Annotated in this window: 102 protein-coding genes and 1 pseudogene (2 of these 103 cut by a window edge); 52 read left to right on the forward strand and 51 right to left on the reverse strand. The window is 72.8% G+C overall.

From position 1 onward, the window contains the following. The 4 genes in view from ACZ5XZ_RS16270 to ACZ5XZ_RS16285 are tightly spaced (at most 32 nt apart) and all read right to left on the reverse strand, a layout consistent with a single transcriptional unit that may run on beyond the window. On the reverse strand, window positions 1-1,058 hold the 5' portion of the coding sequence (locus ACZ5XZ_RS16270; RefSeq protein ID WP_468978310.1) for a thiolase domain-containing protein. The gene continues 124 nt to the left of window position 1, outside the view; only the first 1,058 of its 1,182 coding nucleotides appear in the window; the start codon lies at window positions 1,056-1,058; its stop codon lies off the left edge, out of view. Continuing rightward, on the reverse strand, window positions 1,055-2,119 hold the full coding sequence (locus ACZ5XZ_RS16275; RefSeq protein WP_468978312.1) for a thiolase domain-containing protein: 1,065 nt from the start codon (window positions 2,117-2,119) through the stop codon (window positions 1,055-1,057). Before ACZ5XZ_RS16275 ends, ACZ5XZ_RS16270 begins: the two co-directional genes overlap by 4 nt. Then, window positions 2,119-3,066 carry a Zn-ribbon domain-containing OB-fold protein gene (locus ACZ5XZ_RS16280; RefSeq protein WP_468978314.1) on the reverse strand — a complete coding sequence of 316 codons (948 nt, stop codon included), beginning with the start codon at window positions 3,064-3,066 and terminating at the stop codon, window positions 2,119-2,121. Before ACZ5XZ_RS16280 ends, ACZ5XZ_RS16275 begins: the two co-directional genes overlap by 1 nt. A gap of 32 nt (window positions 3,067-3,098) precedes the next feature. Continuing rightward, window positions 3,099-3,899, reverse strand: a complete 801-nt coding sequence (locus tag ACZ5XZ_RS16285) for a crotonase/enoyl-CoA hydratase family protein (RefSeq protein ID WP_468978316.1) — start codon at window positions 3,897-3,899, stop codon at window positions 3,099-3,101. 185 nt (window positions 3,900-4,084) lie between these two features. On the opposite strand from ACZ5XZ_RS16285, the gene ACZ5XZ_RS16290 reads away from it, so the two are divergent. Then, a complete protein-coding gene (locus ACZ5XZ_RS16290) occupies window positions 4,085-5,713 on the forward strand; it encodes an acyl-CoA synthetase (protein WP_468978318.1) in 1,629 nt (542 codons plus the stop codon). A 125-nt stretch (window positions 5,714-5,838) separates the two neighbouring features. On the opposite strand, the gene ACZ5XZ_RS16295 is transcribed toward ACZ5XZ_RS16290, so the two are convergent. Continuing rightward, window positions 5,839-6,474: a chorismate mutase gene (locus ACZ5XZ_RS16295; RefSeq protein WP_468978321.1), complete on the reverse strand. Its 636-nt coding sequence runs from the start codon at window positions 6,472-6,474 to the stop codon at window positions 5,839-5,841. Window positions 6,475-6,775: 301 nt separating this feature from the next. Here ACZ5XZ_RS16295 and paaK point away from each other — a divergent pair, with 301 nt between their 5' ends. Next, complete coding sequence (gene paaK / locus ACZ5XZ_RS16300) at window positions 6,776-8,104, forward strand: phenylacetate--CoA ligase PaaK (RefSeq protein WP_468978323.1); 1,329 nt, start codon at window positions 6,776-6,778, stop codon at window positions 8,102-8,104. Between the two features lie 63 nt (window positions 8,105-8,167). Here the strand turns inward: paaK and ACZ5XZ_RS16305 are convergent, their stop codons facing one another. The 5 genes from ACZ5XZ_RS16305 to ACZ5XZ_RS16325 form a co-directional block, all read right to left on the reverse strand. Further along, complete coding sequence (locus tag ACZ5XZ_RS16305) at window positions 8,168-8,968, reverse strand: VOC family protein (protein ID WP_468978325.1); 801 nt, start codon at window positions 8,966-8,968, stop codon at window positions 8,168-8,170. Window positions 8,969-9,066: 98 nt separating this feature from the next. Then, window positions 9,067-10,617 carry an acyl-CoA synthetase gene (locus ACZ5XZ_RS16310; protein ID WP_468978327.1) on the reverse strand — a complete coding sequence of 517 codons (1,551 nt, stop codon included), beginning with the start codon at window positions 10,615-10,617 and terminating at the stop codon, window positions 9,067-9,069. Window positions 10,618-10,686: 69 nt separating this feature from the next. After that, window positions 10,687-12,246 (reverse strand): acyl-CoA synthetase, encoded by a 1,560-nt coding sequence (locus tag ACZ5XZ_RS16315; protein ID WP_468978328.1) that lies wholly within the window; start codon window positions 12,244-12,246, stop codon window positions 10,687-10,689. Between the two features lie 19 nt (window positions 12,247-12,265). Continuing rightward, window positions 12,266-13,369 carry an NAD(P)H-dependent flavin oxidoreductase gene (locus tag ACZ5XZ_RS16320; RefSeq protein WP_468978329.1) on the reverse strand — a complete coding sequence of 368 codons (1,104 nt, stop codon included), beginning with the start codon at window positions 13,367-13,369 and terminating at the stop codon, window positions 12,266-12,268. Window positions 13,370-13,804: 435 nt separating this feature from the next. Next, a complete protein-coding gene (locus ACZ5XZ_RS16325) occupies window positions 13,805-15,379 on the reverse strand; it encodes a phytoene desaturase family protein (protein ID WP_468978331.1) in 1,575 nt (524 codons plus the stop codon). Window positions 15,380-15,557: 178 nt separating this feature from the next. On the opposite strand from ACZ5XZ_RS16325, the gene ACZ5XZ_RS16330 reads away from it, so the two are divergent. Continuing rightward, window positions 15,558-16,865 carry a glycoside hydrolase family 27 protein gene (locus tag ACZ5XZ_RS16330; protein WP_468978332.1) on the forward strand — a complete coding sequence of 436 codons (1,308 nt, stop codon included), beginning with the start codon at window positions 15,558-15,560 and terminating at the stop codon, window positions 16,863-16,865. Between the two features lie 36 nt (window positions 16,866-16,901). Here ACZ5XZ_RS16330 and ACZ5XZ_RS16335 read toward each other — a convergent pair whose 3' ends face one another. From ACZ5XZ_RS16335 to ACZ5XZ_RS16360, 6 genes are all read right to left on the reverse strand, one after another. Next, on the reverse strand, window positions 16,902-18,884 hold the full coding sequence (locus ACZ5XZ_RS16335) for a serine/threonine-protein kinase (RefSeq protein WP_468978333.1): 1,983 nt from the start codon (window positions 18,882-18,884) through the stop codon (window positions 16,902-16,904). A 33-nt stretch (window positions 18,885-18,917) separates the two neighbouring features. Continuing rightward, complete coding sequence (locus tag ACZ5XZ_RS16340) at window positions 18,918-19,835, reverse strand: oxygenase MpaB family protein (protein ID WP_468978335.1); 918 nt, start codon at window positions 19,833-19,835, stop codon at window positions 18,918-18,920. 53 nt (window positions 19,836-19,888) lie between these two features. Further along, entirely contained in the window at window positions 19,889-21,079 is a 1,191-nt protein-coding gene (locus ACZ5XZ_RS16345; RefSeq protein ID WP_468978337.1) for an acyl-CoA dehydrogenase family protein, read from the reverse strand. Between the two features lie 251 nt (window positions 21,080-21,330). After that, entirely contained in the window at window positions 21,331-21,771 is a 441-nt protein-coding gene (locus ACZ5XZ_RS16350) for an SH3 domain-containing protein (protein ID WP_468978338.1), read from the reverse strand. Between the two features lie 121 nt (window positions 21,772-21,892). Further along, a complete protein-coding gene (locus ACZ5XZ_RS16355; RefSeq protein WP_468978340.1) occupies window positions 21,893-22,657 on the reverse strand; it encodes a VOC family protein in 765 nt (254 codons plus the stop codon). A 162-nt stretch (window positions 22,658-22,819) separates the two neighbouring features. Continuing rightward, window positions 22,820-23,986, reverse strand: coding sequence for an FAD-dependent oxidoreductase (locus ACZ5XZ_RS16360; RefSeq protein ID WP_468978341.1), 1,167 nt, complete (start codon window positions 23,984-23,986; stop codon window positions 22,820-22,822). Between the two features lie 310 nt (window positions 23,987-24,296). Here ACZ5XZ_RS16360 and ACZ5XZ_RS16365 point away from each other — a divergent pair, with 310 nt between their 5' ends. The 13 genes from ACZ5XZ_RS16365 to ku all read left to right on the forward strand — a co-directional run bounded on the left by ACZ5XZ_RS16365 (window position 24,297) and on the right by ku (window position 42,079). Next, window positions 24,297-25,268, forward strand: coding sequence for a FecCD family ABC transporter permease (locus tag ACZ5XZ_RS16365; protein ID WP_468978612.1), 972 nt, complete (start codon window positions 24,297-24,299; stop codon window positions 25,266-25,268). Continuing rightward, window positions 25,265-26,323, forward strand: coding sequence for a FecCD family ABC transporter permease (locus ACZ5XZ_RS16370; protein ID WP_468978342.1), 1,059 nt, complete (start codon window positions 25,265-25,267; stop codon window positions 26,321-26,323). Before ACZ5XZ_RS16365 ends, ACZ5XZ_RS16370 begins: the two co-directional genes overlap by 4 nt. Then, window positions 26,320-27,132 carry an ABC transporter ATP-binding protein gene (locus ACZ5XZ_RS16375; protein ID WP_468978344.1) on the forward strand — a complete coding sequence of 271 codons (813 nt, stop codon included), beginning with the start codon at window positions 26,320-26,322 and terminating at the stop codon, window positions 27,130-27,132. The genes ACZ5XZ_RS16370 and ACZ5XZ_RS16375 overlap by 4 nt, the downstream gene beginning before the upstream one ends. A gap of 68 nt (window positions 27,133-27,200) precedes the next feature. Further along, window positions 27,201-28,199, forward strand: coding sequence for an ABC transporter substrate-binding protein (locus ACZ5XZ_RS16380; protein ID WP_468978346.1), 999 nt, complete (start codon window positions 27,201-27,203; stop codon window positions 28,197-28,199). Between the two features lie 91 nt (window positions 28,200-28,290). Continuing rightward, window positions 28,291-29,481, forward strand: a complete 1,191-nt coding sequence (locus ACZ5XZ_RS16385) for an ATP-grasp domain-containing protein (RefSeq protein ID WP_468978348.1) — start codon at window positions 28,291-28,293, stop codon at window positions 29,479-29,481. Then, window positions 29,478-31,280, forward strand: a complete 1,803-nt coding sequence (locus ACZ5XZ_RS16390) for an IucA/IucC family protein (protein WP_468978350.1) — start codon at window positions 29,478-29,480, stop codon at window positions 31,278-31,280. Before ACZ5XZ_RS16385 ends, ACZ5XZ_RS16390 begins: the two co-directional genes overlap by 4 nt. A 2-nt stretch (window positions 31,281-31,282) precedes the next feature. Next, window positions 31,283-32,608 (forward strand): MFS transporter, encoded by a 1,326-nt coding sequence (locus ACZ5XZ_RS16395; protein WP_468978352.1) that lies wholly within the window; start codon window positions 31,283-31,285, stop codon window positions 32,606-32,608. Next, window positions 32,596-34,392 (forward strand): IucA/IucC family protein, encoded by a 1,797-nt coding sequence (locus ACZ5XZ_RS16400; protein WP_468978354.1) that lies wholly within the window; start codon window positions 32,596-32,598, stop codon window positions 34,390-34,392. The genes ACZ5XZ_RS16395 and ACZ5XZ_RS16400 overlap by 13 nt, the downstream gene beginning before the upstream one ends. Then, window positions 34,389-35,609, forward strand: coding sequence for a type III PLP-dependent enzyme (locus ACZ5XZ_RS16405; RefSeq protein ID WP_468978357.1), 1,221 nt, complete (start codon window positions 34,389-34,391; stop codon window positions 35,607-35,609). The genes ACZ5XZ_RS16400 and ACZ5XZ_RS16405 overlap by 4 nt, the downstream gene beginning before the upstream one ends. 157 nt (window positions 35,610-35,766) lie before the next feature. Beyond that, window positions 35,767-39,978 (forward strand): molybdopterin-dependent oxidoreductase, encoded by a 4,212-nt coding sequence (locus tag ACZ5XZ_RS16410; RefSeq protein WP_468978359.1) that lies wholly within the window; start codon window positions 35,767-35,769, stop codon window positions 39,976-39,978. A gap of 149 nt (window positions 39,979-40,127) precedes the next feature. After that, window positions 40,128-40,358, forward strand: a complete 231-nt coding sequence (locus ACZ5XZ_RS16415) for a hypothetical protein (RefSeq protein ID WP_468978361.1) — start codon at window positions 40,128-40,130, stop codon at window positions 40,356-40,358. Window positions 40,359-40,584: 226 nt separating this feature from the next. After that, on the forward strand, window positions 40,585-40,980 hold the full coding sequence (locus ACZ5XZ_RS16420; RefSeq protein WP_468978364.1) for a DUF7144 family membrane protein: 396 nt from the start codon (window positions 40,585-40,587) through the stop codon (window positions 40,978-40,980). 118 nt (window positions 40,981-41,098) lie between these two features. After that, complete coding sequence (gene ku, locus ACZ5XZ_RS16425; protein WP_468978365.1) at window positions 41,099-42,079, forward strand: non-homologous end joining protein Ku; 981 nt, start codon at window positions 41,099-41,101, stop codon at window positions 42,077-42,079. A gap of 17 nt (window positions 42,080-42,096) precedes the next feature. On the opposite strand, the gene ACZ5XZ_RS16430 is transcribed toward ku, so the two are convergent. From ACZ5XZ_RS16430 to ACZ5XZ_RS16445, 4 genes are all read right to left on the reverse strand, one after another. Beyond that, on the reverse strand, window positions 42,097-43,614 hold the full coding sequence (locus ACZ5XZ_RS16430) for an alpha/beta hydrolase (protein ID WP_468978367.1): 1,518 nt from the start codon (window positions 43,612-43,614) through the stop codon (window positions 42,097-42,099). Window positions 43,615-44,048: 434 nt separating this feature from the next. Continuing rightward, window positions 44,049-44,471 carry a hypothetical protein gene (locus tag ACZ5XZ_RS16435; RefSeq protein WP_468978369.1) on the reverse strand — a complete coding sequence of 141 codons (423 nt, stop codon included), beginning with the start codon at window positions 44,469-44,471 and terminating at the stop codon, window positions 44,049-44,051. 47 nt (window positions 44,472-44,518) lie between these two features. After that, window positions 44,519-44,947, reverse strand: a complete 429-nt coding sequence (locus tag ACZ5XZ_RS16440) for an SRPBCC family protein (protein WP_468978371.1) — start codon at window positions 44,945-44,947, stop codon at window positions 44,519-44,521. Window positions 44,948-45,085: 138 nt separating this feature from the next. Beyond that, window positions 45,086-46,192, reverse strand: coding sequence for a PP2C family protein-serine/threonine phosphatase (locus tag ACZ5XZ_RS16445; protein ID WP_468978373.1), 1,107 nt, complete (start codon window positions 46,190-46,192; stop codon window positions 45,086-45,088). Between the two features lie 162 nt (window positions 46,193-46,354). Between ACZ5XZ_RS16445 and ACZ5XZ_RS16450 the strand changes: the two genes are divergently transcribed. After that, window positions 46,355-46,987: a GNAT family N-acetyltransferase gene (locus ACZ5XZ_RS16450; RefSeq protein WP_468978375.1), complete on the forward strand. Its 633-nt coding sequence runs from the start codon at window positions 46,355-46,357 to the stop codon at window positions 46,985-46,987. 251 nt (window positions 46,988-47,238) lie between these two features. Here ACZ5XZ_RS16450 and ACZ5XZ_RS16455 read toward each other — a convergent pair whose 3' ends face one another. Then, on the reverse strand, window positions 47,239-48,735 hold the full coding sequence (locus ACZ5XZ_RS16455) for an alpha/beta fold hydrolase (protein WP_468978376.1): 1,497 nt from the start codon (window positions 48,733-48,735) through the stop codon (window positions 47,239-47,241). A gap of 152 nt (window positions 48,736-48,887) precedes the next feature. On the opposite strand from ACZ5XZ_RS16455, the gene ACZ5XZ_RS16460 reads away from it, so the two are divergent. From ACZ5XZ_RS16460 to ACZ5XZ_RS16520, 13 genes and pseudogenes are all read left to right on the forward strand, one after another. Beyond that, on the forward strand, window positions 48,888-50,144 hold the full coding sequence (locus ACZ5XZ_RS16460; RefSeq protein WP_468978378.1) for an ATP-grasp domain-containing protein: 1,257 nt from the start codon (window positions 48,888-48,890) through the stop codon (window positions 50,142-50,144). Further along, entirely contained in the window at window positions 50,141-50,992 is an 852-nt protein-coding gene (locus tag ACZ5XZ_RS16465) for a Rossmann-like domain-containing protein (RefSeq protein ID WP_468978379.1), read from the forward strand. Before ACZ5XZ_RS16460 ends, ACZ5XZ_RS16465 begins: the two co-directional genes overlap by 4 nt. Further along, window positions 50,989-52,080: a PLP-dependent cysteine synthase family protein gene (locus tag ACZ5XZ_RS16470; RefSeq protein WP_468978381.1), complete on the forward strand. Its 1,092-nt coding sequence runs from the start codon at window positions 50,989-50,991 to the stop codon at window positions 52,078-52,080. The genes ACZ5XZ_RS16465 and ACZ5XZ_RS16470 overlap by 4 nt, the downstream gene beginning before the upstream one ends. Further along, entirely contained in the window at window positions 52,077-53,129 is a 1,053-nt protein-coding gene (locus tag ACZ5XZ_RS16475; protein ID WP_468978382.1) for an enolase C-terminal domain-like protein, read from the forward strand. The genes ACZ5XZ_RS16470 and ACZ5XZ_RS16475 overlap by 4 nt, the downstream gene beginning before the upstream one ends. Then, entirely contained in the window at window positions 53,126-54,385 is a 1,260-nt protein-coding gene (locus ACZ5XZ_RS16480; protein WP_468978383.1) for an MFS transporter, read from the forward strand. Before ACZ5XZ_RS16475 ends, ACZ5XZ_RS16480 begins: the two co-directional genes overlap by 4 nt. Before the next feature lie 85 nt (window positions 54,386-54,470). Continuing rightward, entirely contained in the window at window positions 54,471-55,262 is a 792-nt protein-coding gene (locus ACZ5XZ_RS16485) for a class I SAM-dependent DNA methyltransferase (RefSeq protein ID WP_468978385.1), read from the forward strand. Between the two features lie 138 nt (window positions 55,263-55,400). Then, on the forward strand, window positions 55,401-56,996 hold the full coding sequence (locus tag ACZ5XZ_RS16490; protein WP_468978386.1) for an ABC transporter substrate-binding protein: 1,596 nt from the start codon (window positions 55,401-55,403) through the stop codon (window positions 56,994-56,996). A gap of 46 nt (window positions 56,997-57,042) precedes the next feature. After that, entirely contained in the window at window positions 57,043-57,996 is a 954-nt protein-coding gene (locus tag ACZ5XZ_RS16495; protein ID WP_468978388.1) for an ABC transporter permease, read from the forward strand. After that, window positions 57,993-58,820 carry an ABC transporter permease gene (locus ACZ5XZ_RS16500; RefSeq protein ID WP_468978389.1) on the forward strand — a complete coding sequence of 276 codons (828 nt, stop codon included), beginning with the start codon at window positions 57,993-57,995 and terminating at the stop codon, window positions 58,818-58,820. Before ACZ5XZ_RS16495 ends, ACZ5XZ_RS16500 begins: the two co-directional genes overlap by 4 nt. Then, window positions 58,817-60,364, forward strand: coding sequence for an ABC transporter ATP-binding protein (locus ACZ5XZ_RS16505; RefSeq protein ID WP_468978390.1), 1,548 nt, complete (start codon window positions 58,817-58,819; stop codon window positions 60,362-60,364). The genes ACZ5XZ_RS16500 and ACZ5XZ_RS16505 overlap by 4 nt, the downstream gene beginning before the upstream one ends. A 170-nt stretch (window positions 60,365-60,534) precedes the next feature. Further along, window positions 60,535-61,509 (forward strand): AraC-like ligand-binding domain-containing protein, encoded by a 975-nt coding sequence (locus ACZ5XZ_RS16510; RefSeq protein WP_468978393.1) that lies wholly within the window; start codon window positions 60,535-60,537, stop codon window positions 61,507-61,509. Window positions 61,510-62,238: 729 nt separating this feature from the next. Continuing rightward, window positions 62,239-63,393: an ABC transporter substrate-binding protein gene (locus tag ACZ5XZ_RS16515; protein ID WP_468978395.1), complete on the forward strand. Its 1,155-nt coding sequence runs from the start codon at window positions 62,239-62,241 to the stop codon at window positions 63,391-63,393. Between the two features lie 85 nt (window positions 63,394-63,478). Then, window positions 63,479-63,574: pseudogene (locus ACZ5XZ_RS16520) on the forward strand (IS5/IS1182 family transposase); the annotation flags it as partial. Window positions 63,575-63,631: 57 nt separating this feature from the next. Here the strand turns inward: ACZ5XZ_RS16520 and ACZ5XZ_RS16525 are convergent. From ACZ5XZ_RS16525 to ACZ5XZ_RS16540, 4 genes are all read right to left on the reverse strand, one after another. After that, complete coding sequence (locus ACZ5XZ_RS16525; protein WP_468978397.1) at window positions 63,632-65,398, reverse strand: WD40 repeat domain-containing protein; 1,767 nt, start codon at window positions 65,396-65,398, stop codon at window positions 63,632-63,634. 26 nt (window positions 65,399-65,424) lie between these two features. After that, window positions 65,425-66,261: a nucleic acid/nucleotide deaminase domain-containing protein gene (locus ACZ5XZ_RS16530; protein WP_468978398.1), complete on the reverse strand. Its 837-nt coding sequence runs from the start codon at window positions 66,259-66,261 to the stop codon at window positions 65,425-65,427. A 51-nt stretch (window positions 66,262-66,312) separates the two neighbouring features. Beyond that, window positions 66,313-66,882 (reverse strand): SUKH-4 family immunity protein, encoded by a 570-nt coding sequence (locus tag ACZ5XZ_RS16535; protein WP_468978401.1) that lies wholly within the window; start codon window positions 66,880-66,882, stop codon window positions 66,313-66,315. Window positions 66,883-66,971: 89 nt separating this feature from the next. Continuing rightward, window positions 66,972-68,633 (reverse strand): WXG100-like domain-containing protein, encoded by a 1,662-nt coding sequence (locus ACZ5XZ_RS16540; protein WP_468978402.1) that lies wholly within the window; start codon window positions 68,631-68,633, stop codon window positions 66,972-66,974. 1,298 nt (window positions 68,634-69,931) lie between these two features. On the opposite strand from ACZ5XZ_RS16540, the gene dhaK reads away from it, so the two are divergent. The 3 genes from dhaK to ACZ5XZ_RS16555 all read left to right on the forward strand — a co-directional run bounded on the left by dhaK (window position 69,932) and on the right by ACZ5XZ_RS16555 (window position 72,046). After that, entirely contained in the window at window positions 69,932-70,924 is a 993-nt protein-coding gene (gene dhaK, locus ACZ5XZ_RS16545) for a dihydroxyacetone kinase subunit DhaK (RefSeq protein ID WP_468978404.1), read from the forward strand. A gap of 46 nt (window positions 70,925-70,970) precedes the next feature. Further along, a complete protein-coding gene (gene dhaL / locus ACZ5XZ_RS16550) occupies window positions 70,971-71,582 on the forward strand; it encodes a dihydroxyacetone kinase subunit DhaL (RefSeq protein WP_468978406.1) in 612 nt (203 codons plus the stop codon). Between the two features lie 68 nt (window positions 71,583-71,650). After that, complete coding sequence (locus tag ACZ5XZ_RS16555; protein WP_468978614.1) at window positions 71,651-72,046, forward strand: PTS-dependent dihydroxyacetone kinase phosphotransferase subunit DhaM; 396 nt, start codon at window positions 71,651-71,653, stop codon at window positions 72,044-72,046. A 55-nt stretch (window positions 72,047-72,101) separates the two neighbouring features. Here the strand turns inward: ACZ5XZ_RS16555 and ACZ5XZ_RS16560 are convergent, their stop codons facing one another. Then, window positions 72,102-72,920 (reverse strand): SAM-dependent methyltransferase, encoded by an 819-nt coding sequence (locus ACZ5XZ_RS16560; RefSeq protein WP_468978409.1) that lies wholly within the window; start codon window positions 72,918-72,920, stop codon window positions 72,102-72,104. Window positions 72,921-73,305: 385 nt separating this feature from the next. Between ACZ5XZ_RS16560 and ACZ5XZ_RS16565 the strand changes: the two genes are divergently transcribed. Together ACZ5XZ_RS16565 and ACZ5XZ_RS16570 are read left to right on the forward strand one after the other, a co-directional pair. Further along, a complete protein-coding gene (locus tag ACZ5XZ_RS16565) occupies window positions 73,306-73,950 on the forward strand; it encodes an RNA polymerase sigma factor (protein WP_468978410.1) in 645 nt (214 codons plus the stop codon). A 3-nt stretch (window positions 73,951-73,953) separates the two neighbouring features. Further along, complete coding sequence (locus ACZ5XZ_RS16570; protein WP_468978413.1) at window positions 73,954-74,754, forward strand: hypothetical protein; 801 nt, start codon at window positions 73,954-73,956, stop codon at window positions 74,752-74,754. Here ACZ5XZ_RS16570 and amaB read toward each other — a convergent pair. From amaB to ACZ5XZ_RS16585, 3 genes are all read right to left on the reverse strand, one after another. Beyond that, window positions 74,741-76,303, reverse strand: a complete 1,563-nt coding sequence (amaB, locus tag ACZ5XZ_RS16575; RefSeq protein ID WP_468978414.1) for an L-piperidine-6-carboxylate dehydrogenase — start codon at window positions 76,301-76,303, stop codon at window positions 74,741-74,743. The two genes, ACZ5XZ_RS16570 and amaB, sit on opposite strands and share 14 nt — an antisense overlap. 73 nt (window positions 76,304-76,376) lie before the next feature. Next, the gene (hglS, locus tag ACZ5XZ_RS16580) at window positions 76,377-77,837 is read right to left on the reverse strand and encodes a 2-oxoadipate dioxygenase/decarboxylase (protein WP_468978415.1); all 1,461 of its coding nucleotides are present in this window, start codon (window positions 77,835-77,837) and stop codon (window positions 76,377-76,379) included. Window positions 77,838-77,868: 31 nt separating this feature from the next. Continuing rightward, the gene (locus ACZ5XZ_RS16585; RefSeq protein ID WP_468978417.1) at window positions 77,869-79,065 is read right to left on the reverse strand and encodes an NAD(P)/FAD-dependent oxidoreductase; all 1,197 of its coding nucleotides are present in this window, start codon (window positions 79,063-79,065) and stop codon (window positions 77,869-77,871) included. A gap of 289 nt (window positions 79,066-79,354) precedes the next feature. Between ACZ5XZ_RS16585 and ACZ5XZ_RS16590 the strand changes: the two genes are divergently transcribed. Together ACZ5XZ_RS16590 and ACZ5XZ_RS16595 are read left to right on the forward strand one after the other, a co-directional pair. Further along, a complete protein-coding gene (locus ACZ5XZ_RS16590) occupies window positions 79,355-80,269 on the forward strand; it encodes a LysR family transcriptional regulator (protein ID WP_468978419.1) in 915 nt (304 codons plus the stop codon). Between the two features lie 100 nt (window positions 80,270-80,369). Further along, complete coding sequence (locus tag ACZ5XZ_RS16595; protein ID WP_468978420.1) at window positions 80,370-81,590, forward strand: sialidase family protein; 1,221 nt, start codon at window positions 80,370-80,372, stop codon at window positions 81,588-81,590. Here the strand turns inward: ACZ5XZ_RS16595 and ACZ5XZ_RS16600 are convergent. Next, entirely contained in the window at window positions 81,570-82,133 is a 564-nt protein-coding gene (locus ACZ5XZ_RS16600; protein ID WP_468978422.1) for an STAS domain-containing protein, read from the reverse strand. The genes ACZ5XZ_RS16595 and ACZ5XZ_RS16600 overlap by 21 nt on opposite strands. Before the next feature lie 162 nt (window positions 82,134-82,295). Here ACZ5XZ_RS16600 and ACZ5XZ_RS16605 point away from each other — a divergent pair, with 162 nt between their 5' ends. The 5 genes from ACZ5XZ_RS16605 (at window position 82,296) to ACZ5XZ_RS16625 (ending at window position 87,409) form a co-directional block, all read left to right on the forward strand. Next, window positions 82,296-83,057 (forward strand): DeoR/GlpR family DNA-binding transcription regulator, encoded by a 762-nt coding sequence (locus ACZ5XZ_RS16605; RefSeq protein WP_468978424.1) that lies wholly within the window; start codon window positions 82,296-82,298, stop codon window positions 83,055-83,057. A gap of 159 nt (window positions 83,058-83,216) precedes the next feature. Next, window positions 83,217-84,578 (forward strand): ABC transporter substrate-binding protein, encoded by a 1,362-nt coding sequence (locus tag ACZ5XZ_RS16610; RefSeq protein WP_468978616.1) that lies wholly within the window; start codon window positions 83,217-83,219, stop codon window positions 84,576-84,578. Further along, window positions 84,559-85,548, forward strand: coding sequence for a carbohydrate ABC transporter permease (locus ACZ5XZ_RS16615; RefSeq protein WP_468978426.1), 990 nt, complete (start codon window positions 84,559-84,561; stop codon window positions 85,546-85,548). Before ACZ5XZ_RS16610 ends, ACZ5XZ_RS16615 begins: the two co-directional genes overlap by 20 nt. Then, window positions 85,545-86,420: a carbohydrate ABC transporter permease gene (locus tag ACZ5XZ_RS16620; RefSeq protein ID WP_468978428.1), complete on the forward strand. Its 876-nt coding sequence runs from the start codon at window positions 85,545-85,547 to the stop codon at window positions 86,418-86,420. The genes ACZ5XZ_RS16615 and ACZ5XZ_RS16620 overlap by 4 nt, the downstream gene beginning before the upstream one ends. After that, window positions 86,417-87,409, forward strand: coding sequence for a zinc-dependent alcohol dehydrogenase family protein (locus tag ACZ5XZ_RS16625; protein ID WP_468978430.1), 993 nt, complete (start codon window positions 86,417-86,419; stop codon window positions 87,407-87,409). Before ACZ5XZ_RS16620 ends, ACZ5XZ_RS16625 begins: the two co-directional genes overlap by 4 nt. A 39-nt stretch (window positions 87,410-87,448) precedes the next feature. On the opposite strand, the gene ACZ5XZ_RS16630 is transcribed toward ACZ5XZ_RS16625, so the two are convergent. Both ACZ5XZ_RS16630 and ACZ5XZ_RS16635 read right to left on the reverse strand, forming a co-directional pair. Then, window positions 87,449-87,931, reverse strand: a complete 483-nt coding sequence (locus tag ACZ5XZ_RS16630; protein WP_468978433.1) for an NUDIX hydrolase — start codon at window positions 87,929-87,931, stop codon at window positions 87,449-87,451. Between the two features lie 4 nt (window positions 87,932-87,935). Next, complete coding sequence (locus ACZ5XZ_RS16635; protein WP_468978435.1) at window positions 87,936-89,486, reverse strand: ATP-dependent DNA ligase; 1,551 nt, start codon at window positions 89,484-89,486, stop codon at window positions 87,936-87,938. A gap of 135 nt (window positions 89,487-89,621) precedes the next feature. Between ACZ5XZ_RS16635 and ACZ5XZ_RS16640 the strand changes: the two genes are divergently transcribed. Beyond that, on the forward strand, window positions 89,622-90,326 hold the full coding sequence (locus tag ACZ5XZ_RS16640) for a histone deacetylase (RefSeq protein ID WP_468978437.1): 705 nt from the start codon (window positions 89,622-89,624) through the stop codon (window positions 90,324-90,326). 12 nt (window positions 90,327-90,338) lie between these two features. Here the strand turns inward: ACZ5XZ_RS16640 and ACZ5XZ_RS16645 are convergent, their stop codons facing one another. Next, entirely contained in the window at window positions 90,339-91,145 is an 807-nt protein-coding gene (locus ACZ5XZ_RS16645) for an HAD-IIA family hydrolase (RefSeq protein ID WP_468978439.1), read from the reverse strand. A gap of 146 nt (window positions 91,146-91,291) precedes the next feature. Here ACZ5XZ_RS16645 and ACZ5XZ_RS16650 point away from each other — a divergent pair, with 146 nt between their 5' ends. Then, window positions 91,292-92,605: a phosphoribosyltransferase family protein gene (locus tag ACZ5XZ_RS16650; RefSeq protein WP_468978441.1), complete on the forward strand. Its 1,314-nt coding sequence runs from the start codon at window positions 91,292-91,294 to the stop codon at window positions 92,603-92,605. 43 nt (window positions 92,606-92,648) lie between these two features. Here the strand turns inward: ACZ5XZ_RS16650 and ACZ5XZ_RS16655 are convergent, their stop codons facing one another. From ACZ5XZ_RS16655 to ACZ5XZ_RS16665, 3 genes are all read right to left on the reverse strand, one after another. Next, window positions 92,649-92,972, reverse strand: a complete 324-nt coding sequence (locus ACZ5XZ_RS16655) for a putative quinol monooxygenase (protein WP_384428509.1) — start codon at window positions 92,970-92,972, stop codon at window positions 92,649-92,651. A 112-nt stretch (window positions 92,973-93,084) separates the two neighbouring features. Then, window positions 93,085-93,162: a 50S ribosomal protein bL37 gene (locus ACZ5XZ_RS16660; protein ID WP_384428599.1), complete on the reverse strand. Its 78-nt coding sequence runs from the start codon at window positions 93,160-93,162 to the stop codon at window positions 93,085-93,087. Window positions 93,163-93,238: 76 nt separating this feature from the next. Then, window positions 93,239-94,447, reverse strand: a complete 1,209-nt coding sequence (locus tag ACZ5XZ_RS16665; RefSeq protein ID WP_468978443.1) for a 4-hydroxybenzoate 3-monooxygenase — start codon at window positions 94,445-94,447, stop codon at window positions 93,239-93,241. A 328-nt stretch (window positions 94,448-94,775) separates the two neighbouring features. Here ACZ5XZ_RS16665 and ACZ5XZ_RS16670 point away from each other — a divergent pair, with 328 nt between their 5' ends. Further along, complete coding sequence (locus tag ACZ5XZ_RS16670) at window positions 94,776-95,849, forward strand: beta-propeller fold lactonase family protein (protein WP_468978444.1); 1,074 nt, start codon at window positions 94,776-94,778, stop codon at window positions 95,847-95,849. A 310-nt stretch (window positions 95,850-96,159) separates the two neighbouring features. Next, entirely contained in the window at window positions 96,160-96,510 is a 351-nt protein-coding gene (locus ACZ5XZ_RS16675) for a peptidase inhibitor family I36 protein (protein WP_468978445.1), read from the forward strand. Window positions 96,511-96,519: 9 nt separating this feature from the next. Here the strand turns inward: ACZ5XZ_RS16675 and ACZ5XZ_RS16680 are convergent, their stop codons facing one another. Both ACZ5XZ_RS16680 and ACZ5XZ_RS16685 read right to left on the reverse strand, forming a co-directional pair. Next, window positions 96,520-98,481: a bifunctional serine/threonine-protein kinase/transporter substrate-binding domain-containing protein gene (locus ACZ5XZ_RS16680; protein WP_468978447.1), complete on the reverse strand. Its 1,962-nt coding sequence runs from the start codon at window positions 98,479-98,481 to the stop codon at window positions 96,520-96,522. Window positions 98,482-98,703: 222 nt separating this feature from the next. Beyond that, window positions 98,704-99,282, reverse strand: a complete 579-nt coding sequence (locus ACZ5XZ_RS16685) for a helix-turn-helix domain-containing protein (protein WP_468978449.1) — start codon at window positions 99,280-99,282, stop codon at window positions 98,704-98,706. A 93-nt stretch (window positions 99,283-99,375) separates the two neighbouring features. Between ACZ5XZ_RS16685 and ACZ5XZ_RS16690 the strand changes: the two genes are divergently transcribed. Next, window positions 99,376-100,278 (forward strand): alpha/beta fold hydrolase, encoded by a 903-nt coding sequence (locus ACZ5XZ_RS16690; RefSeq protein ID WP_468978451.1) that lies wholly within the window; start codon window positions 99,376-99,378, stop codon window positions 100,276-100,278. Between the two features lie 42 nt (window positions 100,279-100,320). On the opposite strand, the gene ACZ5XZ_RS16695 is transcribed toward ACZ5XZ_RS16690, so the two are convergent. Continuing rightward, window positions 100,321-101,052, reverse strand: a complete 732-nt coding sequence (locus tag ACZ5XZ_RS16695) for an SDR family oxidoreductase (protein WP_468978452.1) — start codon at window positions 101,050-101,052, stop codon at window positions 100,321-100,323. 186 nt (window positions 101,053-101,238) lie between these two features. On the opposite strand from ACZ5XZ_RS16695, the gene ACZ5XZ_RS16700 reads away from it, so the two are divergent. Continuing rightward, window positions 101,239-101,652 carry a VOC family protein gene (locus ACZ5XZ_RS16700; protein WP_468978453.1) on the forward strand — a complete coding sequence of 138 codons (414 nt, stop codon included), beginning with the start codon at window positions 101,239-101,241 and terminating at the stop codon, window positions 101,650-101,652. 92 nt (window positions 101,653-101,744) lie between these two features. On the opposite strand, the gene ACZ5XZ_RS16705 is transcribed toward ACZ5XZ_RS16700, so the two are convergent. Then, the gene (locus ACZ5XZ_RS16705) at window positions 101,745-102,302 is read right to left on the reverse strand and encodes a GNAT family N-acetyltransferase (protein ID WP_468978618.1); all 558 of its coding nucleotides are present in this window, start codon (window positions 102,300-102,302) and stop codon (window positions 101,745-101,747) included. Window positions 102,303-102,350: 48 nt separating this feature from the next. On the opposite strand from ACZ5XZ_RS16705, the gene ACZ5XZ_RS16710 reads away from it, so the two are divergent. After that, window positions 102,351-102,971, forward strand: a complete 621-nt coding sequence (locus ACZ5XZ_RS16710; protein WP_468978455.1) for a TetR/AcrR family transcriptional regulator — start codon at window positions 102,351-102,353, stop codon at window positions 102,969-102,971. Between the two features lie 34 nt (window positions 102,972-103,005). On the opposite strand, the gene ACZ5XZ_RS16715 is transcribed toward ACZ5XZ_RS16710, so the two are convergent. The 5 genes from ACZ5XZ_RS16715 to ACZ5XZ_RS16735 form a co-directional block, all read right to left on the reverse strand. Then, a complete protein-coding gene (locus ACZ5XZ_RS16715; protein ID WP_468978457.1) occupies window positions 103,006-103,476 on the reverse strand; it encodes a hypothetical protein in 471 nt (156 codons plus the stop codon). Between the two features lie 135 nt (window positions 103,477-103,611). Next, window positions 103,612-104,004 carry an ArsC/Spx/MgsR family protein gene (locus tag ACZ5XZ_RS16720; RefSeq protein WP_468978458.1) on the reverse strand — a complete coding sequence of 131 codons (393 nt, stop codon included), beginning with the start codon at window positions 104,002-104,004 and terminating at the stop codon, window positions 103,612-103,614. 49 nt (window positions 104,005-104,053) lie between these two features. Beyond that, a complete protein-coding gene (gene folE, locus ACZ5XZ_RS16725) occupies window positions 104,054-104,707 on the reverse strand; it encodes a GTP cyclohydrolase I FolE (RefSeq protein WP_468978460.1) in 654 nt (217 codons plus the stop codon). Between the two features lies 1 nt (window position 104,708). Further along, the gene (locus tag ACZ5XZ_RS16730; protein ID WP_468978463.1) at window positions 104,709-105,137 is read right to left on the reverse strand and encodes a hypothetical protein; all 429 of its coding nucleotides are present in this window, start codon (window positions 105,135-105,137) and stop codon (window positions 104,709-104,711) included. 147 nt (window positions 105,138-105,284) lie between these two features. After that, window positions 105,285-105,830: a DUF2231 domain-containing protein gene (locus ACZ5XZ_RS16735; protein ID WP_468978464.1), complete on the reverse strand. Its 546-nt coding sequence runs from the start codon at window positions 105,828-105,830 to the stop codon at window positions 105,285-105,287. A gap of 145 nt (window positions 105,831-105,975) precedes the next feature. On the opposite strand from ACZ5XZ_RS16735, the gene ACZ5XZ_RS16740 reads away from it, so the two are divergent. Then, the gene (locus tag ACZ5XZ_RS16740; RefSeq protein ID WP_468978466.1) at window positions 105,976-106,698 is read left to right on the forward strand and encodes a helix-turn-helix transcriptional regulator; all 723 of its coding nucleotides are present in this window, start codon (window positions 105,976-105,978) and stop codon (window positions 106,696-106,698) included. Between the two features lie 48 nt (window positions 106,699-106,746). On the opposite strand, the gene ACZ5XZ_RS16745 is transcribed toward ACZ5XZ_RS16740, so the two are convergent. Beyond that, window positions 106,747-107,364, reverse strand: a complete 618-nt coding sequence (locus tag ACZ5XZ_RS16745) for a TetR/AcrR family transcriptional regulator (RefSeq protein ID WP_468978469.1) — start codon at window positions 107,362-107,364, stop codon at window positions 106,747-106,749. A 70-nt stretch (window positions 107,365-107,434) separates the two neighbouring features. On the opposite strand from ACZ5XZ_RS16745, the gene ACZ5XZ_RS16750 reads away from it, so the two are divergent. After that, a complete protein-coding gene (locus ACZ5XZ_RS16750; RefSeq protein ID WP_468978470.1) occupies window positions 107,435-108,769 on the forward strand; it encodes an alpha/beta fold hydrolase in 1,335 nt (444 codons plus the stop codon). Window positions 108,770-108,826: 57 nt separating this feature from the next. Here the strand turns inward: ACZ5XZ_RS16750 and ACZ5XZ_RS16755 are convergent, their stop codons facing one another. The 3 genes from ACZ5XZ_RS16755 to ACZ5XZ_RS16765 are packed head-to-tail and all read right to left on the reverse strand — an operon-like array spanning window position 108,827 to window position 110,280. Beyond that, window positions 108,827-109,732, reverse strand: a complete 906-nt coding sequence (locus ACZ5XZ_RS16755) for a class I SAM-dependent methyltransferase (protein WP_468978472.1) — start codon at window positions 109,730-109,732, stop codon at window positions 108,827-108,829. A 22-nt stretch (window positions 109,733-109,754) separates the two neighbouring features. Next, entirely contained in the window at window positions 109,755-110,099 is a 345-nt protein-coding gene (locus ACZ5XZ_RS16760) for a VOC family protein (RefSeq protein WP_468978474.1), read from the reverse strand. 1 nt (window position 110,100) lies between these two features. Further along, window positions 110,101-110,280, reverse strand: a complete 180-nt coding sequence (locus ACZ5XZ_RS16765; RefSeq protein ID WP_468978477.1) for a ribbon-helix-helix domain-containing protein — start codon at window positions 110,278-110,280, stop codon at window positions 110,101-110,103. A 187-nt stretch (window positions 110,281-110,467) separates the two neighbouring features. Here ACZ5XZ_RS16765 and ACZ5XZ_RS16770 point away from each other — a divergent pair, with 187 nt between their 5' ends. Next, entirely contained in the window at window positions 110,468-111,832 is a 1,365-nt protein-coding gene (locus ACZ5XZ_RS16770; protein ID WP_468978479.1) for an MFS transporter, read from the forward strand. A 75-nt stretch (window positions 111,833-111,907) separates the two neighbouring features. Here the strand turns inward: ACZ5XZ_RS16770 and ACZ5XZ_RS16775 are convergent, their stop codons facing one another. Further along, window positions 111,908-112,147 carry a CsbD family protein gene (locus ACZ5XZ_RS16775; RefSeq protein WP_468978481.1) on the reverse strand — a complete coding sequence of 80 codons (240 nt, stop codon included), beginning with the start codon at window positions 112,145-112,147 and terminating at the stop codon, window positions 111,908-111,910. Window positions 112,148-112,238: 91 nt separating this feature from the next. After that, window positions 112,239-112,436, reverse strand: the 3' portion of a protein-coding gene (locus tag ACZ5XZ_RS16780; RefSeq protein WP_468978483.1) for a helix-turn-helix domain-containing protein. It continues 1,797 nt past the right edge of the window; 198 of the gene's 1,995 nt are visible here — the last part of the coding sequence; the start codon falls outside the window, past its right edge; its stop codon occupies window positions 112,239-112,241.

Here is a 112,436-nt window from a genome sequence, read left to right on the forward strand (position 1 = left end):
TGGAGGGCGGCCTCGGCGAAGCGGATCATGCCGGAGGCGCCGATGGGGTTGGTGGAGAGCACGCCGCCGGAGGGGTTGACCGGGAGGTCGCCGTCGAGTTCGGTGACGCCGGACTCGGTGAGTTTCCAGCCCTCGCCCTCCTCGGCGAAGCCCAGGTTCTCCAGCCACATCGGTTCGTACCAGGAGAACGGGACGTACATCTCGACCGCGTCGATCTCGCGGCGGGGGTCGGTGATCCCGGCCTGCCGGTAGACGTCCGCGGCGCAGTCCTTGCCGGCCTGCGGCGAGACGAAGTCCTTGCCGGCGAAGAGGGTGGGTTCGCTGCGCATCGCCCCGCCGTGCACCCAGGCCGGCGGGTGGGGCGAGCGCGCGGCGCCGGCGCGGTCGGTGAGGATCATCGCGCAGGCCCCGTCGGAGGAGGGGCAGGTCTCCGAGTAGCGGATCGGGTCCCAGAGCATCGGTGCGGCCTGGACCTTCTCCAGGGTGATGTCGTGCTCGTGGAGGTGCGCGTAGGGGTTCTTCAGGGCGTTGCGGCGGTCCTTGTAGGCGACGAGGGATCCGACGGTGTCGGGGGCGCCGGTGCGGCGCATATAGGCGCGGACGTGCGGGGCGAAGAAGCCGCCGGCGCCGGCCAGCAGGGGCTGCTGGAAGGGGATCGGCAGGGACAGGCCCCACATGGCGTTGGATTCGGACTGCTTCTCGAAGGCGAGGGTGAGGACGGTGCGGTGGACCCGGGCGGCGACCAGGTTGGCGGCGACCAGGGCGGTGGAGCCGCCGACCGAGCCCGCGGTGTGCACCCGCAGCATCGGTTTGCCGACGGCGCCGAGGGCGTCGGCGAGGTAGAGCTCGGGCATCATGACGCCCTCGAAGAAGTCGGGGGCCTTGCCGATCACCACGGCGTCGACGTCCGGCCAGTTCAACCCGGCGTCCTCCAGGGCCCGGCGGGCGGCCTCGCGGACGAGTCCGGCGATCGAGACGTCCCGGCGGGCGGCGACGTGCTTGGTCTGGCCGATGCCGACGACGGCCACCGGCTCCTTGGATGTGGCACCTGTGCTCATCGTTCCCCCTCCAGGACGGCGACCAGGTTCTGCTGCAGGCACGGCCCCGACGTGGCGTGGGCAAGCGCCCGGTCGGACTCGCCGCGCTGGATGCGGGCGGCGGCCTCGCCGAGCCGGATCAGGCCGGTGGCCATGACGGGGTTGGCGGCGAGCGCGCCGCCTGACGGGTTGATCCGGACCGTGCTGCCGGGCGCGTCGAGTTTCAGGGCGCGGCGCAGCACGACCTCCTGGGAGGTGAAGGGGGCGTGCAACTCCGCGGTGTCGAAGGGTCGTTCGAAGGCTCCGGCGTGTTCGGCGGCGAGCCGGGTGGAGGGCGAGTCGGTGAGGTCGCGGACGCCCAGGCTGTGGGCCTCGATGCGGTGGTCGAGCCCGCGGATCCAGGCGGGGCGGTCGGTCAGCCGGCGGGCGGTGTCGCCGGCGGCGAGGACGACGGCGGCCGCACCGTCGCCGATGGGCGGGCAGTCGCCGGTGCGCAGCGGGCCGACGAGCGGCTCGCCGACGGGCACGGCGCCGCGCAGTTGGGCGGACGGATGGGACGCGGCGTCGGCGCGGCTGCGGGTCGCGATCGCGGCCAGCTCCCGCTCGTCGGTCAGCTCCGCGTCGATCAGTGCCTGGGCCTGGAGGGCGGCGAGCGCGACGGAGTCGGGCCACAGCGGGGCGACGTAGTACGGGTCGAGCTGGCGGGTGAGGACCTCGCGGACGTCGCCGGGCGAGGACTTGCCGTAGGCGTAGACCAGTGCGGTCTCCGCCTCACCGGTGAGGATCTTCACCCAGGCCTCGTACAGCGCCCAGGCGCCGTCCATCTCGACATGGGATTCGGCGATCGGCGGCCAGGCGCCGACGCCGTCCAGGGCCATCGTGAAGGAGAAGGCCCGGCCCGCGAGGTAGTCGGAGGAGCCCGAGCAGGTGAAGTCGATGTCGCCGGCCTTGAGGCCGGTCCGCGCCAGTACGTCGTGGAGCACCGGCATCAGCATCTCGACCTCGGAGGTCTCCGCGCTGTCGCGGACGTGGCGGCTCTGCCCGAAGGCGACGACGGCGACCTCGCGTATCGGATCGCGCATCAGATCAGCTCCTTGTAGCTGTCGTAGTCGGCGTCGGGTTCGCCGGTGGGGCGGTAGTGGTCGGGGAAGCGCCCGCCCTCGGTCCATACGGGTTCCACCCGCAGCCCCATGCGGACCTGGTCGTAGGGGATTCCCCCGATGCGGGCGTGCAGGGCCAGGTCGGCCCCGTCCAGTGCGATGTGGGCGTAGACGTACGGCACCTCGATGTCGAGATTCCTGGCCTTGATGTTGACGATGCAGAAGGTGGTGACGGTGCCTTTGGGGCCGACCTCGATCTGGGTGTCGGTGGCGACGCCGCAGGTGGGGCAGGCGCCGCGGGGCGGGACGTAGACCTTGCGGCAGGACGGGCAGCGCTCGCCGATGGTCCGGTGGCCGGCGAGCGCCTGGAGGTAGCGGGACTGGGCGCGGCCGGGCGAGTAGGTGTAGTCGAGCCGGGCGGGGGCGGTGATCCCGGTGACCGGGTCGGCGAACTCCCCGCCGTGCGGGGCCGGCCGGGCGCCGTCCGCCGGGTCGCCGGACGGCTCGAAGCAGGCGATGTCGGTGATGGCGCCGGTGCGCTCGGCGGCCCAGCGGATCCGCACCCGCATGCCGGTGCGTACGGCGTCGGGGCCGGGGGCGTCCAGGGCGTGCAGCAGCGCGGTGTCGGCGCCGTCGAGCCGGACCAGGACCCAGGCGAAGGGGATGCCAAGCGGCTGGCCGCGGCGCGGGGCCGGGTTCCAGGCCCAGGTGGTGACGGTGCCGGTCGCGCCGACCTCGACCAGCTGGTCGATCTCCTCGGCGGTGGCCGGGTCGTATTCGGTGGGCGGTACGACGACCCGGCCGTCGCCGGCCCGGACGCCGAGGACGGTGCGCTCGCGCAGTCCGGTGAGGAAGGCGCTCTGGACCGGGCCGAGCGAGCGGGTGAAGGGGAATTCCACGACGAGGGGCGCGGTGAGGACCTGTGACATGCGGGCTCCTTGGGCTCCTTGGGCGCTTCGGCTCAGGCGCGCCGGTAGACGGGGGGACGCTTCTCCGCGAACGCGCGGGAGCCCTCCTTGGCGTCGGCGGTGTCGAAAACGGGCCAGCCCCGGGCGAGTTCGGCCCGGAGTCCCTCGGCCTCGGTCAGCTCGGCGGTCTCGTAGACGGACGCCTTGACGGCCTCGACGGCGAGGGGGCCGCAGGCGTTGATCCGCTCGGCGATCTCCAGGGCCGCCTGCAGTGCGCCGCCGTCGGGCACGACATGGCCGATCAGGCCGATGCGTGCCGCCTCGGGTGCCGGATAGGGCCGGCCGGTGAGCAGCATCTCCAGGGCGTGGGTGCGGGGGATCTGGCGGGCGAGGCGGACGGTGGAGCCGCCGATGGGGAACAGTCCGCGGGCGACCTCGAAGAGGCCGAAGGTGGCGCTCTCGCCGGCGACGCGGATGTCGGTGCCCTGGAGGATCTCCGTACCGCCGGCGACGCAGTGGCCCTCGACGGCGGCGATCACCGGTTTGCGGGGGCGGTGGTGGCGCAGCATCGCCTTCCAGTGCAGGTCGGGGTCGGCACGCAGCCGGTCGCGGTACTGCTCGCCGGCCATCCCGCCGCCGGCGAGCGCCTTGAGGTCCATTCCGGCGCAGAAGGTGCCGCCGGCGCCGGTGAGGACGATGGAGCGGATCTGGTCGTCCTCGTCGGCGGCGATCCAGCCGTCGTACAGGCCCACCAGCATCGGCAGCGAGAGTGCGTTCTTCGCCTCCGGCCGGTTGAGGGTGAGCACCAGTGTCGCGCCGACGCGCTCCACGGTCAGATGTTCCGTACCACCCATGCCGTCCTCCCGTCTCAAGACGTAGAACAGGTTGCAGTAGCCGCACGGCGAGTTCAAGAGTTTTCTGACAGGTAGTCAGATTTGTTGGTCGCGACCCTTCCCTGCTCCCTCCGGCGGCGCTCTAATGACCGACTGGGTCCGGTCGGCAGACCGGCCGGCCGACGCCCGCCCGGTCTGGAGGAGACATGGAGTACAACCTTGCCGACCTCTTCGAGTCGATCGTCGACACCGTCCCCGACCGCGAGGCGCTGGTGTACGTCGACCACCCGGGGACCGGCGCCGAACGGCGGCTGACGTACGCGGAGCTGGACCGCGCCGCGAACCGTCTGGCCCACCACCTCGCCGACCACGGCATCGGCCCCGGCCACCACGTGGGACTCCACCTCTACAACGGCATCGAGTACCTCCAGGCCGTCTACGCCTGCCTGAAGATCCGCGCCGTCCCGGTGAACGTCAACTACCGCTACGTGGAAGAGGAGTTGGCCTACCTCTACCGGGACGCGGACCTGGTGGCGCTGGTCTTCGACGGGGAGTTCACCGGCCGGGTCGCCGCCGCCCTCCCGCACGCCCCGGCGCTGCGGCATCTCGTACGGGTCGGCAGCCCGCCCCCCGGCGCGCCCGCGCCCCGGATCGCGCCGGTCGCGCTCGCGGACGCCGAGGCCGCCGGTTCACCCGCCCGCGGCTTCGGACCGCGCTCCGCCGACGACCAGATCGTCATCTACACCGGCGGCACCACCGGCCTGCCCAAGGGCGTGATGTGGCGCCACGAGGACATCTTCTTCTCCGGGATGGGCGGCGGGGCGCCGACCGGTGAGCCGGTCAAGCGGCCGCAGGAGCTGGCCGAGCGGGTCGCGGCCGGCGGCGCCGGACTGGTCTTCTTCCCCACTCCCCCGCTGATGCACGGCACCTCCACCCTCACCGCGTTCATCGCCTTCCACTTCGGCCAGAAGGTCGTCATCCACCGCAAGTACGTGCCCGAAGAGGTGCTGCGGACCATCGAGCGGGAGCGGGTCACCAGCGTCTCGCTGGTCGGCGACGCGATGCTGCGCCCGCTCGTCGACGCGCTCGGCGGGCCGCTGAAGGGCGTGGACTGCTCCTCGCTGTTCAGCGTCAGCAGCTCCGGCGCGATCCTCTCCGAGACCGTGCGCGCCCAGTTCGGCGCGCTGGTGCCGCACGCCCTGCTGCTGAACAACTTCGGCTCCTCGGAATCCGGGTTCAACGGCACGGCCACCGACGACGCGGGCCCCGAGCGGGGCTTCCGGCTGCGCGTCAACTCCCGTACGGCGGTGGTGGATCCGCAGACCCGCGCGCCGGTGGCGGCCGGCGGGACGGGCCGGCTCGCGCTGCGCGGACACGTACCGCTGGGCTACTACAACGACCCGCAGAAGACCGCCGAGACCTTCTTCGAGGCGCACGGCGACCGGTGGGTGCTGCTGGGCGACATGGCCACCGTGGACGAGCAGGGCGTCGTCACGGTCCTGGGCCGGGGGTCGCAGTGCATCAACTCCGGCGGCGAGAAGGTCTATCCGGAGGAGGTCGAGCAGGCGCTCAAGGCGCACCCCCAGGTGTATGACGCGCTGGTGGCGGGCGTACCGGACGAGCGGTGGGGCAACCGCGTCGCGGCCGTGGTCCAACTGCGCGAGGGAGCCGGTCCGCTGGACCTGGAGGGCATCCAGGCGCACTGCCGCGGCCGGCTGGCCGGCTACAAGATTCCGCGTGCCGTGGTCTTCACCGACCGGATCCAGCGGTCGCCCAGCGGCAAGGCGGACTACCGCTGGGCGAAGGCGGTGGCGGCGGGCGAACGGGAGGCGTGAGGCGGCGCCCTCGGCACCCGGTCCGCCGTCGCCTCCCCCCGGCTCGTCGTGGTTCACCACGCGGCGTTCGCCTACCGGGCGCCGCGCAGGCGGTACTCGGCTACCAGGCGCCGCGGACCCGGCGTTCAGCTGCCGGGCGCCGCGTACGTGGTGCAGACCGACCGGAGCGCGCGGCCCAGCGCCACCGTGTGCAGCGCGTCCAGCCGCCGCTCATGGCGTACCTGGGCGGCGTTCACGGTCAGCAGCGGGCGGCAGGACGGCGCGGAGCGGGCGTGGGGGGAGGCGGCGACGGCCCGGACCAGCTCGCCGTTGATGCGGTTGATCTCCTTGCGGACCTCACCCAGGTCGGGGCGCTCCTCCGGCGCCCGGGACGGGTCGGCGTCCCACAGCCGGTGCAGTCCGCGCTGCACGACCTTGCTGGCCTCGATCTGGTCCCGGAAGATCCGCTCCGTCGCCACCGGGTCGGCGCCGAGCTGCCGGGCCTGCGCCGCCACCGCGTCCAGCACCTGCCGTTCGCGGACCGGGTCGTCGATCGGCGCGCCGGTGCCCCACTTCGCCGCGGCCACCAGGTCCCCGGTGGCCAGCCGCTCCGCGGACAGCGCGGCGAGGGGCCGGAGCTGCTGGTACGGGGAGTGCGCGGCGGGCGACGGAGCGGGCGACGGGGCGGCCGGGGCCGCGACGGCCCCGCCGGCCGCGGTGAACAGGACGGTCGCGGCGGCGCCGGCGACCAGCGCACGGCGCATCGAAGTGATCAGCTGCACGGTCGGCCTCTCTCGAACTCCGGTCCTCCCAAGGGGGATTCGTGGGAGGTCGTACGGCGCGAGCCTACGGCCTGCCGACAGGCTCTCGCGCCGCTCCCCCGCGCCTCGTCCACCCCACCCCCGGCACGCCGACCGGACCTCACCGACCTGCGCGCCTGACAGCCGTCACTCCCCCGCGGGACCACCGGTGAACCGCCCGCGCCAGGCCCCTTGACGTGCTCGCCGCGCGCTGATTACTTGGACCGCATTCAGCTACCGAATGATCGGTAGGGAGACGAGGCGGTGACACTCCATGCCGGACATGCCGGAAGCAGCCACGGGCGGGGCGACGGGCGGTGAGACCTTCGACGACGCGGAGCGGCTCTCCCCGGAGGCGTTGCGGGAACTCCAGCTGACCCGGCTGCGCGCCTCGTTGCAGCACGCCTACGACCATGTCCCCTTCTACCGCGAGTCCTTCGACCGCGCCGGGGCACATCCCAAGGACTGCCGCTCGCTCGGCGATCTCGTCCGCTTCCCGTTCACCGTCAAGGACGATCTGCGCGCCCAGTACCCCTTCGGCATGTTCGCCGTCCCCAAGGACAGGGTGCGCCGCATCCACGCCTCCAGCGGCACCACCGGCCGTCCGACGGTCGTCGGCTACACCGAGCGCGATCTGTCCCACTGGGCGGATGTCGTGGCCCGTTCGCTGTACGCCGCCGGCGCCCGGCCCGGTCACACCGTCCATATCGCCTATGGATACGGCCTGTTCACCGGCGGTCTGGGCGCCCACTACGGCGCGGAGCGGCTCGGCTGCACGGTCGTCCCGGCCTCCGGCGGGATGACCAGCCGGCAGGTGCAGATCATCCAGGACTTCCGCCCCGAGATCATCATGGTGACCCCGTCGTACATGCTCACCCTCCTCGACGAGTTCGAGCGGCAGGGCGTCGATCCCCGGACGACCTCGCTGAAGGTGGGCGTCTTCGGTGCCGAGCCCTGGACGCAGGAGATGCGGCGCGAGATCGAGGAGCGGTTCGCGATCGACGCCGTGGACATCTACGGCCTGTCGGAGGTCATGGGTCCCGGTGTCGCCCAGGAGTGCGTGGAGACCAAGGACGGACTGCACATCTGGGAGGACCACTTCTACCCGGAGGTGGTCGACCCGATCACCGGCGAGGTGCTGCCGGACGGTGAGCACGGGGAGCTGGTCTTCACCTCCCTCACCAAGGAGGCGATGCCGGTCGTCCGCTACCGCACCCGTGATCTGACGCGTCTGCTGCCGGGCACCGCGCGGGCGGCCTTCCGCCGGATGGAGAAGGTCACCGGGCGCAGCGACGACATGATCATTCTGCGGGGGGTCAACCTCTTCCCCGCACAGGTCGAGGAGATCGTGCTGCGCACGCCCGGCGTCGCCCCGCACTTCCAGCTGAAGCTGACGCGGGAGGGCCGGCTGGACCAGCTGACCGTACGCGCCGAGGCCCGCCCCGATGCCACCTCCGAGGAGCGCACGGCGGCCGTCGGGATGATCGCGCGCGGCGTCAAGGACGGCATCGGGGTCTCGGTCGCCGTCGAGATCGTCGATCCGGAGACGCTGGAGCGCTCGGTGGGCAAGATCAAGCGCATCGTGGACGCCCGCCCGCGGGGCCCCCGCTGAGAGGCGTCGCCGGTCGCCGTCACACCCGGACGGCACACCCGGGCCGCCGTCTGCCGACGCCGCTCAGGTCATGTTCGGATCCCCCTTGATCAGGGCGAACGGGGCCCCGGCGGGGTCCTTCACCATGGCCAGCCGGCCGACGCCCGGGGCGTCGGCGGGCGGGATCAGGACCGTGGCGCCCTGGCCGACGGCGGCCGCGTAGGTCTCATCGCAGTCGAGCACGCCGAAGTACGGGTGCCACTCCGAGGTCGAACCGGCCGCCAGATTCTCCTTCGGCAGCTGCATGAGGCCGCCCTGCCCCGGGTCGTCGGTTCTGCCGCCGCCCGGCGAGGAGATGACCGAGTAGACCAGGTCGCCGCCCATCGGCATGTCCTGATAGCTCCAGGAGAAGACCGAGCGGTAGAAGTCCTTCGCCGCGGCCGCGTCGGTGGTGTACAGCTCGGTCCAGCAGAGCGTGTTGGGCTCCATGACCCTCTCCAGGCCCCCGGTCTCGCGCGGCTGCCACACGGCGAAGTCGGCACCCGTCGGGTCGGTGAAGGCCGCCAGCCGGCCCGCCGTGAAGACGTCCCCCGGCTCGACCCGCACCGAGCCGCCGGCCTGCTCCACCGCCTTGGCCGTGGCGTCCGCGTCGCGCGTGTGGAAGTACGCCGTCCAGGCCGACTCGGCGCCCTCCTCCGTCAGCGGGCCGGCGGCGGCGACCGTCCTGCCGTCGATCTGGAAGAAGCCGTACCCGCCGGCCTCCGGGCCGGCCGACTCGAAGCTCCAGCCGAACACGGCGGAGTAGAAGGCGACGGCGGCATCGACGTCGGGAGCCCCGAGGTCGAGCCAGTTCGGTGTGCCCGGGACGTAGTTGGTGGTCAGCATGGGTGCTCCTCCGTCGTACGGATCGAGGCCTGCGGGGCCGTTCTCCCGCCGCTTCTCAGCATGGCAGGGGCCACTGACAGCCGCCCTCCGCACGCGGCTCAGGGCGTGCCGAACCGCTCGCGCAGCTCACGCTTGAGGACCTTCCCGCTGGCGTTGCGCGGCAGCGCGTCCACGAACACCACCCGTTTGGGCGCCTTGAACGGCGCGAGGCGGGCCCGCGCCGCCTCGATCAGCTCCCGCTCCCCCACCAGGGCCCCACCGCCCGCGGCGTCCGCGCCGTTCGAGCCGTCCGTACGCCGGACCACCACCGCCGTCACCGCCTCGATCCAGCGCTCGTCCGGCAGTCCGATGACCGCGACCTCGGCCACCTGCGGATGCTCGTAGAGCACGTCCTCCACCTGGCGCGAGGCGACCAGGACGCCGCCGGAGTTGATGACGTCCTTGACCCGGTCGACCACCGTGAAGTAGCCCTCCGCATCCCGGACGGCGAGGTCCCCGGAGCGGAACCAGCCGTCCCGGAACGCCTCGGCGGTCTCCTCCGGCTTGTCCCAGTAGCCGGTGCACAGCTGCGGGGACCGGTAGACGACCTCGCCCCGGGTGCCGTCCGGCACCTCCCGGCCCGCCTCGTCCACCACCCGCGCCTCGACGAACAGCACCGGGCGCCCGCAGGAGTCCAGCCGGCCCTCGTGCTCGTCCGGGCCGAGCACGGTGGCCAGCGGCCCGATCTCGCTCTGTCCGAAGCAGTTGTAGAAGGCGAGCCGGGGCAGGCGGGCGCGCAGCCGCTCCAGAACCGGCACCGGCATGATCGAGGCGCCGTAGTAGGCCTTGCGCAGCCCGCCCAGCTCCCGGGTGGTGAAGCCGGGGTGCTGCGACAGCGCGATCCACACCGTCGGCGGCGCGAAGAGGCTGTCGGCCCGGCCCGCCTCCACCAGGTCGAAGATCCGGTCCGGGTCGGGGCCGTCCAGGATGGTGTTCTCGGCGCCCACCGCCAGATAGGGCAGCAGGAACACATGCATCTGCGCGGAGTGGTAGAGCGGCAGCGAGTGCAGCGGCCGGTCGGTCTCCTTGAGGTCGAGGGCGACGACGGCGCTGGTGTACTCGTGCACCAGCGCACGGTGCGTCATCATCGCGCCCTTGGGCAGGGCGGTCGTCCCCGAGGTGTAGAGGAGCTGCGCCAGTTCGTCGTCGGCGACCTCCGGCAGCTCCCCGGCGCCACCGGGCACCGCGCCGGCCGCGAGCCGCTCCAGCAGCCCGTCGGGGGTGCCGTACAGCGGCAGGGTGCGTACGGAGTCCGGCAGCCGGTGCGCGAGGGCGGCGTCGGTGAGCACCAGCGCGCTGCCCGACTGGTCCAGGATGTAGCGCAGGTCCTCGCCGGTGAGGCCGTGGTTGACCGGTACGTGCACCAGTCCGGCGCGGGCGCAGGCAAGAAAGCCGATCAGATACGCGTCGGAGTTGTGCCCGTAGGACGCGACCCGGTCGCCGGGCCCGAGGCCGTCCGCCAGCAGCACCCGGGCCGCGGCCGTCACCGCGTCGTCCAGCTCGCGATAGGTCCAGGCCCGCTCCCCGTAGCGCACCGCGGTCCGCCCGGGCACGCGGCGGGCGCTGCGCCGCAGGACTCCATCGACGGTGTTGCTCCGTGCTCGCATCATGGCGCGATCCTCGGCCGCGCCCCACCCCCGGTCAAGGCACCCGACCGCGCGTCAGCCCTAGGACAGGCCCTATACGGCGCGTTCGCGTCCCTGCCAGTACGGGTCGCGCAGCCGGCGTTTGTAGAGCTTGCCGTTGGGGTCGCGCGGCATGGCGGTGATGAAGTCGACGGACTTGGGGCGTTTGTAGCCGGCGAGCCGCCGTTCGCAGTACGCCAGGATGTCGGCGGCCAGCTCGGGGCCCGCCCGGTGGCCCTCGGCGGGTTCCACGACGGCCTTGACCTCCTCGCCCCAGTCGTCGTGCGGAATGCCGAAGGCGGCCGCGTCGGCGACCGCGGGGTGGCCGAGCAGGGCGGATTCGATCTCGGCGGGGTAGATGTTCACCCCGCCCGAGATGATCATGTCGATCTTGCGGTCGCGGAGGAAGAGGTAGCCGTCCTCGTCGAGACAGCCGAGGTCTCCGACGGTGAAGAAGTCTCCGATCCGGTTCTTCCTCGTCTTGCCCTCGTCCTTGTGGTAGCTGAAGCCGCCGGTGGTCATCTTCATGTAGACGGTGCCCAGTTCACCGGCCGGCAGCCGGTTGCCGTCGTCGTCGAAGACGGCCAGCTCGCTGATCGGCCAGGCCTTGCCGACCGTCCCCGGCTTCTTGAGCCAGTCCTCGGCGGTCGCGAACGCGCCGCCGCCCTCACTCGCCGCGTAGTACTCCTCCACACAGCCGCCCCACCAGTCGATCATCGCGCGTTTGACGTGGTCGGGGCAGGGCGCGGCCCCGTGGATGGCGTGCCGCATCGCGCTCACGTCGTAGGCCGCCCGGATCTTCTCCGGCAGGGCGAGCAGCCGGTGGAACTGGGTCGGCACCATATGGGTGTGGGTGCAGCGGTGCTCGTCCATCAGGGCCAGCATGCCCTGCGGCGTCCACTTGTCCATGAGGACGATGCGGTGGCCTATGTGCAGTGAGGCGCCGGCGAATTGCAGTACGGCGGTGTGGTAGAGCGGCGAGCAGACCAGGTGGACGTTGCCGTCGAACGGCTTGATGCCGAAGATGCCGAGGAAGCCGCCCAGATAGGCGTCCTCGGGCGCGGTGCCGGGCAGCGGGCGACGGATGCCGCGCGGGCGTCCGGTGGTGCCCGAGGTGTAGTTCATCACCCAGCCCAGGGTGCGGTCGTCGGGCGCGGAGTCCGGTTGTTGGTCGAGGAGCCGGCCGTACGGCTGGAATCCGTCGACCGTCCCGACGGCGTAGCGCTGTGCCGCCGGCACTCCCGCCTCGTCCGCGGCCTGCCGCGCCGCCGCCGCGAACCGCTCGTGGACGATGAGCACCTTGGCGCCGGAGTCCGCGACGATCCAGGCGATCTCCGGGCCGACCAGATGGTGGTTGACGGGGACGAGGTAGAGGCCGGCCTGGGACGCGGCGAGGTAGGCGGTGAGGAACTCGACGCCGTTGGGGAGCACGACGGCGAAGGCGTCGCCGCGTTGCAGGCCCGCGGCGCGCAGTCCGTGGACGAGTCGGTTGGCGGCTGCGTGCAGCCGGGCCGCGGTCCACTCCTCGCCGTCCGGGGCGATCAGGACCGTACGGTCGGGGTCGGCGGCGGCCTGCGCCCAGAAGCCGTTGGGCGGCGCGGCGTCCTTGGTCATGGGGCTGTCCTCCTGGGGTTCACGCGCGTCCGGCGATGCGGTTGATGCGGTCGACGGCCCGCTCGAAGCCGCGGGTGAGGTCGTCGAAGACGGCCTGCACACTGCGTTCGCTGTTCATCCGGCCGACGATCTGGCCCACCGGGGTGCCGAGCAGCGGCTCGACCTCGTGCCGCTGGATGCGGGAGTTGGCCTCGGCGACCAACAGGCCCTGCAGCGGCATCGGAAGGGTGCCGGGGCCGTCGGGGTCGTCCCAGGCGTCGGTCCACTCCGTACGCAGCTGGCGGGCGGGTTTGCCGGTCAGGGCGCGGGAGCGGACGGTGTCGCCCGGCCCGGCGGCGAGCAGTTTCGCGGTCAGCCGCCGGGAGTGCAGCTCCGCCTCCTCGGTGGTCAGCCAGATCGAGCCGAGCCAGACGCCCTGCGCGCCGAGGGCGAGCCCGGCGGCGATCTGCTCACCGGTGCCGATGCCGCCCGCGGCGAGCACCGGGAGCGGGTCGACGGCGGCCACGATTTCCGGGGTGAGGACCATGGTGGCGATCTCTCCGGTGTGCCCGCCCGCCTCGTAGCCCTGGGCGACGACGATGTCGATGCCGGCGGCCTGGTGGTGGCGGGCGTGCCGGGGGCTGCCGGCCAGTGCGGCGACGAGGACGCCGTGGTCGTGGGCGCGCTCGACGACGTCGGGCGGCGGCGAGCCGAGGGCGTTGGCGAGCAGTTTGATCGGGTAGTCGAAGGCCACGTCGAGCTGGGTGCGGGCGACCTGCTCCATCCAACCGGTGATCCGCCAGCCGGGCGTCTCCCCCTGGGCGAGCCCGGGCACCTGATGCTTCTCCAGGAGCTCGGTGACGAACCTGCGGTGCCCCTGGGGGATCATCGCCTCGACGTCGGCCTCGCTGACGCCCTCCACCTTCTTGGCGGGCATCACCACATCGAGCCCGTAGGGCAGTCCGTCGGTGTGCTCCTGCATCCAGTCGAGGTCGCGGGCCAGCTCGTCCGGCGCGGTGTAGCGGACCGCGCCGAGCACCCCGAACCCGCCGGCCCGGGTGATCGCCGCGGCGACGGCGGGGAACGGCGTGAACCCGAAGACGGCGTGCTCGACTCCCAGCGTGTTGCTCAGCTCCGTCTGCATGCGCGAAGGATGCCGCAGCGGGCCGTACGAGGGAAGAGATTTTCTGATGCTGCGTCAGAAAGCGGTGGGGACCGGCCAGGGGGTGCCCGAAGGGCGTCCACTAGGGCTTGGGGGAACAGATCCCGTAAGGGTCGCGAGGGCCCCCTGCGGGGCCACAACGGGGTGGGGGTTGGTGGTATTCCCGGGGGGACACGGGTGGGTCCCCCCCCGGCGCCCACCGGGAGGCACCGACCGGTCGCGGCAGGGGCGACCGATCACAGCAGGGACGACCGGTCACGGCAGGGGACGCCCGGTCACAGCAGGGACGACCGGTCACGGCAGGGGGAGACCGGTCACGGCAGGGGACGCCCGGTCACGGCAGGGGCGCACGGTCACAGCAGGGGCGACCGGTCGCGGCAAGGGCGTCCCGTTGCAGCAGGGCGCCGCCCCACCCCGTCAGCCCTCCTCCAGTACCGCCATCGCCGCGTTGTGACCGGGGATTCCGCTCACTCCTCCGCCGCGGACCGCGCCCGCCCCGCACAGCAGGACGTTGGGGTGGGTGGTGGCCACGCCCCAACGGGCCGGCGCGGTGCCGCCGGCCGCCCCGGCGCACTCGTCGTGCTCGTCCGCGTAGGGGAACGCCAGGTCGCGGTGGAAGATGTTGCCGCCCGGCAGGCCCAGCTCCCGGTCCAGGTCCAGGGGGGAGCGGGCCTCGATGCACGGGCGGCCCTCGGCGTCGTGGGCGAGGCAGTCGGTGAGCGGTTCGGCGAGGTGGGTGTCGAGTTCGGCGAGGGTGGCGGCGAGCAGGCGGTCGCGGGTGGTGTCGTTGTCCGCGGCGAACAGCCGGGCCGGGGTGTGCAGGCCGAAGAGGGTGAGCGTCTGGTAGCCCCGGCGGACCAGGTCGGCGCCGAGGATGGAGGGGTCGGTCAGGGAGTGGCAGTAGATCTCGGACGGCGGGTCCGCGGGCAGCTCGCCGGACGCGGCCTGCCGGTAGGAGCGCTCCAGCTGGCCGTAGCCCTCGGCGATGTGGAAGGTGCCGGAGAAGGCCTCCCGGGGGTCCACCCGGGTGTCGCGCAGCCGCGGGAGCCGGGTGAGCAGCATGTTCACCTTGAGCTGGGCGCCCTCGGCCGGTGGTGGCGGGTTCTCGCCCAGGAGACGGGCGAGTTCGCGCGGGGAGGCGTTGACCAGGACCCGTCGGGCGCCGATCGTGCCCCGGTCGCAGCTGACCTCCGCCGTCCGGCCGTCCGTGGCGATCGTGGTCACCGGGCAGTTGGTGACGATCTCGGCCCCGGCGCGGCGGGCGGCGTCGGCCAGCGCGTCGGTGAGGGCGCCCATACCGCCGATGGGGACGTCCCAGTCGCCGGTGCCGCCGCCGATGACGTGGTAGAGGAAGCAGCGGTTCTGGCGCAGGGAGGGGTCGTGGGCGGTGGCGAAGGTGCCGATCAGGGCGTCGGTGAGGACGACGCCGCGGACCAGGTCGTCGGTGAAGGTCTCCTCGACCACCTCGCCCAGGGGGCGTTCGAACAGGGCGTGCCAGGTGGCGTCGTCGTCGACGGCGGCGCGCAGTGCGGCGCGGGTGGGGAGCGGCTCGGTGAGGGTGGGGAAGACCCGTTCGGCGAGCCTTTGGGTGGTGCCGTAGAAGCGCTGCCAGGCGCCGAACTCCCGGTCGGAGCCGGTGAGGTCGGCGAACGACTTACGGGTGCGGGGCTCGCCGCCGCCGACGAGGAGGCCGGTGGGGCGGCCGTCGCGTACGGCGGGGGTGTAGGAGGAGACGGTGCGCTTGCGGACCGCGAAGCGCAGCCCGAGGTCCCGCACGATCTTCGGCGGCAGCAGGCTGACGAGGTAGGAGTAGCGGGACAGCCAGGCGTCGACCCCGGCGAACGCCCGGGTCGACACGGCGGCCCCACCCGTGTGGTCCAGCCGCTCCAGTACCAGCACGCTGCGCCCGGCCCGTGCGAGATAGGCGGCGGCGACCAGCCCGTTGTGCCCGCCGCCGACGACGACCACGTCATACGAAGTCCGTTCCGGCATGCCCCTTCGTAGCACGCGGTGATCCCGGTGGCCAGGTGCACGCGGCTGAAACCTCCGGCGCGGTCGGTGCGGCTTCTTGATCGGCCGCAGGGCTGCTCCTAGCGTCCGGCCGTGCTCGCCGCCGGGACCGCCCGGCTGTCCCGCACACAGGCCGTCCCGCTCCCCCGTGAGGTGACCCGTGTCCCGCCCCTCGGTATCCCGCACCGGCCGCAGCCTCGCCGGGCTGACGGCCGTCGCCGCCTGCTCGGCCGGGCTGCTCGCGGCCCCCGCGCCCGCCTCCGCCACCCCCGACCCGGTCCGCCCGCCCGGCGCCGCGCACACCGCGATGCCGTATCCGCATCTTGCCCCCAAACCCCCCATGGGCTGGAACAACTGGTCCTACTACACCTGCGGCATCAGCGAGCAGGTGGTCCTGGGCAACGCCCGGGCCCTGGTCCGTACGGGTCTGGCGGCGAAGGGCTACGACACCGTGACGGTCGACGACTGCTGGACGAGCAGGCAGCGCGGCCCCAAGGGCGAGCTGGTGCCGGACCCGGCCAAGTTCCCGCACGGCATGGCGTACGTCGGGCAGCAACTGCACCGGATGGGCCTGAAGTTCGGCATCTACGCGGATGTCGGCACGCTCACCTGCGAGAAGTACCCGGGCAGCCTCGGCCGCTTCCGCCAGGACGCGCAGCTGTTCGCGCAGTGGAAGGTGGACTACGTCAAGGCGGACGGCTGCAATGTGCCCACGGTGCCCGGGCGCAGCAAGGAGCAGACCTACCGCGACCTGTACGGGCAGATGAGTGACGCGCTGCGGGCCGCCGGGCGGCCGATGACGTTCTCGGTGTCCGCGCCGGCGTACTTCCAGTTCGACGGCGCCGCCGTCTGGCACCGGGTCATCGGCTGGTCGTCCGAGCTGGGCAATCTGTGGCGCAGCGGCCGCGATGTGGCGCTGCAGAAGGCCTCGCCGGACACGAAGTGGTCCTCCATCGTCTACAACTTCCACTACAACGCGGAGCTGGCGGACCTCCAGCGGCCCGGACGCTGGAACGACCCGGACCTCCTGCTGGCCGGCGACTCGGGTCTGACGCCGCAGGAGATGCAGAGCCAGATGTCGCTGTGGGCGGTGATGGCGGCACCGCTGATCTCCAGCACGGACCTGGAGAAGCTGTCACCGGCGGCGCGTGCGGTGCTCGGCAACGAGGAGGTCATCGCCGTCGACCAGGATCCGCTGGGGGTCCAGGGGCACATCGTGCAGCAGGGCACCGACTTCGCGGTGCTGAGCAGGCCGCTGCAGAACGGCGACCATGCGATCGCCCTGTTCAACTCGGGTGACTCGGCGCGCACGCTGTCGGTCACGGCCGGTGCGGCCGGGCTGCCGAAGAGCTCCTCCTATCTGCTGCACGATCTGGTCACCGGCCGCCGTGCGCACAGCGCCGGCGACATCGCGGCCGAGAAGGTTCCGGCGCACGGCACGGTGCTCTACCGGGTCACCCCGAGCTGAGCCGCGCGGCGGCTTCCCGGCCGCCCGCGGGCCCCGCTACCGCTCGCGTCGGGCGCGCTGCCGGCGCAGGGACGCGACCCGGCGGTGGAGGGCGGCCGCCTCGTCGGCGCGGCCCAGTTGCTCCAGGCACTGGGCCAGGTCGCTCTGGCTGGTCAGCGCGTCGGGGTGGGTGGCGCCCAGGACCCGTTCGCGGGCGTCGGCCACCTGGCGGTAGCCGTCCAGCGCGTCGTTCCAGCGGCCGAGCCAGCCGAGGGCCACGGCGGTCTCCCGCCGGCTGACCAGGGTGTCGGGGTGGTCGGGGCCGAGGGTTCGCTCGCGCGCCGCGGCCACCGCCCGGGCTTCCACCAGGGCCTCCTGCCAGCGGCCCAGCCGGCCGAGGTTGACGCCCAGGCCGTGCCGGGCGCGCAGGGTGTCGGGGTCGTCGGCGCCCCGGGTGCGGGTGCGGGCCGCGATCAGGTCGCGGTAGAGCGCCAGGGCCTCCGCGTTGCGGCCGAGCCGGCCGAGGCCGATGCCGACCTCGTAGCGGGCGGCGAGGGTGTCGGGGTGGTCGGGGCCCAGGGCCGTCGAGCGGGCCGCCGCGACCTGCTGGTAGGTCTGCAGCGCCGCCGCCCAGTTGCCCAGTTTGCCGAGTACGTGGGCGAGTTCGCAGCGGGTGGTGAGGGTGTCGGGGTGGTGGGCGCCGAGGACCCGGGCGCGTGCGTCGGCCACCTCGCCGGTCATCGCCAGGCAGTCCTCCAGCCGGCCCAGCCGGCCGAGGTTGAGCGCGAGGTGGTGGCGGCAGCCGAGGGTGTCGGGGTGGTCGGGGCCCAGCGCGCGCTGCTGGTCGGCCAGTACTTCGGCGTAGCACTGGTGGGCGTCGAAGTAGCGGCCCTGGCGGCCCAGCGCATGGGCGGACTCCAGGCGGCCGGTGAGGGCGGCGCGGCGCTCGTCGGGTGGTGCGGGGCTGGCGAGCGGGCCGGCCGGGGCGGCGTCGCCGCGGCGCGGGTCGTCGCCGCCGGTCCAGGTGTCGGTGAGGACCGTGGCGGCCCGGTCGGCCGGGGGGCGGGGCGGGCGGCGGGCGGCGCCGGCCGGGGAGCCGAGGGTCATACCGCGGGTCCAGGACGGCAGCCGCGGGGTGGCGGCTGTGGTGGTGTCGTCGGGGCCGGCCGGGGCGCGGCGCGCGGGGTGCCGATGGCGGGCGTCGGCGAGGCGTTTGGCCAGTTCGTCGGCGTCGCGTGGCCGGTCGTCGGGGTCCTTGGCGAGCAGTTCGAGCATGATCCGCTCGTAGGGCTCGGGCAGGTCGGGGCGGAGCGTACGGGGCGGGGTGGGGGCGGTGTCGCGGTGTCCGACGAGCACCGCCCAGGCGTCGCCGAGGTCGAACGGGGGGACGCCGGTGGCCAGCTCGTAGAGCACACAGCCCAGGGAGTACAGGTCGCTGCGGTGGTCTATGGCGTGCGCGCCGATCTGCTCGGGCGACATGTAGTGCGGGCTGCCCATGGCGATGCCGGTGCCGGTCAGGCGGGCGGTGAAGCCGATGTCGTGGCCGAGGCGGGCGATGCCGAAGTCGCAGATCTTGACCGTGCCGTCGGTGGTGCGGACGATGTTCGCCGGTTTCAGGTCGCGGTGCACGACGGCTTGTTCGTGGGTGTAGGCGAGGGCGGCGGTGACCTGCTCGGCGATCTCGATGACGTCCCCGACGGGCAGCGGCTGGCGACGGTTGTCGTCCAGCAGCTGGCTGAGGTTACGGCCGCTCAGCAGCTCCATGACGATGAAGAGCGTGCCCGCGTCCTCGCCGAAGTCGTGCACGACGGTGATGCCGCGGTGCTGGAGGGCGGCCGCGACCCGGGCCTCGCGCCGGAAGCGTTCGCGCAGCACCTGGAGGAACGACGGTTCGTGCCGGGGCCCCAGGGGCTTGAGGCACTTGACGGCGACCTGCCGGCCCAGCGATTCGTCGCGGGCCCGCCAGACCTCGCCCATACCGCCGCGGCCGATGGTGTCGAGCAGCCGGTAGCGCCCCTGAACCAGTCTGTTTTCCGCCATCCCGTATCGCCGCCCCCGTCCCCAGTGCCGCGGTCAGCCGCGCAGTTCCCCCTGCGTCCCGTCGTGCCCGTCCAGTATGGCGGCGCAAGCGCGGAGCTTGTAGGGCGCTGGGCGGGTGTCGGGGCCGAGCCGTTCGACGGCGCGCAGGACGTGCCGGGGCGGCAGCTGCCAGCGGACGGTGGGCGGAATGGCGCGCAGGAGGCGGCCGGTGGCGCGAAGGCGGCGGGTGACGGCGGCCGGCGGGGCCGCGGGGCGCCGGTAGAGGTCGTGTGCGTACGCCGGGAGCGCGTCGTAGGCCAGGTGTGCGACCCGCTGCCAGAGCAGCGCGCGGGCCGGGACGAGGGGGGCGGGGGTCGGGGGCCGGCGCAGGAACGTGTCGACCTGGCGGGCCTCGGGGGTCAGCGCCAGTTCGGGCTGTACGCCGTCGAAGTAGGCGGCGAGGGCGTCCCGGTCGCCGGGGACCGCGTCCGGTTCGAGGCCGACCAGGCGGGCGCTCGCGCGCTGTTCGGCGAGGTAGCGGTCGGCCTGGGCGTCGCTGACCGGGTAGCCGGAGCGGCGCAGTACGTGCAGGTAGGAGTCCACCTCCGCGCAGTGCACCCACAGCAGCAGGGCCGGCTCGTCGATGCGATAGCGCTCGCCGGTGGCCGGGTCGGTGGCGGTCAGCCGGCGGTGGATGCCGCGGACCGCGGCGCCGGCCCGCTCGGCGGCTTCGGTGGTGCCGTAGGTGAGGGTGCCGACGAAGTCGGCGGTCCGCATCAGCCGGCCCCAGGCGTCGCGTCGGCCCCTGGCGTCCATGTGGAACGCGGCGGAGTTCTGCAGGACGCCGCGCACGGCGCGCGGGTGCAGCGCCTGGAGGTACAGGGCACGGACGCCCGCGATCCACATCATCGGGTCGGCGTGCAGCTGCCAGGTCACCGAGCGGGGCCCGAAGAGCCCGGGGTCGCCTGCCATGAGCCCCTTCTCCCGTCTGGGGTCCCCCCGCGCCCTTGAGGCGTGGGGGCCGGTCAGCGCCGTACGCGCGGCATCCCGAGGCCGATCCACGAGATGATCTCGCGCTGGATCTCGTTGTTGCCGCCGCCGAAGGTGAAGATGACCGCGGAGCGGTAGCCGCGCTCCAGTTCGCCGTGGAGCACGGCGCCCGTCGAGCCCTCCTTCAGCGGGCCGGCCGAGCCGACGACCTCCATGAGCCAGGCGTAGGCGTCCCGCCGGGCCTCGGAGCCGTAGACCTTGACCGCGGAGGCGTCCTGCGGGGTGAGCGTGTCCTGCTGGAGCGCGTCGACCATCTGCCAGTTCAGCAGCTTCATGGCGTCCAGTCTGGTGTGGGTGCGGGCCAGCCGTCCACGGACCCAGCCCAGGTCGATGACCCGGCGGCCGTCGGCGAGCTTGGTGTCGGCGGCCCAGCGCTGGACGTTGTGCAGGGCGCGGATGGCCATGGTGCCGTGGGCGGCGAGGGTGACCCGCTCGTGGTTGAGCTGGTTGGTGATGATCCGCCAGCCCTTGTTCTCCTGGCCGACGCGGCGGGTGGCCGGGACGGTGATGTTCTCGTAGTAGCTGGCGGTGGTGTCGTGCGAGGCGAGGGTGTTGATCACGGTGCAGGAGTAGCCGGGGTCGCTGGTGGGGACCAGGAGCATGGTGATGCCCTTGTGGGGTGGGGCGTCGGGGTCGGTCCGTACGGCCAGCCACACCCAGTCGGCGGTGTCCCCGTTGGTCGTCCAGATCTTCTGTCCGTTGACGAGGTAGGTGCCGGTCTCTTCGTCGCCCTCGCGTACCGCGCGGGTCTTGAGGGCGGCCAGGTCGGTGCCGGCGTCCGGTTCGCTGTAGCCGATCGCGAAGTCGATCTCGCCGGAGAGGATCCTGGGCAGGAAGTAGGCCTTCTGCTCGTCGGTGCCGAACTGCATGATCGTCGGGCCGACGGTGTTCAGCGCCATCAGCGGCAGCGGTACGCCCGCCTGTGCGGCCTCGTCGAAGAAGATGAACTGCTCCATCGGGGTCATCCCGCGCCCGCCGAACTCCTTGGGCCAGCCGACGCCGAGCCAGCCGTCGAGGCCCAGACGGCGCACGGTCTCGCGGTAGAAGCGCTTCTGGGCGGTGGGGTCGGCGTACCGTGCGTAGGCGTTGTCCGGCACCAGTTCGGCGAAGTAGGTGCGCAGTTCGGTGCGCAACCGCTGCTGCTCGGGGGTGTATTCCAGGTGCACGGCCCCTCCAGTTCGTCCGGTCCCGTCGTCCGGTCCGGCGGCGCGGCGTTCCTGATGGAGCGTCGGATGCCGGATCGAGGGCACAGTAGAACTTGTTCCAGTAATACGGAAGGGTGCCGGAGCGCGATCGAGCCGGCGCGGCCGCCGGGCCGGGGGTCCGGGCGGGCGCCGGTGCGGGGCGGGGCGCCCGCACGCACGAAGGCCCGGTACGGCACCTGTGGGGTGCCGTACCGGGCCCCGCCCGGGCACCATCAGCCCATGGCGTGCTTGGCCGGGTTGTTGAAGCCGGAGTGGTGCATCCGGCCGTGCTGCACGTCCTTGCAGTACTTGACCTTGCCGGTGTTGGTCACGTACTTCGCCGAGACCCAGGACGCCCGCTCGTCGCGAGTGAGGTACCAGACGCTGTTGCCGGCGACGCTCTGGGTGCGCACCTTGCACACCAGGCCGATCTGCGCGCGGTGGCGGAAGAAGCCCCTCACGGAGGAGTCCGTGCTGGGGTACTGACGCGCACTCAGGCCCATCTTCGTGGTGACGATGCCGTATGGCCTCGCGGTGCTGACGGGCCCGGGCGTCGCCGCCTGGGCCGACGCCGCGGTGGACAGCGTCGTGCCCATGGCGACGGCCGCGGCCAGTACGCCCGCGCCGGCGGCGAGTCTTCTGCCTCGGGCCACGAGGAGTTCGGTCGTGGACATAGGGGGGTCTCCTGTTCTTGACGCGCAATGGCACCCATTGGCGCAAACGGGACATTACGCGCAAAAATCCCATTGAATGAGGTGAAACGACGAACAGGCCGCCGATCGTGTGATATCGCGATCAGCCCTCGGTGCCGGCGCGGTAGATGCCGAAGGAGGCCCCTTGCGGGTCGCGGCCCACGGCGATCCGCGGCCCGTCGGGGACGTCCGTCGGGGGCACCAGCAGCATGCCGCCGGACCCGGCGGCACGGGCGGCCGTCTCGTCGACGTCGGCGACCGCGAAGTACGGCAGCCAGTGCGCCCTGACGTCCTCCGGGTAGAACTCGTCCAGCGCGCTCATCCCGCCGAAGTCGGCGCCGTCGATGCCCCACTGCGGATAGTCCTCGTGGGTGCCCACGGTCCATCCGAAGACCCCCGTGTAGAAGGCCTTGGCGGCCGCCTCGTCACGGGTGGCGAGCTCGACCCAGCCCAGCGAGCCCGGCGCGCTGAGCACCGCGGCGCCGGCGAAGGACCGGGCCTGCCACACCTCGAAGACGGCTCCCTCCGGGTCGGCCAGCACCGCGAAGCGGCCCAGGTCGAACACGTCGCTCGGCGCCCTGACCTGCCGCCCGCCGGCTCGGGTGACCGCCGCGGCCAGCGCGTCGGCGTCGCGCGTCGCGAACGACACGGTCCAGGCGGTCGGCCGGCCGGGGGCGGAGAGCGGGGCCAGCGCGGCGACCGGGGCGGCGCCCAGGTACAGCACCGTGTAACCGCCCGCCTCGTCGCGCGGGTCGGTCTCGGCGCGCCAGCCGAAGACCTGGTGGTAGTACACCTTGGCGGCGTCGACGTCCGAGGTGCCCAGCTCCACCCAGCACGGCGCGCCGGGGGTGGGCTCAGTGATCTTCACGGTGTGTTCCGTCCCTCCGCGCCGCGCCGCCGCGGGGCGTTTCGCCGTCGCGCCCCTGCGCGGCCGGCCGCCGCCCGTACGCTGCCGATCGTCCGACGGACGCCCGGGACCCGCAACCGGAGGGCGGACGCCTCGGGCCCGCGGGCCGGGGCGGCCGGGCGGTCAGGGCCCCTCCTGCACCTGCCCGGCCATCCGGCGCAGGTGGCGCAGGGACCCCTGCGGGGCGTCGGGAGAGAGGGCGTTGGCCAGTCCGCGGGCGGCCAGCTCGGCGGCCCGCGCCGAACGGGGCAGCATGGCCGCCTCATAGGCGCGCAGCGCCTCGTCGGGGTCGTCGTGGCGCGCGACGAGGGCCTCGGCGAGTTCGCAGCCGTCGAGCATGGCGAGGTTGGCGCCCATGCCGGAGAACGGTGTCATCAGATGCGCGGCGTCGCCGAGCAGCGTCAGGCCCGGGGTGTGGATCCAGGTGTGCGGCACCGGCAGCGCGAACAGCGGGCGGTTGACGAACCCGCCGTCGTTCTCCCGCAGCAGCGCCAGCAGCCGGTCGTCCCACCCCGCGAACGTCTTGAGGAGTACGGCGCGCACCGCCTCGGTGTCCGTCATCACCAGCCCGGCCTGCAGCGCCCAGTCCTGGGATCCCCGGAAGGCGGCGTACCCGCGGATGTGGGCGCGGCTGTTGCGCTGGACGATCAGCGCCTTGTCGGCGTGGGCCGCCATCATGCTGCCGTCGCCGACCAGGCGGGCGATGCCGGGGTGGCGGGCGTCGGCGTCGTCGAGGCCGAACTCGACGAAGGTGACGCCGGAGTAGTGCGGGGTGGCGTCGGAGAGCAGCGGGCGCACCCGGGACCAGGCACCGTCGGCGCCGATGACCACATCGAAGGTCTCGGTGCGGCCGTTGTCGAACTCCGCCTTGTGGCGCCCGTCGCCGAGCGGATGGACGGTGCGCAGGTAGTGGCCCCAGCGGACCGTGCCGGGCGTGAGGGAGTCCAGCAGCAGACGCCGCAGCCGGCCGCGGTCGATCTCGGGACGGTCGGTGACGTCGACGGCCGGGGTGTGCTCGAAGAGCAGGGTGGCGGCGTGGTCGAGCAGTCGCATCTGCTGCCCTTCGGGGCGGGCCACGGCGCTGAACTCCTCGTACAGCCCGGCCGCGTGCAACGCCTTTTGACCGGTCGTCAGGTGCACGTCCAGCGTGCCGCCTTGCGGGCGGGCATCGGCGGACGCTTCATGATCGTAGACCGTGACCGGTACGCCGTGCCGCTGCAGGACGCGGGCGCAGGTCAGGCCGCCGGGGCCGGCACCGATGACTGCGATGCGGGGAGGGGTGGGTGTCATGCCACCCAGAAAAGCACAGCCGATTAGAAAGTGCAACGGTTACACTTTTTTAGCTGCGCAACCTGACAGTCCCCTCCGACCAGAAGGGCGAGCGGGGCGACAAGTGGACAAATAACTCCAGGTCAGGAGTGTCCAGGAGGGAGGGGTGCAATTGATCACCGACAAAAGGGATAGTTGACCGTTATCCGAATGGGCGTTTGCAGGTTTAGGCATGCCTAACCTAATGTCACGACGCGTGTCGACGACCCAACCATCTGCCACCGCGCCCCCGGCGCCCGGCGAGCGCCCCGCCGCGAGCCCCCTGCGGCGTGTGCCGCTGCTGGTGGCCGGGCTCTGCGCGCTGGCGGTCTGCGCCGCCCTGAGCCTCGCCCTCGGCGCGCGGTCCGTACCGCTGTCCACCGTGCTGGACGCCCTGTCAGGAACCGCCCACGGGCGGGACGCCATCGTGGTGACGGGGCTTCGGCTGCCGCGCACGGTGGTGGCGCTCGCGGTCGGCGCGGCGCTCGGCGTGGCCGGCGCGGTCGTCCAGGGCATCACCCGCAATCCGCTCGCCTCCCCCACGACGCTGGGCATCAACGCCGGCGCCGGCTTCGCCGTGGTCACCGCGATCTACGCACTGCATCTGACCCGGCCCGTCGAGTACCTCTGGTTCGCGTTCGCGGGCGCCGCGGCGGCCGCGCTGTTCGCCCAGGCGCTGGCCCGGCGCGCCGGCGACCTCGACCCGGTGCGCCTCGCCCTGGGCGGCACCGTGCTGCAACTCGTCCTGCTCTCCTGGACGTCGACGGTCATGCTGGCCAGCAAGCGGTCGTTGGACGAGGCCCGGTTCTGGCTGGCCGGTTCGCTGGCCGAACGGCCGCTGGAGGTGCTCTATCCGGTGCTGCCGGCCCTGGCGCTCGGCCTGGTCGTCGCGCTGGCCCTCACCCCGGCCCTCAACGCCCTGGCGCTGGGCGACGACTCGGCGCAGTCGCTGGGTGTCCCGGTGACCCGGATCCGGCTGGCCGGCGGACTGGCCGTCGTCCTGCTCGCGGCGTCCGCGGTGGCCGTGGCCGGCCCGCTGGCCTTCATCGGGCTGGCCGCACCGCACCTGGTCCGCCAGCTGCTGCGCACCTCCGACCACCGGATCGTGGTGCCCGGCTGCCTGATCGCCGGTCCGCTGCTGCTGCTCACCGCCGACATCCTCGGACGGGTCGTCATCCGGCCCTCCGAGCTGCAGGTCGGCATCATCAGCGCGTTCCTCGGCGCGCCGCTGCTGGCGCTGCTGGCCCGGAAGGTGGCGCGATGAACGACGTCGTACCCGGCGCGAAGCCCCTTGCCACCGCCGCCCCCGCACGCCGGGCCACCGGGCGCCGGACCGCGCTGCCGGCCGTCGTGGGCCTGCTGGTGCTCTGCGCGCTGATGACGGTCTCGGTGGCCAACGGGGAGATGCCGCTGCCGCCCCTCGACGCGGCCAAGGGCCTGTTCGGGCTCGGCGATTCGGCCACGGTGCTGGTGGTCCAGGAGTTCCGGGCCCCGCGGATGGTGGCGGCGGTCGTCGCGGGCGCGGGACTGGCGGTGGCCGGTGCGCTGCTGCAGCGGCTGTTCCGCAACCCGCTCGCCTCGCCCGATGTGATGGGGGTGACCGGCGGCGCCTCGTTCGGCGCGGTGGCGATGCTGGCCGCCGGCGCCTCGCAGATGCTGATGCCGCTGGCGGCGCTGGGCGGCGGGCTGCTCGCCGCGGTGCTGCTGGGGGTGTTCTCCTGGCGCTCCGGGGCCGGTGTGACCCGGCTGGTGCTGGTGGGACTCGCCGTGCAGGCGGGGCTCTCGGCGGCGGTGAGCTTCATGGTGGTGCGCTTCCCCGCGGAGCTGGCCGGCTCGTCGCTGCAGTGGACCACCGGCTCGGTGTACGGGCGCAGCTGGACCGAAGTGTGGTCGGCGGGCGGAGGGGTGGCCCTCGCGCTGGTCGCCGCCTTCGCGCTGAACCGCCGGCTGGCCGTACTCGATCTGGGCGACGACTCGGCCGGCACGCTCGGTCTGAACACCCAGGCGGCCCGGCTGCAGATCCTGCTCGTCGCGATCGTCCTGGCCTCGCTGGCCGCCGCGCTCACCGGCCCGGTCGCCTTCGTCGCGCTGGCCGTCCCGCACGTGGTGCGGTTCCTCGCCGGGCCGCCGACCGCCGGGACGCTGGCGCTGTCCGGCCTCGCCGGTGCCGTACTGCTGCTCGCCTCCGATCTGGTGGCGCAGTATCTGCTGCCGGTCAGCGGGCTGCCGGTCGGAGTGGTCACCGCCACTCTGGGCGCGCCCTGGCTGCTGGTGCTGATGATCCGTCAGAGCAGTTCCGTCCACAGGAGTGTCCGATGACCGCCAACCAGCTCGCCACCCACGGACTCGACCTGCGCTACGGCGACCGGCTGGTCGTCGGCGGCCTCGACCTGGAGCTGCCCGGCGGCGCGGTCACCGCCGTCGTCGGCCCCAACGCCTGCGGCAAGTCGACCCTGTTGCGCGGTCTGACCCGGCTGCTGGCGCCGGCCGCCGGCACCGTCACCCTGGACGGCGCGGACATCCACCGGATGCCGGCCCGGGCGCTCGCCCTGCGGATGGGCCTGCTCCCCCAGCAGCCGGTCACGCCCGACGCGATCACCGTCGAGGCGCTGGTACGGCTCGGCCGCTACCCGCACCAGCGACTGCTGAGCGGCTGGTCGACGGCCGACCAGCAGGCGGTGGAGGAGGCGCTGCGGCGCACCGGCACCACCGGGCTGCGCGACCAGCCGGTCGACCGGCTCTCCGGCGGGCAGCGCCAGCGCGCCTGGATCGCGCTGGCGCTGGCGCAGGACACCGACCTGCTGCTGCTCGACGAGCCCACCACCTTCCTGGACCTGCGGCACCAGCTCGACGTCCTCGACCTGGTCGCCGCACTGCACGCCGAGGCGGGCCGCACCGTGGTGATGGTGCTGCACGACCTCGGGCAGGCCGCCCGTTACGCGGACCATCTCGTGGTCCTCAAGGACGGGCGGCTGGCCGCGGCCGGCGCCCCGGCGGACGTACTCGACGCGGAGCTGGTCAAGTCCGTGTTCGACGTCGACTGCCGGGTGATCCCCGACCCCGAGACCGGCACCCCACTGGTGGTGCCCAAGGGCAGCTCGCGGCGGCACACCGCCGCCTCCGCCTGACCGCAACACCGCTCTCCCCCACGGGCGTTCCCGCTTTCTCCGCTCCCCTCCAAGGAAGTCACACTCCCATGTTCACCAGAACCGCTTTCCGTGGCCGGCTGCTCGCCGCGCCCCTCGCCGTCGTCGTGGGCGCCGCCGCCCTCACCGCCTGCGGCGGCAACGCCTCCGACGACGACTCGGCCAAGGGCGGCGCCGGCTTCCCGCGCACCGTCAAGAGCGTCATGGGCGGCGAGGTGAAGATCCCCGCCAAGCCCAAGCGCGTGGTCGTCCTGGACACCGGTGAGCTCGACGACGTCACCATGCTGGGCATCAAGCCCGTGGGTGCGGTCTCCCCGCACATGAAGACCGAGGGCGGCTTCCCCGGCTACCTCAAGGACAAGATCGGCGGCGTCAAGGACGTCGGTCCGCTGCTGGAGCCCAACCTCGAAAAGATCATCTCCCTCAAGCCCGATCTGATCCTGTCCTCCAAGGTCCGGCACGAGAAGATCTACGACAAGCTCAAGGCCATCGCGCCGACCGTCTTCACCGAGACCACCGGCGGCCCCTGGAAGGCCAATCTGAAGGTCCACGCCAAGGCCCTGGGCCTGGAGAAGCAGGCCGACGAGAAGCTCAAGGCGTACGAGGCGCGGGCCAAGGCGCTGGGCGAGGCCATCAAGAAGAAGTACGGCAAGATGCCGTCGGCCTCGGTCGTCCGCTTCGTCGCCGGCCCGACCCGCCTCTACCAGAAGTCCTCCTACAGCGGCGTGGTCCTCGACGACATCGGCCTGGCCCGGCCGAAGTCGCAGAGCTCCACCGACCCGGCGAAGCCGATGCTCGACGTCAGCCCCGAGCAGATCGACAAGGCCGACGCCGACCTGGTGTTCGTGACCGTCGCCGACACCCCGGACAAGACCCAGCAGAAGGACGTCACGTCCAACCCGGTCTGGAAGGACCTGCCGGCGGTCAAGAAGCACAAGGTCTTCGACGTGCCGGACGAGACCTGGATGTCCGGCATCGGCATCCAGGCCGCCGAGCACATGCTCGCCGACGTGGCCAAGGCCGCCGGCGTGCCGCTGCCCAAGGCCTGAGACACCCGGAGAGGGGTGGGCCGCCGTCCCCCGGCCCACCCCGCACCGCCCCCCTCCCCGCACCGCCCTTGATCCCGAAGGTGTCCCGCTCATGCGGATGTATCTGCTCGCGCTCAACCCCACCGACTCGGTCACCGACGGCTTCCTGCCCGCCGCCGCCCGCCTCGGTCTCGACGTCACGGTCCTGACGGACCAGCCCGAAGCGCACCGGCGCGCCTACCCCGCGACCGAGGTCCTGGAGTGCGACGTGCGGGACTTCCGCGCCGTCATCACCCGGATCACCACCCACCGCCCGGCCGACGCGGTCTTCACCAACAGCGACCATCTGCAGACCCAGGCGGCCCTGGTCGCCGACTACTTCGGACTGCCCGGCAAGGACTGGCGGGCCGCACTGCGTGCCAAGAACAAGGCCGAGATGCGCCGCCATCTCGCGGCGGCCGGCGTCGACACCGTGCGGACCGCCGAGCTGGCGCCGGACCAGGACCCCTCCGTGCTGACCGGCGCCGGCCTGCCCTTCCCCTGTGTCCTCAAGCCCCGCGAAGGCGTGGCCAGCGAGGACGTGGTGCTGGTCGGCGACGCCGAGGAGCTGGTGGCGCGCGCCAAGGAGATCCAGGCGCGGCGGCCCGGTGCCGCCCTGGTCGCCGAGGAGTTCCTGCCCGGTGAGCTCTACACCCTGGAGACGCTCGGCGACGGGCGGGTGCGGCATGTGCTGGGCGGGTTCCACACCGTCGTCTCCCCGCCCCCGGCCTTCATCGAGGAACGGCTCGACTTCGTCGCCGCCCACCCCGAGCCCGTGCTCGCCCAGGTGCTGGCCCAGCTCGACGCGCTGGGCGTCGGCTTCGGGGCCTGTCACACCGAGTTCGTGGTGCACGAGGGACGGGCGCGGCTCATCGAGGTGAACTACCGCGTCATCGGCGACCAGTGCGACCTGCTGCTCGCGCAGCTCCTGGACATCCCGCTCTTCGAGCACATCCTGCGTACGCATCTGGGCGAGCCGCTTCCCGCCGACCTCGGTGCCCGGCGCGACGGTGCGGGCCGGGTGGACTACGCCCTGGCCGACCGGGCCGGGACCCTGGCCGGCGCGCCGGCCGCCACGGACCGCGAGGTGGACGGCGTACGGCTGAGCTACCGGCCGCTGCGCGAGGTCGGCAGTGCGCACCCGCTCTACGCCACCAACCGCGACTACCTGGGCGTACTGCGGGTCACCGGCGCCGACCGGGCGGCCGTGGACCGGCTCGCGGACGGCTTCTTCGCCACGGAGCGCTGGGAGATCTCGTCGTGACCGTCGCCCCCGACACCCTCGCGGGCCGGGCCGACGAGGCACGGGCCGGGGCGGCCGAGGAGTCCGAGCTGCTGCTGCGGGTGCTCGGCGCGCTGCTGCGCGAGGACGTCGTCGGGCTGCGCACCCGTGGCACCGTGCTGGAGCGGCCGGACGGCCCGTGGCTGCGACTGCCCGCCGGCGAGGGCACCGGTGCGCTGCTGCTGCCGCTGGGGCCGGACGGCTACCAGAGCGAGTACGCGGCTCGGCTGCCGCTGCTCGTCCGTGAGTCCGACGGCGCCCGGCTGACCTCGGTCGACGAGGTCGTGGCCGCGCTCGGCGAGCTGGCCGACCCGGCCGACCGCCCGGGCTTCGAGGCGTTCGCCGAGGAGTGCCGGCAGACGCTGGCGACGATGCGGCTGCACACCCGGACCCGGGAAGAGGTCGAGACCGTACTGGCGAAGCGTCACGGCCCGGACGCCGATTCCTGGCTGGGACTGGACGGAGGGCTGGCCTACGACACCCTCGCGGCCCGGCTCGACCACCCCGTGTACCCGACCGCGCGCGGCCGCCTGGGCCTGAAGGAGTCCCAACTCCGTTCATACGCACCGGAGTTCCGGCCGCGCTTCGCACTGCGCTGGCTCGCCGTCCCGCGCGGTGCGGTCACCGTGCCCGGCGGGGAGGCGACCCTGCCCCGCTGCTGGCCGACGCCCGCCGAGCTGGGCCTTGCGCACCTGGGCGGCAGCCATCTCGCCCTCCCCGTACACCCGTTGACGCTCGGCGACCCGCTGCACGAGGCACTCGGTGCGACCGGTCTGGAGCGCGAGGCGGTGCTCAGCGAACGCGCGGTGCTCGGCGTGGTGCCGACGTTGTCGATGCGGACCGTGGCGGTGGCCGCCGACCCCCGGCTGCATCTGAAGCTGCCGCTGGCCACCTCGACGCTGGGGCTGCGCAACCGGCGGACCATCAAGCCGCCCACGCTCATCGACGGCGCCGAGGGCCAGCGGCTGCTGGCGACGGTGCTCGCCCGCGAGCCGCGGTTCGCAGAATCGATCCTGCAGGCCGACGAGACGGTGTACGCGCACGCCGGCCACGAGCTGCTGGCCGTACTGTGCCGGCGCTACCCGGCGGGCCTGGAGGACAGCGCCGTGGTGCCGATGGCCGCGCTGCTCGCCCCGGCGCCCGGCGGACGACTGGTGATCGACCTGCTCGCCGACCGCTACTACGGCGGCGACCCACTGGCCCTGCTGGACGCATGCCTGACCCTGCTCTTCGACTGGCAGACCACGCTGTTCGGGTACGGCATCGGCCTGGAGTCACACCAGCAGAACATCTCGCTGGTGCTCGACGAGGGGGCACACGGCACCCGGCTTCGGCTGCTGTTCAAGGACAACGACGGGCCGCGGATCAACACCGTGCGGCTGCGGGACACCCTGGGCGGGGACGCCCCGGGCCCCGCGGACTTCGCCGACCCGCGGATCTTCGCCGCGGACGACCAGCCGGTGCTGGACCTGTTCACCACCATCACCGTCCACCTCTGCGCGGGCTCCTACGCCTTCGGGCTGGCCCGGCACGGGCGGGCCCCGCTCGACCGGCTGCTGACCCTGGTGCGCGACCGGCTCGCCGAGGCCGTCGAGCGGCTGGGCACCGCGCCGGGCGAACCGGGCGCCGCGCTGCGCTCGCATGTGCTGGACGCCGGGCGCCTGCCCGTCAAGGCCATGGTCAGCGCCGGAACCCTGCTGTCCAAGGAGCGCTCGGGCGCGGCCGACATCAACAAGCACTACACCACCGGACCCAACTACCTTTTGTCTGCGGTGACATGACGATGAGCCAGACAAGCCCGACGAGATCCGTCGCCACCCGCCGTGACGCCGCGGCCGCGGTCGAGACCAAGGTCGGCCCGGGCCTCGCCCGCCGTCAGGTGTACGCGGTGGCCGGCTGCTACTTCGTGGCGTCGTTCGCCGCGCTGGGGCTGCCGCCGTACCTCACCGAGATCCTCCCCGAGCTGGGCGACGGCGCCGCCCGCTGGGCCGGGCTGCTGTACATCGTGCCCACCATCTTCGGTGCCGTCGGCGCACCGCTGTGGGGACGGCTCGCCGACCGGTTCGGCCGCAAACGGCTGCTGCTGCGGGCACAACTGGGGCTCGCCGCGGCGTTCGTGCTGGCCGGCTGGGCCGATTCGCTGGGGACCTTCGCCGCCGCCCTGGTCCTCCAGGGGGTCCTGGGGGGAACCTTCGCGGCCTCGAACGGCTACCTGGGGGCGGCACTCGAAGGCAACGCCCTGTCCCGGGCCCTGACCCTGATGCAGGGCAGCGCCCGGGCGGCGCTGGTGTGCGCACCGATCGTCGTCGGCGCGCTGACGCCCTGGCTCTCGCCGCACCGCCAGTACGCGCTGATGGCGCTGCTGCCGCTGGCCGCCGCCGTGATGCTGGCGGTGCTGCCCGAGCCACCCCGGACCCGCGCCACCGGATCGCCGCAGGCCGCGGCCGCGGCGGAGGACGGGGCGGCCGGGCCGGCGGAGGCCGCCACGGGCGATGACGTCGAGTGTGCCCCGGCCGCCTCCCTGCGGGCCCTGTACGCCCTGGAGTTCACCTTCGTGTTCTCCACCGTCATCTCCTTCCCGTACCTGATCGCCCTCATCAAGGAGCGCATACCGGGCACCGGGCCGATGGTGTCCGGGGTCCTGTTCGCCCTGCCGCACATGTGCTATCTGGTCGCGGCGATCGCGGTGCACTCCCTCTTCCACCGCCGTCCCCGGCTCGGCATCGTGCTCGGCTTCGGCTGTATCGCGCTGGGCCTGGCCGGGCACGGCATCGCCGACTCGCTCACCGCGTTCGTCGCGGTACGGCTGGTGCTCGGCGCCGGGCTCACGATGGGCCTGGTCTGTCTGTCCGTACTGGCCGCCAACTGCGCCAAGGGCCGTGCCCCCGGCGGGCTGTTCGGCTCGATCGAATTCTTCTCCAAGGCCGGTGCGGTCGCCGCCGGAGTCGCCGCCGCGGCCGGCAACGACTGGTTCGGCCCCGCCGCGCCGGTCCTGACCGGGACCGCGGCGGCGCTGGCCGCCGTCCTCGCCACCGGTGCGCCCGGCCTGCTGCCGCGCCTCCTCCCCCGTACTCTCCGGACCCGCAGGAGCCTTCGATGCCCTCGCTGACCAATTCGCCCGGCACCGCCCCGACCGCGCCCGCCGGCCTGCCCACCGCCGACCAGGCCGTGGCGCACACCCTGCTCAACTGCCTGCTGCGCGAGGTGTCCGGACCCGAGCACCAGACCGCCGTGGACGACGGGCGGCTGCTGCTCAGGCTGCCGCGCCGCGGGGTGCTGCTGCGGGTCGCGCTGCGCCGTACGTCGCTGCTCGGCGCGCACCGGTTCACCGGCCCGGTGACCGAGCAGACCGCCGACGGCTGGGCCGAGGTCGGCTGGCGCCGGCTGGCCGAGTACGTGCACGCCGAACTGTCGCTGCGGACCGGTGTGGACAACGAGGAGTTCCTGGCCCAGATCGCCTCCAGCCACCAGGCCGTCTCCGCGGCGCTGGCCGCCCGCGCCGAGCGGCACCCGGGCGCCGGGGACGCCGGCCGCGACGACTGGCAGGCAGCTCCTGCCGACTGGGAGTCGGCGTATGTCGCCTCCGAGCAGTCGCTGATCCTCGGCCACCGCTTCCACCCCACGCCCAAGGCCCGTACCGGCGACCCCGCCGCCTGGCAGTCCTACGCCCCGGAGACCGGCGCCACCTTCCCGCTGCTGCTGCTCGCCGTACGCCGGGAGCTGGTCGCCGAGGAGACGGCCGAAGCCGAGGCCACCGCACCGCTGGACGCCCTGCACCCCGGCGTCCCGGACGGCTACCGGCTGCTGCCCGTCCACCCCTGGCAGTACGAGCTGCTGCGCGACCACCCGGGCCTGCGGCAGGCCCTGGACCGCGACGACATCCGCGTCCTGGGCACCGGCGAGCAGCCCTTCGCGGCCACCGCGTCGGTCCGCACGCTCTACGACGGCGCGGCGTTCCTCAAGTTCAGCCTGAACGTCCGGATCACCAACTGCCTGCGCAAGAACGCCAGTTACGAACTGTCCGGCGCGGTGGCGCTCACCCGCCTACTGGCGCCGGTGCTGGACGGTCTCGCCACCCGCTTCCCCGGCAGCGCGGTGCTGCGCGAGCCCGCCTACCGCAGCCTGGCGCTGCCCGGCGCCGACGGCCGCCCGGACACCGAGCTGCTCGAAGGCTTCGGCGTCATCGTCCGCGAGGGCCTGTCCCAGCGGCTGCTGCCCGGCACCACCCCGCTGCTGGCGGCCGCGGTCGCCGACGAGTACCCCACCAGCCCGGCGCACATCTCCCGCCTGCTGGACGGTGCCGGGCCGCGAGCCGCGCTGGAGTGGTGGGCCGCCTATCTGGGCCTCCTCCTCCCGCCGGTGCTCGCCGCCTACTTCGACCACGGCCTGGTGCTGGAGCCGCATCTGCAGAACGTCCTGGTCTGCGTCGACGGCGACGGAATGCCGGCCCAGGTGCTCTTCCGCGACCTGGAAGGCACCAAGCTCGTCCCCGAGCACCACACCGAGCTGCTGGCCTCGCTGCCCGAGCAGGTCGCGGCGCCGATGACCTACGACGCCCAGCGCGGCTGGGACCGCGTCGTGTACTGCCTGCTGGTCAACCACGTCGCCGAGATGCTCGCCGCGCTCGCCGATCTGCACCCGGGTACCGAGGCGGAGCTGTGGGCGCAGGTCCGCCGCACCCTTCAGGCCCACGCCGACCGGCACGGCTGCCCGCCCCGGCTGGCCGCCCTGCTGGCCGGCGTGCCGCTGCCCGCCAAGGCCAATCTGCTCACCCGCTGGGAGCGCAAGGCCGACCGCGAGGCCGGCTATGTCCTGCTGCCCTCGCCGCTGGCCGAGGCCGTCCTGTCGGGCGCCGTGCGCGCCGACGACACCACCCCCTGGAGCGCACGATGACCGCCCCCACCACCGCCGTCCGCGAGCGCGCCCTGTCCCTCGGCGCCGAGGAACTCCCCGCGTACCTCTACGACCTGGCGGCCCTGCGCGCCCACATGGCCGAGGTGCGGGCCGCGCTGCCCGAAAGCGTGGAGCTCTACTACGCGGCCAAGGCCAACCCGGAACCGGAGATACTCGCCGCGCTGCGCCCGTACGTCGACGGCTACGAGGTCTCCTCGGGCGGCGAACTGGCGCACGTCGGCAAGGCCGTCCCCGATGCGCCGCTGGCCTTCGGCGGCCCGGGCAAGACGCCGAAGGAGCTCGCCCAGGCGCTCGAACTCGGGGTACGGCGCTTCCACGTGGAGAGCCTCTACGAACTCCACATGCTCGGCCGCCTCGCCGCCGACCTCGCCCCCGACCGGCGGGTCGCGGTCCTGGCCCGCTTCAACCTGCCCGTCGCCGACGGTTGCCTGGACGGCAGCTCGCTGGCCATGGGCGGCCGCCCCACCCCCTTCGGACTGGACCCGGAGCAGGCCGACGAGGTCGTCGCCCGGCTCACCGACGGCAGCTACCCGCAGCTCGAACTCGTCGGCGTCCACGCCCACCTGGCGAGCGGCCTGGAGGCCCCCGAGCAGCTGGCCGTCTCCGAGGCCGTCGTGACCTGGGCCGCACGGCTCGCCCGGCGCCACCGCATCGGCCTGTCCGAGGTGACCGTGGGCGGCGGTATGGCCGTCGACTACGCCGCCCCGGAGCGCCGCTTCGACTGGTCGGCCTACGGGGCGGGGCTGGCCCGGCTGGCCGCCGCCCACCCCGGTGTCACGCTGCGTATCGAGCCGGGGCGGGCGCTGACCGCGTACTGCGGCTGGTACGCCACCGAGGTGCTGGATGTGAAGCGGAGCCACGGCGAGGAGTTCGCCGTGGTCCGCGGCGGCACCCACCATCTGCGCACCCCCGCGACCAAGGGGCACGACCAGCCCTGCACGGTCCTGCCGACCGACGCGCCCTGGCCGCACCCCTGGCCCCGCTCCGCGGCGCGCGGCGACCGCGTCACCCTCACCGGCCAGCTGTGCACGCCCAAGGACGTCCTGGCCCGTGCGGTCCCGGCGGCGGGGCTGCGGGCCGGCGACCGGGTGGTGTTCGGCGTGGCCGGGGCGTACGCCTGGAACATCTCGCACCACGACTTCCTGATGCACCCGCGCCCCGGCTTCCATTTCCTCGGTACGGCACAGCAGGGCTGATGCCGCGCGGGCACCTGGCGCGGACCGCCGCATCTCACGGAGGCCCGCGAGGGACTGTGTGGTCGCCGTAACGACCGTTGATCGCTTCGTGTGACACCCGCTTAACGGGCGGCTCGTAGGGTCGGAGCCCTGCATCCGACCACTAAGGGGACCGTCCGTGACCGCACCGGAACCGCTGGCAGAGCACCTGACACAGGTGCGGACGGCGTGCTCGTACTGCGGTGTCGGCTGTGGAATCGTCCTGGACGTGGCCACGGACCGCGACGGTCGCCGTACGGTCCGTAAGGCATCCGGTGACAAGGCGCACCCGACGAACGCGGGCCGGCTGTGCACCAAGGGCGCGACCAGCGCCGAGCTGCTCGCCGCGCCGGGGCGGCTGTCGACCGCCCTGGTGCGCGCGGACCGCGGCGACGAGCCGGTGGCCGCCGCGATGGACACCGTGATCAAGCAGACCGCCGGCCGGCTGCGGGCGATCGTCGACGAGCACGGCCCGGACGCGCTCGCCCTGTACGTCTCCGGTCAGATGACGCTGGAGGCCCAGTACCTGGCGAACAAGCTCGCCAAGGGCTTCGTGCGCACCCGGAACATCGAATCCAACTCGCGGCTGTGCATGGCGAGCGCGGGCAGCGGCTACAAGCTGTCGCTGGGCGCGGACGGCCCGCCCGGCTCGTACCAGGACTTCGAGCACGCCGAGGTGTTCCTCGTCATCGGCTCCAACATGGCCGACTGCCATCCGATTCTCTTCCTGCGGATGATGGAGCGGGTCAAGGCGGGCGCCAAGCTGATCGTGGTCGATCCGCGGCGCACCGCCACCGCGGCCAAGGCGGACCTGTTCCTGCAGGTCGCGCCGGGTACGGATCTGGCCCTGCTCAACGGGCTGCTGCGGCTGCTGGTCGACGGCGGCGCGATCGACGAGGAGTTCGTCGCCGAGTACACCGACGGCTGGGAGGCGATGGCCGAGTTCCTCCAGGACTACCGGCCCGAGTCGGTCGCGGAGATCACCGGGATCCCGGAGGCGGACCTGCGCCGGGCCGCCGAGTGGATCGGCGGCGCGGCGGGCGCCTGGATGAGCTGCTGGACGATGGGGCTGAACCAGAGCACGCACGGCACCTGGAACACCAACGCGCTGATCAATCTGCATCTGGCGACCGGCGCGATCTGCCGCCCGGGCGCCGGTCCGTTCTCCCTCACCGGCCAGCCCAACGCGATGGGCGGCCGCGAGATGGGCTACATGGGGCCGGGGCTGCCCGGACAGCGGTCCGCGCTGGTGGCCGAGGACCGTGCCTTCGTCGAGGAGCTGTGGGGTCTGCGGCCGGGGACGCTGCGGGCGGACGGGGCGGGCAGGGGGACCGTCGAGATGTTCCGGGAGATGGCGGAGGGGGACATCAAGGCGTGCTGGATCATCTGCACCAACCCCGTCGCCTCGGTCGCCAACCGCCGGACGGTCATCGAGGGGCTGGAGGCGGCGGAGTTCGTCGTGGCGCAGGACGTCTTCACCGAGACCGAGACCAACGCGTACGCCGATGTGGTGCTGCCGGCCGCCATGTGGGGCGAGTCCGAGGGTGTCATGGTCAACTCGGAGCGCAATCTGACGCTGGTGCGGCAGGCCGCCGATCCCCCCGGCGAGGCCTGGCCGGACTGGCGGATCATCGCGCGGATCGCCTGCGAGATGGGGTACGAGGACGCCTTCGGCTATGAGAGCGCGGAGGAGATATTCGAGGAGATCAAGCGCGCCTGGAACCCGCAGACGGGGTACGACCTGCGCGGGGTGTCCTACGAGCGGCTGCGGCGCACCCCGGTGCAGTGGCCCAGCGCGTCGGCGGACGGGCCCGACCGCAATCCGGTGCGCTACCTCAACGACGGTGTCAGCCAGCAGGTGGCCCTGCGCCCGGACGGCTCCCGGCCCCGGTTGTCCTTCCCCACCCCCAGCGGCCGGGCCGTGTTCTTCGCCCGGCCGCATCTGCCCGCGGCCGAGCTGCCCGACGACGACTTCCCCTTCGTGCTCAACACCGGCCGGCTGCAGCACCAGTGGCACACCCTGACCAAGACCGGCAAGGTCGCCAAGCTGAGCAAGCTCAACCCGGGGCCGTTCGTGGAGATCCACCCCCGGGACGCGGAGGCGCTGGGCGTCGCGGAGGGCGATGCGGTGGAGGTGGCCTCGCGGCGCGGGCGGGCGGTGCTGCCGGCCGTGGTGACCGACCGGGTGCGGCCCGGGAACTGCTTCGCGCCGTTCCACTGGAACGACCTGTTCGGCGAGTACCTCAGCGTCAACGCGGTGACCAACGACGCGGTCGATCCGGTCTCCTTCCAGCCCGAGTTCAAGGTGTGCGCGGTCTCGCTGGCCCGGGTCGCGGGCGAGCGGGGACCGGCGGGGAGCGCGGCCGGGGCGCGTACGGAGGGGGCGCCCGGGCCCGCCGCGGAGTTCGGCGGCGGGACGGAGGGTGCGGTGGCGCTGCTGTCCGAGGTGTTCCGGATCCCCGATCCCACTCCGCCGGTGCTGGCCGCGCACGAACGCCGCTATCTGTCCGGCTTCCTCGCCGGGCTGCGTTCGGGAAACGCCTCGGGGACGCCCGTGCTGCCCGCGCAGGCGCCGTTCGGGCCGGAGACCGCGCTGTGGGTGAACGGCGTGCTGGCCGGGATGTTCTCGCGGGTCGAGGACGGCCGGCCGGCGGCGGACGGCGCGGCGGGCGCACCCGCCGAGGCCGCCGACGCCGCGCCGTCCCGTACGGTCATCGTGCTGTGGGCCTCGCAGACCGGCAACGCGCAGGAGGTCGCCGCCGACACGGCCAGGCGGCTGAAGGGCAGCGGGCGGGACGCGACGCTGCTGAGCATGGCCGAGAGCGCACCGGCGACCCTGCCGCGCACCGCCGATCTGCTCATCGTCACCAGCACCTTCGGTGACGGTGACGCGCCCGACAACGGATCGGGGTTCTGGGAGACGCTCAACGCGCCCGACACTCCCCGGCTGGAGGGGGTGCGCTACTCCGTCCTCGCACTGGGCGACTCCTCCTACGACGACTTCTGCGGCCATGGGCGCCGGCTCGACGCGCGTCTGGCCGAGCTGGGCGCGGTCCGGCTGGTGCCGCGCACGGACTGCGAACCGGACTACGAGCAGCCGGCGGGGCAGTGGGTCGAGCAGGTGCTCAGTGCCCTGGAGGGCGGGGCGGACGCAGGGGACGCCGGCGGCGCCGGGGAGGCGGGGGCGCTCGCGCCGGCCGCCGCGCCGCAGGCTCCCGCCCGCGCCGCCAGGCCCGCGCCGAGCGTCGCCCGGCTCGTCGGCAATCAGCTGCTGAGCCGTGCCGGGGCCACCAAGGAGGTGCGCCGGTTCACCTTCGACACCCGCGACGTCGAAGGCGGGCCGCTGGACTACGCGGTGGGCGACGCGCTGGAGGTGCAGCCGACCAACTGCCCCGAGCTGGTCGCGGAGTGGCTGGAGCACACCGGTCTCGACCCCGCCACCACCGTCGAGGTCCCGGGCCTGGGCACGGTGTCGTTCGGCGAGGCGCTGCTGCGCCATCTGGACATCACGCGGATCTCCCCGAGCCTGCTGCGGCTGACCGCCGAACGCACCGGTGACCGGTTGCTGAAGAAGCTGCTGCGGCCCGACAACAAGGGCGAGTTCGCGCAGTGGGCCTGGAGCCGGCAGGCCGTCGACGTGCTCGCCGAACACCCGGTCCGGGCCGATGCCGCGGAGTGGGCCGCCCTCCTGCCGCGGCTGCGGCCCCGGCTGTACTCCATATCGTCGAGCCCGCTGACCGACCCCGGCCTGATCGATCTGACGGTCTCCGTCGTGCGCTATGAGAACCGCCACGGCCGCCCGCGCAAGGGCGTGGCCTCCACCTTCCTCGCCGACGCCGAGCCCGGCAGCCCGGTGCCGGTGTTCGTCCGGTCCGCCCCCCACTTCCGGCCGCCGGCCGACCCGGCCACACCGATGGTCATGGTGGGGCCCGGCACCGGCGTCGCGCCCTTCGTCGGCTTCCTCAACGAGCGGCGCGCCCGCGGCCACCGCGCCCCCAACTGGCTGTTCTTCGGCGAGCAGCGCCGCGCCACGGACTTCTACTACGAGGACGAACTCGGCCGACTGCGCGAGGAGGGGCTGCTCACCCGGCTGGACACGGCCTTCTCCCGCGACCAGCGCGCCAAGGTCTATGTGCAGGACCGGATGCGTGAGCACGGCGCCCATCTGTGGTCCTGGCTGCAGGACGGTGCCCACTTCTATGTGTGCGGCGACGCGTCCCGGATGGCCAAGGACGTCGACCGCGCCCTGCGCGAGATCGCCGTGGCGCACGGGGGGCTGACGCAGGACGCGGCCGCCGGCTACGTCAAACAGCTCGCGGCCGAGAAGCGCTACGTCCGCGACGTGTACTGACCGGGGGTGGCGACACGCCTCGGTGTCCAGGGCCTCCCACGCGTACGCGTACAGCCGGAAGTCCCGCACCAGGTCCGTCCCGGCGGCGGTTCCCCGAACGGGCCGATCACCGGCATCGGCCGCAGGATGGAGGGGGAGGAGAGAGCGCTATGACCGCCACGACCACAGCCGCCACCGCCACCGCCGTCGGCGTCCCGGCCGCCGGGGCGTCGGCCAGCGAACCGGCGCCCGACGGGCCCGGTCCCGTGCCGAGCCGGCCGGAGCCGGTGCCGCGCGACCCGGTCCCCGCCGAGCCGGAGCCGGACGAGCCGGGCCCGCGACCCGAGGAACCGCCGGGTGGGGAGCCGGAGGAGAACCCCGCCCCCGAGCCGCCCGACTGAAGCGGGCCCGCACCGGGCACCGCGCCGGCCGGATCGCCGCGCGCCATGAGGGCCTGTCAGCCACCGGCGCCTGCCGCGCGACGGCGGTACGGCGCGTCCGCGCCCCCGGCCCGCGGTGCGGATCCCTGACATGCGGAGGGTCGGGGCCTGTGGAAACGTGGAATCAGGGCATGACCACCGGCGGGTCCGCGCCGGCGGCCAGCGTTTCTCAAGTGAGGAGTGGACCATGGCCCCTCAGAAGCAATGCGTCGGCGGCTGGACGGCGTTCGCCGCGGTACTGATGATCTTCGGTGGTGCGATGGCCTTCCTGGAAGGCATCTCCGCAATCGCCAAGGACAACGTCTTCGTCACGACGCGGAACTACGTGTTCTCGTTCAACCTCACGGGCTGGGGCTGGATCCATCTCATCCTGGGCCTGGTCATCCTCCTCGCGGGCATCGCGCTGCTGATGAGCGGTGCGACGTGGGCCCGCGTCCTCGGTGTCGTCCTCGCGGGCCTCGGGGCGCTCGCGAACTTCCTGTGGATCCCGTTCTACCCGTTCTGGGCCATCGTGCTGGTCGCGATCAACATCTTCATCATCTGGGCCCTGTGCGCGGGAGACCACCGGCATCCGGTGACCTGAGGCGGTCCGTCCGTACGGCGCGCCCGATCCCTCCCGGGACAGGTGATTCATCCCGGGATGTGCCCTTCCTCCGCCCCGTTTAGCATGGAGCCGACCGGCACCGATGAAGGCGGCCCCCATGCGTCCCACGGCGAAGTTCTCCATCAGCTTCGGCCTGGTCACGATCCCGGTCGCCGCGTACAACGCCACGGACAGCTCGGCGTCGGTCAGCTTCGTGCGCATCCACACGGCGGACGGCGGACGGGTGCGCAATCAGCCCGTGTGCTCGCTGGAGGGCGTCGAGATCCCCCCGGACGAGATCGGCCGCGGCTACCGGCCCGGCGACGGCGAGACCGTCGTACCGCTGAGCGACGACGATCTGGACGCGCTGCCGCTGCCGACCGCGAAGACGCTGACGATCCTGGCCTTCGTCGCCGGCGGTGACATCGACCCGCTGCAGATGGGCAAGGGCTACTACCTGGGTGTCGACAGCCCCGCCGCGGCCAAGCCCTATGTGCTGCTGCGCGAGGCGATGGAGCGGCACCGTCGCGTCGGGCTCGGCAAGATCGCGCTGCACGGACGGGAGACGCTGGCCGTGATCCGCCCTTTGGAGGGCGCGCTGGTGATGCAGGTGCTGCTGTGGCCGCACCAGATCCGCCCGATGGACGGCGTGCTGCCCGAGCGGCAGGAGAAGATCGCCGCCAAGGAGGTGGCGGCCGCCGAGGCCCTGATGGACTCCTACGGCGGGCTGTCCGAGGACGATGTGCACGATCACTACCGGGAGGCGCTCGACGAGATCGTGGCGGCGAAGCTGGCGCATCGCGAGCCGGCGTTCGAGACCGGCGAGGAGCCGCCCGCGGGCCAGGTGATGGACCTGATGGCGGCCCTGCAGGACAGCGTCCGCGCCGCCAAGCGGTCGCGCGGCGAGGAGGAGGGATCCGGGCCCGCCGCGAAGAAGGGCGCGGCGAAGAAGTCGCCCGCGAAGAAGGCCGCCGCCGAAACCGCCGCCAAGAAGGCCACCGCCCGGGCCGCCTCCGGGGCCGCCGGCAAGAAGACCGCCACCAAGAAGCCGCAGGCGGCGAAGCGGACCGGGACCGGACGCGGCCGACGGGCCGGCTGAGCCCCCCGGACCGCGGCTCAGCCGCAGGAGGTGTGGGGCTTGGGCATCCTGCCGTCCAGCAGGAAGTCGTCGACGTACCCCTGGACGCAGGCGTCACCGGAGGCGTAGGCGGCGTGCCCCTCACCGCGGTAGGTCAGCACCGTGCTGGCGTTGTCCAGTTCACGGGCCATGTTGAGGGCGCCCTCGTACGGTGTCGCCGGGTCGTTGGTGGTCGCGACGAGCAGGAGGGGCGGCGCGTGGGGGGCCGCCACCTCGCGGGAGGAGTCGTCGCCCGCGGCGGGCCAGCCGTAGCAGTCCAGCAGGGTCGGGGCGATGTCCGGGCCGAAGAGCGGGGAGGCCCGGGTGAGTTCCCGCTCGGCGCGGGGGTAGTCCTCGGCGTCGTAGCGCTCCGAGGTGTCCCGGCAGGAGACCGCCCGCAGGGCCAGCTGGTCCTGCGGCGGCAGCTTGTCCCGGCCGGCCTGCCGCGCCGGGAGGCGGTGGGCACCGCCGGCCTGGCTGCCACCGGTGTCGCTCAGCCGGAGGATGCCGGCGCCGTCGCCGCGTCGCAGCTGCGCCAGCGCCTGCCGCAGCGCCGGCCAGTCGCTTCTGCTGTAGAGGGCCTCGCGCAGCGCGTAGACATAGGTCGTCTGGTCGACCGTCCGCCCCTTCACCGTCATCGGGCGGTCGCTCAACTCCCGGTACCAGCCGCGCAGTTGGTCCTGTGCGCGGCGCCCGTCGGTGCCCATCGGGCAGTCCTTGGCCCGGATGCAGTCGGCGGCGAAGTCGTCCAGCGCCCGCTGGAAGCCCTTCGCCTGGGCCAGTGCGGTCTGCCAGGTGTTCTTGGTCGGGTCCTCGACGCTGTCCAGGACCATCCGGCCGACCTTGTCCGGGAACTGGTGGGCGTAGACCGCGCCGAGCTTGCTGCCGTAGGAGAACCCCAGGTAGTTGAGCTTGCCGTCGTGGACCGCGGCACGCAGCACGTCCATGTCCCGGGCGACGTCGGGGGTGCCGACCCAGGGCAGCAGCCCGCCGGAGTACCGGCCGCAGGCGTCGTTGATGCGCTTCTCCTTGGCCGCCAGGGTGTCCTGGGCGCCCTGGGCGGGGGCGAGTTCGGTGCCACAGGTGACGGGTTCGGTGCGGCCGGTGCCGCGCGGGTCGAAGCTGACGATGTCGTAGCGCTGCCCCAGCCGGGCGAAGGCGCTCCCGTTGTCGATCAGATAGTCCACGCCGGAGGCACCCGGCCCACCGGGGTTGATCACCAGGGAACCGAGCCGCTCACCGGGGCCGGTGGCGCGCAGCCGGATCAGCTGGACCCGCAGCGTGGTCCGTGCGGGGTCGGTGTAGTCGCGCGGCACCTCCAGCCGGGCGCACTCCAGGCGTTGCTGATAGCCCGGCGGCTGGGTGGCGTCCTGCCCCGGTGTGCCGCTGCGCATGTCCTGTCCGCAGGGCTCCCAGGCGAGCCGCTGCTGGTAGAAGCGCGCCAGATCCGGGTCATCGACGGCCGTGGTGGCCGGAGTTCCCGCGAGGAGGGCGAGCAGCGCCACCACCGCACCCACGGCCGGCAGCCGCAGCGACGCCCCGCGCCGGCGAACACACCGTGCTCCCCCTACTCCCACACGAGACGGCGCACGGCGTGTTCCCGGCATATCTCCGAGCCTAGGGCCGTCGCACCTCTTCCGCACCGCGCGGCCGGCCCGCGGGGAGGCCGGGCGGTGCGGGTATCCGCGTGCCGCGGCCCGGCGGGGCGGCGTAACGTCGGCAATGGCCCCGGGAGGGCCGGCGGCGGCCCCACGTGGCCGCGAGGTCACAGCGGCAGCGGTGCGAAGGTGCGAGGCGAGCGGCGAGACCGGTTCCGGCCCGGTGGACCGGGCCCTGCTCCAGGCGCTGCGGGACTCCGGGGCGTCGGCCGGGGGGCTTATGTGCGGGCGGCCGACGAGCCGGTGCTGGAGGGCGACAGCAGCCGCGGCGCCCTGCTGCTGTGGCCCGCCGGTCAGCCGCCCGCAGCTGTCGGCGGACGAGCGGACGAGCGGGCGGCGATCGAGAGCGCCTGCCGGCGTCTGGCGGCCCTGCCGGCCGACCGTTCCGGTGCCGGGGCCCGGGTGCCGCCGCCCGGGGCGCCGCGCGTGCTGTCGCCCCCACCCGTGCGTCCCGTCAGCGCGCGCAGGAGGCCCTGGCGCCCGCCGACCTCACGGGGCCGGAGGCGGTGGTGCCGGTAGGCGCCGGGCAGATCTACCACGTACTGCACCTGGCCGCCGCGCTCACCGAGGCCATGGAGGTCCGGGACGTCGTGGACCTGGTCGCCGACCAGATCGTGCCGGCCTTCGGCGCCCAGGGCGTGCTCGTCTACGCGGCGGAGGGCGGCCGGCCGCACACCATCGGTCAGCGGGGGTACTCCGCCGAAGCCGTCGCCCACTCAGAGCCGGCCCGCCCGGATGTCCGGCCCCGACGCCTGACGCCGCTTCACCGCTGCGTTTCCACCAGCTCCTTGAACTGCTGGAGGTCGCTGCGTACGCCCCGCTCGATCGCGGCCGCCTGGGCGAACCCCTTCGGCCCGCCGAAGGCCTCCGTGACGGTGCCGGGCTCGTACTCGAACCGGGCCTGGAGCCTGGTGTGCTCGCCGTCGATCGGCTGCAGCGAGAAGGTACCCGCCAGCTCGGGGCCGCTCGTGGTCCGCCACTTGATCAGGTTGTCCTGGTCACGGTCGGTGATCTGGATGTCGACCGCCTGGGACCGGCCGCCCGCGTTCACGTCGAGATGCGTCAGTTCGCCCTCAGTACGCGCCTGGCGCACACCGTCCACGAACCGCGGATAGGTCTCCGCGCGATGAAGGCATTCCCAGGCCGTATGGAGGGGAACGCTGATGTCGATGTGTTCTTCGAGTGTGCTCATCAGGCACCTCACTGCTCGGCTCATGGCTACCCGGTTACGTCTCCAGGGTGCTCCGGGCCGGGGCCGGAGGCGACCCGGGTCGGGCGGCTCGGGGCGAGCGGCAAAGCGGCGAGCGGCTCAGGGGCTCAGGCGAGCGGCTCAGGGACACCTCGCGATCGCGATCATCGCGACGTCGTCGCCCAGGTTTCCCCCGGCGTACTGGAGCAGGTCGTGGTGGAGGCGGCGCACCAGCGACGGCGGGTCGGTCTCGCGCCAGGTGGCGACCCGTTCGACCAGCGGGTAGAACGCGTTGTCCCTGCCCCGGGCCTCGACCACCCCGTCGGTGTAGAGGAGGAGAAGGTCGCCGACGTCGAACCCGAACGTCTCGACCTCGTACTCGCTCTCCGAGGGGGCACTGAGGCCCAGCGGAAGTGCGGGCTCGCGGACCTCCAGGGCGTGGACCCGGTCGTCGCGCAGCAGCAGCGGCGGCGGGTGTCCGCAGTTGACCATCGACAGGGCGGGGCAGTCGTGGTGGACGTCCATGACCAGTGCGGTCACGAAGGACTCCGCCGCCTCGGCCTCGCCCTCGGCGAGGTGGGCCATGTTCCAGTGCACGGAGTTGCCCAGGTGCGCCACGATGCCGGGCAGCGAGAGGTTGCGGTAGGCGGAGCCCTCGAAGGCCCCGATCAGCATCGCGGCCTCTTCGATGGCGGCCAGGCCCTTGCCGCGTACGTCGCCGATGACCAGGCGGGTCGCGCCGGGGGCCGGTACCGCCGCGTACAGGTCACCGCCGATCTGGGCCTCGGCCTCGGCGGCGATGTACGCGGACGCGATCTGCAGCGGTCCGATGCGCTCGGGCAGCGGCCGCATCAGGACGTGCTGGGTCGCGACGGCCACCGACTGCACCTGGCTCAGTCGCCGCTCGCGCCGGTCCCGCACGTACCGGAAGAACGTGAGGAACGCACCGATCACGATCAGGGCGGCGATCTGCGCCTGGTGGTTGGCGGTCATCAGCCCGCCGTGCAGATGGCCGACGACGATCTGCGCCGCCACGGCGAGGGCCGCGACGGCGCCGGTGAGACCGGCTCCGGCGAAGGAGGCGGTGATCGCGGGCGCGGCGACCAGGAGCGGGCCCAGGTGGATGGTCGTCGGCGTATGGATGTCGATCAGCGTGACGGCGACGATGATCGCCAGCGGCACGGCCAGCAACCCGTGCTTCGGCCGCCAGGCGCCGCCGAGCCGGGTGACACCGCGCCGGATGCTCATAACTCCTCTCTACACCTGTGACGACCACCGCGCCGAGCCGCGCCGGCCGGTGATCGCCGCGGTTCAGGCGCTGCGGGAAAAACGGATGCCGCGCCCACCCACCGTAGGTAATGTGCGCACAGGCATCGCGCCTATTACTCATTCCACTTCAGGGAGGGTTTGATGATTCCGGAACTCGTCAGGACCTGGGCGGCCGGCTGGGCCGTCTCCCGCGCCACTCCGCCGCCGGCCGAGCGGCCCTGGGGGTGCTATCTCGACGTGGGCAGGCCCGACCAGGTGGGCCGCCATGTCCTGCCCGAGGCGCACGAGTCGGCGGTACGTGCGGCCGCCGCCTCGGTGACCGTGCCGCACACCTGGCTCAAGGTCCCCATGGATCCGGACGGACTCGGCCCCTGGCTGCCCGCGGGGTGGGTGGTGGACAAGGACGAGGCCGGGCATCTGATGGCCGCGGATCTGACGGCCACGGACCCGGTGGCGCCCGCGGGGTACACCGTGTCCCTGGAGACCCGCGCCGGCGTCACCTACGCCCAAGTGCACTCGACGGCCGGCGAGTTGGCGGCGCAGGGGCAGCTGGCGGTCCTCGGGCGGGCCGCGGTCGTCGACCGCGTCGTCACCCAGGAGGCGCACCGCCGCCGCGGGCTGGGCGGCCTGGTGATGCGCACCCTCGCCGACCACGCCGTGGCCGGGGGCGCGACCCTCGGCGTACTCGGCGCGACCGACGAGGGGCGCGCGCTCTACGAGACCCTGGGCTGGAAGACCCACGCTCCGCTGGCGGCGTGCATCTACCGCCCGTAGGCGGCCAACCCGTCGGCCCCCGTGGCCCCCTCGACCCCCCATACCCCCCATACCCCCCATACCCCTCGGCCCCCATGGCCCCCTCAACCCCCGTGCCCCTAGGCCCCCGTGGCCCCTCGACCCCCGTGACCCCGCCCCCCGGAATACCCCCCGCCCCCGCCACGTTGTGGCCCCGCAGGGGGCGCTCGCTTCCCCTACGGGATCTGTTCGCCCGCCCCCTAGGAGCCACGTAGCACCTCCGCCCCAGGGCCTCACGGCGTCGGCAGCCCCGGGCCGGTGCAGTGCACATCCGCCGCGGGGACGGTCCCGTCGACCAGGTACGCGGCGGCGGCAGCGTCCACGCAGGCGTTGCCCCGGCTCGCGAACACGCCGTGGGAGTAGTCGTGGTGAAGGGTGATCAGGCGCGAGCCGGGCAGGTGGCGGCGGAGCTGCCGGGCTCCCTCGATGGGGGTGACGGGGTCGTGCGCCGAGACGATCAGCAGGACCGGGGGCGCCGCCGGACTGCCCAGGCGGGTGCGGTGGGCGGGCTCGTGGCGCCAGTAGGCGCAGGCCGAGGCCTCCATTCCCGTGACGAGCGGCTGGGGGTCGTACCGCCGCAGGCGCCGCAGGTCGGCCGTGACCCTGCCGGGCGTGGGACCGCGCCCGTCCGCGCACTTCACCACGCGGTTCGCGGACTGGAAGGTGCGTGACGCGGCCCCGTCGAAGGGGTCGTCGGGGCGCAGGAGTGCGGTGTCGCCGTGCCGCAGGTACGCGTGGATGCCGGCCGCGAGGTCCGCCCAGCGTTCGGTGCGGCCGAGGGCCCGGTAGACGGCGCGGTCGAACGCGGCGGGGCCGAAGCCGTCCGCGGGGTGCGCCGCGAGCGCCCGGCGCGCCCTCAGGTAGGCGGCGCGGACCCGGCCGGCGCTGCCGCCGAGAGCGAAGCGCGCCTCGTGCCGGGCGGCCCAGGCGAAGAACACCTCGCGCTGGCGCAGCAGCGCCCGGCTCTGCCGCAGGTCGAAGTCGTACCACCCCCAGGGGCCGACGACGCTGTCCAGCACCATCCGGCCGACGTGCCGGGGGAACTGTGCGGCGTAGGCGGCGCCGAGGTAACTGCCGTAGGACACACCGAGGAAGCCGATCCGCCGCTCGCCGAGCGCGGCGCGCAGGGCGTCCATGTCGCGGGCGGTCTCGGTGGTGGACAGGTGGGCCAGGGCGTCGCCGGCGCCGTCGGCGCAGTCGCCGGCCAGCCGCCGGAGCGAGTCGAGGTACGCCCCCTCCGCCGGGCGCCCGACCGGCAGCGGGTCGGGGCCGGGGGCGGCGAAGAGGCCGCCCATCGGGCCGCAGTCGACGGGCGCGCTCCGCCCGGTGCCGCGCGGGTCGAACCCGATCACGTCGTAAGCGCGGCGCACGCTCTCGGGCAGCTTGGCGCGTTTGGTGACGGCGTAGGGCACGCCCGGGCCGCCGGGCCCGCCCGGGTTCACCAGCAGGACACCGCGACGCCGGGCGGGTGGACCGGAGGCGCGTACGCGGGAGACGGCTATGCGGATCTGCCTGCCGTCCGGGTGCGCCCAGTCGAGCGGGACGCTCAGCCAGCCGCATTCGACGCGGTCGGGCGCGGCCGGGGCCGGTACGGACCGGGGGCAGGCGCCGAAGCGGAGCGGGGGCTTCGGGGTGGTGGCGTGGACGGGGGCGGCCGGGACCAGGGCGGTGGCGGTGGCGGCGGCCACCAGGGCGCGCCGGGCACGTCGGCGGCGTACGGCGGGAGTCACGGGTCCTCTTCACGGGGTCGGGGAGTGGGCAACGGGGCCTCAGATGACAATGAAAACGATTATCGTTAAGGTGGGGGCTCGTCAAGGCGGCCCGCCCCTGCACGGAGCCGGGCCGGCCCTGCGTCCAACTCGCCTTCCGTGAAAGGGAAACCGTGGCCCATCTGCTGATGGTCGAGAGCTGGGTCGGATCGATGAGCAGGCTGCTGCCACGAGCGATCCGCGAGGGCGGGCACGAGTTCACCTTCCTCACCCGTGACCTGCACCACTACCTGCGCACCGCGCCCGAGGGCGCCGCGCATCCGCTGCTGTCGGCGCGCAACACGCTGACCGCCGACACCAACGACCTCACCACCCTGCTGCCCCTCGTCGAGCACCTGCACGGCGCGCTGGGCTTCGACGGGGTGATCACGTCCTGCGACTACTACCTCCCGACGGCCGCGCGGATCGCCGCCCGGCTGGGCCTGGCGGGCCCCGCCCCCGCCGCGGTCGACAGCGCCTGCCGCAAGGACGCCACCCGCCGGGTGCTGGCCGAGGCCGGACTGCCCGGGCCGCGCTTCGCCGTCTGCGCGGACCGCTCCGAGGCCGCCGACGCGGCTCGGGAGATCGGCTATCCGCTCGTACTGAAGCCGGTGGACCTGTGCGCCGGGATGTACGTCCGCCGCGTCGACGACGAGGCCGGGCTGGCCCGCGCCTACCAGGCGCTCGCCGACTTCCCCGTCAACGCGCGCGGCCAGCGGCGCGCACCGGTGGTGCTGCTCGAAGAGCTGCTCCAGGGGCCCGAAGTCAGCGTGGAGACCGTGTCGTTCGACGGGACCACGCAGGTGGTCGGGGTGACCGACAAGAGCGTCGGCGGTGCACCGGCCTTCATCGAGACGGGACACATGTACCCCGCGGCGCTCTCCCCCGCCGACGCCGAGGCCGCCGCCCAGACCGCCCGCCGGGCGCTGGCCGCCCTCGGCCTGGACGCGGTGGTGGCGCACACCGAGATCAAGCTGACCGCCGACGGCCCCCGGGTCGTCGAGGTCAATCCGCGCCCCGCCGGCAACCGCATCACCGAACTCGTCCGCCATGTGGCGGGCATCGATCTGGCCGCCGCCGGGGTCGACGTGGCCCTCGGCCGCGAGCCGGACCTGCGCCCGCGGGCAACCGGGCTGTGCAGCGCCGCCATCGGGTTCCTGGTGCCGGACGCCGCGGGCGTGCTGGAGTCCGTCGGCGGAGCCGAGAAGGTGCGCGGGGCCGACGGCCTGCTGGAGCTCCAGCTCTCCGAACCCGGCACGGTGGTCAGGGCCGCGGGCAGCAACAACGAGTACCTGGGCCACGTCATGGCCGGCGACGCCGAGGGGTCCGGAGCCCGCGAGCGGGTCGAGGCCCTGCTCTCGGCGCTGCGTCCGAAGGTGGCCGCCCGATGAGCGCCCGCACCGCCCCCCACCGCACCACGGCCTCGTACGACGAACTCGTCGAGCGGGTGCTCGCCGGTGGCTTCGGCCCCGACCCGCGCACCACCCGCATCGCCGTGGCCTTCGCCACGCGCCAGTCCGTACGGCACGACGGGCGCAGCGGCGGCTACCGCAACGAGGTGCTGAGCCTGCGCCTGGCCGCGGCGGTCGGCTCGTGCGCGGTCGAGCCCGGCGCCCTGCCCGACGGCGCGGTGGACGACTGCGTCGGTGCCGACGTCGCCCGGCTGCTGACGCATGAACTGGTGCCGGTACGGGTGGCCGCGCTGGACGCCTACCTGGCGCACGTCCTGCCGCACACTCCCGCGGCCGGCGCACGGCCCTGGCCGCTGCCCGCCGGGAGTTCGCTGGCGAAGTCCCGGGCCAGGGCCAGAGCCGTCACCGGACTGCTCGACGTCCCGCCGGGAGGCACCGTGCTCGTCGTCGGGGTAGTGAACTCGCTGCTGGAGGCGCTGCGGGCGCGGGGCGTGGCGTACATACCCTGCGACCTCAAGGGCGGTACCACGGAGTGGGGCGAGCCGGTGCGCACCGACGCGGCCGCGGAACTGGCGCGCTGCGACGCCGTCCTGGCCTCGGGGATGACGCTCGGCAACGGCAGCTTCGAGCCGCTGCGCCGGCACGCGCGGCAGCACGGCAAGCCGCTGGTGATGTTCGCCCAGACCGGCAGCGCGGTGCTGCCGCGCCTCATCGGCGCCGGGGTGAGCGCGGTGTGCGCCGAGCCGTACCCGTTCTTCTGGCTCGACGGCGGTCCGGGCGTCATCCACCGCTACGGCGGCCCCGAGCACCCCGAGGACGCCCGGTGACCACAGCAGTCCTCAGCCCCGCCGGCAACGCCTCGCTCCTGGCCCTGCTCGGCCGGACCCCGCTCGCCCGCATCACCGCCGATCTGCCCTGCCCGCAGCCCGGCTTCTGGGGCAAGCTCGAAGGGCTCGGCGTCGGCGGTATGAAGGCGCGGGCGGCGGTCTCCATGCTGCTCGGCGCCAAGGAGCGCGGCGAACTGCGGCCGGGCGCACCGGTGGTGGAGTCCACCTCCGGAACCCTGGGCATCGGGCTGGCCTTCGCCGGCCAGGCCCTGGGGCATCCGGTCGTGCTGGTGGGCGACGCGGAGCTGGAGCCCTCGATGCGCCGGCTGCTGCGCGCCCACGGCGCCCGCCTGGAGATCGTCGACCGCCCGGCGGCCGAGGGCGGCTGGCAGGCCGCGCGGCTGGCGCGGCTGCGGGAGACGCTGGCGCGGCTGCCCGGCGCGTACTGGCCCGACCAGTACAACAACCCTGACAACGTGGCCGGTTACGCCTCGCTCGCCGCCGAGCTGGCCACCGCGCTGGACCACCTCGACGTGCTGGTGTGCAGCGTCGGCACGGGCGGTCACAGCGCCGGCATCGTCCGCCCGCTGCGGCGGCACTGGCCCCGGCTGCGGCTGATCGGCGTCGACGCCACCGGCTCGACCATCTTCGGCCAGCCCGCCAGGCCCCGGCTGATGCGCGGCCTGGGCAGCAGCATCCATCCGCGCAATGTCGCCTACGAGGCGTTCGACGAGGTCCACTGGGTCGGCCCCGCCGAGGCCGCCGACGCCTGCCGCCGCCTGGCCCGCGGCAACTTCGTCAGCGGCGGCTGGAGCACCGGGGCGGTCGCCCTGGTCGCGGCCTGGGCCGCCCGGGTCCATCCGGGAGCCGTCGTCGCCGGGGTCTTCCCCGACGGCCCGCATCGCTACCTCGGCAGCGTCTACGACGACGACTTCCTCGCCGCGCACGGCCTCGACCCCGCCGGGGCCGCCACCCGTCCGGTCGAGATCCCGCACCCGGAGGCCGTGGAGGCCACCGGCTGGGCCCGGTGCCGCGCCGTCGCCGACCCGCTCGCCCGCCGAACCCCCCACAGCCAGGAGATCCCGTGAAAGTCAGTCAGCGCACCGTACGCCTCGCCCTCACCGAGCCGCTGCGCATATCCCGCTCCACCATGGCGGCCCGCGAGGCGGTCTGGCTGTCCGTCGAGCACGACGGGCGGCACGGCCACGCGGAGGCCGTCACCAGCGTGTACTACGGCCTCGATGCCGACACGCTCGGCCGGCTGATACACGCCCGGTCCCAGTGGCTGGCCCGCTTCGCCGATCCGGAGAGCGCCCTGGAGGAGCTGCGCGGCAACGGCCTGGCGGACACCCCGCCCGCCGTGACCGCCGCCGTCGAGTCCGCGCTGCTGGACCTGGTGGGCAAGCGCGCGGGCACCCCGCTGTACACCCTGCTCGGCGCCGCCGGCCCACCGTCCGCGGCGACCGCCCGCACCCTCGGCATCACCTCGCCGGAACGGGCCGCGGCCTGGGCCGCCGACCTGGTGCGGGACGGCTTCTCGGTCCTCAAGATCAAGGCGGGCTCCCCCGACCCCGCCGACGACCTGGCCCGCGTCCGGGCCGTACGGGCCGCCGCGCCCCGGGCGCGGCTGCTGCTCGACCCCAACGGCGGTTGGCGCGCCGCCGAGGCGGAGCGCCTGCTGCACCGCTTCGCGGCGCTGGGCGTCGAGGCCGTCGAACAGCCGATCGCGCCCGGCGACCCCGAGGCGCTGGCGAGGCTCGCCGCGCGCTCGCCGCTGCCGGTCATCGCCGACGAGGACGCGGTCGGCCACGAGGACGCCTGCCGCCTGGCCGGGCGGGTGCAGGGCATCAACGTCAAGCTCGCCAAGTGCGGCGGGGTCGGTGCGGCTCTGCGGATCGCCGAACTGGTCGCCGGGACCGGCACCGAGCTGATGCTCGGCTGCCTGACCGCCAGCACCCTCGGCATCGCCCCCGCCGTCCACCTCGCCGACCGCGCCCGGTGGACCGACCTCGACGGGCATCTGCTGCTCGCCCACGACCCGTGGACCGGCATCGCCGGCACCGACGGCACCGTCCGGGCGAGCCGGCACCCGGGCCTGGGCGTGCGGCCGCGTACGGACCGCGGAGCGCGGCCATGAGGACCTGGCACGAGATCCGCGGCTTCCCCGTCGCGATACGGCTTCTGCTGGTCAACCAGTTCGGCGTGAACACCGGCTTCTATCTGCTCATCCCCTACCTCGCCGTCCACCTCGGCGAGGACCTCGGGCTGTCGGCCGCGGTCGTCGGCATCGTGCTCGGCGTACGCAACCTCAGCCAGCAGGGCCTGTTCCTGATCGGCGGGTCGGCCGCGGACCGGCTGGGCGCGCGAGGGGTCATCATCGCCGGCTGCGCGCTGCGCACCGTCGGCTTCGGACTCTTCGCGCTCGGCGACGGATTGGCGGTGCTGCTGGCCGCCTCGGTGCTCAGCGGGCTGGCCGGGGCGCTGTTCAACCCGGCCGTGCGCGCGTACCTCGCGCTGGCGGCGGGCGAGCGGAAGGCGGAGGCGTTCGCCCTGTTCAACGTGTTCGCGACGGCCGGCGCGCTGGTGGGGCCGCTGCTCGGCAGCGCGCTGCTGCTGGTCGACTTCCGGGTCGCCGCGCTCACCGCGTCCGGGCTCTTCGCGGTGCTCACGGTCGCCCAGGCCCTGGTGCTTCCGGCAGGCACGGTCGCGCCGTCCGGGAACGGCGTCGTGGCGGACTGGCGCGAAGTGGCCGGCAACCGGGGCTTCGTGGCGTTCGCGCTGGCCATGGTCGGCATGTTCACGATGGAGAACCAGCTGTATCTGCTGCTGCCCGACGGCGCGCGCCGGGCCACCGGCTGGGACGGCGCGGCGGGCGTGGTCTTCCTCGTCGGCACCCTCACCAACCTGGGGCTGCAGCTGCGCCTCACCCGGGCCCTCAAGGAGCGGGGCAGCCGGGCCCGGTGGATCAGCCGGGGAATCGCCCTGATGGGTCTGGGTTTCCTGCCGCCGATGGCGGTGGCGGGGGCCGGGACCGCACAGGGCGACCCGGTCGGCGCGGCGCTGCGCCTGCTGCCGGTGCTGGGCGGTGCCCTGCTGCTCTACCTGGGCGTGATGATCGCCCAGCCGTTCGTGATGGAGCTGATCCCCGGCTTCGGCCGCCCGGAATTGACCGGCACCTGCTTCGGGCTGTTCTACGTGGTCTCGGGCGTCGCCGCGGCCGTCGGCAACGCCGTCGTCGGCTGGGCGATGGACACCGGTGAGCACACGGGCGCGCGGTGGCTGCCCTGGGCGTGCTGCCTCGCCTTCGGACTCCTCTCCGCGGCGGCCGTCGCCTGGCTGCACCGCCTGCGGACCCTGCCCGACCGGACGCCGGCCGAACCGGTGCCGGCATGAGGGCGGTCCGACGCCGGCGCACGGCGGAGCCGGCGCGCTACGAGGCAGACGGCTGCGGCCCGGCACGGGCGCGTAAGGAGAACCCATGACGGACCCGAACCTGCTGACCGACCACCCGGCCCTGTACGAGGCCCGTTTCCCCGACGACACACGGCTGGCCGGCCGCTGGGCCGAGGACTGCCTGCGCCGGTACGGCGCCGGTCCGCGGGTCCTCGACCTCGGCTGCGGCACCGGCCGCGACGCCGCGCATCTGCACGGCGCCGGCCGCAGGGTCGTCGGCGCCGACCTGTCCACGGCGATGCTCGACCACGCCCGCCGCCACCACCCCGGGCCCGCGTACGTCCGGGCCGATCTGCGCCACTTCGACCTGGGGGAAGGGCGCTTCGACGCCGTGGTGTGCCTGGACAGCGCCCTGCTGTACTGCCACACCAACGAGGAGCTCGACGGCCTGTTCGCCTCGTGCCGCCGGGCCCTGGCGCCCGGTGGGCTGCTGCTGGCGGAGATGCGCAACGGGGCGTTCTTCCTCGGCCGCAGCGAACTGCTCGACGGCCCGTCCGTCAGCAGCTTCACCTGGCGGGGCGTCACCCACCGGTCGACGACGGCGCTGCGGGTGGACCGCGCCGCGCAACTGCTGCGCCGTACCCGGGTGTGGACCGCCGACGACGGCTCGCCGCCGGTCGAGCAGCACTCCGCATGGCGGCTGCTGTTCCCACAGGAGCTGCGCCATCTCCTCGGGGCCCACGGCTTCGAGGTGCTCGCCCTGTACGACCGGCCCGGCCCGCGCACGGATCCTGCCTGGCGCGCGGGGGATCCACCCGCCACCACGGCCGACGCCGACCGGCTCCATCTCGTCGCCCGGCTCACGCGGGAGACCTGAACGCACCCGTCGGGCCCGCGCCGGACACCGCTCCCACCGGAGTGCCGGACCTCCGCCGCCGGACCGTCACACCACTGTCCCGCTCCCCGCTTGCCCCCTCGCCCGCTCTGCCGCCGCCCGCTCTCGAAGGACACCGCCATGGACCACCACGTCCCCGTCAACGACCCCCGCCTGCCCGGGCTGCGCCGCCGGGGTTTCCTCGCCGCCGCCGGCGGGGCGGCCGGGCTCGGTGCGCTCGCGCTCGCCGGCTGCTCCGGCTCCCCGCTCTCGACTAGTGACACCTCCGGGGGCGGCAGGCCCCGGCGCGGCGGACGGCTGCGCGCCGCCTTCGCGGGCGGCGGTGCGAGCGAGACCCTCGACCCGCACCTCGCCAACCTCTTCGCCGACGCCGCCCGCGCCAAGGCGCTCTACGACAAGCTCGCCGACTACGGCCCCGATCTCGCCGCCCGGCCCCGGCTCGCCGCGGCGTGGCAGCCGAACGCGGCCCTGGACCGGTGGCGCGTCACGCTGCGCAGGGCCGCGTTCCACGACGGCAGGCCGGTGACGGCCCGGGACGTGCTGTACAGCTACCGCCGTATCGCCGACCCCAAGCGGGCGTTCCGGGCCAAGGCGTCGCTGGAGCCGATCGATCTCAAGGCCAGCCGGGCGGTGGACGCGCGGACCGTCGAGTTCGTCCTCAAGCGACCGACCGCCGAATTCCCCAATGTGCTCGCCGCGTTCGGCGCGTACATCGTCCCCGAGGGTGCCCGGGACTTCGACCGTGAACCGGTCGGCAGCGGTCCGTTCCGCTTCGTGTCGTTCACGCCCGGCACGTCCGCCGTCTTCCGGCGCAACGACGCCTACTGGGGCGGCGCCCCCTACCTCGACGAGCTGGAGTTCGTCGTCGCCAACGAGGAGTCGGCGCGTACCAACGCCCTGCTGGGCGGCCAGGTCGAGTACGCCCACGAGCTGAACCCCGCCACCGCCCGCGCCCATGAGGACCAGGGGCAGATCACCATCGTCCGGCTGCGCAACAGCGCCATGCAGGCGTTCGCGATGAAGACCGACCGGCCGCCGTTCGACGACCGGCGGGTCCGCGAGGCGTTCTTCCTGATGGCCGACCGCAAGGAGCTGGTCGACGGCGCGCTGTCCGGTGCCGGCGAGGTCGGCAACGATCTGTTCGGCAAGGGGTACCAGTACTACGCCGGCCAGCTGCCGCAGCGCACCCCGGACCTCGACCGGGCGCGGCACCTGCTGAAGCAGGCCGGTGCCGAGAAGCTGAGGGTCGCCCTCGACACCTCGCCCGTCGCCTCCGGATTCACCGAGGCCGCGGCGATCTTCCGGGACCAGGCGGCCAGGGCCGGAGTGCGCATCGAGGTCAGGACCGGCAGCAAGGACAGCTACTGGACGGACATCCTGGACTCCGGGACGCTGTGCTGCTACCGCTCCGGCGCCATGCCCATCGAGTCCCATATCTCGCAGCGCCTGCTCACCGACTCCTCCACCAACGCCACGCACTGGCGGCACAAGGACTTCGACGCCCTGTACCAACAGGCGCAGTCCACCAGGGACAGCAAGGACCGTGCCGCCGTCTACGCGCGCATGCAGCGACGGCTGTACGCCGAGGGCGGCTTCCTGGTCTGGGGCTTCGCCGACTGGATCCTGGGCACCGCCCGCAACGTACGGGGCATCGAGCGCGAGGCGCCCGCCAACTCCCTTGACTGGGCGCGCTTCGACAAGGTCTGGCTGGCGTGAGCGGGCGAAGCGTGAGGGTCCCTCTGGCCGAAGGCAGGGGAGAACCATGAGCGGGCTACGGTCCTGGTTCGCCCGACGGTTGCTGGCCGGTGCGGCGCAGACGGCGGCCGTGGTGCTGCTCGTCTTCGCGCTCACCGAGGCGCTGCCGGGCGACGCGGCGGTGGCGCTCGCCGGCGACCAGCCCGACCCGGAGCGGATCGCGGCCCTGCGCGCGGCGCTGCACCTGGACCGGCCGGCGCACGAACGCCTCGCGGAGTGGGCGGCCGGCCTGCTCCACGGCGACCTCGGCACGTCCCTGACGTCGGGCCGGCCGGTCAGCGGGTATCTCGCGGACGGCTTCGGGCCGACCGTGCTGCTGGCCGTGCTCACCGTCGCGCTGCTGGTGCCGGCCGGCGTCGGCCTCGGGGTGCTGGCCGCCCGGCACGAGGGGCGGCTCGCGGACCGGCTGATCAGTTCGGTGACGCTCGGCGTGTACGCGGTCCCGGAGTTCGCCTTCGGCGTGCTGCTGGTCACGGTGTTCGCGCTGCGCCTGGGCTGGCTGCCGCCGACCGCCGTCGGTTACGGCACCGATCTGCTCGCCCATCCGGCGGCGCTGGTGCTCCCCGTCCTGGTCCTGCTGTCGCGTCCGGTGTGCTCACTGACCCGCCTGGTACGCGCCGGCATGATCGACGCGCTGGCCGCTCCGTACGCCGTCCATGCCCGCCGCTACGGCGTCCCGGGCGCCCGCGTCCGGTACGCGCACGCCCTGCCCCACGCGATCGCGCCCGCCGCCCAGCAGCTGGCCCGCACCGTCGACTGGCTGCTGTGCGGGGTCGTCGTCGTGGAGGCGCTGTTGGTGATTCCGGGACTGGGAACGGTGCTGATGAACGCCGTCGCGGAGCGCGACCTGCCCGTGGTGCAGGGCCTGTCCGTGGTCTTCGGCGTGGCGACGGTGGTGCTCAACCTGGGCGCCGACCTGGTCGCCCACCGCTTCGCGCCGCGGGCGGGGGTGGCGGCATGAGGACACTCGCCGGCGCCGGGCCGGGGCGCTTCGCGCTCGCCCTGGCCGTCATCGCCGTACCGCTGGTGCTCGCCCTGCTCGGTCCGCTGCTCGCGGGCGAACCGGGGCCCCGGGCGCCGTCCTTCACGCTCGGCGGCGGCCACTGGCTGGGCACGGACTTCGTCGGACGGGACGTGTGGCGGCAGGTGCTGCTCGGCGGGCGGTCGGTGATCCTCGTCGCGCTGGCCGCGACGGCGCTGGCCTATCTGGTGGCGCTGCCGGTCGGCCTCGCGGGCGCGCTCACCCACCGGGCGTGGCTGGAGGAGCTGCTGATGCGGCCCTGGGACGTGCTGGTCGCGGTGCCGTCGCTGCTGCTGATCCTGCTGGTGGCCGCGGTCGCCTCGCCGGGGGCGGTGGGGCTGTCGTTGCTGGTGGCCGGGGTCAACATCCCCGACGTGGCGCGGATGGTGCGTGCCACGGCCGCCGAGGCGGCCTCCCGCCCCGCGGTGGAGGCGCTGCGCATGCAGGGCGAGTCCTGGTGGCGGACGGCCGTGGGGTACGTCGGCCGTTCGGTGGCGCGCACCCTGGTCGCGGATGCCGGCGTACGGCTGACGGGGGTGCTGTATCTGGTCGCCACGGCGGCGTTCCTCGGCGTCGGTGTGGCGCCGGACGCGGCCGACTGGGCGGTGATGGTGGACCGCAACCGGACGGGGCTGTTCGTCCAGCCCTGGGCCGTGGTGGTGCCGGCGCTGCTGATCGTCGCGCTGACGGTGGGGAGCAATCTGCTCTTCGACGCCGTACTGGAGAAGAACGCCGCCGGAGCGGGAAGGAGGAGGCGGGCATGAGCGTGATCGCCGAGATCAGGGATCTGCGCGTCGAGGTCGACGGGCGGCCGATCGTCGACGGGGTCGGGCTGCGGGTCCGGGCCGGGAAGGTCACCGCGCTGGTCGGCGCGTCCGGCAGCGGCAAGACGACGACCGGTCTGGCCCTGCTGGGGGAATACCCGGCGGGCGCCCGGGTGACCGGCGAGGTGCGGGTGGCCGACGCCCTGGTCGGCTATGTGCCCCAGCACCCCGGCGCGGTCCTCAACCCCGCCCGGCGGGTCGGCGCGCTGCTGTCCGACATCGCCCGCGGCCAGGTACGGGCCCTGCCCCGTGCCGGGCGGCGGGCGGCGGCCGGTGAGCGGATCCGCCGGGCGCTGGCCCTGGCGCAGCTCCCGGAGGGCGAGGCGCTGCTCGGCCGCTACCCGCACCAGCTGTCGGGGGGCCAGCAGCAGCGGGTGGTCCTGGCGCAGGCGCTGCTGGCCGGGGCCGGGGTGGTGGTCGCGGACGAGCCGACGACGGGTCAGGACGCGGTGACCAAGCGGCGCGTCGTCGGCGAGCTGGCGGCACTGGCCCGGCAGGGCATCGGGGTGCTGCTGCTGAGCCACGACCTGGATGTCGTGCGGGCTCTGGCCGATGAGGTGCTCGTGATGCGCGGTGGCCGCGTGGTGGAGGCGGGTCCTGCCGAGCGGTTGTGGCGGGCCCCGCGGCATCGGTGGACCGCTGAACTCCTCGCCGCGGAGACCGGGGTGGGCCAGAGCCCGCCGGCGGGCGCGGGCCGTGCGGTGCTGGAGGTGCGGGGTCTTGCGGCCCGGCACCGTGCCGGCTCCCGCACCGCCACCGAGGTGCTGCGGCTTCCCCAACTCACCCTCCGCGCGGGCGAGTTCCTGGCCGTCGTCGGCCGCTCCGGCAGCGGGAAGACCACGCTGGCCCGCTGCCTGGCCGGGCTGCACCGCGACTTCCGCGGCGAGGTCCGGCTCGACGGCACGGTGCTCCCGCGCAGCCTGCGGGCGCGGACCCGTGCGCAGCTCTGCGCGGTCCAGTACGTCTTCCAGGATGCCCGGGCCGCGTTCGACGAGCACCGGCCGGTGCTGGACCAGGTGGCGCGCACGGCGGTGCGGCTGCGCGGGGCGGATCCCGGTGAGGCCGCGGCGGAGGCGCTGCGTACGCTGGCCACGCTCGGCCTGACCGAGGAGCTGGTGCGCCGCGCGCCCGGGCGGCTGTCCGGCGGCGAGTTGCAGCGCGCCGCGCTCGCCCGCGCGTTGCTGGCCCGGCCGCGGGTGCTCCTCTGCGACGAGATCACCTCCGGGCTCGACGCCGTCACCCGGCGCGGTCTGCTCGGCACGCTCACCGCTCTGCTGCGCGACCGGCCGGAGCTGTCCCTGGTGCTGATCACCCACGACCTCGCCACCGCTGCGGCGGCCGCCCGGATCGCCGTACTGGACGCCGGCGAACTCGTCGAACAGGGCCCGACGCGGCAGGTACTCACCGCACCACGGCACGCCTTCACCGCCTCGCTCGTGGAGGTCGCGGCGGACCTGAGGGCCCGCGACGGAGCCCGGCCATGACCCATCGGAGAGACACCCCCTAGGGCGGACCCGCCCTGGTACGTCCACAACCCTCCGGTGACACACTCCTTTCCGCCATCACGTGCGGCAGGGAACCGCAACGTCCAGCACACCGTGTACCACCTGGTGGGAGCCCTTTGACCAGCGGCGTCAGAAACGGGGGAACGAGGATGTTGGACGAAACGGTGTTCCGGAGCGAGGATGCGCCCGCGGCGGACCGGTTCGGTTACTGGAACGAGCTGTTGGGCCGTACCCACGCTCCCATGGAGCTGCGCAGCGACTACTCCGACGACTTTCGGGCCTCCCAGCGCGTGCTGGGCCTCGGTGCCGTCACCGTGTGGTCCGCCACGTTCCAGCCGCTGGTCTTCCGGCGCACGCCGAAGCTGATCCGGCAGTCCGACCCCGAGACGTACCACCTTGCCCTCCTCTTACGCGGGAGAGTGACGGGAACGTGGAGGCACCGGGAAACCGACTTCGAGCCGTACGACCTGTTCATCAACTCGTCCTCGCTGCCGGACGAGGTCCACAGCACCGGCGCCCCGGTCACCTCGGTGGCCCTGGAGATTCCCAAGGCCCTGCTACCGCTCCCCCGCGACGTGGCCCGCCGGATAGTCGGGGCGCCGGTGTCCGCCCGGGAGGGGATGGGCGCTCTCCTGGCGCAGTTCCTCACTCAACTCACCCAGGACACCACCCCATACCAGCCCACCGACGGCCCCCGCCTCGGCACGGCTCTGACCGACCTGACCGCCGCGCTCTTCGCCCACCTGCTCGAGGCCGGCCGCTGCCTCCCTCCGGAGACCCACCGACGGACCCTCACCCTGCGCATCCAGGCCTTCATCCGCGAGCACCTCCACGACCCCCACCTCACCCCGGCCACCATCGCCGCAGCGCACCACATCTCCCTCAGCTATCTGCACCGCCTCTTCCGGGACCAGGACGCCACAGTGGCCGCGTGGATCCGCCACCTACGCCTGGAGGCGGCCCACCGCGACCTCACCGACCCAGCACTCCACGCCACCCCCATCCACGCCATCGCCACGCACTGGGGCTTCCCCCGCGCAGCCGACTTCAGCCGCGCCTACCGCGCCGCCTACGGCACCACGCCCAAGGACCGCCGGCACCAGGCCCTCCACAGCCACGAGTGAACTCATTGCCAACACAGTTGTGCACTCAGCGCTAACGACTCGCCGCCCGCATCCCGGCATCCTGAAGGGGCGACAGTTCGGCCATTTGCCGTTTCCCTTCTCACGGATTCGTCTGTTCGGCGAATCCGGAACGGACACCCCATGAATTCCATAACAGTGAGGCGTGCATTGACAGGCGCGTGCGTGGCAGCAGCCGCAATCGTCATGCCATTCATGGCGACCACGACCCCGGCAAATGCCACTGCGAAGTCGTCGACCGCTGGAAGCTCGAAAGACAGATGCATAGCCTACCTTTCCTCGAAAGACTACAGGGTGGGCCCAAAGATAATTTATGGTTGCGGATTTGCGGATAGCGTGAACGTGGTCTCGCAGGGCCTCTGCATCACTTATATGGAGCGCATAGGCGTCAGGGCCTCCCACGCGCAAACGGCCTGCCGCAAGTAGGTCGGTTCGCTCCCACGCCTTGTGATGCGCCGGCCCCCACCTCACGCAACGTGGCGTGTCACGCACGCACTGCGACCAGCACAGATAAGACGCCGCGACACATCCCCACGCGCCACAGATGTGCAGGAATGGTAGTCAAGAGTTTCGAAGATGTTACGGACCAGACATCGACAGCGTGCCTACTATGGCCAGCTTGTTCAGGCGAGTATTCGCACAAGTTCTCAACCTCCCGCGCGAATCCCCGTCTGTCCACTGTGCCCCCTTGTGTACCCCTCTGGAGAGACCGTGACCCAGATCCTGCCGAGATCCGCCGTCCTTACCGGCGCCCTCGTCGCCGCCACATTCATCCTCAGCGCCTGTGGCGCGGGCCCCGACGCGGCGACCAACGCCGACGGAGAGAGCGCGGCCACCGCGATATCGGCCGAGGACTTCGGGGGCATGGACGCGCTCGTCAAGGCAGCCAAAGAGGAAGGCACGCTGCACGCCATCGCGCTCCCCCGCGACTGGGCCAATTACGGCGCACTGATCGACGGCTTCGAGAAGAAGTACGGCATCAAGGTCAAGGTGGAGAACCCGGACGGCGCCAGCCAGGACGAGATCAACGCCGTCACCTCCCGCAAGGGCAAGGACCAGGACCAGGCTCCCGACGTCCTCGATCTCGGCAGCTCCTTCGCGTACAGCGCCGCCCAGCAGGATCTGCTCGCGCAGTACATGGTCGCCGATTTCATTGACATCCCCGACGGCCAGAAGGACACGCTGAGCCGCTGGTACAACGGCTACGGCGGCTATATCTCCATCGGCTGCGACGCCCGTCGCGTGAAGACCTGCCCGACCACCTTCAAGGAGCTGCTCAAGCCGGAGTACAAGGGGCAGGTCGCGCTCAACGGCAACCCCACCAAGTCCGGTTCGGCCTTCGGCAGTGTCTACGCGGCCGCCCTCGCCAGCGGCGGCTCCTTCGACTACATCCAGCCCGGCCTCGACTTCTTCGCCAAGCTCAAAAGGAACGGCAACTACACGCCCGTCCAGTCCACCTCGGCCACCATCACGAAGGGCCAGACGCCGATCGTTCTCGACTGGGACTACCTCAACGCCAGGTACACCGACGAGCTCAAGAGCAAGGGACTCGACTGGCAGGTCGCGGTCCCAGAGGACGGCAAGTTCTCGCAGTACTACTCGCAGGCCATCAACAAGAACGCCCCGCACCCGGCAGCCGCCCGAGTGTGGCAGGAGTACCTGTACAGCGCCGAGGGCCAGAACCTCTGGCTCAAGGGCTACGCCCGCCCGGCCCTGATGGCCGCCATGGAGAAGGACGGCACGCTCGACAAGACCGCGGCCGCCAAGCTGCCGAAGGTCTCCGGCACGCCGAGGTTCCCGACCGAGTCGCAGCTGGGCCACGCCAAGGATGACATCGCCCAGGGCTGGGGCAAGGTCGTCAGATAACCGCGACTCTCACCAGGGCCGACGCGGTGCCCGCCGTCTCCTCGGAGCGGCGGCGCCGCGCGGCCGGCTGGTGCTCGCGCATCCCTGGAAGATCCTCCGCGGCTGCCGACAGAACGGAGCTGGCCTCCACCACGCCGCCCAAGCAGTCGCCACCATGCACAACCTCGCCATGGCAGGGTGAAATGGCAGGTCGGCAATCACTCACCCATGCCGCCGCAGAGACTTCTGCAACGCCCGTTTAGGCCCAGAGTTGGTCGAGGTCGAGTCGTAGCGCGTGGAAGCCATCCGGGCCACCGGCGGTCAGTTGTCCTGTGGACGTGAGCGTGAGGGAGTTACAGCGGTAGAGGAGCGGCAGTACGCGGACTGTTCCACTCAGGAGGTGCCACAGGTGGATCTCCTGATCGTTCCATGCGGCGGCGAGGACGGGGCCGGCAGACGTGGTGGCGGCTGCGAGGGCCGTGACGAGTGCCGGCCGTTGATCGAGCGGGGTTTCCATCGGTGCCTGGGAGGCCTCCCAGAGCCGAATGGAGCCGTCGAGCGCGGCGCTGATGACGAAGGTCAGGTCTTCTTGGGGGACCTGCAGGCAGGCCACGGCCGTGACGGGCTGGGTGTGCAGGCGATAGGACCGGGGCATCGGACGGTACTCGCAAAGGGACCACAGGTGCACAGATCCGTGAGCGTCTCCAATGACCACCAACGAGGTGTGGGGACAGCTGCCGATGGCTGTGGGCTGGTGGGAGGCCGTCGTGAGCGACACATGTCCGTGGTGGGAGGCGATGTGCCCGAGCACGGTGGCGGCCAGGCCGTCCTCGTCAGCTGTGACGGCGTGGAGCGGACCGGTCTCGTCGAGAATCAGCAGTGCGTCGGCGCTGGATGCCGCGATGCCGGAGGGACGCAGGGCAGCCGGTGCCGGGAGCATTCCCGTCCGGTGCCCCGTGGCCGGGTCATGCTGGTGCAGCCGACCAAGGAGGTCAGAGACCAGTAGGCCGCCGCCTTGTGGGAGTTGGGCCTGCGCCGCGGTGGGCTGGCCGTGCTGTGCCCAGGTGGCGCTCCAGTGGTGCTGCTCTGCGAGGGGACGCAGGTACTTGCTCAGGCTGGGGCTGACCCCGAGGGAGGCGGCGTGTAGCAGGGCTGCCCGTTCGGAGATGCCGTGCTCGACGGAGGAGAGCTGCGGAGCAGCCCTTTCCCAGATCGGACGTAGACCGGCCGGTGCTGCGGTGGCGGGACTGCGAAGAGCAGCGGTGATGGCGGCGGCTGAGCCGTGGAGCAGGAACCCCGGATCCGCGAGCAGTGAGGAAACGGCCCTGCTGTCTCCCGTTTCGACAGCGGCATCGAGTATGTGTTCCCGGGACGGGCGGGGCGCCTGCGACCAGATGGGCCTGCCGTCGACTGTTGCCGGAATGACGGTACGCAGGGCCGCGAAGTTGAGCGGTGTGTCGTCGGGGCGCTCGATGCCGGGGAACGGCAGTGCGCCGAGGTCGACTTCCTGGTGTTCCTGGTCGGCGAGGAGGTCGGTCTCTCCAGTCTCTACAACGGCGCGGACATGGGGCAGTTGTAGGAGAGGCAGGACGAAGTCGTCGACGATGGTCTGTGGATTGCCGGCCGGCTGGTCGGAGGGACCGCGGCCGGCGAGGTGCAGGTCTGGCAGCAGGAGCAGCAGCGGTCGTTGATCGGCAGCCACGCGATCCAGGAGGCGGTGCGGTGGGACGGGGCCGTAGCCGAGTTGGCGTCCCATCTCCCAAGCGACCGCATCTGTGATCAGCCCCTGGGTAGGGACGGTGGCGTGGGCCGTGGTGGCAGGGTGGGAAGCCGCGCCGGTGAGAAACCACGCGAGGAGGTGGCTCTTGCCGCTCGCGCGGCCACCCCGCAGCAGGCACAACCGCGGGCGGTCGGCGTCGGTCGTGGCGGCCCACTCGATGAGGGCCTGGCCGGCAGCCGAACGGTCCGCGGCCAGCGGCGGCCACTGCGCCAGGTCGGGCGCCTGCGTACTACTGGTGGTCGTCACTGTGCGGCCATCCCGTCCTTGTGCGTCTACTGCTGAGGGGGCTGGGCTGCTGCTTCGGCGAGCAGGCGCAGGCCTTCGGCGCGGGACTCCGCGGTCTCGCCGTAGGGGAAGTTGTGTGTCATCTCAGCTTCGGGGAACGTCTGCGCCAACCACAGTGAGCAGTAGTGGCCGGGCATGAAGCACGGCTCCAACTCGGTATGCACCTTCAGGACCTGCTCCGCCTCGACGCCCGACCCGCTCAGCGCGGACCACAGCCGCTCCTCCGGATGGAGACCGATATCTCCGGCCCGGGTGACGATCTGCTTCTGCCCGTCAGCGCCGACGTACTCGAAGGCGGCGTACCACTCGCTGCTGGCGGTGTCGCGAATATCGTCCAGGACGAGAGGCCACCAACTCTCGCGGTCAGCGAAGGCTGTGGAGTCCAGGTCGCGCAGGCGCTGCTCCGCGTCCGTGAACGCCCGCGCGGCGACCTGAGGCTGATCAGCGCCGACGATCGCCCGCAGTCCCTCATCCAGAACGAGGAGGGACTGCGCGAAGGCCTCCGGAGAGGCATTCACATACCGCGATGGCTCGTCGTAGTCGAGGAGCACAGCCCGCACCACACCCTGAGAGTCGCTGCACAACTCGGTCCCGCGATCGGTGCCGAGCCGGGCCAGCAGTCGATGCTCTTCCGAGGCCACCTCCCGGCCGACGGCTTCCGCGTAGGCACCCAGCACGACAGGGGCGTCGGCAGTGGTGGAGAAATAGGGGCCCACCTGCCAGGGGACAGCCACCTGCTCCAGCCGGCGGACACTACCCGGCGTACTCAGCGGGTCGCCGACCGCCTGACCGAAGCGCCGCATCTCACCCTCAAGGGCCGCCATGGATAACTCCTAGATCGATTGCACGCAGCCTCAAAACCACAGTCTCCCGCACTACCTGGCGTCGGGATCAGAAACCCATTCGAGGACATCGTGCCAACGCGAATGCGGTACATCGAGAGCCGCCGGATCGATCTGCCTCATCTGCGCAATGAGACGCTGCTCCGCCCCTTCGGGGTCGAGCTCTTGCTCCAGTTCCTCGTCATAATTCGGCCGCTCCAACTCCAGCAGGTAGAGGAAGTGAGCGAAGGAGTGCAGATCCTTGTTGAGCGGATACACCTCGTCTTCATCCGAGGGGAGGCACTGGACGACGCCCGTAGCGACATCCAAGGCGATGTCGTCGTAAGGAATCATGCCGAGCAGAACCCAGTTCGCCGCATTTTCCGGGAGGTTGGTCCACCGATCCCCCATGTCCTCATAGCAGGCGCCCACCTTCTTGAGCTCCCGCCGGGACCTGTCAATCAGGTCGAACCAGGGGTTGGCGCGGACCGGGAGTCCCACGTTTCGCAGGAAGTCCACACTCGCTTCATGCTCGATACCTTCAAGCATCTCCTCGGGCAGCGTGACCAACTCCTCCGAGCTGAACTCGCCTTCAAGTGTTGGCCGATCAATGGGCGACGTCATGCTGCGTCCTTACCTGTAACACGCGATGAGAGCGAAACCGAGTTTATCACTCGGATGGGACATGGATCCAATGGATGGCATCGACGCAATCACCTGTTTGCTCTCAGGCGGTTCAGGTATTCCTTGACGTCGTCGTTCATGGCTTTTCTTGCCGGTTTGGAATCATTCTCTGGATAATCGAAGCTGTGAGTTGTATCGACGTGCGAGAGCCGCTCGTTCATCCACTCTGCACATCTTGGACCGGAAGTGCACGGCCCCCGCTCCGTGTACAGCTCCCTCATCCTCCCCTCTTGGCCGTCACGGAGGACAGGGAACCCAACGATCCTCTCGGAGTGACGAAAACCGCTGCTTCTTCCCACCATAATGAAGTCGCCGTGACCGTTTGCACCGTCCATTCGAACTGCCGCATAGTTGTTGGGAGTGCCCGGCTTCCCCGGCTTGGGCCCGTAAGCGTCACCTGAATGTCGAGCCAGCTGAGTGGCTCGTGACAGCTGCGTGCTTCCCGGCTCAACTCTTCTGGACGGCTGGCGCGGCCGAGGCTTGGTGCCCTGCGGGTCCAGTTTGACAAGAGGTTCACCTTCCTGGGGTCGGCCAACATTGTCTCCGTTGAACTTCAGGCCGATGCGCTGCTTGTCCTCGTCGGTGAGCTTCTCCTTCTTCCCGTCAGGATGAAGACGCTGAACGGATCCGTCATCACCCAGCAGGTACATGGGCGTGCCATCGTCACGCTTGCGCAACTTGGCCATCGACAGCGCGGTCTCGTCATCATTGTCGCGATGGTTCTTGGCCATCTTCTTGACGCCACCGGTCATGGCCTCGTCGAGATGCGTGGCCGTCCTCTTGACGCCCTTCTCCAGTCCGTCCATGACCTTGTCGATCATCGGAGCGGCGGCGTTGGCGATGACGTCCTTGCCGCGGGTGCGCCCGTGATGGCCCTTGGCACGGCTGAGCTTGCCGCCGGCCTTGTTACGGAAGGTGCCACCGGCACTCTGCAGTCCTGTGACGGCCTTGTCATGGGCGTCAGGATCGAAAGTGAAGCCGCCGCCGGCACCACCACCGCCTCCGCCTCCGCTCCCGCCGCCGGCGCTCAGCAGCTGCATGCCGGCAGCGGCGGATTTCCCGGCGTCCTTGCCCGCCTGGGCCGCATGGCCGAGGTCAACACCCTTCTGCATACCAAGGGCGTTGGCCCCGAGCTGCACCACTAAGTCGCCGACCATCGCGCCAAGAGCTTCCTCGACAGGGGTCAGAGCAGCACTGACCACCTGCTCGACGACCTGCTGGCAGACCTCTTTGATGATCCTGCGTACTGCAAGGCGGGTGGCCTGAGTGCCCGCCAGTGCTCCTAGTTCCGAGAGGCCGAACGTGAAGGGCGCCGCGACCTGAGCTGCGACCACCTCGGCGGCGAGAATGCCGAGTTGGACGATTGCGGCAATTTTGGCGCCCTCGATGAGCACAGCCACGCCATCCATGGCTGTCGCGGCCAGGCGCCCACACTCGGCGAGGCCCTTCAGATGCTTCCCGTTGATCTTGCCCCAGTGGGCGTTGAGCGCCTCCACTCCCAGCGAACCGCCCGCTGAGCCGACCAGGCTCTGGATGGCTTGATGTGCTTCGTTCGCACCGCCGTCAATGTCGTCCGCGAACTCCCGCAGCGCATCGGCCATATCGCGGTAGTCGTCCTCATCCACATTCGGCCATGAAACGCCGATGATGTCGAGAATCTCGTCCGCCCAGCCCGGCAGCACTACACCCACGTGAAACAAACCCCCTGGTCAACCGACCCCCGCATATGAGCAAGACGCTGTCATCCAGGTGACGGTTCCTCAAGAGGCGATTAGGTCCCGTCTGGCTGCCAAACGACTGCCCAGATCCCGAATTCCGATCAACCGCTGGGCTTACGCTTACGCCACCGCCACGGCTTTTCTCTCCTGGTGGTGCGCAGGCGGGAACATCCAGCGCGGACGGGCTCACATCGGTGCGGCCGTGGGCGACCTCGACAGCCCCGTGCGCCTCGCGCCGGCCCCACCGCAAACGCCGGCGTGAAAGCTGATTGCCTGCTTCACCGCAGTCACAGCGGGGGTGAGATCACAGCACCCTCTCCCGTGACCGTCAGGCGTGCCTGACGGCCGCCCGGCGAGCAGTCGCGGCCGTTGGGATAGGTGGGCTGCGGGGTGACACTGATCCGTCGATCGAGCACGGTGGCGCCCCGCTGGTTCCTGAACACCAGCCTGACGCGTATCGGCTTCCCCGGCAGGCCACGTACGAGCGCGAAGCTAGGCCAGATAGCGGGCTCGGGAGTTCGGGCGGTCGTCGCTACCGGGCGCTCCGCGGCGGTTGCGGATTCCGTGGTCATCACGGGGTTTCCCGGAGCCGCCGGGTTTTCCGGCCGGGTCTCCCGCAGCTGCAGCGCGCGCTTCCGGCATGCGCCGTCCCAGCAAGCCGTAAGACTCGCGGCGGCCACCCTGTTCGCCAGGTGCGGGTCGACCTCCACCCGGATCCCCGCGGGCGTGTCCGTCAAGGTGCAGGGATGGGTGCCTCCCGCCGACCCCCCGCACGCGGTCAGCAACGCCAGAGCCGCCAGGAGCACCACCGTCAATCCGACGTTCCGTCTCACGCTGGCTCCTCGGCAACCGTCTGCGTCATGATCACGGCCGCTCATGCTCCCACGACAGCTGCACCCGGAGACGACTGGCCAGCCGTCCACCTCGTGCACTTCCATGGAGCCGTGGACACGACGATGATCGTTCGCAGGCAGCGCGAGGTGACACCGCTCAAGGCACGACGACACCCACGGATGGCACGGCCGTCATCGGCTCACGGTCCGATACTTGAACCGGCGAGCCCGCCACCTTCGCGACGTCCAGAACAGGCCTGACACGCCATCAGGAAGGTCCACATCACGCCAGCATCAACCCCGCCGGACCCCCGCATACGACCGCAGCAGACCGCCACAGACCGCCAAGATCAGAAACTGCCGAAACTGCCGGAATCCACTCTGACCTGGGGAAACACCGGCCAGAGGTACGAGTTCCCATCTCACCTGGAGGTACCCATGAGGATGTTGATCAACGTCGCGGAGACCGTCGTCGCCGACGCGCTGCGAGGAATGGCGGCGGCGCATCCCGAGCTGGTGGTGGATGCCGAGAACCGGGTGATCGTGCGGCGGGACGCGCCGGTGGCGGAGAAGGTGGCGCTGGTGTCGGGGGGCGGCAGTGGGCATGAGCCGCTGCACGGGGGGTTCGTCGGGCCCGGGATGCTGGACGCGGCCTGTCCCGGGGAGGTGTTCACCTCGCCGGTGCCGGACCAGATGGTGCGTGCGGCGGCGGCCGTGGACAGTGGGCGTGGCGTGTTGTTCGTGGTGAAGAACTACACGGGGGACGTGCTCAACTTCCAGATGGCGCAGGAGCTGGCGGAGGACGAAGGGGTGCAGGTCGCCTCCGTGTTGGTGGACGACGATGTCGCGGTGACCGACTCGACGTTCACGGCGGGGCGGCGCGGGACCGGCGCGACGCTGTTCGTGGAGAAGATCGCCGGGGCCGCGGCCGAGGAGGGGATGCCGCTGGAGCGGGTGGAGGCGGTGGCCCGGCAGGTCGTCGGGTCCTCGCGCAGCTTCGGGGTGGCGCTCAGCGCGTGTACGACGCCGGCGAAGGGCAGCCCGACGTTCGATCTGCCCGCCGGTGAGCTGGAGTTGGGGGTGGGGATCCACGGCGAGCCGGGGCGGGAGCGGCGCGCGATGATGACCTCGCACGAGATCGCGGACTTCGCGGTGGATGCGATTCTGGAGGACCTTCAGCCGCGGCTGCCGGTGCTGGTACTGGTCAACGGCATGGGTGCGACGCCACTGCTGGAGCTGTACGGCTTCAACGCGGAGGTGCGCCGGGTGCTGGACGAGCGGGGCGTGGCAGTGGCCCGGACGCTCGTCGGGAACTATGTGACGTCGCTGGACATGGCAGGCTGCTCGGTGACGCTGTGTCAGGTGGATGGTGAGCTGCTGCGGCTGTGGGACGCGCCGGTGCAGACGGCGGGGCTCCGCTGGGGCCGCTGAGGCCGTGCACCCGCGCAGTGACCGAACGACCTAAGGAGAGTAGCCCGTGTCCGAAACGGCCCTGGATGCCGCGTTCTTCGTACGCTGGATGACGGCGGCGGCCACCGTCATCGACCGGGAGGCCGACCGGCTCACCGAGCTGGATTCGGCCATCGGTGACGCCGACCACGGCAGGAACATGCAGCGTGGGTTCGCGGCCGTGGTCAAGACGGTGGCGGAGGGCGAGCCGCCGGCGACGCCCGGTGCGGTGCTGGTCGCCGCCGGCCGGCAGTTGATTTCGAGTGTGGGCGGCGCGTCCGGGCCGTTGTACGGGACGCTGCTGCGGCGTGCCGGGAAGGCGCTCGGCGAGGCGGCGGAGGTGTCGGCGCAGGAGTTGCGGGCGGCGCTGGGCGCCGGTGTGGCCGCGGTGGGGCAGCTCGGCGGGTCGGCGCCGGGTGACAAGACGATGCTCGATGCGCTGGAGCCGGGGGTGGCTGCGCTGGCGACCTCGTTCGACGCGGCGGCCGAGGCCGCCGGGGACGGTGCCTTGGCGACCGTACCGATGCAGGCCAGGAAGGGCAGGGCCAGCTATCTGGGCGAGCGCAGTATCGGGCATCAGGACCCGGGGGCGACGTCGTCGGCGCTGCTGTTCGAGGCGCTCGCGGAGGTGGCGAAGTGAGCGCGGCGCAGGCGCAGGCGGGCGGCGGCGGAGCGGCCGGTGACGGAGCGGCCGGTGACGGGGCGCCGCTGGTCGGAGTGGTGCTGGTGTCGCACAGCGGGCCGGTCGCCGAGTCCGTCGCGACGTTGGCCATCGGACTGGCCGGCGGCGGGGCGCAGGCTCCGGTGGCGGCCGCGGGCGGTACGCCGGACGGCGGGCTGGGGACCAGTTCGGAGCTGATCACCGAGGCGGCGCGGGCGGTGGACCGCGGGGCGGGGGTGGCGATCCTGGTCGACCTGGGCAGTGCGGTGCTGACCGTCAAGGCGCTGATCGCCGAGGGGGACGAACTCCCCGAGGGCGCACGGCTGGTGGACGCGCCGTTCGTGGAGGGGGCGGTGGCCGCGGTGGTCACCGCTTCGACGGGGGCGGATCTGGACGCCGTCGCGGCGGCGGCCGCGGAGGCGTACGAGTACCGCAAGGATTGACGGGCGGGGCGGTAGCTGGGCGGGCCGCGTGCGGGCCCGCCCGCCACCGCCCCGTTCAGGGCTTACGGGCGACGGCCGCGTAGCAGGCGGCCTCCGCGTCGGTGACGTGGGTGGCGTCCTCGGGGCGGTCGGGGCGCCATTGGTGGGAGAGGGTGACGCCGGGGTCCAGCAGCTCCCAGCCGTCGAAGAAGCGGGCGAACGCGGCGCGGGGGCGGAACTGCAGGACGGTCCCGGCGGTGGCGTAGATCTTGAGGATCTGCGCCATCGCCTCGGGGCTGAAGTCCGCCGTCGCGTGCGTCATCGCCAGGACCGAGCCGCTGGGGAGTGCGGACTTGAGGGTCTCGACGATGCCGTGGGCGCGGTCGTGCCCGTCGTCGGTGACGAAGTGCATCAGGGCGTTGAGGCTGAGCGCGACGGGCCGGCTCAGGTCGAGGGTGTCGAGGAGCCGCGGTGCGCCGAGGATGCCTTCGGGGTCGGTGACATCGGCCTGGAGGTAGGCGGTGCGGCCCTCGGCCCTGCCGTGCAGGAGGGCCGCGGCGTGCGCGAGGACGATGGGGTCGTTGTCGGTGTAGACCACCCGGGCGTCGGGGGCGACGTCCTGGGCGATGTCGTGGAGGTTCGGCCGGGTGGGGATGCCGGTGCCGATGTCGAGGAACTGCCGCAGGCCGGATGCGGCCAGGAAGCGGGTGGCGCGGTGCATGAACTCGCGGTTGATGCGGGCGGCGACCAGCGCGGCGGGGAAGACGCCCAGCACGCTGCCGGCGGCCATCCGGTCGGCCAGGAAGTTGGTCTTGCCGCCCAGGAAGTAGTCGTAGATCCGCGACGAGTGGGCCCGGTCCAGCTGTAGGTCCACCACGGGCTCGTGGTCGTTCATCGTCCGCTGCCTCCCCAGTACGGCGTGCCGCTCCCCGTCCCCTCCCGGCGGCCAGGGGGCGCACTCTTAGGAGCCGTGCGCCCTCGATGTGTGCAACACGCCTCCGGGCACACGGCTGCTGGAGCACTGCCCGGTCCGCCCGGGATCATGCGGGGCGAGCACCCCGCACGGATTGTGACCATCCGGGCCGGAAATGTCACGGGCCGTCACATCACGTTGTCGCGGGTAGTCATATGAATACGCAGCGGAAGATTTTTGCGTCTCCCATGCCACAAACGGGCCCACTTTCCTGTTCATTGGTGGGTGAGGGCAAACCGCCCTCCCGCTGCCGCCGTCGCCTCGGCGCCCCGTCAGCGGTGCACGGCGACCGGAACGAGGACGGCTCGTGAGCGTTGACCGGGACCGACTTCCCGCGGCGTGCGCCCCGGCGCACGCCTGCATCACGGAGTTAGCCGCGCCCTCCCGCTGCCCCCCGACGACCCGCGCGCCGGGGCCGTCCGACCACCGGCTGTCGATCACCTTCGAGGCGTTCCTGGCGACCCACGCCGGCAAGTGGCTGACGTACGCCTATCTGCATACGGGCAGCGAGCCCGCGGCCCGCGAGGTCACCCTGTCCGCGTACGAGCAGCTCGGCCGGCTGTGGCCGCACGCGCTGCGGCAGGCCTCGGTCGAGGCGTACGCCTGGTCGGTCCTCAAGGAGCGGGTGGTGGAGTGGCTCTACGACCACCAGCAGCCCACCGCGCTCACCGAGACCGCCGCCTTCGCCGTCGTCGCGCACGCCCTGCTGCGCGAGTGCCAGCAGCAATTCGCCATGCTGGAAAGCCAGTTGGGGCTGTACGCCGCCATCGCCCGGCTACCGGAGCGGCAGTGCGACGTGATCGTGCTGCGGCATGTCATCGGCTACAGCGACGCCCAGATCGGGGCGCTGCTCGGGGTCGACGAAGTCACCGTCCGCTCCTATGCGAGCCGCGGCAAGCGCAAGCTCGCCGCGGCTCTCGGCATCGACCAGGGAAACACCAGGGGGAACTGAACCATGTCGCACCCACGCCCGGCCGGCCGCCGGGAGACCGTCGAGACGCTGCTGAGCGCCGCCGCCGCGGTGTCCGGAATCGACGGCCTGGCCGGTATCTGCGACCTCGCCGACCGCACGGTGCCCCGCGGCCCCGGCGCGCGGACCGTCGCCCTGCGGACGGGGGCGGACGGGCCACGGGCGGCGGTGCTGCCGGGGCCCGCCGACCGCGGGGCGCCCAGCGCCTACCCCAGCGCCCGCGACGAGGCCACCCACGAACTCCAGCTGGCCTGTGCGTTGGTGGTCAACGCCGCGGCGGCCGCGGCCAGCCTGGAGCGGCTGGTCAACGACCACCACATCGACCCCGAAGGCGCCCTGGTCTTCGCGTGTCTGCTGCACATCACCGGACGCTGCGACGCGGCGCACTTCTGGTGGCACTTCGGCGCCGGTGCCGGCAGCCGGACCGCGGCCTACTGCCTGTACCTCTCCCACCGCCGCAACGGCGAGTACCGCGACGCCGCCTACTGGCGCGAGCAGGCCGCGCACGCCCCCGACGAGGAGCGCCCGTCGGTGGCGGCGTTCGACGACAAGCAGCTGCTGCCGGACGCCGACCGGCACAACCTCCTGGTCCAGTGGCACAGCGGGCTCGCCCCGACCCTTCCGTCGGCCCTGGAGAACGTGATCAACCGGCTGGTCGTGGACAGCGACGACGAGGACTTCGGCGAGATCCCGCGCCCGTCGCCCACTCTCGTCCAGGACCTCGGCCGGGCCAGCCGGGCCGGGTACGCCCCGGGCCGGCCCGGTGGCACGCTCAGAGGAAGCTGACGCCCTGCGCGAGCGGCAGCTCCGCCGAGTAGTTGACGGTGTTGGTGGCCCGGCGCATATAGGCGCGCCAGGCGTCGGAGCCCGACTCGCGGCCGCCGCCGGTCTCCTTCTCGCCGCCGAACGCACCGCCGATCTCCGCGCCGGAGGTGCCGATGTTGACATTGGCGATACCGCAGTCGGACCCGTCCGCGGCCAGGAAGCGCTCGGCCTCGCGCTGGTCGCGGGTGAAGATGCTGGAGGACAGGCCCTGCGGAACGCCGTTGTGCAGGGCGATGGCCTCGTCGAGGGTGCGGTAGGTCAGTACGTACAGGATCGGCGCGAAGGTCTCGGTGCGGACGATCTCGGTCTGCTCGGGCATCCGGACGATCGCCGGCCGGACGTAGGCGGCGTGCGGGGCCTCGTCCGCCAGGCACCGTTCGCCGCCGGCCAGCAGCTTGCCGCCGGAGCGCTGCGCCTCGGCCAGCGCCTCGGACATCGCCGTGTGGGCGGCGGTGGTGATGAGCGGGCCGACGAGGGTGGCCGGGTCGAACGGGTCGCCCAGCGGCAGCTGTCCGTAGGCGTGCACGATCCGCTCGACGAGGCGGTCGGCGAGGTCCTCGTGGACGATCAGCCGGCGCAGCGTCGTACAGCGCTGGCCCGCGGTGCCCGCCGCGGAGAAGACGACGCCGCGGACGGTGAGGTCGAGATCGGCCGAGGGGGCGACCACGGCGGCGTTGTTGCCGCCGAGTTCGAGCAGGCAGCGGCCGAAGCGGGCGGCGACCCGGGGCGCGACCTGCCGTCCCATCCGTACCGATCCGGTCGCGCTGACCAGCGCCACCCGGGGGTCGTCGACCAGTCGCTCACCGCACTCCCGGGCCCCGAGCAGCAGCCGGTGCACCCCGGCCGGCGCCCCCACGTCGGCGGCCGCGCGGGTCAGCAGCCCGTCGCAGGCCAGGGCGGTGAGCGGGGTCAGCTCGGACGGCTTCCACACGACGGTGTCGCCGCAGACCAGGGCGACAGCGGTGTTCCAGGACCAGACGGCGACGGGGAAGTTGAAGGCGGACAGGACGCCGACGACGCCGAGCGGGTGCCAGCTCTCCGACAGCCGGTGACCGGGCCGCTCGCCGGCGATGGTCCGACCGTAGAGCTGCCGGGACAGGCCCACGGCGAAGTCGCAGATGTCGATCATCTCCTGCACCTCGCCGAGCGCCTCGGAGCGGATCTTGCCGGCCTCGATGGTGACCAGGTCGGCGAGGTCCTCCCGGTGGGCGGCCAGGAGTTCTCCCAGCCGCTTGACGAGCGCGCCGCGCCGCGGGGCGGGCACGGTGCGCCAGTCCTCGAAGGTGCGGTGCGCCTCGGCGACGGCCGCGTCGGTCTGCTCGGGGGTGGTGGCGGCGAGGTGGGCGAGGGTGTCGCCGGTCAGCGGTGTACGGGCGAGGACGGTGTCGGCCGCCGCGGCGCCCGTGCATGCGTCGAGGTCCACGCCGCAGCGGCCGAGGGCGGCTGCCGCGCGGGCGCGCAGGGCGTCGGTGTCGGGGAGCCGGTGGCCGGCGGAGTCGGTGGCGGGCATGGCGGAACTCCTGGGTGAAGGTGGGGTGGACGGTGGTCAGCGGGCCGGATCGGTGAAGGGGGGTGGTCGGTGGTCAGCGGGCCGGGTCCGGGACGCCCGGATCCGCGCCGGCCGGTTCGGTGTCGACGAGTTCCCCGTCGTCCAGTGCGCGCAGCGCCGCGCTCGCCTGAAGGGTGAACAGCGCCTGCCGCAGCGAGTGGTCCTGCTGCCGGGCGCAGAGCGCGAACGGGTCGAGCACCGGCCGGCCGATCGCCTCGGACAGGCGGTGGGCGTCGAAGGGGTCGCCCGCCAGGTCCGCGTCGCGGGTGCCGTCGCCGGTCAGGTTGGAGCGGAAGATGCCGGCGGCGGAGCGGGGCAGGAAGTCCTCGTAGACGACGGGGTGGGCGGTGAGCCAGCCCTGGGTGAGCAGGCCGGCGAGGTCGGCGGGCGGGCGCCGGCCGTCCCGGGGCCGGTCGGTGGCCGGCTGGTAGGTGAAGAACGCCTGGTGTGCGACGGCGAGTTGGTGCTCGGTGGCGGGAAAGCCCTGGCGCCACAGGTCGCGGGCCACCGCCTGCCGGTCGGCGCCCGGACTCAGCGCCATCCGGCGGTCGGTCTCCGCCATGAGGTGGTCGTAGCGGGCCCGCCCCGCGCGGGTCAGGGCGATGCCGCGCGCCTCGACCTCGCCGAAGCGGACCCGGAGCGATCCGACGGTGACCCGGCCGTCGGCCGCGCGGAACCTGCGGGGCTCGGCCAGCGCCCGGAAGGAGGTCTGGCGCAGCAGGACGTCGGGGCCCTCCCAGCGCGGCGGCCCCTGGATCCGGTCGATCATGGTGATGCCGCGCTCCGCCATCCGCCGGTAGAGGGCGTCGATGTCCAGGACGCGGGGGGTGAGGTGGTTGATGTGGGTGGTCGTCACCCCGCCGATGTCGGCGGCGACCGCGGAGACGCGCTCCAGTTCGGTGTACCAGGCGCGGTCGACGGGTTCCGGGGAGAGCGCGAACGCGGCGACCGCCAGGGTGAGGAGGCGTTCGGCCTGCGGCTCGGGGAGTCCGGCGGCCTGCTCCGCGCGTGCGGCCAGGGCGAGGAGTTCCGGCGGGAAGAGCTGCCGGCGGGCGAGGAAGTCCTCGACCCGGGCTGCCAGGCCGGCGTCGAAGAAGCGGCGGTCGGAGGTGGTCAGCAGTGAGGTGAAGACCCTGAAGGGGTTGCGGTCCAGCTCCTCGCCGCCGATCGGCCGGAAGGCGGTGGAGACGACGGGTACGGCGCCCTCGTCGCCGTCCCTGAGGTCGTAGAAGCCCACCGGGTACATGCCGAACGCGGCGAAGATCTGGGCGGCCTGGCGGAGTTCGCCGGGTGTGCCGACGCGGATCGCGCCGTGGCGTTCCGCGGTGACCCGGCTGATGCCGCCGAGCCGGCCCGCGTCCGGGTCCCGGGCCGCGACCTCGTCGTTGACCTGCCCGGCCACCTCCAGCAGCGTGGTGTACGCGGGGACTTCGGTGCCGTACATGGCGGAGAGCCGGCGGGCGAACGCGGCGCGCAGTTGCCAGGTGGGGACCATACGCAGCTCCGGGGGTCGGGGCGGACCGGGGTCAGATGATGTGGGCCTCGGGGCGGCCGGCGGGACGGGTGGTGTCGTCGAAGCGGGTGGCGGCGAGCGGCCCGATGTCGACGAACGGCTCGCGGCGCAGGTACAGGTCGCGGACGAGTTCGCCCACGGCGGGGGCCTGCAGAAAGCCGTGGCCGGAGAAGCCGGTGGCGTACAGGAACCGGCCGGGCCGGCGGGCCTCGCCGATCAGCGCGTTGCGGTCGGGGGTCATCTCGTAGAGGCCGGCCCAGCCGTCGACGACGGGCAGGCGGGCGAGTTCCGGTGCCCGGCGGGCCGCCGCGGCACGGAACGGGGCGAGCCATTCGCGGGTGAAGTCCCGCTGGAATCCTGGCTGTTGGCGTGGGTCGGACAGGCCCATGAGCAGGCCGCCGGCGCCGTCGTTGTGGAAGTAGAGGGTGGAGTCGAAGTCGAGGGTGAAGGGGATGCGGGGCGGTGCGGGGCGCAGTGGCCCGGTGAAGGCGATCTGCCGGCGCAGCGGGGTGACGGGGAGGTCGACGCCCGCCATGGTGCCGATGGCCCCGGACCAGGCGCCCGCGCAGCAGATGACGGCGGGGGTGCGGACGGTGCCGTGCGGGGTGTGGACGGCCTGCACGGCGCCGTCGGCGGTGTCGAGGGCGGTGACCGGGCAGTGGGTGCGCACGCTCGCGCCGAGCCGGCGGGCGGCGTGCAGATAGCCGGTCACCGCGGAGCGCGGCAGTGCGTAGCCGTCGGTGGGCGAGAAGGCGGCGGCGACGATGCCGGTTGGGTCGAGGTACGGGCACAGCTCCTGGGCGGCGCGCGGGGTGATGATGCGGCTGGGGACGCCGTGTGCGTTCTGGGTGCGCACTCCCTCGGTGAAGACGGCCAGTTCGCGGTCGTCGCCGAGGAGGAAGAGGTAGCCGACGGACTCCAGTCCGACGGTGGCGCCGGGCCGCCGGACGAAGTCCCGCCAGGCGTCCAGGCTGCGCAGGCCGAGCTGGATGTTGAGCGGGTCGGAGAACTGGGCGCGGACGCCGCCGAGGGGTTTGCCGGACGAGCCGGAGGCGGGCCGGTCGCGCTCCAGCAGGAGCACTCCGGTCACGCCCGCCTCGGCCAGGTGGAACGCGATGCTCGCCCCGATGACACCGCCGCCGATGATCACGACGTCGGCCTGGTCGGGGAGGGGGACCCGGGCCTTCGCCGAGGTCGCGGTGGATGCCATCCGGGCCGCCTTCCGGTCTGCTGGTGCGGTACGGAGTGGGTGGTGGGAGGTCGGACGCACCGGTGCGGGTGGAGCGCGGTCACCGGTGGTTCAGATGGTGACGGGCGGGCCGTGCCGCGTCCATCCACAGTTGCTGGACGCGATCTATTAAGACTTCTGGGCCCCAGGGGGTTTGGCAAGGCGGCGCACGGAGCCGGGCAGGCCGACGGCGCCGGCTGAGGGCCGTCCCGGCCTCCCTGGCGGACAGCCCTTCGGGCCTGTCCGATGGGTCAGGGCCTAGGGTGCCGCCATGGAATTGCCAGGGGTCCAGCTCAGGACGCTGCTGGAGTTGACCCGGAGCGGCACGATGACCGCGGCGGCCGCGGCCCTCGGCTATACGCCGGGCGCGGTCTCGCAGCACATCGCGGCGCTGGAGCGGGCCACCGGCACGGAGCTGGTCCGGCGGGCCGGGCGCCGGGTGGAGTTGACGGACGCGGGGCACACGCTCGCCGACCACGCGGAGCGGATCCTGGCCGCGCAGGCGGAGGCGGTGGCGGCGCTGGAGCGGGGCCGCGGGGAGCTGCGGGCGCGGCTGCGGCTGGGGGTGTTCGGTACGGCGGCCGCGGTGCTGCTGCCGCCGGCCCTGCGCCGGTTGGGTGCCCGGCACCCCGGTGTGCGGGTGGAGAGCCGCGAGGTGGAGGTGGACCAGGCGTACGCGGAGGTGTGTGCCGGACGGGTGGAGCTGGCGCTCGGGCTGGACTATCCGGACGCGCCGCTGGTCCGGGACGGCGCGGTGGAGCTGGTGCGGCTGCGCTCCGAACGGTTCTCGCTCGCCGTGCCCACGGGACGGCCGCCATGGGACGTGCCGGAGGGGCCGGCGGGTGCGCTGCGGCTCGCGGAGACCGCCGACTGCGACTGGATCCTGCCGGCGGCCGGCTCGTACTACGGGCGGGCGATCCGCGCCGTGTGCCGCCGGGCGGGTTTCGAGCCGCGGGTGGTCCACGAGGTGACCGACACCGCCACGTCGCTGGCGATGGTCGGGGCGGGGCTGGGCGTCGCGCCGCTGACGGAGCTGATGCTGCGGCTGCGCTCGCAGGGCATCACGGCGGTGCCGCTGCACGACCCGGTCGTCCGCCACATCGTGGTCGCGGTCGGCTCCGCGGCGCGCCGCAGGCCGTCGGTGGCGGCGCTGATCGACGCGCTGCGGGAGGGCGCCACGCCGTAGGGCGGGTCCGCCTCACCCCGACGGAGCCGCTCGGCGCGCCCGGTCCGGCGGCCTCCCGCACGCTGGAGCGGCCCCACCGCGTCCGGCCCTGGAGGTACCGGTGAAAGCCGCCCGTCTGCTCGCGCCGGCCGCGCTGCTCGCCCTCGGCACCGGCCTGCCGACCGCCCCCTGGGCACCCGCCGCCGAGCCGCACCGCACGGCCGCCCGGCCCGCCCTGTACGAGACCACCGATCTGGCGCGGTCCGGACAGGGCGCGCACACCTACCGCATTCCGGCGCTGGCCACCCTGCCGGACGGCACCCTCCTCGCGGCCTACGACCGGCGCAACGACAGCGGGGCCGATCTGCCCGGGAACGTGGACGTGATGGTGCGGCGGAGCACCGACAACGGACGCACCTGGAGCGCCCCCAGGGGGGTGGTGGACTACGACGGCGGGGTGGGCGCGGGCGACCCGAGCCTGCTCGTCGACCGGCAGACCGGCCGGGTCTTCCTCTTCCACGCATACGCGCCCAAGGGCGTCGGCTTCGGCAACGCGGGGGCCGGCAACGCCCACGACAGCACCCGTGTGCTGCACACCGACTACAGCTACTCCGACGACGGCGGCCGCAGCTGGCGCACCCGGCGGCTGACCCGCGACCTCAAGGACCCGTCCTGGCGTGGCATCTTCGCCTCCTCCGGGGCCGGCAGCCAGCTCTCCGGGGGGCGGCTGCTGCAGCAGTACGCGTTCCGCAAGGCGGACGGCAGCATGTGGGCGGCCAGCGCGTACAGCGACGACCACGGCGCGAGCTGGCGCATGGGCGAGCCGGTGGGCCCGCGGATGGACGAGAACAAGACCGTCGAGCTGGCCGATGGCCGCATCATGCTCAACAGCCGTACCAACGGCGTCAGAAGGCGGCTGGTCGCCCACTCGTGGGACGGCGGGCTGACCTACAGCGCCCCGGCCGCGGACGACGAGCTGATCGATCCGGCGAACAACGCCTCGATCCTGCGCTACGACCCGTGGGCGCCGGCCCGTCAGCCGCGCGCCCACTGGCTGCTGTTCAGCAACACGGCGAGCACCGGCGCGCGCGAAAACCTGACCGTGCGGGCGTCCTGCGACGACGGGCGGAGCTGGCCGATCGCCCGGACCGTCGCGCCGGGCGCGGCGGCCTACTCGACGCTGACCCGGCTGCGGGACGGCACCTTCGGGCTGCTGTACGAATCCGGCCCGTACCGGAAGATCACCTTCGCCCGGTTCGACGGCGCGTGGCTGGGGATGCGCTGCCCGGCCTCCCGACCGTCAGCGGCGCGCACCGCCGCTTCACACGGACGGGTCAGGTGAAGCGGGCGGCCACACCGGGCGGCTGCCGTCGGGGACGGCGGCCAGCGCATGACCGACCGTGGGGTAGCAGGAGAAGACATTGAGGGACTGGGTGCCGATCAGCAGCCGCAGCATCCGTACGCCGAGCGACGCCAGCAGCAGCCGCCCCTCCAGCCGCCGGCACAGCCATTCCAGGGCGAGCAGACAGCTCAGCCCCCGCGAGTCGCAGAAGCGCAGGGCGGTCAGATCGAGTACCAGGAAGCGGTGGCCGGCCGAGACCACGGACCGCGCCTCGGAGAGAAAGGCCTGCTCGGTGCGGAGGTCCAGCTCTCCGCTGACCCGCAGTACCGCGCACTCCTCCGCCTCCACGATCGCAGTGACCGCCAACGACCGCATCTCCGAGCTCATGGCGTCCACCCTAAGCGCCAGGGGCGGGGGCACCACCCCGACGGTCGGCCGGCCGTCGGGCGTCGGCCGGTCGCGGCCGGTGGGCGCGGGGGTGGCCGGTGTGGACGACGGGCCCGCCACCAGGCCCGTACGGGCACGCGGCCGGGCGGTGGGCACGGGGGGCACGGTCAGAAAGCAGGCAGAAACGGGCAGGTTTTCCGTGGTGACGGGCAGCTCTGCGCAGGTGGCTGCTTGCTATAAACCTGATGCGGACGGAAACGGGCAGTCCCGTGACCGAACGGAAGCCGGAATCAGCCAGAAATCGGGCAGGAGTGAGCCATGAGGGCCGAGGAACGCCAGCACCGCATCCTCGCGCTCGCCCGGCAGTCCGGCCGGGTCGAGGTCGCCGATGCCGCAGCCGAGTTCGGGGTGGCCCGCGAGACCGTACGGCGGGACCTGAGCGAGCTGGAGCGCCGCGGCCTGATCCGCCGCACGCACGGCGCGGCCTATCCGGTCGAGAGCGCGGGCTTCGAGACCACGCTGGCCCGGCGGGAGACGCAGCTGGTGGCGGAGAAGCGCCGGATCGCCGCGGCCGCGGCGACGCTGGTCGGCGAGGCCGAGACGGTGTTCGTCGACGAGGGCTACACGCCGGAGCTGGTCGCCGTGCTGCTGCCCACCGACCGTCCGCTCACCGTGATCACCGCGTCGCTGCGGACCGCGTCGCTGGTCGCGGCGTCCGAGTCGACCACCGTCCTGCTGGCCGGCGGGCGGGTCCGCTCCGGTACGCAGGCGACGGTGGGGTCCTGGGCCCGGGACATGCTCGCCCGATTCGTGATCGACCTGGCCTTCATCGGAGCCAACGGCGTCTCCCGGGAGCACGGTCTGACCACCCCCGACCTGGCGGTCGCCGAGGTGAAGGAGCAGGCCGTGCGCTCCTCGCGGCGGCGGGTGCTGGTCGCGGTGCACAGCAAGTTCGGCGCCAGCAGCTTCTGCCGGTTCGCCGACGTCGGCGACTTCGACGCGATCGTCACCGACGCGGGCCTGTCCGCGCCGGAGGCCCACCGCTACTCCCTCCTCGGGCCGCAGGTGCTCCGGGTCTGACCGGGCGGGGCCGCCCGGACGAACCGGCCCGTACGCACACCCCACAGTCCCGCCGACGGCCGCCCCGGCCGCCGGACGGTCTCCCCATCGTGCCCGCGGGCACCCAGACGTCCCCCGTACGTCCCCAGAAAGGCAAGAGCCGTGAGAGCACGATCCCCCCTGCTCAGCCGTACCTGCCGCGCCGTAGGGCTGACCTCGGTCGCCCTGGCCCTGACGCTGTCCACCGCCGGTTGCTCCGGCGGCTTCGGCGCCACGGGCAAGGGCGGTTCCGACACCCTCAACGTCCTGATGGTCAACAACCCGCAGATGGTGGATCTGCAGAAGCTCACCGCCGAGCACTTCACCAAGAAGACCGGCATCAAGGTGAACTACACCGTGCTGCCGGAGGACGACCTGCGCGACAAGATGAGCCAGGACTTCTCCAGCCAGGCCGGGCAGTACGACGTGGCCAGTCTCAGCAACTACGAGACGCCGATGTACGCCCTCAACGGATGGCTCGCCCCGCTCGGCGACCGGGCCGCCAAGGACCCGGAGTTCGACCAGAAGGACATCCTCGCGCCGCTCCGCAAGTCCCTCACCGCCGTCGACGGCCAGATGTACGCGCAGCCCTTCTACGGCGAGTCGTCGTTCCTGATGTACCGCAAGGACCTGTTCAAGGAGGCCGGGCTGTCCATGCCCAAGCGGCCGACCTGGCAGCAGGTCGCCGCCATGGCCGCCAAGCTGGACGGCTTCCGCAAGGACATGAAGGGCATCTGCCTGCGCGGCCAGCCCGGCTGGGGCCAGGTGATCGCCCCGTTGTCCACGGTCGTCAACACCTTCGGCGGCACCTGGTTCACCAAGGACTGGAAGGCGCGGCTCGACAGCCCGGAGTTCACCAAGGCGACCCAGTTCTACGTCGATCTGGTCCGCAAGCACGGAGAGGCGGGCGCGCCGCAGGCCGGCTACACCGAGTGCCTCAACGACATGCAGCAGGGCAAGGTCGCCATGTGGTACGACGCGACCGCCGGCGCCGGCTCCCTGGAGGGCACCGGCTCCAAGGTCGCCGGGAAGGTCGGCTACGCACCGGCGCCGGTCGACCAGACGCCCAGCTCCGGCTGGCTGTACACCTGGGCGTGGGGTGTGCAGAAGGCCAGTAGGAACCAGGACGCGGCCTGGAAGTTCATCCGCTGGGCCTCCGGCAAGGAGTACGAGCAGCTGGTGGGCCGCAAGCTGGGCTGGGCCAACGTGCCCGCGGGCAAGCGGGCGTCCACCTACCAGGACCCGCAGTACGTCCGGGCGTCCGGAGCGTTCGCCGAGGCGACCAAGGACGCGATCAGCTCGGCCCGGCCCGACGACCCGGGTGTGCAGCCGCGGCCGGCCCCCGGTATCCAGTTCGTCGGCGTTCCCGAGTTCGCCGACCTGGGCACCAAGGTCTCCCAGGAAGTGAGCTCGGCGATCGCCGGCAAGCAGAGCGTTTCCCAGGCCCTGGAGAAGAGCCAGCGGCTGGCGCAGGAGGTGGCGGATGCCTACCACAGCCGCTGAGCGGACCCGGCGCGTCCCCCACGGCCAGGACACCGTCCCGGCGTCCGGCAGACGGACGGCCCGTGCCCGGCGGGCGCAGCGGGCCAGGGACTGGGCCCGGCGGGCTCCGCTGCTGCCCGCGCTGGTCTTCCTGATCGTCGTGACCCAACTGCCGTTCGTGGCCACCGTGGTGATCTCCTTCACCCGGTGGAACGCGCTGGCCCCGGACAACCGCGGCTTCGCCGCCTTCGACAACTACGTGGCCGTCTTCACCGACCCCGCGATGCGCTCCTCGGTCATCACGACGGTGGTGCTGACGGTGACCGTGGTGCTGGTCAGCCTGCTGCTGGGGCTGGGCCTCGCGCTGCTGCTGGACCGGAGCTTCCGCGGCCGCGGCATCGTGCGCACCCTGCTCATCACCCCGTTCCTGGTGGTGCCCGTCGCCTCCGCGCTGCTGTGGAAGCACGCCCTGTTCAACGCCTCGTACGGGCTCCTCAACGGCGCACTGACGTGGATATGGGGCCTGTTCGGCAGCGACCACCCGCCGCAGCCGGACTGGATGACCGACTCGCCGCTGGCCGCGGTGGAGGTGTCGCTGATCTGGCAGTGGACGCCGTTCATGATGCTGATCCTGCTGGCCGGTCTGCAGAGCCGGGCGACGGACGCGATCGAGGCGGCCCGGATGGACGGCGCCTCCGCCTTCGACATCTTCCGCTATCTGACGCTGCCGCATCTGCGCCGCTACCTCGAACTGGCCGCGCTGCTGGGCACCGTCTACGTCGTCCAGAACTTCGACGCGGTGTTCACCATCACGTCGGGTGGCCTGGGCACGGCCAACCTCCCCTACACCATCTACCAGACCTTCTACCAGGCCCACGACTACGGACGGGCCTCCGCGCAAGGCGTCGTCGTCGTGCTGTGTTCGCTGCTGGTGGCGACCTTCGCGCTGCGCACCGTCTCGTCCCTGCTGCGCGAGGAGGTCTCCCGATGACCAGCGCACTGCTCACCCGGCGCCCCGCGGGCGCGCCCGCGACCCGGCGCCGGCGGCGCACCGGCAGCCTGCTGGGCCTGGCGGCCTGGCTCTGCGGGATCGCCTTCTTCCTGCCCGTCGCCTGGATGGTGCTGACGTCCTTCCACAGCGAGACGGATGCGGCGAGCAATCCGCCGAGCGTGGGTGCCTCGCTCACCCTGCACGGCTACCGCGAGTTCTTCGGAGCGGGCACCGGCGTCAGCCCCTGGCCGCCGCTGATCAACTCCCTGACCGCGTCGGTCGTCTCCACACTGCTGGTACTGGCGCTGGCCGTACCCGCCGCGTACGCGCTGTCGATCAAGCCGGTGCGCAAGTGGAGCGATGTGATGTTCTTCTTCCTCTCCACCAAGATGCTGCCGCTGGTCGCCGGACTGCTGCCGATCTACCTCGTCGCGCAGAACACCGGGATGCTCGACAACATCTGGCTGCTGGTCATCCTCTACACCTCGATGAACCTGCCGATCGCGGTGTGGATGATGCGCTCCTTCCTGGCCGAGGTCCCGGTCGAGATGCTGGAGGCCGCATCGATCGACGGCGCCGGACTCCATACCACCCTGCTGCGGATCGTCGCCCCCGTCGCCATGCCGGGCATCGCCGCGACCGCCCTGATCTCCTTCATCTTCAGCTGGAACGAACTGCTCTTCGCCCGGGTCCTGACCGGGATCGTGGCCGGCACCTCCCCGGTGTTCCTGACCGGCTTCGTCACCAGCCAGGGCCTGTTCCTGGCCAAGGTCTGCGCCGCCGCCACCGTCATCTCCCTCCCGGTGCTCCTCGCCGGGTTCGCCGCCCAGGACAAACTCGTCCAGGGACTCTCCCTCGGAGCCGTGAAATGAAAGCCGCAGTGATCAGCGCCCCCGGCAAGGTCGAGGTCGCCACCGTGCCGGACCCCTCCCCCGGCCCCCGCGAGGTCGTGGTCGCGGTCGCCGCCTGCGGGCTGTGCGGCACCGATCTGCACATCCTCCAGGGCGAGTTCGCGCCCACCCTGCCGGTGGTTCCCGGGCACGAGTTCGCCGGTACGGTCGTCGCCACCGGCCGTGCCGTCACCGAACTCACCGAGGGCGACCGGGTGGCCGTCGATCCCTCCCTCTACTGCCACGAATGCCACTACTGCCGCATCGGCCGCAACAACCTCTGTGAGCGCTGGTCCGCGATCGGGGTGACCACCGCCGGCGGTGCCGCGGAGTTCGCCGTCGCCCCCGTCGCGAACTGCGTCAAGCTGCCCGACCACGTACGCACCGAGGACGCGGCCCTGATCGAGCCGCTGTCCTGCGCCGTACGCGGCTACGACATCCTGCGCTCCCAGCAGTTGGGCACCCACGTCCTGATCTACGGCTCGGGCACGATGGGCCTGATGATGCTGGAGCTGGCCAAGCGCACCGGCGCGGCCGGCGTCGACGTCGTCGACATCAACCCCCACCGGCTGGCCACCGCCCGCACCCTGGGCTGCAGCAACGCGGCCGGCTCCGCCGACGAGCTGGACCGCCCGCGCGGCTGGGACGTGGTCATCGACGCCACCGGCAACGAGCGCGCCATCCAGGACGCGCTGGGCCGGGTCGGCAGGGGCGGCACCTTCCTCCAGTTCGGCGTCGCCGACTACGCCGCGCGCGCCACCATCGAGCCGTACCGCATCTACCACCAGGAGATCACCATCACCGGCTCGATGGCCGTCCTGCACAGCTACGAACGCGCCGCCGGGCTCTTCGCGGCCGGTGTCCTCGATCCGGAGGTGTTCATCAGCGACCGGCTGCCGCTGGACGACTACGCGGAGGGGCTGGGCCGGTTCCAGGCGGGCGAAGGGCGGAAGATCCAGGTGCTGCCGTAGGGCCTGTCCGATGGGTCAAGGCCTGGGGCGGCCCGGCCGTCATGGGGCCGTTCCCCGGCTCGAGAGCCGCTCCGCCAGCCGCTCCAGGAACACCCGCTGGCCCTTGACCAGCCGTTCCCCGGCCTCCTCCGGCCGGAACCACGCCACCCGGTCGATCTCGGGAAAGCTGCGGATCACCCCGGAGCCGCGCGGCCATTCCATGGCGAAGGTGCCGGGCACGATCCGCTCCGGATCGAGATCGCTGTGGACGGCCCAGACGGTCACCACCTTGCCGCCCGACTGGCGGGCGTCCCCCAGGGGCACGTACCGCCCGTCGGGCGGCGGCATCCCCAGCTCCTCCTCGAACTCCCGCCGCGCCGCGTCCAGCGCCTCCTCCGGCGGCAGGTACTCCCCCTTGGGCACCGACCAGGCGCCCGCGTCCCGCCGGGCCCACAGCGGACCGCCCATGTGCGCCAGCAGGACCTCGGTGCCCTGGCCGCCGCCGCGGTACAGCAGCAGCCCGGCACTCCGCCTGCCCGCCACGGCCCTACGCTCCCCCGTCGGCATCATGTGCGGCGAGCACGGTCCGCACCGTGTCCGCCTCCGCCGCCGTCTTGTCCTCCCGGTAGCGCACCACCCGCGCGAAGCGCAGGGTCACCCCCGCCGGGTAGCGCGACGAGGTCTGCAGCCCGTCGTAGGCGATCTCCACGACGAGTTCCGGACGCACCGTCACGACGTGGCCGTCGTCCGCCACCGCGAGCGCCCGCAGCCGCTCGGTCTGCCAGTCGAGGGTGGCGTCGGTGAGCCCCTTGAAGGTCTTGCCCAGCATGACGAATCCGCCGTCCGGCCCGCGCGCGCCGAGGTGGAGGTTGGACAGCTTCCCGGTGCGCCGGCCGTGGCCCCACTCCGCCGCGAGCACCACCAGGTCGAGGGTGTGTACGGGCTTCACCTTCAGCCATGCGGCGCCCCGGCGGCCGGCGCTGTACGGGGCGTCGAGGGCCTTGACCACCACGCCCTCATGGCCCCGGCGCAGCGTCCGGGACCAGAACTCCTCGGCCGCCGCCCGCGCCGCGGCGTCGGCCGGGTCCGCCACCACGCAGCGGCGCACCCGCACATGCTCGGGGACCAGCCCGGCCAGTTCGCGGTGCCGCTGTGCGCCGGGCAGTTCCAGCAGATCGCGGCCGTCGAGCGACAGCACGTCGAAGAAGACCGGGGACAGCGGCAGCGCGGCCTGCGCGGCGGCGACGTCGACCCGCGAGCCGAAGCGGCCCGCGACCCGCTGGAACGGCACCGGCCGGCCCGCGCCGTCCAGGGCGATCACCTCGCCGTCCAGGATGAACCGCTCGGCCGGCAGCGCCCGGGCGACCGCGACGACCTCGGGCAAACGGGCGGTGACCTCGTCCAGCGTGCGGGTGTGGATCGTGACGTCGGGCCCGTCCCGGTGCACCTGTACGCGGATGCCGTCGAGCTTCTCCTCCACGGCACAGGCGCCGAGCCGGTCGATCGCCTCGGCCACCGACTTGGCGCTGTGCGCGAGCATCGGCCCGACGGGCCGGCCGACGGTGAGGCGGAACTGTGCGAGCGCCGGCGGCCCCTGGGCGAGCAGCGCCGACGCGACATCCGGCAGCGATCCCGCCAGCATCACGGCCCGGCGCACCTCCGCCGCGGGCACGTCGCTCGCCGCGGCGAGCCCTTCGACCGCGAGGGCGTCCAGCGCGCCCTGGCGCACCTCGCCGGTGAGCAGTCCCACCAGGAACCGCTGCTCCTCGGCGGTCGCCGCGGCCAGCAGCGCCCGCACCCGTGTGCGCCGCTCCTGCTGCGCCCCGGCCCCCGAGACGCCGGCCAGGCCGGTCAGCGCCGCGTCCACCTCGCCCACCGTCAGGGTGGCGGTTTCCGCCGCCGCGACCGGCTCGCGCAGCACGCTCCAGCCGACCCCGATCCGCCCCTGGGGCAGCCGCCCGGCCAGATACGGGATGACCACGGGGGCGTCCTCGGGGGCGGCGGCCCGGAACAGCCCGGCCAGCAGCGCGATCTTCCGTGAGCGCGCCGATGTCGCGGCGACCGCCCCCGACACCCGCGCGAGCTCGGCCAGCAGCATAGGGCCATGGTGCCTCCGCGGTGCCGTCCCCGCCCGCCCGGCCCGCGTCCGGCAGGGGCGGGTCGGCGGCCCGGACCCGCCCCTGCCGCGGAGCGGCTGCCCGGCGGGCCGGACGTGGCCGCGTAACGTGAGGACGTGATCCGGCCCCGACGACCCGAAGCCCCGCATCCCGCCGACGGCCGGCGCCCCGGCCGTCGGCTCTGGTACGCCGCGTACGGCTCCAACATGCACCTCGACCGGCTGACGTACTACCTCGCCGGCGGCCGGCCCCCCGGCGGGCTGCGCAGCCACCCCGGCTGCCGGGACCCCCGCCCGCCCGCGGACACCACGCCGGTCATGCTGCCGGGCCGGATGTACTTCGCCACCGAATCGACGCTGTGGACCGGGGGCCGGGCCTTCTACGACCCCGACTACGCACCGGATCGGCAGGCTCCCGCCGAACTCCCGGGGCGGGCCTACCTTCTGACGGTCTCCCAGTTCTCCGACCTCGCCGCCCAGGAGATGGACCGCGAGCCGGGCGACGAGCTCGATCTGACCGATGTGCTCGCCCACGGCCGGGCCGAAATCGGCCCCGGCCGGTACGAGACCCTGGTGTGCGCCGGAGCGCTGGACGGCTTGCCGGTACTGACCCTCACTGCCCCGTGGAGCAGCGACGACATCGCCGTGAACCTGAATGCGCCCTCCGCGGCCTACCTGGAGCACATCGCGGCCGGCATCATCGACTCCCATGGGTGGAGCCCGCTCAGGACCGCGGAGTATCTGGCGGGCTGCCCCGGAGCGTCCGGCCGCTGGCAGGCCGCGGACATCGCGACGCTGCTCAGCACGCCCGGCACCCCGTAGCGTCACCCGCGGTCACCGTCCGAGCAGCCCGGGCAGGTCCGGCAGGTCGGCGAACGAGTCGAGGACGTGGTCCGGGGTGCCGCGGGCCGCCCGGTGCGTGTCCGGCAGATACTTTCCGGTCCTGACCAGGACGCCGGTGATCCCGCAGCGCTGGGCCGCCAGCACGTCCGACTCGATGTCGTCGCCCACCATCAGCGCCGCCGAGGCGGGGACGTCGAGATGCGCCAGCGCGGCGGCGAAGAACTCCGCGGCCGGTTTGCCGGTGACCACCGCCTCGACCCCGGAGGCCCGCTCCAGGCCCAGCAGGAACGCCCCCGTGTCGAGGTCGAGCCCGCCCGCCGTCCGCCAGTACAGGTTCCGGTGCATGGCGACCAGCCGGGCACCGCGCCGCAGGTACCCGAAGACGGCGTTGAGCGCCGGGTAGTCGAACTCCTCGCCCGCCCCGCCGAGCACCACCACGTCCGGCCCGTCCCGGCCCCCCTTGGCGCCGCCGCCCGTCCAGATCTCCACGCCCTCCAGGTCGTCCCCCACCTCGCCGCTGCTGAGCAGCAGACAGCGCGCACCCGGATGGTGTGCGCGCAGGTAGGCGGCGGTCACGGCGGGGGCGGTGAGGATGTCGTCGGCGTCGACCGCGAAGCCCTCCGCGGCGAGCCTTTGGGCGATCTCGGCGCGGGTGCGTGAGGTGGTGTTGGTGACCAGGGCGAGCGGAACGCCCGCGGCGCGCAGCCGGTCCATGGCCTCGACGGCGCCGGGCAGCGCCTTCCAGGACACCGTGAGCACGCCGTCGATGTCGATCAGAACCGCTCCGATTCCTGCCATACGCCGACGGTAACCACGCCCCGCCCGGTCCGGGCCCACGGCCGCACGGCACCGGCCTCCCGACTTGCGGAGCACCGGCATCTGCGGTAGTTCGGAGGTGAGGTGTGGACGTGGCTTCCGTCTCCCCTGGGTAGGGGGTGCACACTGTGCTGTTCACCGACCGTACGGATGCGGGGCAGCGCCTCGCCGAAGCGCTACGGCACCTGGAGGGTGCGGAGCCCGTCGTCCTGGGCCTGCCCCGCGGCGGGGTCCCGGTGGCCTTCCAGGTGGCGCGGGCGCTCAAGGCGCCGCTCGATGTGATCGTGGTCCGCAAGCTGGGGGTCCCCTACCAGCGCGAGCTGGGGTTCGGCGCCATCGGGGAGGGCGGCGTCCGGGTGATCAGCGACGACATCGTCCGCCGCGGCCGGCTCGACCAGTCGGATGTGGACTCTGTCGAGAAGGCCGAGGAGGCGGAACTCCTACGGCAGGCGCACAGGTTCCGCGCCGGCCGGCCCCGACTGCATCTGGAGGGGCGGACGGCGATCGTGGTGGACGACGGGATCGCCACCGGTGCCACGGCGGCCGCCGCGTGCGAGGTGGTACGGGCGCAGGGCGCGACCCGTGTGGTGCTGGCCGTACCGGTCGCGCCTCCGGACGCGGCCGATCGGCTCCGCAGCAAGGCCGATGAATTCGTCTGCCTGTCCACCCCGTTCGGCTTCGCCGCCGTCGGCGAGTGGTACCGGGACTTCTCCCAGACCCCTGACGACGAGGTGGTGTCCCTGCTGGAGCGGGCCGCGCAGGGGGAGGGCACGGCCGCGGACAGCGATCCGCTGGCCGATGCGGAGGGCGGTGCGGACGTGGCGGAGGAGGTGGCGATCGACGCCGCCGGTGTCCGGCTGACCGGTGACCTCAACCTGCCCGCCGGTGCCAAGGCGATCGTGATGTTCGCCCACGGCTCGGGCAGCAGCCGCCACAGCCCGCGCAACCGCCTGGTCGCCACGGCCCTGAACCGGGCGGGCCTGGGGACCCTGCTCTTCGACCTGCTCACACCGGCGGAGGAGGCCAACCGGGCGAACGTCTTCGACATCGAGACGCTGGCCGAGCGGCTGACCGACGCCACCGACTGGCTGCGCGGCCGGGCCGCCGTCCCGATCGGCTACTTCGGCGCGAGCACCGGCGCCGCGGCGGCGCTGCGGGCCGCCGCCTCCCCCAACGCGGACATCGGCGCCGTGGTCTCCCGCGGCGGCCGCCCCGACCTCGCCGGGCCGCTGCTCGCCGGCGTACGGGCCCCGACGCTCCTCATCGTGGGCGGCAACGACCCCCTGGTCCTCGACCTCAACCGCGAGGCCGAGGCGGCGCTGCGCTGCGAAACCCAGCTGGAGATCGTCCCCGGCGCCACCCACCTCTTCGAGGAGCACGGCGCCCTCGACCAGGTCGCCGATCTCGCCAGGGACTGGTTCGTCGGCCACCTGGTCGGCTAGGGCCTGTCCGAGGGGGCATGGACGCCAGTCGTCGCACATCGCCCTAGTCGATGGTGATCTCGCCCATCGCGCTCCAGCCGTCCGCGCCCTCGATGGTGGTGCTGACGATGTCGGGCGTGCGCCGCAGCAGGGGACGCATGGTCTCCAGGCCGGCGCGGAAGTGGTCGGAGTTGACGTGCGCTTCGGCGGCGTCGTCCTTGAACGCCTCGACCAGGACGTAGGTGTGGGGGTCCTCGATGCTGCGGGACCACTCGAACCACAGGTTGCCCGGTTCGGCGCGGGTGGCGGCGGTGAAGGCTTCGACGTGCCGGGGCCACTCTTCGGCGTGCTCGGGCTTTACGGGAAACTTGACGACGATGAAGATCATCGATCGATGATAGGACACCCGGGTCCATCCGCCGTCAACCAGGTCATACAGGGCCATACCCAAGGGGCACACGGGGTGCCCCTTGGGCCGGGGACCGGGTGTGGCCCTCAGATCAGCACTGCGGCCGCTTGCCGTGGTTGGCTCCGCCCTTGCGGCGGGCCCTCTTCTTGCGACGGCGCTTCGAGGACATGACGTCTCCCTTCTCTGTACCTCAACACTAGGTTTCGCGAAGGTTCTACCACCTCCCGGCGGCTTCCCGCCCCGTCTCACAGATCGGCCTCCTCCCCGATGTACAGCCCGGCGAACGCCTGGGCCGCGGACTCGCAGCCCAGCAGCCGACGCAGCCGGGCCGACGCCGTGCCCGCCCGGAACCGGTCGCCGGAGGAGGCGCCGTGCAGCGTCTCGGACAGCCACTGCGAGAACTCCAGGTACTGCCAGACCCGGCGCAGACACGCCGTCGAGTAGGCGTCCAGGCCGCTGTCGTCGCCCCCGCGGTGCGCGATCAGCGCATCGGCGAGCAGCAGCGCGTCATTGATCGCGAGGTTCATGCCCTTCGCGGCGATCGGGGCGACCAGGTGCGCCGAGTCGCCCGCCAGGTACAGACGGCCGTACGCCATCGGCTCCAGTACGTAGTTGTGCATGTCCAGAACCACCCTTTCGAGCAGGGGCCCCTCGTTCAGCGACGGGGCCCCGGCCGCGGCGAGGCGCAGCCGCAGTTCGTCCCACACCCGGTCGTGCGGCCAGTTGCGGGCGTCCTCGCCGGGGGCGACCTGGAGGTAGTAACGGGTGATCTGGGGGCTGCGGGCCATATGGGCGCCGAATCCGCGCTCGTGGATGCCGAAGACCACGCCCTGGGCGGAGGGCGGGGCCTCGGCGAGCAGGGCGAGCCAGGCGACGCCGTGGTCGTAGCGGGTCAGGGCCGCCCGGTCGGCGGGTATCGCGGCCCGGGTCACCCCGCGCGCGCCGTCGCAGCCCGCGATGAACTCGCACTCGACCCGGTGCCGGGCGCCGGTCGCCGGATCGGTGTACGACACGGCGGGCCGCTCGCCGGTCAGGTCGTGCAGCCGCACCTCGCGTACGCCGAAGCGGGCGTCGCCGCCCGCGGTGTCCACGTACGACGCGACCAGGTCGGTGACCAGCAGCGGCTGGGGATAGACGAAGTGGCGCCGCCCCGACAGCTCCGCCGTGCGGACCGTGTGCCGCTCGCCGTCGAACCGGAACTCGAACTCCGCCTGGGTCTCGGCCCGTTCGAGCAGCCGGTCGGCCAGCCCGTGCCGGGCCAGCGCGCGCACCGCCCACTCCTCGATGAACCCGGCACGCGGCCGCCGCTCGATGAACTCCCGGCTCTCCGCCTCCAGTACCACGCAGTCCACACCGGCGGCGCGCAGCAGATTCGCGACGACCAGGCCGGCGGGACCGGCACCGACGATCGCCACCGAGGTGCGGGTGAGGGTGAGTTCGGCAGGAGAGGGCACGACGTGCGGTTCCCTTCGGGCGTCGGAAAGAACGCACGCAGTATGGCGGTCGGCCGGCCCGGCCGGTGCGGCGGGCACCGTGCGGGCGGTCTCGCGCGGGCCGCCCGGCGGGTGGCCAAAGGCGGGCGCCGCCGACCGGGCCGGACCCGGCCGGCCTCCGCACGGACGGATCGGCGATCCGTCCGTTCGGCCAACCGGGCGACGGCAGACCGCGTGCACCGCACAACGAGTCGGTGGCGGTTCACTCCCCTGGGGCATGGCCGAGGGCGGTGGCCCGGGATCCCTGGTCTTGTGGAGCCGTAATGATCACTATTGTTCCAGGAGAGCCATGCACCGCTTCCCTCTTACCAGCGCCCCGCCCGGCAAAGCACCCGACACGCACCATCCCAACCTTCCGCCACCGTCCCGCCGCCGTCGCCTGTGGTGGAGCTCGGCCACCACCGTGCTGCTGCTCTGCGCGCTGGCCGCGGCCGGCACACCACCGAACCCCCCGCCCCGGCACTCCGCCGCCCGCTACCCCGTGCGCGTCAGCGCCTACGTGGCCAACAGCGGCTCGGCGACCGTTTCGACGTACGACACCCGTCTGGACCGCCGGGTCGGCGACGTCCAGGTGGGCCACGGTCCTACCGGAGTGGGTGCGGCGCCGGACGGCGAGGTGGTCTATGTCGCCAACAGCCGTTCGAACACCGTCTCCTTCATCGGCACCGCCTCCCGGCTCGTCATCGCCACCGTGCATGTGGGGCGCCGGCCCTTCGCGGCGATGCCGTCCCGCGACGGCCACCGTGTGCTGGTGGCCAATTTCGGCTCGGACACGGTCTCGGTCATCAACGTACGGGCCCGCCATGTGGTCGCCACCGTGCCGGTGGGGCCGCTGCCGCACAGCATCACCACGATTCCGGACGGACGCGCCTATGTGACCGACAACGGCGGCGGCGAGGTGACCGTGCTCGACCCGGGCTCGCACGCGATCCGGGAGATCCATGTGGGGGACTTCCCCAGCGGGATCAGTTCCTCGCCCTCCGGCAACCGGGTGTTCGTCTCCAACACCGGCTCCGGCACGGTGTCGGTCATCGACCCCCACAGCGACACCGTGGTCGCCACGCTGCCGGGGGGCCGGGCGCCACTCGGAAACGCGGTCAGCCCCGACGGCAGGCGCCTGTACGTCGCCGATTCGGCCCGGGACTGCCTGCTGATCATCGACATCCCCTCCCGTCACATCGTCGGCCACGTCCACGTCGGCGTGCAGCCGCAGGGGGTCGCCGTCACCCCGGACGGCCGGCGGGTGTGGGTGACCAACGAGCAGTCCGACACCGTGTCGGTCATCGATCCCTTCGCCCGGCGGCTCCGCTCCACCCTGCCCACCGGGCACGAGCCCGAAGGCATCGCCATCACTCCGCGCTGAGCATCGAACGGAGTGGGCGGCCGGGGCCGGGACACCGCCGTGCCCGCCTCGGCACCACAGCGCATCGCACAGTCGAACAACGCGTCGCCTCACGCGCGAGGACACTCGTACAAGGCTGCCCGGAAGCGTGACAGCGACTCGAACGCCGTACGTGGCGCGGGCTGTTGCCACACACTCGTCCGTACGGCCTTGGCCTGGTCAAGGTTCCTCGGACCGGTGAGTGTGACCAGGCCAAGCCCGCCCGCACATCCGGCGCAGGCCCAGGTGGGCGCCCCGTGCGGATCACGTTTCGACTGTCACGGGAGATCCCATGCGCCACAAGCACGTCACCGCGGCACTCGGTTCCCTGGCCGCCGCGGCCGCTCTCGCCCTGGCCGCCACCGTCCCGGCGCACGCGGGGACCGGCGAGGTGTCGGACCCGCACGGCTGCCCGCGGGGCTCGGTCTGCTTCTGGCCGGAGCCCGCCTTCCACGGGGAGATGCGGGCCGTGCCGGATGCGCAGCGCGGGTGCGCGGCCACGCCCGTCCAGCCCGCGCAGTCGATCTACAACAACGGCGACCGGTCCCGCTCCTTCTACTCGGCACCGCACTGCGCGGTACAGGTCGGCGCACTGCGGCCGGGCGGCTCCGTGCAGTCGGTCTCCGTCTCCAGCTGGCAGTGACGCCGCCGGCTACCGGCCGCCGTTGACCAGCGCCCGCTGCATCGCGCCGGCCTCGACGTACCACCTCTTGAGGATCTTGCGGTACTCGCCGCTCGCCATGAGGCGGTCCAGGGCCGCCCGCACGGCGTCGCGCAGGGCCGTGTCGGCCTTGGCGACCGCGATGCCGAGGGGAAACGGCTCCAGCAGGGTGCCGCTGAGTTGGAGCGCGCCGCCGTTCGAGCGGGTCGCCGCGGTGTGGGCCGCGACCGGGAAGTCGTCGAGGCAGGCCGAGGAGCGGCGCTCGGCGACGTCGTCGTAGACGTCGGCCGGTGCGTCGAACGGCCTGATCCGCACCTTCGTGGGGACCTGCCGGTTCAGCTCGCCCAGGAGGTCATGGGCCAGCGTGCCGCGCTGAACGGCGACGGTCTTGCCGGCCAGGTCCTCGCGCCTCTCGATGCCCTCCGGATTGCCCTTGCGGACGACGACGGCGACACCGGAGCTGAAGTAGTCGATCATGTCGACGCCGCCGGTCTTCGCACCGGCCCCGGTCCCCTGCTGGCGGTCCTTGGTGTCGGTCATCGCCGACATGACCAGGTCGAAGCGGCCCCCTTGCAGGCCGGCGAGCAGGGCGTCGAAGGCGGAGTTGTGGAATCTGCAGCGCACTCCCAGCTCACGGCCGAGGGCGGTGGCGAGGTCGACGTCGAGGCCGGCGGGCGTGCCGTCCCTGAGGAACTCCATCGGCGGGTAGGCGAGGTCCGAGCCGATGGTGACGATGCCCTTGGCCCGTATCTCCGCCGGCAGCTGGGCGGAGGGCTTCCTGCTGCTGCCGGGCTTGCCCCCGGCGCTGGTACCGGTACTGCCGCCGGCCCCGCCGTCCGACCGCATCGTCCAGGCCAGCGCCCCGCCGCCGGCCACCACCCCGACGGCGGACAGCGCGGTGAGCACCCGGCGCCGGCTCGGCCCCGGGGACGCGGGCCGCTCCGGTTGGTGCGCCGGCCGGGTGGGCGGCAAGGGCGCCGGGCCGTCCGCAGCCGTGCGGGTCGGCAGCCGGTCGAAGGCGACGCCGGCGGGCTGCTCGGCCGGTGGCCGCGGCGCGAGGGTGTCCCGGGCCCTGGGGTCACCGAGCCGCGCGGACAGCCGGCGCAGCTGTGCGGCGATCGGCTCCGGCAGCCAGTCGCCGTACGGGCCCGGTGCGCCCACCCGCGCCATGAGCGCGGGCAGCGCGGGCCGCCGCGCCGGTTCCTTCGCCAGGCAGTCCCCCGCCAACTCCCTCAGAAAGTCCGGGAGTTCGCCCAGCAGCGGCTCCTCGTGCACGGTGCGGTACATGAGGATCTGCGGCTCGGCGTTCCTGTACGGGCCGCCGCCCGTCGCCGCGAAGACGATCACCCCGCCGAGCGCGAACACATCCGCCGCGCCGGTGATCTCGGGCCCGGTCATGACCAGTTGCTCGGGGGCCATGAACCCCGGGGTGCCGAGGGCGGTGCCGGTCGTCGTCAGGGCGGTGTCCGCGGCGGAGTGCGCGATGCCGAAGTCGATGACGCGCGGGCCGCCCGCGGTGAGCAGGATGTTCGACGGCTTGAGGTCGCGGTGCACCAGGCCGTGCGCGTGCACCGCGGTCAGCGCGTGCAGCAGACCGGCGGTCAGCAGCCGCACCGTGTGCTCGGGCAGTGGCCCGCAGTCGTGCACGGCGGCGGTCAGCGAGACGCCGGGCACGTAGTCGGTCGCCATCCAGGGCATGTCGTCGTGCGGCGCGGCGTCGACCACCGGCGCCACGAACTGTCCGCCCACCCGCTGGGCGGCGGCCACCTCACGGGCGAATCGCGTCCGGAAGCCCTGGTCGTCGGCGAGTTCGGCGCGCGCGGTCTTCACCGCCACCGTCCGCCCGTCCGCCGCCCGGCCGAGGTAGACCCGCCCCATGCCGCCCCCGCCGAGCAGCCCGATGATCCGGAACGGGCCGATCTGCCGCGGATCCTTCTTCGCCAGCGGTCGCACCGCTCCCCCCTTGCCAGCAGTTGTGTACGGCAGTATCCCGCACCCGCCCGTGCGCCCGGCGGCGCCTTCGGTCGGTCCGGCGCCGGGCGACCGCCGCTGTCGCCTGCGCGCGCGGGACGTCCTGCTGACCGCGGGCGCGCAGCCGCGACGGCAGGGCCACCGGGCCGGCTGCCCGCGCCAGACACGCCCGGGACCCGTTGCGCACGGGTCCCGGGCTCGGCCTCACGTCCCGTCAGCCGGGCGCGGGCACGGCTTCTCGCCGCCGGCTGCGGGTGGCTCCTCGGCGGGGAACAGGATGGGGCTGATCAGGTAGCGGGTGCGCTCGGGCGAGGGTTCGTTGACGATCCGGCGCATCAGGACGTCCCGCATCTCGTCGATCAGCGCGGCCAGTTCGTCCCGGCTGAGCCACATCGCGTGCTGGCGGTAGCCCACCAGGTCGGCGGCGGGGGCGGCACCGGGCCGGTCGAGGTAGGCGTTGAACTCGGCCAGCAGGGTCGCCATCGCCACGGCGAACACCCGCCGGTGATCCTCGGGCGGGACCGAAGCGGCGGTGGCGGCGTCGATCACCGCCCGCTCACGCCGGAGCCGGTAGCGCCGCTCGACGGCGCCGCGCACCCGCTGCTCACCCTCGACCTCCAGCAGGCCGCCGTCGGCCAGCAGGCCCACATGCCGGTAGACGGTGGCCTTCGACACGTCGGGCAGCAGCGCGCACACCTGTGAGGTGGTCAGCGTCCGGCCGCCGGACATGGTGTGCACGATGCGCAGCCGTACGGGGTGCAGGAGCAGGTCAACCGTGTCCATGGGCATACGATCTCACGAGTGATACCGTTCTCAAAGTTGAGAACAGGTGTGGAGGGGCAGACCCCTCGCACCGGCATCGCATAGGAGCAGCCCATGACCCGTACGCCACCTCCCCTGGGACGTCTGCACGACCTCGACGGCGGTCGTCGCCTGATGCTGCACCGCTCCGGCACCGGCGGGCCGACCGCGGTATTCCTGGCAGGGGCGGGGATGATGAGCCTGGACTACCTGAACATCCACAACCGTGTCGCCGCACTGACCACGAGCGTCCTCTACGACCGCGCAGGCAACGGCTGGAGCCACCCCGCCGAGCTGCCCCGCACCGCGGCCGAAGTCACCGACGAACTCCATGAACTGCTCCACGCCGTCGGCGTTCCCGGCCCCTACCTGTTGATCGGCCACTCCCTGGGCGGGGCCTACGCGCGCCATTACGCCAGGCGGTTCCCCGACGAGGTAGCCGGCCTGCTCCTGCTCGACCCCTTCCACGAGGACCTGGCGACCCGCGCGCCCCAGCAGTTGCGGGCGAAGCTCGACGAGATGCTGGACCACATGCGGAGCCAGGAGTCGGCCGAGCCCACGCCGGAACAGCTCGAACGGTCCCGCGCCCAGCTGCTCCAGCACTTCGCCGCCTGGCCGGAGCCGGTGCGCGAGCCCCTGGTGGAGCGTCACCTCGCCACTTGGCGGGCGGGCTCGCGCGAGAACGACAACCTCTACGACAAGGTCTCTGCCGAGTTCCGGCACGCCCCGGCCACCCCCGACGTGCCGCTGATCGTGCTCACGGCCATGGGACACGACGCCACCCAGGCCCATCTGTGGCCCGCCGAGCTGCTCCGCGAGATCAACGAGGGCAAGCGCGCCCTGCACGCCGAGGTGGCCGCCGAGTCCCCGCGCGGCGAGCAACGGGTCCTGGACGACGCGGGACACGGGTGGCTGCACGAGGAGCGGGCGGACGCGGTGATCCAGGCCGTCGACGACCTGATCGCAAGGGCGCTTTGACGAACAGCACCTGGCGAGGTCTCCCGTGCCGGGTCGGCCGGGTCAGGTGAGCCAGTCGGCGTAGTGGGTGGGGGCGATGCGTGCGTCGCCCTTGGTGGTGAGGACATCGCCGTCGACGGCGGCGAACATGCCGGCGGTGTCGTCGGTGACGACCGTGCGGCCGTCGGGTCGGGCGTTCAGGGTGATCCGGCCGAGTTCGTCGAGGGGATGGACGTCGGGCCCGCCGACGTTGAGGGTTGCGTTCAGCGGGGTGCCGGCGGCGACTTCGGCGACGGTGTCGGAGACGTCCTGGGCGGCGATCGGCTGGATGGGGGTGGGGGGCAGGCGGACGGTGTCGCCCTCGGTGGACATGGCCATGACGGCGTCGACGAACTCCATGAACTGGGTGGCGCGGACGATCGAATACGGGATCGGCCCGGCCTTGAGGATGTCTTCCTGCAGGACCTTGGCACGGTAGTAGGCGAGGTCGGGCACCTGGTCCGCGCCGACGATCGAGAGGATGACGAAGTGCCCCACCCCGCCCTGGTGGCCGGCGGCCACGAGGTTGTCCATCGAGGTCTGGAAGAAGGCGGGAGAGGCGTCGTCGAAGGTCGGGGAGTTCGTCAGGTTGACGACGCCGTCGGCTCCAGCCACCGCCTCCGCCACGCCCTGGCCGGTGATCACGTCGACACCTGTGGACAGCGAGTGCGGCACGGCCTCGTGCCCCGCGGCGTTCAGCTTCTTCACGACCTGCGACCCGATCAGACCGGTACCGCCGATGACTGCGAACCTCATTGCTTACCTTTCGTCGCGCACCGATAGGCCATGCGTCCAGACTGCGGCGAGGCCGTGTACGGCGCACGCCGGCCCGTACGGACGGTGGAAGATCCGCCACGCGCGGCGTCGCGGCCCCATCCGGCACCAGCAGCGCCAGTCGCGATCGGTCGGCGCCGGGGCCGGCACTGGGCTAGAAAGGCGGGTATGGAACTCACTCAGATACGTCTGTTGGTGTCCGACTTCCCCGCCGTCTACCGCTTCTACCGGGATGTGCTCGGGCTCAAGCCGCAGTTCGAGGCCGAGAGCGGCCCGTACGCCAAGCTCAGCCCCGACACCGCAAACGCCGCGATCGCGCTGCAGGACCGGGCACAGATGGCCGGCGTGCTGGGGCGGTTGGGGGCGAAGCCGGAGGGGTATCGCGCGCTGGTGGTGCTGCGGGTGGAAGACCTGGACGCCGCTCACGCCGAGCTCACCTCGCGCGGAGCGGAGTTCACCCGGGGCCCGGGTCCGATGGGCGACCGGATGCGCGTCGCGTACCTGGAGGACCCGGAAGGGAACCTGATCGAGCTTCAGGAGTGGCTGGTGCTGCGCGAGCAGGCCGGCAGCGCGCCGGCGTAGCGGGCGCGGCCGGGGCTCACGCCGGATCCCGGGACGGCCGGTGCGCGTCGGGCCGGTCGGCCCCGCGGACGACTCGGTACCGCGACCGCTCGTCAGCCGGCCTGCTCCTCGGCTCGCCACTCGCGGGCGAGGATCGCCCAGATCTGCTTGTCGTGGCGGGCGCCCCCGTAGGGCCAGGATTCGCGCCGTACGCCCTCCAGCGTCATGCCGAGTCGCTTGGCCACCGCCGCGCTTCGGTCGTTGTCGGACCGGCAGTGCCACTCGGCGCGGTGCAGCCCCCGGCAGGTGAACGCCCAGTCCAGCAGGGCGCGGCACGCCTGGGTCACCAGGCCGTGGCCCTCCGCGACCGGCTCCAGCCAGCACCCGATCTCGCACGAGCCCGCGGCGGCGCTGAAGTCCGTGAACATCACGCCGCCGACCAGTGCGCCGTCGAGCCGGATGCCGTACAGGCGGGCGCCGTCCGCGGCCTGCCGTTCGGCGTACCGGCGCAGTGTGGCCCGCGCTCCGTCGAGGTCGTCGGTGACGAACGCCGGCCCGACCCACGGTCGGATGTGCTCGCGGGCCCGTTCCAGGTGGTCGGCGAACTCCTCGGCGTGCCATATCTCCAGCGGCTCGAGGCCGGCGTTGTCCCGCAGCGGGAGGGCGAACATGGTGACCCCATTCACGTAACAAGCGTTATGACTATGTAGGCTAGCAGCATGCCACGCACCAAGGGGGATCACGAGGCCCGTCGTCGCGATGTCTCCGAGGCGGTCTGGCGGGTGTTGGCCGCGCACGGCTTCGGCGGGCTGACCCTGCGCGCCGTCGCCGCCGAACTCGGCGCCACCACCGGCCTGCTCACCCACTACTTCCCCGCCAAGCGCGACCTGGTCGCGCACGCCCTCGACCTGCTCGAAGAGCGCAGCGCCGCCCGCCCCCGGCGCGCTGCCGGGGCGGGCCTGTCCGCCGTCCGGGCTGCCCTGCTCGACATCCTGCCGCTGACCGCCGAGGCCACCGACGCCAACCGGATCTGGGTGTCCTCCTGGGATGTCGCCCTCGCCGACTCCGCCCTGAGCGGCGACCACGCCCGCAGGTACGCGCAGAGCCGCGCCAGGCTGAGCGACCTGATCGCCGCGGCCCAGCGGCTGGGCGAACTGCCGGCCGGGGACCCGGCGCGCATCGCGGCCGGCGCCCAGGCCTTCGTGCTCGGGCTGGTGGTGCAGAGCCTGTTCGACCCCACGGCGTTCCCGGCCCGGCGCCAGGCGGAGCTCCTCGACGACTACCTGGCGTCGCTGACGTCCCCGACCGCACCGCACGGCGACGGCGCGGACGCGTCCTGAGGACCACGCCTGCGCATCGGCCCGTGGACCCGGCCTACCGGGCCCGCCCCTTGCTCCACAGCCACGGGTGGTAGTGCGTGCGCCCCAGCACGTCCCCGCTGTGTGCGGCCGCCGCGAAACCCACCACCGGCGTGGAGAGGAGGGTGAGCAGCATCGGCGCGTAGCCGCCGTCGGTGGCGACTGCCACCACCGCGGTTTCGCCCAGGAACACCGTGCTCGCGACGGCTCCGGCCAGCAGTCCCCGCAGCGGGGCCCGCGCGGCGAGCCACTCGGGGGACAGCGCGAGTACGCCACCGGTCACCGCACCGAGCAGAACGCCGACCGCCATGCTTCCGCCGACCGCGGTGAGGCCGTGCACCAGGCCTGCCAGGGCGCCGCGGTGCAGTCCGGTGAGGAGCCACCCCGCGACGGAAACGATCCATACGGAACCGAAGATGATCGTCGGCACCAGTCCGATGCGCACACCGAGCCGCACACCTCGGCGGACCACCTGTCCGAACGCCACGTGCCCTCCCGAGACCCGGCCGCTGCGCGCCCTCGGCGATCGCATCGGCGTCACGGTACGTCAGGCCTGGTGGGCGTTCGGCGCCAGGGGCGGCAAGGGCGGCAGGCCACGAGGGGCGGTGCGGCGCGCGGTGGGTCAGTCGTGTGCGGCCGACGCCGGGGAGTTGCCGGGCTGCGGCAGGACGGCACGTACCGACTCCGCGGAGCGCCCCAGCACCGCGGTGCCGTCGTCCGCGGTGATGATCGGTCGCTGGATCAGGGTGGGGTGGCCGGCCAAGGCCTCGATCCACCGGGCGCGGTCGGCCGGTTCGCGCGGCCAGGTGGCGAGGTCCAGCGCGGCCGCGGCCGGTTCGCCGAGGCGGGTGATGTCCCAGGGCTCCAGCTCCAGGCGCCGCAGGACGGTGTCGATCTCCTCCGCGGTCGGCGGTTCCTCCAGGTAGTACCGGACCGTGTACCGGGCCTGTTCCGCGTCGAGCAGGGACAGTGCGGACCGGCACTTCGAGCAGTCGGGGTTGATCCAGATCTCCATGGTGCGGTGCTTTCGGTTCCGTACGGCGCGGCGGTGCGCGCCGTGGGTGTCAGGTGGTCAGCCCGGCCAGGGCGAGGAACTCGGCGCGGGAGCGGGCGTCGCTGCGCAGGGTGCCGAGGAGGGTCGAGGTGAGGGTGCTGGAGCCGGTGGCGTGGACTCCGCGCAAGGTCATGCAGGTGTGTTCGGCCTCGATGACGACGCCCACGCCCTTGGGTTCGAGTTGGTTCTGCAGCCAGTCGGCGACCTGTTTGGTGAGGCGTTCCTGGACCTGCGGGCGGCAGGCGAAGTGTTCGACGACGCGGGCCAGCTTCGACAGGCCCAGGATCCGGCGGCCGGGCAGGTAGCCGACGTGGGCGGTGCCGACGAACGGCAGCAGATGGTGCTCGCACACCGAGCGCACCGGGATGCTGCGGGCCAGGACGAGTTCGTCGTAGCCCTCGTCGTTGGGGAAGGTGGTCAGGTCGAACGGGCGGGGGCTGAACAGCTCGGCGTAGGCACGGGCCATGCGCCCGGGGGTCCCCCGCAGGCTCTCGCTCTCGGTGGAGATGCCGAGGGCCTGCAGGAACTGCCCGGCGGCGCGTTCGGCGGCGGCCGGGTCGATGCCGTCCGTCGGGTGGACGACGCGCAGCACGGCCGGGGCCGGCTCCGGTATCTCAGGATCACCGGGGGCCGGGTGCGCGGCGGTGTGGGGACGGTGGGCCATGTCAGCCTCCACCGATGCCCAGGGCGGTGAGCAGGACCAGGACGACGGTGGCGACGGCGAGGATGCCGTGCGCGGCGACCACCGCGACGGGGAAGTGCCGCTCGGCGGGCTCGGGCCGCGCGGCCGGGGCGCCCGCGGTGGCGGCTTCGGCCCGGCCGACGGGGAGCCAACGGGCCAGCATCGTGAAGCCGAGCAGGGCGACGGGCACGAGCAGCCCGAAGGCGGTCCAGGCCAGTACGTCCCTGTCGGTGATCAGGTAGACGATCCAGACGACCAGGCCGATCGCGGCGAGCGCGAAGTGGCCGAAGACGACCGGGACGGGCAGCCGGCTGCTGCCGCCCTTGGCACCTCCGCGGGAGAGCCAGGCGCCGAGCAGGTAGAAACCGCCGAGCGCGGTGATCACCCAGGTGATCAGTGCGGCGATGTCCATGAGGACTCCTTGTCGGAAGGGGGATCCCGGCACGGCAGCGGCTGCGCGCGGCCTTTGCCGGGCGGTTGTAGGGGCGGGGCGGCCGGCCGTGGCCGCGAGTCGTGGGACCGGGTGGTCGGGTGGTCGGTGGTTGCCGCGAAGGCGTGGTCAGTCGGCCGACCGGTTCGGACGGCCGCGGACGGGGGCGAATCCCTCGGCCTGGGTGGCCTCGTCCGCGACCCGGACTCCGTAGCGGTAGGCGAGCTTCCCGCCCAGGTGTCCCGAGACGGCCAACGCCGCCAGGCTCACGGCGTTCAGCGCGAGCATCCCGGTGCCGGCGCCGCCCGGTGCCTCTCGTTCCGCGTGCCGCCACAGGAAGTTCCCGGCGTACGCGGCGGTCACCAGCAGGTTGAGCGACATGTGGACGAGGGCGACGCGGAAGGCCCGGGTGCCGGGCGGGATCGCGAACAGGTCCAGGAAGCCGGGCATCGCCGCGGCCAGCGCCCCGATCACCCCGATCGCGATCAGCCACCTCGCGCCGGCGACCAGGGGGGCCGGGTCGTGCACCAGGTGGGACGCGACGTCGAGCACCAAACTGCCCACCCACGCGCCGATCGGCACGGTGACCAGCATCGGATGGAAGGGGTGCCCGTACGGACCGGCGAGCGCGGCGCTCACCGGCGCCTTGGCCCGCTCGGCCATCGGATCGTCCATGTCCACCACCACCTTTCGTCGCCACCTGGAGTTTCACCAACAAATTTTGGTCTTATTCGGCGAAGGCGTCAAGGACGCAGCCCTACGCCCCATCGAGTGAAAAGTTGCTGGTTCGACCCACGGAAATGCGCGTTAATCTGGAGAGGTGGCCTCCGACGCAACCCCGCAGCCCCCGGCGGCTGACGCCGCGATCGAGTCCGTCAGCGTCCTGGGCGAGGACTCGCGGCGGAAGATGTTCGCCTTCATCCGGCGCCAGCGCCGCCCCGTGACCCGGGACGAGGCGGCCGCCAGCGTGGGCATCTCCCGCAAGCTCGCCGCCTTCCACCTCGACAAGCTCGTCGATGCCGGCCTGCTGCGCGCCCGCTACGCCTCCCCGACCGGGATCCGGAAGGTCGGCCGCCAGCCCAAGGTCTACGAACCCACCGACAACGACATCCGCGTCAGCATCCCCGACCGTCGCCACGAGTTGCTCGCCGACCTCCTTCTGGAAGCCGTGCTGACCGAGGCCGACAGGGAAACCGCGCCGCACGCCGCCGTACGGACGGCCGGCCGGCGCGGCCGGGAACTGGGCGAGGCCGAACGCGAGCAGACCCGCCCCGGCCGGCTCGGCGCAGAACGCGGACTGAACGTCTGCGAGCGGATGCTCGACCGGCACGGCTTCGAACCGGTCCGCGAAACCCCCACCCGGCTCCGGCTGCGCAACTGCCCCTTCCACCCCCTGGCGAGCAAGGCTCCCGACCTGGTCTGCGGGATGAACCACGCCTTCCTCGCCGGCTACCTCGAAGGCCTGGAGGTCAGCGGCGTGGAGGCCGTCCTGGCGCCCCGCCCGGGCGAGTGCTGCGTCCAGCTCGACGCCGGCAAGAAGTAGCGGCTCACCGGCCCGCCCCTCCGGCGAGCTGTTGCTGAAGACCCGTTGTTACGGGGCGGGGTCGGCGCGTCGAAGGTCGCCGAACACCTCGGGGGTCGTCCAGCCGCGCAACGTCGCGGGAATCGTCGAGCGGAATGCGGCCTCGGCCGTGGCGGCGTCGAGGGCTCCGGCCAGTTCGAGCGTCACCAGCCCGTGCAGGGCGACCCAGAGCGAGAGCGCGATGAACGTCGCGTCGCCGGCGAGGACGGACTCCGCCACGGCGCGGTCGATCGCCGCGAGGAGCGGCCGGATGGGGTCGCCGGTGCCGACCGCGCCCGACGGGTCGAAGGATTGCACACCGCCGAACAACACCGAGTAGAGGTGGCTGTGTTCGCGTCCCCATCGACGGTATGCGGCGGCCAGTGCGTAGAGGTCGGCGAGGGGGTCCTCGGAGGTCGGCACCGCCGACACCTCCTGGAACAGGCCGGCGACGGCCCTGTTGCGCACCTCGCCGATCAGCCCGTCCTTGCCGCCGAACAAGGAGTACACCGCCGTCGTCGACGTCCCCGCGACAGCGGCCAGGGCGCGCACCGTGACCGACTCGCGCGGACGGGTGGCGAGCATCTCGGTCGCGCACACCACAAGCCGCTCTTTGACGCTCTCATCGTTCGTTCTCGGCCGACCCACGACGACCAGCTTACCGACTCTGATAACGTCGTTTTGAAACAGCGTTCTGAAACTACTGGAGGCCGGCCTCATGCCCACGTCCGTGATACGCCCTGCCCGCATGGCCGGCCGCCTGGTGCCGGCCCTGGCCGCCATCGCGGGGCTGGTGGTCCTCTTCCTGGCGCTCATCGTCCTCACGGACGGGGCGGGTTCGGGGCTCCCGGCGTGGTGGGCGACCCTGGTAGTCGCGACTGTCGCCGCACTGTGGCGGGGCCGGCGCCGTACCGGGCCGGCGCGGCTCGTACCGTTCCTGCCGGTGGTCGTCGCGGCGGCGCTGACGGCGTCGGTCTGCGTCCCGACCGCGCCCACGGCGCGGCGACCCCCGCCCGACCTGCCTTTCGTGGCCACCCAGCACTGGGCCCTGGCCACAGGCAGCCGGGTCGCGGTGTACCACTACCCGCCCGCGAAGACCGCCACCCGACACCCCGTTCCGTTCGTGTACCTCAACGGCGGGCCGGTGCGCGGCATCTCAGTGCTCGACCACCGGTTCCTGCAACTCCTGGCGCGACAGGGCCATGACGTCTACGCCTACGAGCAGGCCGGCGGGGGACGAAGCGACCTGCTCCCCATGGGCCGGTACACGATTTCCAGGTCGGTCCGCGATCTCGCCGCCTTCGTCGATCGCCTGGGCAAGGGCAGGGTCGACATCCTCGGATTCTCCTCGGGCGGGGTCGTGCTCACACGAGCCCTGGCCGACCCGCGCGTCGCGGCGCGCCTGCACCGGGCGATCATCGCCGACCCCGGCCCGATGGACGGCCCCACCGCGCGCCTCACCGGCCACAAGGGCCGAGAGTCCGCGCGCGACCTCGCGCCGACCATGACCGGACCGCGGTCGACACGCGTTCCCCGGTACGCCGTCGCATTCGGCCTCATGCGACTCGGGCTCCTCACCCCCGACACCGGACTGATCGGCCAGGCCGAGGGCGACAACGCGTTCGCCGCCGCCGATCTCGGCAGCGACACCGCATCCGCCTACTGCGCGCGCGACGCGCACCGCATCCCCGTGGAGGACACGGCACGGAACTTCTCCTTCAGCTCTGCCGCCAGCCTCCGCATCCAGCAGACCATCAAGGACTCCCCCGCCATCGCCCCACAACTGAGGCACTCCCGTACCCCCGCGATGCTGATGATCGCCGAGTGCTCCTCCCAGGTCCGTCAATGGGCGACCGCCGTCCTTGCCGAGGATCCCGCCATCCAGCGCACGCAGTACCTGCCCGGCGTCGGACACCACATGTGGAACGGCCTCGACGGCAACAACGACCGGGCCGCCGCCACCATCACCGCGTTCCTTCAGGACAAGCCGGCACCCCTGCCGAACCACCCGACCCTCGGCGAGATCCCCGCCTTCCTCCGCGACCACAAGTGACGACGCCCGGGTGCCCGTCACCGGCTCGGCGGCGGGCACCCGGGCGCTGCCGTGGCGTCAGGGGGCGGCAGGCCCGCCGCGTTCCGCCGGCGGCTCGCCGTCGTGGCGGATGGTGGCCAGCAGCAGGTCCTCTCCGCTGGACGGTCGGAGGCCGTCGGTGCGATCGGCGAAGTAGCGCTCGGCGTGCGAGGCTCCCGGCACGTGTCGGGCGTCGTCGAAGCCGGCTTCGCGGGCCAGGGCCAGCATCTCGGGAGGGGTGTAGAAGCTGATGAACGGCGTTCCGGATGCTTGTGCGCCTTGCCGGCTCGCCCGGAGGCCGGGGCGATCGGCGTCGTCGAGCAGTTCGATCGGCAGCAGGAAGGTCATGGCGAGCGTCGAGCCGGCGGCGAGCCCGGCGATCTGGCGCAGGGTGGCCGCCGTGGCGTCTTTGGTGAGGTACATGGTGACGCCGGTGGAGACGATGACCGCGGGCCGATCGGCATCGAATCCCGCAGCGGCCAGTTTCTTCAGCCAGTCCTCGCTCGCCTCGAAGTCGACCGGCACCAGGTGCAGCCAGTCGGGGATGCCGTAGCCGAGTTCGACCAGGCGCCGGCGCTTCCATGCCTGGGGGCCGGGCTGGTCGACCTCGAAGACCCGTAGGCGGGAGGCGACCTCCGGCCTACGTTGGGCGAAGGTGTCCAGGCCGGCTCCCAGGACGACGTACTGGGTGACGCCACGGTCGGCCTGCTGGACGATCAGGTCCTCGATGAAACGGGCGCGGGCGACGATGGCCGCCCGGAATCCTCTGGTGGCGTGCGGGTCCATGTCCGGGCGGCGGCGCCAGTCGTCGTCGGATCCCGCCAGCCGCAGGCCGATCTCGTCCTCGAGCACATGCGGTGGCGAGTCGGCCCGGACGTGCAGTGCCCGCCACAGGGCGGTGCGCACCGCGGTGTTGTCCGGCTCCTCGGTCTGCGCGTCTGCCATGGTGTCCCCCTCTTCGACGCGGTCAGTTCTCGGCGGGAGCCTGGAGGCTCCACAGCCGCCCGTCGGGGTCGCGGACGGTCATCTCCCTGGTCCCGTAATGGGTGTCCTCGAAAGGCGTGACCACCTCGACGGCGGGATCGGGACGGAAGGTGTCGGCGTCCGGCACCTTCAGCACCATCTGCGTCCGGGGCTCCTGGTCCTCGGGAATCTCGGCGATGAAGACGTACGGCCCGTCGCCGTTGCGGAGCCGGCCGGAGTTGTGGTCGGTCGAGAACTCCAACTCGTAGCCGAGCGACTGGAAGAACTTCGCCGCCCTGCCCCAGTTGTGGGTGGTCAGGAAGACCGCCTCGATGCCTTCGGTCGCCATGTCAGGCCCCCTTCTCGGTCGATTGCTGTTCGCGCCCATGAGCGTCGTCGAGGTAGGCACGCAGTGCGTCGGCGACCAGCGCCGACAGCGACATACCCGACTCGATGGCGCGGTACTTGACCTGCTTGATCAGCCCGATCGGCAGGTAAACGTTGAACTGCTTGACTTCCTCATCGCTCACGAGGGCGATGCTAGCATCCTAGCAAGCTAGTCCGCAGTGTCGACGTGCGGATCCGCCCCGCGTCATGGTGCCCGCGCGCACGGTCGGGGCCCGAAGTGTGGCGTCCCGCCACATGTGCGCCTGACCTGCACGTTCCTACGGTGTGGCGACACGGATCGTTGCTGCCCATCGTCAGGAAGTGGTGCCGATGCCCTCCCCCGCGACCGCTGCCCCACCACCCACCAGCCTCAAGCGCATCGTCGCCGCGAGCCTGATCGGCACCACCATCGAGTGGTACGACTTCTTTCTCTACGGATCCGCCGCCGCGCTGGTGTTCAACAAGCTCTTCTTCCCCGGTTCCGACCCCCTCGTCGGCACCTTGCTGTCGTTCCTGACGTACGCGGTGGGGTTCGCCGCCCGGCCCCTGGGGGCGCTGGTCTTCGGGCACTACGGGGACCGGCTGGGCCGTAAGCGGCTGCTCGTGCTGAGCCTGCTGATGATGGGCGGTGCGACCTTTGCGATCGGGCTGCTGCCGACGCACGCCGCGGTCGGCACGGCGGCGCCGGTGCTGCTGACCGCGCTGCGGCTGGTCCAGGGGTTCGCCCTGGGCGGCGAGTGGGGCGGCGCGGTGCTGCTGGTGTCGGAGCACGGCGACGCCCGGCGGCGGGGGTTCTGGGCGTCCTGGCCGCAAACGGGCGCGCCCGCGGGGCAGTTGCTGGCCACCGGCGTGCTGTCGCTGATGACGGCGCTGCTGCCGGAGGCGGCGTTCGTGGCGTGGGGGTGGCGGGTGCCGTTCCTGCTCTCGGGCGTGCTGGTCGTCGTCGGACTGTGGATGCGGATGTCGGTGGATGAATCGCCCGTCTTCCAGGCGGCGTTGCACAGCGCCGAGGCCCGGCGGGCACAGGGCGCGGCGGTGGAGAAGCCGCCGCTGGTCGCGGTCCTGAGGCACCACTGGCGCGATGTGCTGATCGCGATGGGCGCGCGGATGGCCGAGAACATCTCGTACTACGTCGTCACGGCGTTCGTCCTGGTCTACGCGACGGCGCACACCGGGCTCGGCCAGCAGACCGCGCTGAACGCGGTGCTGATCGCCTCGGCGTTGCACTTCGCGGTGATCCCCGCCTGGGGCGCGCTGTCGGACCGGATCGGGCGCCGTCCGGTCTATCTGCTGGGCGCGGTCGGCGTCGCCGGCTGGGCGTTTCCGTTCTTCGCGCTGGTGGACTCCGGCCGGTTCGGGCCGCTGCTGCTCGCGGTGAGCGTCGGGCTGGTCTTCCACGGTGCGATGTACGCGCCGCAGGCGGCGTTCTTCGCGGAGCTGTTCGCGACCCGGATGCGGTATTCGGGTGCCTCGATCGGCGCCCAGTTCTCGTCGGTGGTGGCCGGGGCGCCGGCCCCGCTGATCGCCACGGCGCTGCTCGCCGACTACGGCGGCCCGACGCCGATCGCCCTGTACGTCATCGGCGCCGCGCTGCTGACGCTGATCGCGGTGGGCGCGGCGCGGGAGACCCGTAGCCGGGATCTCGCGGAGGTGGCGGGGGCGGCGACGGAGTCCGCGGAGGTGGCGAAGGCGTGATGTACGGCGGGGGCGTGACGGGCCGTGGGACGCTCCGGGAGACGGGCAGCGGGCCCGCCACGCCCCCGCCGGACGTCAGGGCCGCTCGCCCTTGGACCGCAGGGAGTCCTTGGCGCCCCGGATGTTCTCCGTCGCGTCCCGGACCTTCTCCTCGGCCTCCCCCATGGCGCTCTTGGCCTTGCCCTTGACCTGGTCGGTGCGGCCCTCCGCCTTCAACCGCTCGTCGTCGATGGCCTGGCCCGCCTTCTCTTTGGCCTGGCCCGCCCTCTCCTTGGCCTTGCCCTTCATCTTGTCCCTGGCGCCTTTGTCCGGCATATCCAACTCCTTGTGTGTCCGGGGAAGGAACGAAAGCTCCGGGTCCACGCTGCCGCAGGCCGCGCGAGCGCGCACCCGGAGCCGGCTCCCGCTACTCCTCCGTATCGCGCGCCAGGGCCCCGGAGAGCTGGTGCAACCGCAGCGCCAGCTGGATCTCCAGGGCGCGGGCGGGGGTCTGCCAGTCGGGTCCCAGCAGCCGGCCCACCCGTTCCAGGCGCTGGGCGACGGTGTTCACATGGACGTGCAGCTCGTCCTTGGTGCGGGCCGGGCTCATCCCGCAGGCGAAGTA

The sequence above is a fragment of the Streptomyces sp. NPDC033270 genome (assembly GCF_055576575.1).

Excerpts from the sequence above, each read along its gene's own strand:
- ACZ5XZ_RS16275 (WP_468978312.1), bottom strand. The coding sequence starts at position 2,119 with ATGCGCGATCCGATACGCGAGGTCGCCGTCGTCGCCTTCGGGCAGAGC.
- ACZ5XZ_RS16280 (WP_468978314.1), bottom strand. The coding sequence starts at position 3,066 with ATGTCACAGGTCCTCACCGCGCCCCTCGTCGTGGAATTCCCCTTCACC.
- ACZ5XZ_RS16285 (WP_468978316.1), bottom strand. The coding sequence starts at position 3,899 with ATGGGTGGTACGGAACATCTGACCGTGGAGCGCGTCGGCGCGACACTG.
- ACZ5XZ_RS16290 (WP_468978318.1), top strand. The coding sequence starts at position 4,085 with ATGGAGTACAACCTTGCCGACCTCTTCGAGTCGATCGTCGACACCGTC.
- paaK (WP_468978323.1), top strand. The coding sequence starts at position 6,776 with ATGCCGGAAGCAGCCACGGGCGGGGCGACGGGCGGTGAGACCTTCGAC.
- ACZ5XZ_RS16305 (WP_468978325.1), bottom strand. The coding sequence starts at position 8,968 with ATGCTGACCACCAACTACGTCCCGGGCACACCGAACTGGCTCGACCTC.
- ACZ5XZ_RS16310 (WP_468978327.1), bottom strand. The coding sequence starts at position 10,617 with ATGATGCGAGCACGGAGCAACACCGTCGATGGAGTCCTGCGGCGCAGC.
- ACZ5XZ_RS16315 (WP_468978328.1), bottom strand. The coding sequence starts at position 12,246 with ATGACCAAGGACGCCGCGCCGCCCAACGGCTTCTGGGCGCAGGCCGCC.
- ACZ5XZ_RS16320 (WP_468978329.1), bottom strand. The coding sequence starts at position 13,369 with ATGCAGACGGAGCTGAGCAACACGCTGGGAGTCGAGCACGCCGTCTTC.
- ACZ5XZ_RS16325 (WP_468978331.1), bottom strand. The coding sequence starts at position 15,379 with ATGCCGGAACGGACTTCGTATGACGTGGTCGTCGTCGGCGGCGGGCAC.
- ACZ5XZ_RS16335 (WP_468978333.1), bottom strand. The coding sequence starts at position 18,884 with ATGGCGGAAAACAGACTGGTTCAGGGGCGCTACCGGCTGCTCGACACC.
- ACZ5XZ_RS16340 (WP_468978335.1), bottom strand. The coding sequence starts at position 19,835 with ATGGCAGGCGACCCCGGGCTCTTCGGGCCCCGCTCGGTGACCTGGCAG.
- ACZ5XZ_RS16350 (WP_468978338.1), bottom strand. The coding sequence starts at position 21,771 with ATGTCCACGACCGAACTCCTCGTGGCCCGAGGCAGAAGACTCGCCGCC.
- ACZ5XZ_RS16360 (WP_468978341.1), bottom strand. The coding sequence starts at position 23,986 with ATGACACCCACCCCTCCCCGCATCGCAGTCATCGGTGCCGGCCCCGGC.
- ACZ5XZ_RS16370 (WP_468978342.1), top strand. The coding sequence starts at position 25,265 with ATGAACGACGTCGTACCCGGCGCGAAGCCCCTTGCCACCGCCGCCCCC.
- ACZ5XZ_RS16375 (WP_468978344.1), top strand. The coding sequence starts at position 26,320 with ATGACCGCCAACCAGCTCGCCACCCACGGACTCGACCTGCGCTACGGC.
- ACZ5XZ_RS16380 (WP_468978346.1), top strand. The coding sequence starts at position 27,201 with ATGTTCACCAGAACCGCTTTCCGTGGCCGGCTGCTCGCCGCGCCCCTC.
- ACZ5XZ_RS16385 (WP_468978348.1), top strand. The coding sequence starts at position 28,291 with ATGCGGATGTATCTGCTCGCGCTCAACCCCACCGACTCGGTCACCGAC.
- ACZ5XZ_RS16395 (WP_468978352.1), top strand. The coding sequence starts at position 31,283 with ATGAGCCAGACAAGCCCGACGAGATCCGTCGCCACCCGCCGTGACGCC.
- ACZ5XZ_RS16400 (WP_468978354.1), top strand. The coding sequence starts at position 32,596 with ATGCCCTCGCTGACCAATTCGCCCGGCACCGCCCCGACCGCGCCCGCC.
- ACZ5XZ_RS16405 (WP_468978357.1), top strand. The coding sequence starts at position 34,389 with ATGACCGCCCCCACCACCGCCGTCCGCGAGCGCGCCCTGTCCCTCGGC.
- ACZ5XZ_RS16415 (WP_468978361.1), top strand. The coding sequence starts at position 40,128 with ATGACCGCCACGACCACAGCCGCCACCGCCACCGCCGTCGGCGTCCCG.
- ACZ5XZ_RS16420 (WP_468978364.1), top strand. The coding sequence starts at position 40,585 with ATGGCCCCTCAGAAGCAATGCGTCGGCGGCTGGACGGCGTTCGCCGCG.
- ku (WP_468978365.1), top strand. The coding sequence starts at position 41,099 with ATGCGTCCCACGGCGAAGTTCTCCATCAGCTTCGGCCTGGTCACGATC.
- ACZ5XZ_RS16440 (WP_468978371.1), bottom strand. The coding sequence starts at position 44,947 with ATGAGCACACTCGAAGAACACATCGACATCAGCGTTCCCCTCCATACG.
- ACZ5XZ_RS16445 (WP_468978373.1), bottom strand. The coding sequence starts at position 46,192 with ATGAGCATCCGGCGCGGTGTCACCCGGCTCGGCGGCGCCTGGCGGCCG.
- ACZ5XZ_RS16450 (WP_468978375.1), top strand. The coding sequence starts at position 46,355 with ATGATTCCGGAACTCGTCAGGACCTGGGCGGCCGGCTGGGCCGTCTCC.
- ACZ5XZ_RS16465 (WP_468978379.1), top strand. The coding sequence starts at position 50,141 with ATGAGCGCCCGCACCGCCCCCCACCGCACCACGGCCTCGTACGACGAA.
- ACZ5XZ_RS16480 (WP_468978383.1), top strand. The coding sequence starts at position 53,126 with ATGAGGACCTGGCACGAGATCCGCGGCTTCCCCGTCGCGATACGGCTT.
- ACZ5XZ_RS16485 (WP_468978385.1), top strand. The coding sequence starts at position 54,471 with ATGACGGACCCGAACCTGCTGACCGACCACCCGGCCCTGTACGAGGCC.
- ACZ5XZ_RS16490 (WP_468978386.1), top strand. The coding sequence starts at position 55,401 with ATGGACCACCACGTCCCCGTCAACGACCCCCGCCTGCCCGGGCTGCGC.
- ACZ5XZ_RS16495 (WP_468978388.1), top strand. The coding sequence starts at position 57,043 with ATGAGCGGGCTACGGTCCTGGTTCGCCCGACGGTTGCTGGCCGGTGCG.
- ACZ5XZ_RS16500 (WP_468978389.1), top strand. The coding sequence starts at position 57,993 with ATGAGGACACTCGCCGGCGCCGGGCCGGGGCGCTTCGCGCTCGCCCTG.
- ACZ5XZ_RS16505 (WP_468978390.1), top strand. The coding sequence starts at position 58,817 with ATGAGCGTGATCGCCGAGATCAGGGATCTGCGCGTCGAGGTCGACGGG.
- ACZ5XZ_RS16510 (WP_468978393.1), top strand. The coding sequence starts at position 60,535 with ATGTTGGACGAAACGGTGTTCCGGAGCGAGGATGCGCCCGCGGCGGAC.
- ACZ5XZ_RS16530 (WP_468978398.1), bottom strand. The coding sequence starts at position 66,261 with ATGGCGGCCCTTGAGGGTGAGATGCGGCGCTTCGGTCAGGCGGTCGGC.
- ACZ5XZ_RS16535 (WP_468978401.1), bottom strand. The coding sequence starts at position 66,882 with ATGACGTCGCCCATTGATCGGCCAACACTTGAAGGCGAGTTCAGCTCG.
- dhaK (WP_468978404.1), top strand. The coding sequence starts at position 69,932 with ATGAGGATGTTGATCAACGTCGCGGAGACCGTCGTCGCCGACGCGCTG.
- ACZ5XZ_RS16560 (WP_468978409.1), bottom strand. The coding sequence starts at position 72,920 with ATGAACGACCACGAGCCCGTGGTGGACCTACAGCTGGACCGGGCCCAC.
- ACZ5XZ_RS16570 (WP_468978413.1), top strand. The coding sequence starts at position 73,954 with ATGTCGCACCCACGCCCGGCCGGCCGCCGGGAGACCGTCGAGACGCTG.
- amaB (WP_468978414.1), bottom strand. The coding sequence starts at position 76,303 with ATGCCCGCCACCGACTCCGCCGGCCACCGGCTCCCCGACACCGACGCC.
- hglS (WP_468978415.1), bottom strand. The coding sequence starts at position 77,837 with ATGGTCCCCACCTGGCAACTGCGCGCCGCGTTCGCCCGCCGGCTCTCC.
- ACZ5XZ_RS16585 (WP_468978417.1), bottom strand. The coding sequence starts at position 79,065 with ATGGCATCCACCGCGACCTCGGCGAAGGCCCGGGTCCCCCTCCCCGAC.
- ACZ5XZ_RS16590 (WP_468978419.1), top strand. The coding sequence starts at position 79,355 with ATGGAATTGCCAGGGGTCCAGCTCAGGACGCTGCTGGAGTTGACCCGG.
- ACZ5XZ_RS16605 (WP_468978424.1), top strand. The coding sequence starts at position 82,296 with ATGAGGGCCGAGGAACGCCAGCACCGCATCCTCGCGCTCGCCCGGCAG.
- ACZ5XZ_RS16615 (WP_468978426.1), top strand. The coding sequence starts at position 84,559 with ATGCCTACCACAGCCGCTGAGCGGACCCGGCGCGTCCCCCACGGCCAG.
- ACZ5XZ_RS16620 (WP_468978428.1), top strand. The coding sequence starts at position 85,545 with ATGACCAGCGCACTGCTCACCCGGCGCCCCGCGGGCGCGCCCGCGACC.
- ACZ5XZ_RS16625 (WP_468978430.1), top strand. The coding sequence starts at position 86,417 with ATGAAAGCCGCAGTGATCAGCGCCCCCGGCAAGGTCGAGGTCGCCACC.
- ACZ5XZ_RS16635 (WP_468978435.1), bottom strand. The coding sequence starts at position 89,486 with ATGCTGCTGGCCGAGCTCGCGCGGGTGTCGGGGGCGGTCGCCGCGACA.
- ACZ5XZ_RS16645 (WP_468978439.1), bottom strand. The coding sequence starts at position 91,145 with ATGGCAGGAATCGGAGCGGTTCTGATCGACATCGACGGCGTGCTCACG.
- ACZ5XZ_RS16655 (WP_384428509.1), bottom strand. The coding sequence starts at position 92,972 with ATGATCTTCATCGTCGTCAAGTTTCCCGTAAAGCCCGAGCACGCCGAA.
- ACZ5XZ_RS16660 (WP_384428599.1), bottom strand. The coding sequence starts at position 93,162 with ATGTCCTCGAAGCGCCGTCGCAAGAAGAGGGCCCGCCGCAAGGGCGGA.
- ACZ5XZ_RS16670 (WP_468978444.1), top strand. The coding sequence starts at position 94,776 with ATGCACCGCTTCCCTCTTACCAGCGCCCCGCCCGGCAAAGCACCCGAC.
- ACZ5XZ_RS16675 (WP_468978445.1), top strand. The coding sequence starts at position 96,160 with ATGCGCCACAAGCACGTCACCGCGGCACTCGGTTCCCTGGCCGCCGCG.
- ACZ5XZ_RS16685 (WP_468978449.1), bottom strand. The coding sequence starts at position 99,282 with ATGGACACGGTTGACCTGCTCCTGCACCCCGTACGGCTGCGCATCGTG.
- ACZ5XZ_RS16690 (WP_468978451.1), top strand. The coding sequence starts at position 99,376 with ATGACCCGTACGCCACCTCCCCTGGGACGTCTGCACGACCTCGACGGC.
- ACZ5XZ_RS16695 (WP_468978452.1), bottom strand. The coding sequence starts at position 101,052 with ATGAGGTTCGCAGTCATCGGCGGTACCGGTCTGATCGGGTCGCAGGTC.
- ACZ5XZ_RS16700 (WP_468978453.1), top strand. The coding sequence starts at position 101,239 with ATGGAACTCACTCAGATACGTCTGTTGGTGTCCGACTTCCCCGCCGTC.
- ACZ5XZ_RS16705 (WP_468978618.1), bottom strand. The coding sequence starts at position 102,302 with ATGTTCGCCCTCCCGCTGCGGGACAACGCCGGCCTCGAGCCGCTGGAG.
- ACZ5XZ_RS16710 (WP_468978455.1), top strand. The coding sequence starts at position 102,351 with ATGCCACGCACCAAGGGGGATCACGAGGCCCGTCGTCGCGATGTCTCC.
- ACZ5XZ_RS16720 (WP_468978458.1), bottom strand. The coding sequence starts at position 104,004 with ATGGAGATCTGGATCAACCCCGACTGCTCGAAGTGCCGGTCCGCACTG.
- folE (WP_468978460.1), bottom strand. The coding sequence starts at position 104,707 with ATGGCCCACCGTCCCCACACCGCCGCGCACCCGGCCCCCGGTGATCCT.
- ACZ5XZ_RS16730 (WP_468978463.1), bottom strand. The coding sequence starts at position 105,137 with ATGGACATCGCCGCACTGATCACCTGGGTGATCACCGCGCTCGGCGGT.
- ACZ5XZ_RS16735 (WP_468978464.1), bottom strand. The coding sequence starts at position 105,830 with ATGGACGATCCGATGGCCGAGCGGGCCAAGGCGCCGGTGAGCGCCGCG.
- ACZ5XZ_RS16750 (WP_468978470.1), top strand. The coding sequence starts at position 107,435 with ATGCCCACGTCCGTGATACGCCCTGCCCGCATGGCCGGCCGCCTGGTG.
- ACZ5XZ_RS16755 (WP_468978472.1), bottom strand. The coding sequence starts at position 109,732 with ATGGCAGACGCGCAGACCGAGGAGCCGGACAACACCGCGGTGCGCACC.
- ACZ5XZ_RS16760 (WP_468978474.1), bottom strand. The coding sequence starts at position 110,099 with ATGGCGACCGAAGGCATCGAGGCGGTCTTCCTGACCACCCACAACTGG.
- ACZ5XZ_RS16770 (WP_468978479.1), top strand. The coding sequence starts at position 110,468 with ATGCCCTCCCCCGCGACCGCTGCCCCACCACCCACCAGCCTCAAGCGC.
- ACZ5XZ_RS16775 (WP_468978481.1), bottom strand. The coding sequence starts at position 112,147 with ATGCCGGACAAAGGCGCCAGGGACAAGATGAAGGGCAAGGCCAAGGAG.